Origin of the sequence: Donghicola sp. XS_ASV15 (assembly GCF_041224595.1) — a bacterium.
Taxonomy (GTDB): Bacteria; Pseudomonadota; Alphaproteobacteria; order Rhodobacterales; family Rhodobacteraceae; genus Donghicola.
The window spans coordinates 1-112741 of record NZ_JBGFGN010000157.1; the positions used below are offsets into that span (position 1 = coordinate 1).

General features: G+C 59.7%; 113 protein-coding genes, 3 tRNA genes and 1 pseudogene (1 of these 117 cut by a window edge). 58 read left to right on the plus strand and 59 right to left on the minus strand.

The annotated features are described in order from the left end of the window. Positions 1–184: 184 nt before the first annotated feature. The 12 genes from AB9K37_RS14410 to AB9K37_RS14465 form a co-directional block, all read right to left on the minus strand. Positions 185–553, minus strand: coding sequence for a hypothetical protein (locus AB9K37_RS14410; RefSeq protein ID WP_369840148.1), 369 nt, complete (start codon positions 551–553; stop codon positions 185–187). Continuing rightward, positions 540–911 carry a DUF6538 domain-containing protein gene (locus tag AB9K37_RS14415; RefSeq protein ID WP_369840150.1) on the minus strand — a complete coding sequence of 124 codons (372 nt, stop codon included), beginning with the start codon at positions 909–911 and terminating at the stop codon, positions 540–542. The genes AB9K37_RS14410 and AB9K37_RS14415 overlap by 14 nt, the downstream gene beginning before the upstream one ends. Before the next feature lie 61 nt (positions 912–972). After that, positions 973–1049 (minus strand) — tRNA-Arg (locus AB9K37_RS14420). A gap of 46 nt (positions 1050–1095) precedes the next feature. Then, entirely contained in the window at positions 1096–2316 is a 1221-nt protein-coding gene (locus AB9K37_RS14425; protein WP_369840152.1) for a cysteine desulfurase, read from the minus strand. Positions 2317–2337: 21 nt separating this feature from the next. Further along, complete coding sequence (locus tag AB9K37_RS14430) at positions 2338–2898, minus strand: YIP1 family protein (protein WP_369840153.1); 561 nt, start codon at positions 2896–2898, stop codon at positions 2338–2340. A 9-nt stretch (positions 2899–2907) separates the two neighbouring features. After that, positions 2908–3414, minus strand: coding sequence for a YIP1 family protein (locus tag AB9K37_RS14435; RefSeq protein WP_369840155.1), 507 nt, complete (start codon positions 3412–3414; stop codon positions 2908–2910). After that, complete coding sequence (gene sufD / locus AB9K37_RS14440) at positions 3414–4721, minus strand: Fe-S cluster assembly protein SufD (RefSeq protein WP_369840157.1); 1308 nt, start codon at positions 4719–4721, stop codon at positions 3414–3416. The genes AB9K37_RS14435 and sufD overlap by 1 nt, the downstream gene beginning before the upstream one ends. Then, positions 4721–5476: a Fe-S cluster assembly ATPase SufC gene (sufC, locus tag AB9K37_RS14445; protein ID WP_293708966.1), complete on the minus strand. Its 756-nt coding sequence runs from the start codon at positions 5474–5476 to the stop codon at positions 4721–4723. Before sufC ends, sufD begins: the two co-directional genes overlap by 1 nt. Before the next feature lie 24 nt (positions 5477–5500). Next, a complete protein-coding gene (locus tag AB9K37_RS14450) occupies positions 5501–5812 on the minus strand; it encodes a heavy metal-binding domain-containing protein (protein WP_072706907.1) in 312 nt (103 codons plus the stop codon). Positions 5813–5860: 48 nt separating this feature from the next. After that, the gene (gene sufB, locus AB9K37_RS14455; protein ID WP_369840159.1) at positions 5861–7381 is read right to left on the minus strand and encodes a Fe-S cluster assembly protein SufB; all 1521 of its coding nucleotides are present in this window, start codon (positions 7379–7381) and stop codon (positions 5861–5863) included. Between the two features lie 26 nt (positions 7382–7407). Further along, entirely contained in the window at positions 7408–8451 is a 1044-nt protein-coding gene (locus AB9K37_RS14460; RefSeq protein WP_369840161.1) for a cysteine desulfurase family protein, read from the minus strand. A 76-nt stretch (positions 8452–8527) separates the two neighbouring features. After that, positions 8528–8986, minus strand: coding sequence for an Rrf2 family transcriptional regulator (locus AB9K37_RS14465; protein WP_072706910.1), 459 nt, complete (start codon positions 8984–8986; stop codon positions 8528–8530). A gap of 161 nt (positions 8987–9147) precedes the next feature. On the opposite strand from AB9K37_RS14465, the gene AB9K37_RS14470 reads away from it, so the two are divergent. The 5 genes from AB9K37_RS14470 (at position 9148) to AB9K37_RS14490 (ending at position 11945) form a co-directional block, all read left to right on the plus strand. Then, entirely contained in the window at positions 9148–9801 is a 654-nt protein-coding gene (locus tag AB9K37_RS14470) for an alpha/beta hydrolase (RefSeq protein WP_072706911.1), read from the plus strand. Positions 9802–9804: 3 nt separating this feature from the next. Continuing rightward, positions 9805–10023 carry a hypothetical protein gene (locus AB9K37_RS14475; RefSeq protein ID WP_072706912.1) on the plus strand — a complete coding sequence of 73 codons (219 nt, stop codon included), beginning with the start codon at positions 9805–9807 and terminating at the stop codon, positions 10021–10023. Next, a complete protein-coding gene (locus AB9K37_RS14480; RefSeq protein ID WP_369840164.1) occupies positions 10020–10607 on the plus strand; it encodes an HD family hydrolase in 588 nt (195 codons plus the stop codon). Before AB9K37_RS14475 ends, AB9K37_RS14480 begins: the two co-directional genes overlap by 4 nt. Positions 10608–10678: 71 nt before the next feature. Next, the gene (locus tag AB9K37_RS14485) at positions 10679–11302 is read left to right on the plus strand and encodes a YitT family protein (protein WP_369840166.1); all 624 of its coding nucleotides are present in this window, start codon (positions 10679–10681) and stop codon (positions 11300–11302) included. A 31-nt stretch (positions 11303–11333) separates the two neighbouring features. Next, entirely contained in the window at positions 11334–11945 is a 612-nt protein-coding gene (locus tag AB9K37_RS14490; protein WP_369840168.1) for a YitT family protein, read from the plus strand. Here the strand turns inward: AB9K37_RS14490 and AB9K37_RS14495 are convergent. After that, entirely contained in the window at positions 11942–12742 is an 801-nt protein-coding gene (locus AB9K37_RS14495) for a class II glutamine amidotransferase (RefSeq protein ID WP_369840170.1), read from the minus strand. The genes AB9K37_RS14490 and AB9K37_RS14495 overlap by 4 nt on opposite strands. Before the next feature lie 203 nt (positions 12743–12945). On the opposite strand from AB9K37_RS14495, the gene alaS reads away from it, so the two are divergent. Further along, entirely contained in the window at positions 12946–15600 is a 2655-nt protein-coding gene (gene alaS, locus AB9K37_RS14500; protein ID WP_369840172.1) for an alanine--tRNA ligase, read from the plus strand. A gap of 3 nt (positions 15601–15603) precedes the next feature. Further along, positions 15604–15891, plus strand: a complete 288-nt coding sequence (locus tag AB9K37_RS14505) for a DUF1330 domain-containing protein (RefSeq protein WP_072706918.1) — start codon at positions 15604–15606, stop codon at positions 15889–15891. 74 nt (positions 15892–15965) lie between these two features. Here AB9K37_RS14505 and typA read toward each other — a convergent pair whose 3' ends face one another. Further along, positions 15966–17783, minus strand: coding sequence for a translational GTPase TypA (gene typA / locus AB9K37_RS14510; RefSeq protein WP_369840174.1), 1818 nt, complete (start codon positions 17781–17783; stop codon positions 15966–15968). Between the two features lie 102 nt (positions 17784–17885). Further along, a complete protein-coding gene (recA, locus tag AB9K37_RS14515; protein ID WP_369840176.1) occupies positions 17886–18959 on the minus strand; it encodes a recombinase RecA in 1074 nt (357 codons plus the stop codon). 175 nt (positions 18960–19134) lie between these two features. Between recA and AB9K37_RS14520 the strand changes: the two genes are divergently transcribed. Then, on the plus strand, positions 19135–19731 hold the full coding sequence (locus tag AB9K37_RS14520; protein ID WP_369840178.1) for a gamma-glutamyl kinase: 597 nt from the start codon (positions 19135–19137) through the stop codon (positions 19729–19731). 3 nt (positions 19732–19734) lie between these two features. On the opposite strand, the gene AB9K37_RS14525 is transcribed toward AB9K37_RS14520, so the two are convergent. From AB9K37_RS14525 to guaB, 3 genes are all read right to left on the minus strand, one after another. Further along, on the minus strand, positions 19735–22041 hold the full coding sequence (locus AB9K37_RS14525; protein WP_369840180.1) for an ATP-binding protein: 2307 nt from the start codon (positions 22039–22041) through the stop codon (positions 19735–19737). A 94-nt stretch (positions 22042–22135) separates the two neighbouring features. After that, complete coding sequence (locus AB9K37_RS14530) at positions 22136–23299, minus strand: RsmB/NOP family class I SAM-dependent RNA methyltransferase (protein ID WP_369840182.1); 1164 nt, start codon at positions 23297–23299, stop codon at positions 22136–22138. A gap of 75 nt (positions 23300–23374) precedes the next feature. Then, a complete protein-coding gene (gene guaB / locus AB9K37_RS14535; protein WP_369840184.1) occupies positions 23375–24826 on the minus strand; it encodes an IMP dehydrogenase in 1452 nt (483 codons plus the stop codon). A 202-nt stretch (positions 24827–25028) separates the two neighbouring features. Between guaB and AB9K37_RS14540 the strand changes: the two genes are divergently transcribed. Both AB9K37_RS14540 and AB9K37_RS14545 read left to right on the plus strand, forming a co-directional pair. Further along, the gene (locus AB9K37_RS14540; protein WP_369840186.1) at positions 25029–27062 is read left to right on the plus strand and encodes an ASKHA domain-containing protein; all 2034 of its coding nucleotides are present in this window, start codon (positions 25029–25031) and stop codon (positions 27060–27062) included. A gap of 56 nt (positions 27063–27118) precedes the next feature. Continuing rightward, positions 27119–27192: transfer RNA gene (locus AB9K37_RS14545), tRNA-Gly, on the plus strand. Positions 27193–27215: 23 nt separating this feature from the next. Here AB9K37_RS14545 and lpxB read toward each other — a convergent pair. The 13 genes from lpxB to pyrH all read right to left on the minus strand — a co-directional run bounded on the left by lpxB (position 27216) and on the right by pyrH (position 39124). Further along, positions 27216–28376 (minus strand): lipid-A-disaccharide synthase, encoded by a 1161-nt coding sequence (gene lpxB / locus AB9K37_RS14550; RefSeq protein ID WP_369840188.1) that lies wholly within the window; start codon positions 28374–28376, stop codon positions 27216–27218. Continuing rightward, complete coding sequence (locus tag AB9K37_RS14555; protein WP_369840190.1) at positions 28373–29185, minus strand: LpxI family protein; 813 nt, start codon at positions 29183–29185, stop codon at positions 28373–28375. Before AB9K37_RS14555 ends, lpxB begins: the two co-directional genes overlap by 4 nt. Beyond that, a complete protein-coding gene (gene lpxA, locus AB9K37_RS14560; protein ID WP_369840192.1) occupies positions 29185–29982 on the minus strand; it encodes an acyl-ACP--UDP-N-acetylglucosamine O-acyltransferase in 798 nt (265 codons plus the stop codon). Before lpxA ends, AB9K37_RS14555 begins: the two co-directional genes overlap by 1 nt. Next, the gene (gene fabZ / locus AB9K37_RS14565; protein WP_072706929.1) at positions 29979–30449 is read right to left on the minus strand and encodes a 3-hydroxyacyl-ACP dehydratase FabZ; all 471 of its coding nucleotides are present in this window, start codon (positions 30447–30449) and stop codon (positions 29979–29981) included. The genes lpxA and fabZ overlap by 4 nt, the downstream gene beginning before the upstream one ends. A 64-nt stretch (positions 30450–30513) precedes the next feature. Beyond that, the gene (locus AB9K37_RS14570; protein ID WP_369840195.1) at positions 30514–31095 is read right to left on the minus strand and encodes an OmpH family outer membrane protein; all 582 of its coding nucleotides are present in this window, start codon (positions 31093–31095) and stop codon (positions 30514–30516) included. Next, on the minus strand, positions 31095–33419 hold the full coding sequence (bamA, locus tag AB9K37_RS14575) for an outer membrane protein assembly factor BamA (RefSeq protein ID WP_369840197.1): 2325 nt from the start codon (positions 33417–33419) through the stop codon (positions 31095–31097). Before bamA ends, AB9K37_RS14570 begins: the two co-directional genes overlap by 1 nt. Positions 33420–33520: 101 nt before the next feature. Then, a complete protein-coding gene (locus AB9K37_RS14580) occupies positions 33521–33652 on the minus strand; it encodes a hypothetical protein (RefSeq protein ID WP_369840199.1) in 132 nt (43 codons plus the stop codon). A 69-nt stretch (positions 33653–33721) separates the two neighbouring features. Then, positions 33722–35053 (minus strand): RIP metalloprotease RseP, encoded by a 1332-nt coding sequence (rseP, locus tag AB9K37_RS14585; RefSeq protein WP_369840201.1) that lies wholly within the window; start codon positions 35051–35053, stop codon positions 33722–33724. A 9-nt stretch (positions 35054–35062) separates the two neighbouring features. Then, the gene (gene dxr, locus AB9K37_RS14590) at positions 35063–36232 is read right to left on the minus strand and encodes a 1-deoxy-D-xylulose-5-phosphate reductoisomerase (protein ID WP_369840203.1); all 1170 of its coding nucleotides are present in this window, start codon (positions 36230–36232) and stop codon (positions 35063–35065) included. Further along, positions 36229–36996, minus strand: a complete 768-nt coding sequence (locus tag AB9K37_RS14595; RefSeq protein ID WP_369840205.1) for a phosphatidate cytidylyltransferase — start codon at positions 36994–36996, stop codon at positions 36229–36231. The genes dxr and AB9K37_RS14595 overlap by 4 nt, the downstream gene beginning before the upstream one ends. Continuing rightward, entirely contained in the window at positions 36993–37718 is a 726-nt protein-coding gene (locus AB9K37_RS14600; protein ID WP_369840207.1) for an isoprenyl transferase, read from the minus strand. Before AB9K37_RS14600 ends, AB9K37_RS14595 begins: the two co-directional genes overlap by 4 nt. Before the next feature lie 23 nt (positions 37719–37741). Continuing rightward, a complete protein-coding gene (frr, locus tag AB9K37_RS14605; protein WP_369840209.1) occupies positions 37742–38305 on the minus strand; it encodes a ribosome recycling factor in 564 nt (187 codons plus the stop codon). An 84-nt stretch (positions 38306–38389) separates the two neighbouring features. Beyond that, positions 38390–39124 (minus strand): UMP kinase, encoded by a 735-nt coding sequence (gene pyrH / locus AB9K37_RS14610; protein ID WP_369840211.1) that lies wholly within the window; start codon positions 39122–39124, stop codon positions 38390–38392. 101 nt (positions 39125–39225) lie between these two features. On the opposite strand from pyrH, the gene miaA reads away from it, so the two are divergent. The 3 genes from miaA (at position 39226) to AB9K37_RS14625 (ending at position 42848) form a co-directional block, all read left to right on the plus strand. Further along, positions 39226–40119 (plus strand): tRNA (adenosine(37)-N6)-dimethylallyltransferase MiaA, encoded by an 894-nt coding sequence (gene miaA, locus AB9K37_RS14615; protein ID WP_369840213.1) that lies wholly within the window; start codon positions 39226–39228, stop codon positions 40117–40119. Between the two features lie 66 nt (positions 40120–40185). After that, positions 40186–41037 (plus strand): helix-turn-helix domain-containing protein, encoded by an 852-nt coding sequence (locus AB9K37_RS14620; RefSeq protein ID WP_369840215.1) that lies wholly within the window; start codon positions 40186–40188, stop codon positions 41035–41037. A gap of 128 nt (positions 41038–41165) precedes the next feature. Next, positions 41166–42848 (plus strand): ABC transporter substrate-binding protein, encoded by a 1683-nt coding sequence (locus AB9K37_RS14625; protein ID WP_369840217.1) that lies wholly within the window; start codon positions 41166–41168, stop codon positions 42846–42848. On the opposite strand, the gene AB9K37_RS14630 is transcribed toward AB9K37_RS14625, so the two are convergent. After that, the gene (locus AB9K37_RS14630) at positions 42832–43440 is read right to left on the minus strand and encodes a lytic transglycosylase domain-containing protein (protein WP_369840219.1); all 609 of its coding nucleotides are present in this window, start codon (positions 43438–43440) and stop codon (positions 42832–42834) included. The two genes, AB9K37_RS14625 and AB9K37_RS14630, sit on opposite strands and share 17 nt — an antisense overlap. Positions 43441–43586: 146 nt before the next feature. On the opposite strand from AB9K37_RS14630, the gene ssb reads away from it, so the two are divergent. After that, the gene (ssb, locus tag AB9K37_RS14635) at positions 43587–44099 is read left to right on the plus strand and encodes a single-stranded DNA-binding protein (RefSeq protein ID WP_369840221.1); all 513 of its coding nucleotides are present in this window, start codon (positions 43587–43589) and stop codon (positions 44097–44099) included. 125 nt (positions 44100–44224) lie between these two features. Here the strand turns inward: ssb and aroB are convergent, their stop codons facing one another. Both aroB and AB9K37_RS14645 read right to left on the minus strand, forming a co-directional pair. Then, positions 44225–45337, minus strand: coding sequence for a 3-dehydroquinate synthase (aroB, locus tag AB9K37_RS14640; protein WP_369840223.1), 1113 nt, complete (start codon positions 45335–45337; stop codon positions 44225–44227). Next, a pseudogene (locus AB9K37_RS14645) lies at positions 45330–45884 on the minus strand (shikimate kinase); the annotation flags it as partial. The pseudogene AB9K37_RS14645 and the gene aroB, both read right to left, overlap by 8 nt. A 123-nt stretch (positions 45885–46007) precedes the next feature. Here AB9K37_RS14645 and AB9K37_RS14650 point away from each other — a divergent pair. The 5 genes from AB9K37_RS14650 to AB9K37_RS14670 all read left to right on the plus strand — a co-directional run bounded on the left by AB9K37_RS14650 (position 46008) and on the right by AB9K37_RS14670 (position 50747). Beyond that, complete coding sequence (locus AB9K37_RS14650) at positions 46008–46157, plus strand: hypothetical protein (RefSeq protein ID WP_369840225.1); 150 nt, start codon at positions 46008–46010, stop codon at positions 46155–46157. Continuing rightward, positions 46147–47658, plus strand: a complete 1512-nt coding sequence (locus tag AB9K37_RS14655) for a hypothetical protein (RefSeq protein ID WP_369840227.1) — start codon at positions 46147–46149, stop codon at positions 47656–47658. Before AB9K37_RS14650 ends, AB9K37_RS14655 begins: the two co-directional genes overlap by 11 nt. A gap of 8 nt (positions 47659–47666) precedes the next feature. Then, on the plus strand, positions 47667–48596 hold the full coding sequence (locus AB9K37_RS14660; RefSeq protein WP_369840229.1) for a site-specific tyrosine recombinase XerD: 930 nt from the start codon (positions 47667–47669) through the stop codon (positions 48594–48596). A 36-nt stretch (positions 48597–48632) separates the two neighbouring features. Further along, positions 48633–49925, plus strand: coding sequence for an HlyC/CorC family transporter (locus tag AB9K37_RS14665; RefSeq protein ID WP_072706956.1), 1293 nt, complete (start codon positions 48633–48635; stop codon positions 49923–49925). A gap of 66 nt (positions 49926–49991) precedes the next feature. After that, positions 49992–50747 carry an SDR family NAD(P)-dependent oxidoreductase gene (locus AB9K37_RS14670; protein ID WP_369840232.1) on the plus strand — a complete coding sequence of 252 codons (756 nt, stop codon included), beginning with the start codon at positions 49992–49994 and terminating at the stop codon, positions 50745–50747. On the opposite strand, the gene AB9K37_RS14675 is transcribed toward AB9K37_RS14670, so the two are convergent. The 3 genes from AB9K37_RS14675 to AB9K37_RS14685 all read right to left on the minus strand — a co-directional run bounded on the left by AB9K37_RS14675 (position 50744) and on the right by AB9K37_RS14685 (position 53886). Then, entirely contained in the window at positions 50744–52567 is a 1824-nt protein-coding gene (locus AB9K37_RS14675) for an ABC-F family ATP-binding cassette domain-containing protein (RefSeq protein ID WP_369840234.1), read from the minus strand. The two genes, AB9K37_RS14670 and AB9K37_RS14675, sit on opposite strands and share 4 nt — an antisense overlap. Before the next feature lie 39 nt (positions 52568–52606). Continuing rightward, a complete protein-coding gene (locus AB9K37_RS14680) occupies positions 52607–53359 on the minus strand; it encodes a GNAT family N-acetyltransferase (RefSeq protein WP_369840235.1) in 753 nt (250 codons plus the stop codon). Between the two features lie 71 nt (positions 53360–53430). Continuing rightward, positions 53431–53886, minus strand: a complete 456-nt coding sequence (locus AB9K37_RS14685; protein WP_369840236.1) for an outer membrane protein assembly factor BamE — start codon at positions 53884–53886, stop codon at positions 53431–53433. 73 nt (positions 53887–53959) lie between these two features. Here AB9K37_RS14685 and AB9K37_RS14690 point away from each other — a divergent pair, with 73 nt between their 5' ends. From AB9K37_RS14690 to AB9K37_RS14725, 8 genes are all read left to right on the plus strand, one after another. Further along, positions 53960–54523 carry a DUF177 domain-containing protein gene (locus tag AB9K37_RS14690; RefSeq protein ID WP_369840238.1) on the plus strand — a complete coding sequence of 188 codons (564 nt, stop codon included), beginning with the start codon at positions 53960–53962 and terminating at the stop codon, positions 54521–54523. A gap of 171 nt (positions 54524–54694) precedes the next feature. After that, complete coding sequence (gene rpmF, locus AB9K37_RS14695) at positions 54695–54901, plus strand: 50S ribosomal protein L32 (protein WP_072706962.1); 207 nt, start codon at positions 54695–54697, stop codon at positions 54899–54901. A gap of 28 nt (positions 54902–54929) precedes the next feature. After that, a complete protein-coding gene (gene plsX / locus AB9K37_RS14700) occupies positions 54930–56021 on the plus strand; it encodes a phosphate acyltransferase PlsX (protein ID WP_369840240.1) in 1092 nt (363 codons plus the stop codon). Between the two features lie 16 nt (positions 56022–56037). Next, entirely contained in the window at positions 56038–57009 is a 972-nt protein-coding gene (locus AB9K37_RS14705; RefSeq protein WP_369840242.1) for a beta-ketoacyl-ACP synthase III, read from the plus strand. 86 nt (positions 57010–57095) lie between these two features. After that, complete coding sequence (gene ihfA, locus AB9K37_RS14710) at positions 57096–57401, plus strand: integration host factor subunit alpha (RefSeq protein WP_072706965.1); 306 nt, start codon at positions 57096–57098, stop codon at positions 57399–57401. A 9-nt stretch (positions 57402–57410) separates the two neighbouring features. After that, positions 57411–58124: a MerR family transcriptional regulator gene (locus AB9K37_RS14715; protein WP_369840244.1), complete on the plus strand. Its 714-nt coding sequence runs from the start codon at positions 57411–57413 to the stop codon at positions 58122–58124. Between the two features lie 66 nt (positions 58125–58190). Next, positions 58191–58267: transfer RNA gene (locus AB9K37_RS14720), tRNA-Pro, on the plus strand. An 83-nt stretch (positions 58268–58350) separates the two neighbouring features. Then, a complete protein-coding gene (locus AB9K37_RS14725; RefSeq protein ID WP_369840246.1) occupies positions 58351–59430 on the plus strand; it encodes a 2'-deoxycytidine 5'-triphosphate deaminase in 1080 nt (359 codons plus the stop codon). On the opposite strand, the gene AB9K37_RS14730 is transcribed toward AB9K37_RS14725, so the two are convergent. The 8 genes from AB9K37_RS14730 to AB9K37_RS14765 all read right to left on the minus strand — a co-directional run bounded on the left by AB9K37_RS14730 (position 59431) and on the right by AB9K37_RS14765 (position 68041). Then, positions 59431–59622: a hypothetical protein gene (locus AB9K37_RS14730; RefSeq protein WP_293708928.1), complete on the minus strand. Its 192-nt coding sequence runs from the start codon at positions 59620–59622 to the stop codon at positions 59431–59433. A 68-nt stretch (positions 59623–59690) separates the two neighbouring features. Further along, positions 59691–60344 (minus strand): SMC-Scp complex subunit ScpB, encoded by a 654-nt coding sequence (gene scpB / locus AB9K37_RS14735; RefSeq protein ID WP_369840249.1) that lies wholly within the window; start codon positions 60342–60344, stop codon positions 59691–59693. Continuing rightward, entirely contained in the window at positions 60337–61146 is an 810-nt protein-coding gene (locus AB9K37_RS14740; RefSeq protein WP_072706970.1) for a ScpA family protein, read from the minus strand. Before AB9K37_RS14740 ends, scpB begins: the two co-directional genes overlap by 8 nt. A gap of 4 nt (positions 61147–61150) precedes the next feature. After that, positions 61151–62140, minus strand: a complete 990-nt coding sequence (locus AB9K37_RS14745) for a glycoside hydrolase family 3 N-terminal domain-containing protein (protein ID WP_369840252.1) — start codon at positions 62138–62140, stop codon at positions 61151–61153. 3 nt (positions 62141–62143) lie between these two features. Further along, on the minus strand, positions 62144–63139 hold the full coding sequence (locus AB9K37_RS14750) for an SPOR domain-containing protein (RefSeq protein WP_369840254.1): 996 nt from the start codon (positions 63137–63139) through the stop codon (positions 62144–62146). Between the two features lie 80 nt (positions 63140–63219). Beyond that, complete coding sequence (argS, locus tag AB9K37_RS14755; protein WP_369840256.1) at positions 63220–64965, minus strand: arginine--tRNA ligase; 1746 nt, start codon at positions 64963–64965, stop codon at positions 63220–63222. Positions 64966–65017: 52 nt separating this feature from the next. Beyond that, positions 65018–66841: a cation:proton antiporter gene (locus AB9K37_RS14760; protein ID WP_369840258.1), complete on the minus strand. Its 1824-nt coding sequence runs from the start codon at positions 66839–66841 to the stop codon at positions 65018–65020. A gap of 18 nt (positions 66842–66859) precedes the next feature. Next, positions 66860–68041 (minus strand): deoxyguanosinetriphosphate triphosphohydrolase, encoded by a 1182-nt coding sequence (locus AB9K37_RS14765; protein WP_369840260.1) that lies wholly within the window; start codon positions 68039–68041, stop codon positions 66860–66862. Between the two features lie 76 nt (positions 68042–68117). On the opposite strand from AB9K37_RS14765, the gene AB9K37_RS14770 reads away from it, so the two are divergent. After that, positions 68118–68441, plus strand: coding sequence for a HesB/IscA family protein (locus AB9K37_RS14770; protein ID WP_369840262.1), 324 nt, complete (start codon positions 68118–68120; stop codon positions 68439–68441). Positions 68442–68451: 10 nt separating this feature from the next. Here AB9K37_RS14770 and AB9K37_RS14775 read toward each other — a convergent pair whose 3' ends face one another. After that, positions 68452–69456, minus strand: a complete 1005-nt coding sequence (locus tag AB9K37_RS14775) for a hypothetical protein (RefSeq protein ID WP_369840263.1) — start codon at positions 69454–69456, stop codon at positions 68452–68454. A gap of 328 nt (positions 69457–69784) precedes the next feature. On the opposite strand from AB9K37_RS14775, the gene xth reads away from it, so the two are divergent. Beyond that, on the plus strand, positions 69785–70567 hold the full coding sequence (gene xth, locus AB9K37_RS14780) for an exodeoxyribonuclease III (protein ID WP_369840265.1): 783 nt from the start codon (positions 69785–69787) through the stop codon (positions 70565–70567). Here xth and AB9K37_RS14785 read toward each other — a convergent pair. Both AB9K37_RS14785 and dksA read right to left on the minus strand, forming a co-directional pair. Continuing rightward, a complete protein-coding gene (locus AB9K37_RS14785; RefSeq protein WP_369840267.1) occupies positions 70556–71752 on the minus strand; it encodes an FAD-dependent monooxygenase in 1197 nt (398 codons plus the stop codon). The two genes, xth and AB9K37_RS14785, sit on opposite strands and share 12 nt — an antisense overlap. 98 nt (positions 71753–71850) lie before the next feature. Continuing rightward, positions 71851–72273: an RNA polymerase-binding protein DksA gene (gene dksA, locus AB9K37_RS14790; protein ID WP_369840657.1), complete on the minus strand. Its 423-nt coding sequence runs from the start codon at positions 72271–72273 to the stop codon at positions 71851–71853. A 180-nt stretch (positions 72274–72453) separates the two neighbouring features. On the opposite strand from dksA, the gene AB9K37_RS14795 reads away from it, so the two are divergent. The 8 genes from AB9K37_RS14795 to AB9K37_RS14830 all read left to right on the plus strand — a co-directional run bounded on the left by AB9K37_RS14795 (position 72454) and on the right by AB9K37_RS14830 (position 78518). Beyond that, positions 72454–73293 (plus strand): AAA family ATPase, encoded by an 840-nt coding sequence (locus tag AB9K37_RS14795; RefSeq protein WP_369840269.1) that lies wholly within the window; start codon positions 72454–72456, stop codon positions 73291–73293. Positions 73294–73668: 375 nt separating this feature from the next. Continuing rightward, the gene (locus tag AB9K37_RS14800) at positions 73669–74862 is read left to right on the plus strand and encodes a DUF2927 domain-containing protein (RefSeq protein WP_369840271.1); all 1194 of its coding nucleotides are present in this window, start codon (positions 73669–73671) and stop codon (positions 74860–74862) included. A 51-nt stretch (positions 74863–74913) separates the two neighbouring features. After that, on the plus strand, positions 74914–75084 hold the full coding sequence (locus AB9K37_RS14805) for an apolipoprotein acyltransferase (RefSeq protein ID WP_143095342.1): 171 nt from the start codon (positions 74914–74916) through the stop codon (positions 75082–75084). Between the two features lie 10 nt (positions 75085–75094). After that, entirely contained in the window at positions 75095–76279 is a 1185-nt protein-coding gene (locus AB9K37_RS14810) for a VWA domain-containing protein (RefSeq protein ID WP_369840274.1), read from the plus strand. Then, the gene (locus tag AB9K37_RS14815; protein ID WP_369840276.1) at positions 76276–76665 is read left to right on the plus strand and encodes a hypothetical protein; all 390 of its coding nucleotides are present in this window, start codon (positions 76276–76278) and stop codon (positions 76663–76665) included. The genes AB9K37_RS14810 and AB9K37_RS14815 overlap by 4 nt, the downstream gene beginning before the upstream one ends. Continuing rightward, entirely contained in the window at positions 76658–77242 is a 585-nt protein-coding gene (locus AB9K37_RS14820; protein ID WP_369840278.1) for a DedA family protein, read from the plus strand. The genes AB9K37_RS14815 and AB9K37_RS14820 overlap by 8 nt, the downstream gene beginning before the upstream one ends. A gap of 77 nt (positions 77243–77319) precedes the next feature. Beyond that, entirely contained in the window at positions 77320–77751 is a 432-nt protein-coding gene (locus AB9K37_RS14825) for an OsmC family protein (RefSeq protein WP_369840280.1), read from the plus strand. A gap of 83 nt (positions 77752–77834) precedes the next feature. Beyond that, positions 77835–78518, plus strand: coding sequence for a M48 family metallopeptidase (locus AB9K37_RS14830; RefSeq protein WP_369840282.1), 684 nt, complete (start codon positions 77835–77837; stop codon positions 78516–78518). On the opposite strand, the gene AB9K37_RS14835 is transcribed toward AB9K37_RS14830, so the two are convergent. Both AB9K37_RS14835 and AB9K37_RS14840 read right to left on the minus strand, forming a co-directional pair. Further along, positions 78515–79054 (minus strand): RSP_2648 family PIN domain-containing protein, encoded by a 540-nt coding sequence (locus AB9K37_RS14835; RefSeq protein WP_369840284.1) that lies wholly within the window; start codon positions 79052–79054, stop codon positions 78515–78517. The genes AB9K37_RS14830 and AB9K37_RS14835 overlap by 4 nt on opposite strands. Beyond that, complete coding sequence (locus AB9K37_RS14840; RefSeq protein WP_369840286.1) at positions 79051–80244, minus strand: RSP_2647 family RNA methyltransferase; 1194 nt, start codon at positions 80242–80244, stop codon at positions 79051–79053. Before AB9K37_RS14840 ends, AB9K37_RS14835 begins: the two co-directional genes overlap by 4 nt. 128 nt (positions 80245–80372) lie before the next feature. Between AB9K37_RS14840 and edd the strand changes: the two genes are divergently transcribed. Continuing rightward, positions 80373–82178, plus strand: coding sequence for a phosphogluconate dehydratase (gene edd / locus AB9K37_RS14845; RefSeq protein ID WP_369840288.1), 1806 nt, complete (start codon positions 80373–80375; stop codon positions 82176–82178). Between the two features lie 127 nt (positions 82179–82305). After that, entirely contained in the window at positions 82306–82947 is a 642-nt protein-coding gene (eda, locus tag AB9K37_RS14850) for a bifunctional 4-hydroxy-2-oxoglutarate aldolase/2-dehydro-3-deoxy-phosphogluconate aldolase (RefSeq protein ID WP_369840290.1), read from the plus strand. Positions 82948–83010: 63 nt separating this feature from the next. Here the strand turns inward: eda and AB9K37_RS14855 are convergent, their stop codons facing one another. Both AB9K37_RS14855 and AB9K37_RS14860 read right to left on the minus strand, forming a co-directional pair. Next, the gene (locus AB9K37_RS14855; protein ID WP_369840292.1) at positions 83011–83280 is read right to left on the minus strand and encodes a hypothetical protein; all 270 of its coding nucleotides are present in this window, start codon (positions 83278–83280) and stop codon (positions 83011–83013) included. Then, positions 83277–86072 (minus strand): glutamine-synthetase adenylyltransferase, encoded by a 2796-nt coding sequence (locus AB9K37_RS14860; RefSeq protein ID WP_369840294.1) that lies wholly within the window; start codon positions 86070–86072, stop codon positions 83277–83279. The genes AB9K37_RS14855 and AB9K37_RS14860 overlap by 4 nt, the downstream gene beginning before the upstream one ends. Before the next feature lie 68 nt (positions 86073–86140). On the opposite strand from AB9K37_RS14860, the gene AB9K37_RS14865 reads away from it, so the two are divergent. The 4 genes from AB9K37_RS14865 (at position 86141) to AB9K37_RS14880 (ending at position 88551) form a co-directional block, all read left to right on the plus strand. Beyond that, positions 86141–86608 (plus strand): YbaK/EbsC family protein, encoded by a 468-nt coding sequence (locus tag AB9K37_RS14865; RefSeq protein ID WP_369840296.1) that lies wholly within the window; start codon positions 86141–86143, stop codon positions 86606–86608. 107 nt (positions 86609–86715) lie between these two features. Next, a complete protein-coding gene (locus tag AB9K37_RS14870; RefSeq protein WP_369840298.1) occupies positions 86716–87123 on the plus strand; it encodes a DUF2852 domain-containing protein in 408 nt (135 codons plus the stop codon). Positions 87124–87193: 70 nt separating this feature from the next. Next, positions 87194–87640, plus strand: a complete 447-nt coding sequence (locus tag AB9K37_RS14875) for an RDD family protein (protein WP_369840300.1) — start codon at positions 87194–87196, stop codon at positions 87638–87640. 83 nt (positions 87641–87723) lie between these two features. Beyond that, entirely contained in the window at positions 87724–88551 is an 828-nt protein-coding gene (locus tag AB9K37_RS14880; RefSeq protein ID WP_369840302.1) for an arginyltransferase, read from the plus strand. Between the two features lie 92 nt (positions 88552–88643). On the opposite strand, the gene AB9K37_RS14885 is transcribed toward AB9K37_RS14880, so the two are convergent. The 3 genes from AB9K37_RS14885 to AB9K37_RS14895 all read right to left on the minus strand — a co-directional run bounded on the left by AB9K37_RS14885 (position 88644) and on the right by AB9K37_RS14895 (position 93145). Next, positions 88644–91001 carry a TRAP transporter large permease subunit gene (locus AB9K37_RS14885; protein ID WP_369840304.1) on the minus strand — a complete coding sequence of 786 codons (2358 nt, stop codon included), beginning with the start codon at positions 90999–91001 and terminating at the stop codon, positions 88644–88646. 17 nt (positions 91002–91018) lie between these two features. Continuing rightward, the gene (locus AB9K37_RS14890) at positions 91019–91909 is read right to left on the minus strand and encodes a TRAP transporter small permease subunit (protein WP_369840659.1); all 891 of its coding nucleotides are present in this window, start codon (positions 91907–91909) and stop codon (positions 91019–91021) included. Positions 91910–92056: 147 nt separating this feature from the next. After that, positions 92057–93145, minus strand: coding sequence for a TRAP transporter substrate-binding protein (locus AB9K37_RS14895; protein ID WP_369840306.1), 1089 nt, complete (start codon positions 93143–93145; stop codon positions 92057–92059). 234 nt (positions 93146–93379) lie between these two features. Between AB9K37_RS14895 and AB9K37_RS14900 the strand changes: the two genes are divergently transcribed. From AB9K37_RS14900 to AB9K37_RS14925, 6 genes are all read left to right on the plus strand, one after another. Then, positions 93380–94819, plus strand: a complete 1440-nt coding sequence (locus tag AB9K37_RS14900) for a cache domain-containing protein (RefSeq protein WP_369840308.1) — start codon at positions 93380–93382, stop codon at positions 94817–94819. Beyond that, the gene (locus AB9K37_RS14905; protein WP_369840310.1) at positions 94816–95463 is read left to right on the plus strand and encodes a response regulator; all 648 of its coding nucleotides are present in this window, start codon (positions 94816–94818) and stop codon (positions 95461–95463) included. Before AB9K37_RS14900 ends, AB9K37_RS14905 begins: the two co-directional genes overlap by 4 nt. A 255-nt stretch (positions 95464–95718) precedes the next feature. Further along, the gene (locus AB9K37_RS14910; RefSeq protein WP_369840312.1) at positions 95719–97473 is read left to right on the plus strand and encodes an acetolactate synthase 3 large subunit; all 1755 of its coding nucleotides are present in this window, start codon (positions 95719–95721) and stop codon (positions 97471–97473) included. A gap of 81 nt (positions 97474–97554) precedes the next feature. Next, positions 97555–98121, plus strand: coding sequence for an acetolactate synthase small subunit (gene ilvN / locus AB9K37_RS14915; RefSeq protein ID WP_369840314.1), 567 nt, complete (start codon positions 97555–97557; stop codon positions 98119–98121). Between the two features lie 69 nt (positions 98122–98190). Continuing rightward, positions 98191–98334 carry a hypothetical protein gene (locus AB9K37_RS14920; RefSeq protein ID WP_369840316.1) on the plus strand — a complete coding sequence of 48 codons (144 nt, stop codon included), beginning with the start codon at positions 98191–98193 and terminating at the stop codon, positions 98332–98334. Between the two features lie 37 nt (positions 98335–98371). After that, entirely contained in the window at positions 98372–98710 is a 339-nt protein-coding gene (locus AB9K37_RS14925; RefSeq protein ID WP_369840318.1) for a TfoX/Sxy family DNA transformation protein, read from the plus strand. 2 nt (positions 98711–98712) lie between these two features. Here the strand turns inward: AB9K37_RS14925 and ndk are convergent, their stop codons facing one another. Continuing rightward, a complete protein-coding gene (ndk, locus tag AB9K37_RS14930) occupies positions 98713–99135 on the minus strand; it encodes a nucleoside-diphosphate kinase (RefSeq protein ID WP_072707004.1) in 423 nt (140 codons plus the stop codon). Positions 99136–99334: 199 nt separating this feature from the next. On the opposite strand from ndk, the gene AB9K37_RS14935 reads away from it, so the two are divergent. From AB9K37_RS14935 to AB9K37_RS14945, 3 genes are all read left to right on the plus strand, one after another. Then, on the plus strand, positions 99335–101191 hold the full coding sequence (locus AB9K37_RS14935; protein ID WP_369840320.1) for an ABC-F family ATP-binding cassette domain-containing protein: 1857 nt from the start codon (positions 99335–99337) through the stop codon (positions 101189–101191). Positions 101192–101261: 70 nt separating this feature from the next. Then, the gene (locus AB9K37_RS14940; RefSeq protein WP_369840322.1) at positions 101262–101879 is read left to right on the plus strand and encodes a MarC family protein; all 618 of its coding nucleotides are present in this window, start codon (positions 101262–101264) and stop codon (positions 101877–101879) included. Positions 101880–101936: 57 nt separating this feature from the next. Next, complete coding sequence (locus AB9K37_RS14945) at positions 101937–102527, plus strand: TIGR02281 family clan AA aspartic protease (protein WP_369840324.1); 591 nt, start codon at positions 101937–101939, stop codon at positions 102525–102527. Positions 102528–102531: 4 nt separating this feature from the next. Here the strand turns inward: AB9K37_RS14945 and AB9K37_RS14950 are convergent, their stop codons facing one another. Both AB9K37_RS14950 and AB9K37_RS14955 read right to left on the minus strand, forming a co-directional pair. After that, the gene (locus AB9K37_RS14950) at positions 102532–102990 is read right to left on the minus strand and encodes a DNA polymerase III subunit chi (protein WP_369840326.1); all 459 of its coding nucleotides are present in this window, start codon (positions 102988–102990) and stop codon (positions 102532–102534) included. Positions 102991–102994: 4 nt separating this feature from the next. Next, a complete protein-coding gene (locus AB9K37_RS14955) occupies positions 102995–104461 on the minus strand; it encodes a leucyl aminopeptidase (RefSeq protein WP_369840328.1) in 1467 nt (488 codons plus the stop codon). Between the two features lie 116 nt (positions 104462–104577). Here AB9K37_RS14955 and lptF point away from each other — a divergent pair, with 116 nt between their 5' ends. The 6 genes from lptF to rsmA are packed head-to-tail and all read left to right on the plus strand — an operon-like array spanning position 104578 to position 111996. Further along, positions 104578–105702 carry an LPS export ABC transporter permease LptF gene (gene lptF, locus AB9K37_RS14960; RefSeq protein ID WP_369840330.1) on the plus strand — a complete coding sequence of 375 codons (1125 nt, stop codon included), beginning with the start codon at positions 104578–104580 and terminating at the stop codon, positions 105700–105702. After that, positions 105699–106796 carry an LPS export ABC transporter permease LptG gene (lptG, locus tag AB9K37_RS14965; RefSeq protein ID WP_369840332.1) on the plus strand — a complete coding sequence of 366 codons (1098 nt, stop codon included), beginning with the start codon at positions 105699–105701 and terminating at the stop codon, positions 106794–106796. The genes lptF and lptG overlap by 4 nt, the downstream gene beginning before the upstream one ends. Continuing rightward, positions 106796–108934, plus strand: coding sequence for an LPS-assembly protein LptD (locus AB9K37_RS14970; RefSeq protein WP_369840334.1), 2139 nt, complete (start codon positions 106796–106798; stop codon positions 108932–108934). The genes lptG and AB9K37_RS14970 overlap by 1 nt, the downstream gene beginning before the upstream one ends. Before the next feature lie 25 nt (positions 108935–108959). Next, on the plus strand, positions 108960–110177 hold the full coding sequence (locus tag AB9K37_RS14975; protein ID WP_369840336.1) for a peptidylprolyl isomerase: 1218 nt from the start codon (positions 108960–108962) through the stop codon (positions 110175–110177). After that, positions 110174–111157, plus strand: coding sequence for a 4-hydroxythreonine-4-phosphate dehydrogenase PdxA (gene pdxA, locus AB9K37_RS14980; protein ID WP_369840338.1), 984 nt, complete (start codon positions 110174–110176; stop codon positions 111155–111157). The genes AB9K37_RS14975 and pdxA overlap by 4 nt, the downstream gene beginning before the upstream one ends. Beyond that, a complete protein-coding gene (gene rsmA, locus AB9K37_RS14985) occupies positions 111154–111996 on the plus strand; it encodes a 16S rRNA (adenine(1518)-N(6)/adenine(1519)-N(6))-dimethyltransferase RsmA (RefSeq protein WP_369840340.1) in 843 nt (280 codons plus the stop codon). The genes pdxA and rsmA overlap by 4 nt, the downstream gene beginning before the upstream one ends. A 56-nt stretch (positions 111997–112052) precedes the next feature. Here the strand turns inward: rsmA and AB9K37_RS14990 are convergent, their stop codons facing one another. Next, a protein-coding gene (locus AB9K37_RS14990; protein ID WP_369840342.1) for a DUF4167 domain-containing protein crosses the window boundary here: on the minus strand, positions 112053–112741 show its 3' portion. The gene runs 43 nt beyond the window's last position; the window shows 689 of its 732 coding nt (coding positions 44–732); the start codon falls outside the window, past its right edge — the gene reads right to left on this strand; it ends in the stop codon at positions 112053–112055.

The following is a 112741-nucleotide window of genomic DNA, read 5'->3' on the forward strand; positions in this document are numbered from 1 at the left end:
CATGTTGGTTTTGGTCATCGGGGTCTCCGTGTGGTTCGTGGTTGAAGCGGTCAAACTCCACCTCGACCATACACCTCGATGGCCACCCGGGATTACACCGTTGGCGGTGCGGAAATTACACCACGTGCTCGGACACTAACACGGATAGGAGCGCGAGACAGCAAACCAGCAATCCGCCTGACCGTCAGTGGATCGCATAAGAGTGCAGCAGCTCTGTGTCTGAGACCAGCGAAATGATCCACCTTGCTTCGTCATCAAGATCACGACATTTGGCTTGGACCCTAGGCAACACTTCTGCTGGTATCGGCTCCCGCCCTTCCACGCCAGCTTTTCGGTCATAGTAGACCCCAGTGAATGGATTCTTGATCGTCACTGCGGCGAAATTGATGACAGCTCTCACTGTACTAATGATCCGTGTGATGCTGCTGCCAGCCAGCCCCCTCTCGACAAGCGCATCTCTGAAGCGGTTGGCATCTAGGCGAGTATAGGCCGTGATGTCTTTGTCTTTGACCACATCAATAACGTAGCCACAGGACCGCTCAGTCGCCCGCATGAAGGTCTCTGGCTTTCCTGAGCCGTTGATAGATGCCGACCGCTTCTGAGAGCTTCACGGAGTTTGATTGGGATGGCTTGGAAGGGACTGATTGTTCTGCTGCGCCAACCCTCGATTGCTTGAGCATGTGCTGCCCTGGCAAGTCAGTTTGCTTCAGCCTCAGATGATACCAATACTCGTCCAGTTGCTGAGCAGCCTTTTGCGCTCTGGCAAGGGCTACGCGAGCCACCTTGGTACGGAGGGAATACTGGATTCGGGAGGACAGATAATGCTGCGAAAGATCGGACGGAACGCGCCGACTGAAGTAGAAAATGCCGTCTTTGACGAACGCATATGGGACCAAATTGGTCTCCGCCATGGTCTACGGTAGCTCCTGCGACTGCAAAAGCTGAGGTCTGACAATGGCTTAGCGCGGAAAGTGGCGCACCCATGAGGATTCGAACCTCAGGCCTCTGCCTTCGGAGGGCAGCGCTCTATCCAGCTGAGCTATGGGTGCCTAACGGTGGGAATAGCAGGGCCATGACAGCCCCGCAATCGCAAAATTAGCCCAGAAGTTCCTGAGCCAGCTCCAGTGCATCGACCAGAGCGTCAACCTCTGCGGTGGTGTTGTACGCAGCAAAGGACGCACGGCAGCTAGCAGAGATGCCCAGATGCTCCATCAGCGGGCCGCAGCAGTGGTGACCAGCGCGGACTGCAACGCCTTTTTTGTCGAGGATGGTCGAGATGTCGTGGGCGTGCGCAGCCCCCGACATGGTAAAGCTGAAGATCGCCCCCTTGCCCGGCGCGGTGCCCTGCACTTGCAGCCAGTTCAGGCCCAGCAACCGTTCCTGCGCATAGTCGCGCAAGGCGGCCTCGTGGGCGGCGATGTTCTCCATCCCGACGCCCATCATCCAGTCCAGCGCCACACCCAAACCGATCTGCTGGACGATACCGGGCGTGCCAGCTTCGAGCATCATGGGGGTGTCGTTGTAGCTGACCGCGTCCTTGGACACTTCGCGGATCATGTCCCCGCCGCCCATAAAGGGGCGCATTTCGGCTAGACGCTCTTTGGCGATGTAGATCGCGCCAGAGCCCGAGGGACCATACAGTTTGTGACCCGTGATCGCGTAGAAATCGCAACCGATGTCCTGAACGTCCACGGGCATGTGGACAGACCCCTGAGAGCCGTCCACAAGCACGGGGACACCGCGTTCTTTGGCGGCCGAACAGATGGATTTAACGTCCACCACGGTACCCAGAACGTTCGACATCTGGGTGATGGCCACTAGTTTGGTCTTGGGGCCGATGGCGTCAATGACCTTTTGCGGATCAAGGCTGCCGTCCACTTCGGGATCGACCCACTTCAGCACGATCCCCTGACGTTCCCGCAGGAAATGCCAGGGCACGATGTTGGCGTGGTGCTCCATCGTCGACAGGACGATCTCGTCGCCTGCCTCCATGCGGGGCATGGCCCAACCGTAGGCGACTGTGTTGATGCCCTCGGTCGTGCCAGTATTCATCACGATCTCGTCCTCGGACGGAGCATTCAGAAACTTGGCAACGATACCGCGCACACCTTCGTACTTCTCGGTCGCGAGGTTCGACAAATAGTGCAGCCCGCGGTGCACGTTCGCGTATTCTTCGGAATAGGCGCGGGTGATCGCATCAATCACCACCTGAGGCTTCTGGGAACTGGCACCATTGTCCAGATAGACCAGCGGCTTTCCGTTCACCTGCCGCGACAGGATCGGAAATTCGGCGCGTAGGGCGTTTACATCGAGCATAAGGCAGAGCCTCCGGTAGGTTTACACACCGAGCAGCGCTAAAAGCAGTACCATGCCGAAAGTGATGCCGACAAATCCGAACACCACGGTGGCAACGGCACGACCTGCGGTCTCGAAACCATGTGCAACTTTGATAAATCTGGTGGTGAGCCAAAGGGCGTACCCGATGACCACAAAGGCAAAGAGAGGGCCGATCGACGGAAAGGCAAGCGCCAAAACGCTTTGCGGGATTTGCAGCGCGATCAGCATGGTCTGAACCCAAGACATGAGCAAAACAACCTGATCCAGCCGTGCGGCCCCTTCGAGTGCACGCCCCGAAGCCAGCATAGCAAAGGACATCACCGCAAGGTTCGCCCCCATGACCACCGTCAGCATAAAAGGAGGCACCATTGTGCCGAGCCCAGAGGGCAAAAGCACCTCTGTTCCAAAGAACATTAGGACGCTTGCGATGACGGTCAGGCCAAAGATGTGCCACACAGCCAGAGGCTGCAACCGCATCCCCAGCAAAGATTCCGCGACCGCGTCAGGGTCGCGCAACGTGGCGAGGATCAACTGCCATATGGTCGAAACGTTCAGTGTCATGACTCGTGATTAGGCGCCTCTTGCCGCCGAGGCAAGTGGGCCTGTCCAGTAAGCGACCTTGAGGCCGGAAAAGAGGAACCAGACGAAAGCCACAACCCACAACGCACCGACAACCGCGACACCACTGCCGGGCGCGAGCCCTTCGGTCAGACCATAAAGCAGCAGAAGCGGAACGGACGCAAAGAATCCCCAGAACAGCGCCAGACGTGCGCCATAAGATTTCCCTTTGCCGCCCGCGATGCGGACGATCAAATGCAATACCCCAGCTAGCATGTAGAACAGGAGCGGCGCGAAAAAGACCCATGCCATGAGTGGGCCAGTCAGAGCTTCGGTAAAGTCCTGACCGCTGAGGAATGCATCGCGCGAGATTTTGGGCCACTGCCCCACAAAGGTCAGACCGCATGCGGCGATCAGCCAGAACAGGGCGCGATCCTCTCGTTGGCCCATAGCGGACAGGCGCGTGAACACCTGTCCGGGGTTGCGATAGGTCGCGACCATATCCCGCGTGATCGACATCAGAGATCGTCTTCCAGATCCAGCCACAGGCGGATGCGGCGCAGGATGGCCTCGCGCAGCTCTTCGGATTCGATCTCGTCCACGGCTTCGGCCAAGAACGCCAAGACCATCAGGTCCTGTGCCTTGCGGTGCGGGATGCCGCGGGCGCGCAGGTAGTACAGCGCATCCTCGTCAATCGCACCCGAGGTCGAACCGTGCGAACACGCCACGTCATCGGCATAGATTTCCAACTCGGGCTTGGCGAGGAATTGGCTGTCCTCGTCCAGAAGCAGCGACTGGCTGATCTGATAGCCGTCGGTTTTCTGAGCGCCCTGCTTGACCAGAATTTTGCCTTGGAACACGCCGGTCGCACCGTTCGACAGCACCTTCTTGAACACCTGACGGCTTTCGCAGTTCACGGCGTCATGAGTGATAAAGATGGTGTCGTCCTGATGCACGTCCTTGCCGTCGGCCATCAGCGCGCCTGCCACGTGGGCAATCGCGTCGTCGCCGGTCAGCTCCATGATGCACTCGTTGCGGGTCATCTTGCCGTTCGGGGTCAGGGTGAACGACTTGAAGGTGCTCTCGGTTCCCAGACGCGCGAACATGTGGGTCACCAGCTGGCGTTCCTGATCGCGGCCCTGGCTGCGCACATGGTGGAAGGCTGCGGTGTCCGCAATCGCCACTTCGGTCACAGTGTTAGCGCGGGCACCAGCGGCACCGGTCTCCAGCAGGGTCACAGATGCGCCCTCTTCAACCTTGATCACGTGGTGCAGAACCGCGTCCGAGGTGTCAGAGTTGCGCTCGTAGACAACGTGGATCGGCTTGGCCGCCGCGCCAGTGGCACGGATCACCAGACCGTCGGTCGCATAAGCCGTGTTCAGAGCCGCGAGCGGACGCTCAACAGGGTCTTGGCCAGCGGTTTCCAGCGCGCCGTAGATGTCCTTGGCCCAGTGGATGTCGGCCTGCGCGGCATCGGCCAAGCGGCTGATTTCCACGCCGTCCAGCGTCAGATCGTCGGACGCATCGGTATCAAAGGCGCCATCACGGAAGACAACGGTCAGAACGTCCACGCCCTCGAACACCTGCGTGCCGGCATCATCGGCCACCGCCGCAGCAACAGGTTCAGCAGAGGTGAACGCGTCGGGGCGGGTGTATTTCCAGTATTCGTCGCGGCGAATGGGCAGACCCATCGCGTCCAGACGGCCAGCGGCATCTTTGCGGGCAGCGGTGATCCACTCGCCGCCTTCGGGCATCGACAAGGCGGGCTGGCGCGCGGCCAGAGCGTCCTGCTTCTGCTGCTTCAGCTGTGCTCGTTTGATCGCCATTACGCGTTCTCCGCCAGCAGGTCTGCGTAGCCGTTCTTTTCAACTTCCAGAGCCAGCTCGGGGCCACCGGTCTTGATGATGCGGCCATCTGCCATGATGTGCACGACATCAGGTACGATGTGGTCCAGCAAACGCTGGTAGTGGGTGATCACGAGGAACGAGCGGCCTTCGTCGCGCAGGGCGTTCACACCGTCCGACACCAGCTTCATGGCGTCCACGTCCAGACCCGAGTCGGTCTCGTCGAGGATGCACATCTTGGGCTCCAGAACTGCCATCTGCAGGATCTCGTTGCGCTTTTTCTCGCCGCCCGAGAAACCCATGTTCACAGGGCGCTTCAGCATGTCGGCGTCGATCTTCAGCGACTTTGCTTTTTCACGGACCATCTTCAGGAAGTCGGTCGCCGACATTTCCTCTTCGCCGCGCGCCTTGCGCTGTGCGTTCAGAGCGGTGCGCAGGAAAGTCATGTTCGACACGCCGGGGATTTCCACGGGGTACTGGAACGCCAGGAACAGGCCTTCGGCGGCGCGCTCTTCGGTTTCGGCTTCCAGCAGATCAAAGCCATCCATGGTGGCCGAACCGTCGGTCACTTCGTAGCCATCGCGGCCCGACAGAACGTAGCTCAGGGTCGATTTACCCGAGCCGTTGGGGCCCATGATCGCGTGGACCTTGCCGGTTTCGACAGTCAGGTCCAGACCCTTCAAGATCTGCTTGTCCTCGTCTTCAAGTTTGACGTGCAGGTTTTTGATTTCCAGCATATTTTCGTTCCTTTTCAGGTCAGATCAGCCCAGCACCACGGCGGTGCCCGAGGCCGAGACCATCAGCATGTTGTTGATTACTTCGTAGTCCAGATCGACGCCGACAACGGCGGTCGCGCCCACGGCGGCGGCGCGCTCTTCCAGCTCTTTCAGAGCGGTTTCGCGGGCCTCGGCGAGGCTTGCCTCATAGGCCCCTGACCGCCCCCCGATGATGTCAGTGATGCCCGCGAACAGATCGCGGAACACGTTGGCACCCAGAATAGCCTCGCCCGTGACGATGCCACGGTATTCTGCGATCTGGTACCCTTCGACAGTGGGGGTGGTGGTGACGATCATTGGACGTTCCTTTGTGGGATGCGAAGGGGGCAACATGCCCCCACCAGATTAACCGACAGAGCCTTCGAGAGAGATGGCCACCAGCTGCTGCGCTTCCATGGCGAATTCCATGGGCAGAGCCTGAAGCACCTCTTTGCAGAAGCCATTCACCACGAGGGCGACGGCCTCTTCCTCGTCCATGCCGCGCTGGCGGCAGTAGAACAGCTGGTCATCGTCCACCTTCGAGGTGGTCGCCTCGTGCTCGACGCGGGCCGAGTTGTTGCGAACCTCGATGTAGGGAACCGTGTGCGCGCCGCACTGATCACCGATCAGAAGGCTGTCACACTGGGTGTAGTTCCGGCCATTCTTGGCTTTGGGGTGCATGGTGACCGCACCGCGATATGTGTTCTGCGCTTTGCCCGCACTGATCCCTTTGGAGACGATCCGCGACTTGGTGTCTTTGCCAAGGTGGATCATCTTGGTGCCGGTGTCGGCCTGCTGCATGTTGTTCGCAATGGCGATCGAGTAGAACTCGCCTTGGCTTTCGTTGCCGCGCAGGATGCAGGACGGGTATTTCCACGTCACAGCCGAGCCGGTTTCCACCTGAGTCCACATGATCTTGGCGCGATCGCCACGGCAATCGGCGCGCTTGGTCACGAAGTTATAGATGCCGCCCTTGCCCTCTTCATCACCGGGGAACCAGTTCTGAACAGTCGAGTATTTCACCTCGGCGTCTTCTTCGATGATGATCTCAACCACTGCGGCGTGCAGCTGCGCGGTGTCACGCTGAGGGGCAGTACAGCCCTCAAGGTAGGACACGTACGAGCCTTTGTCCGCGATGATCAGGGTACGCTCGAACTGGCCGGTGTTTTCCGCGTTGATGCGGAAATAGGTGGACAATTCCATGGGGCAGCGGACGCCCGGCGGAATATACACGAACGAGCCATCCGAGAAGACCGCGCTGTTCAGCGTCGCATAGAAGTTGTCCGACGCAGGCACGACGCTGCCCAGATACTTCTTGACCAACTCGGGGTGCTCTTTGATCGCTTCGGAGATCGAGCAAAAGATCACGCCCGCCTTCTTCAGTTCGGCTTGGAATGTGGTCCCGACCGAAACCGAGTCAAACACCGCATCCACAGCGACCTTGCGCCCTTCGGCGGGCATATCCTCGGCCCCTTCGACACCGGCAAGGATCATCTGTTCCTTCAGCGGAATACCCAGCTTTTCGTAGGTGGCCAGCAGCTTGGGATCGACCTCGTCCAGCGACTTCGGCTTCGTCTCAAAGCTCTTGGGACGCGCGTAGTAGTACTGTTCCTGAAAGTCGATCTCGGGATAGGTGACCATCGCCCAATCGGGCTCTTCCATCTGCTCCCAACGCTCGAACGCGGACAGACGCCATTCGGTCATCCACTCCGGCTCGCCGTTCTTTTCCGAGATCAGACGCACGATATCAGGGTTCACGCCCTTGGGCGCGTATTCCATCTCGATGTCAGTGTCCCACCCGTACTTATAGGTGCCACCCATTGCGCGGACGGTTTCAACCGTTTCCCGATCCACGCCGTCGCGAATTTCGTCATCCAAGGTTGCCATTGGCGTCCCTCCTGTTCACATCTCGCTCACGCCCCACGGGCGCGAAATTTCTTGAACTGCTTGCGCCAAGCATCGGCAAAGCGCAGCACGTCCTCTTCCGTCACGTTCGGCCCCAAGCTGATGCGGATCGCTCCGCTGGCTGTGGCCTCATCAAATCCCATGGCGGTCAAGACGCGGCTGGCGCGCACTTTCCCGCTGGAGCAAGCAGACCCGGCGCTGATCGCAAAACCGGCCAGATCCATCTGCATCACTTGCGTCTCACCCTTCCATCCGGGCACCGCCACCACTGTGGTGTTCGGCAAGCGTTCAGCGCCTTTCCCGACAAAAATAGGCAAGTCCGAGTCATCTTCCAGAGCGTTTTCTAGAATATTTCTAATTTCCGCAACCCGTTCCCAAACGCCATCCGCCAGATCGCGGGCCGCAGCCTGTGCGGCCGCCCCAAAACCGACCATCCCGATGACATTTTCAGTCCCCGAACGACGGCCCATTTCCTGACCGCCCCCTTTGATGCGGCTCTCCACATCCAGGCCGCGCCGCAAGACCAAAGCCCCAATGCCCTTTGGCCCACCAAGCTTGTGCGCGGACACCAGCCCCATCTGCGCCCCGCTCCAATTGAATGCGAACGGCACCTTGCCAAAGGCTTGCGTCATATCGCTAACCGCCAGCCCTTCTGGCAATTTCTGCAAGACACCGGTTTCACTGTTGGCGAGCTGCAAAGACGCCCCAGCGGGGTTCTCAACAGTCACACGCCCCAGAGAGTCCACCGGCAACTCATCCGTAACCCACGCTGACACAGCGTCATGCTCGACCGCAGCCCCCTGCAGCCCGCGCCCTGCGCAGGCCAGAGCTGCCGCCTCTGTCGCGCCAGAGGTAAAGACAACATCTGCCCCCTCTGCCCCCAGCGCCTCTGCAACTTGCGCCCGCGCCGTCTCAACCAACGACTTCGCAGCACGCCCCTCGGCATGCACGCTGGAGGGATTGCCCACCACATCCATGGCCGCAATCATTGCCGCCTTGGCCTCCGCCCGCAAAGGCGTGGTCGCATTCCAATCCAGATAAACGCGCTTCACAGCACAGGTCCTTCTTTTTGCTCAAAATACTCCGGGGGAGTCGCGCAGCGACGGGGGCAGCGCCCCCACCCACGCTTCATTCATCCACCACAGCAAACAGGCTCGGCACCGCCGGACAGGGCGCCAACTGGTTCTTGATCACGTCCTTCAAACTCGCCTGATGCAAGAAGACATAAACGTGGGCACTCAGCCCCTCCCAAAGCCGGTTGGACAGCGATTGCGCCCGCGAGCCGGACAACCCACCAGAGGCCCCTGCCCCTTTGTGCATGGCGCTCACAGTTTCGTCGACGGCGCCCAAAATCTCGGACACACGGATCTCTGCCGAGGGACGCGCCAGACGATATCCACCACCCGGGCCGCGCACGGATTCAACCAAGCCGCTCCGGCGCAGCTTTACAAAGAGTTGCTCCAGATAGGGCAGCGAGATGTCCTGACGCTTCGAGATTTCACCCAATGTCACCAGGTGGTCTTCGGGCTGCAGAGCCAGATCCACCAGTGCAACCATTGCGTAACGACCTTTGGTACTCAGTTTCATTTCGTCCCCCCGACGGCGAATAGATTGACGTTCGCGCCCGCAAGCCCTAAATCGCTTACACCTTCCCGTCCACACCGACGGTAATTTAGAATCCTTCTAAGGTGGCTGATCGTTTTCGTCAAGAATTCGCCGCCCAATTTGTTCAGGAGAGCGCCAAGTACATGCCCGAGGTCATTTTTCCAGGACCCGAAGGCCGCCTCGAAGGCCGCTATCACCCCCAAAAAGACCGTGACGCCCCGATTGCCATCGTGCTTCATCCTCACCCGCAATTCGGCGGGACGATGAACAACAAGGTCGTCTACAACCTGCACTATGCGTTCTACAACATGGGCTTCACCGTGTTGCGGTTCAACTTCCGTGGCGTCGGCCGCAGCCAGGGCGAATACGACCAGGGCGTAGGCGAGTTGTCGGATGCGGCATCGGCGCTGGACTACCTGCAGTCGATGAACTCCAACTCCAAGCATTGCTGGGTCGCCGGCTTCAGCTTTGGCGCTTGGATTGGCATGCAGCTTCTGATGCGCCGCCCCGAGATCACAGGCTTTGTCTCTGTTGCGCCGCCGGCGAACATGTACGACTTCAGCTTCTTGGCGCCCTGCCCCAGCTCTGGCCTGATCATCAACGGCGGCGCTGACCGTGTTGCGCCGCCTGCGGACACCGTTTCGCTGGTCAAAAAGCTCCAAGAGCAAAAAGGCATCACGATCACCCACGAGGAAATGCCCGGTGCCGGTCACTTCTTCGAGGAGCCGAACATGGAGCCGATGATCGACACTGTGTCGACTTATGTGAAGCGTCGCCTGACCGAGAACAGCCGCTAAGTCATGGGGATCACCGAAGATCTGGCCGACAAGCTGGCACAAGACGTGATCGCTGCCATGGAAAAGCTTGGCGATGATCGCCTGCCGGACGAGGTTGCCGATGTGATCGGCGCCACCTCTCCCACCACCGAAGAGGCCTTCCGCACCGCTGTGCGCGTGCGGATCGCCGAGCAACGGGCCCGCAAATTCCTTGCCTCCAAACTCGGCGAGGAAGAAGCGTGAGCGCAGATCGGATTTCGGCCCAACTCGCCTTTTTGACAGAGGCGGATCGGCTGAAATCCATCGACCGCGCGACCACCCTGTGCGACGCATCGCGCCGCGAGAATTCTGCAGAACACAGCTGGCACATCGCGCTGTATGCGCTGACCATGGCCGAGCACGCTTCGCGCCCCGTCAACGTGGGCCGCGTGATCCAGATGCTCTTGCTCCATGATCTTGTCGAGATTGATGCTGGCGACGCGCCGATCCACGGCAGTCCTGACCCCGACCTGCAAGCCGTCAAGGAACAGGCCGCCGCCGACCGCATTTTTGGCCTGCTGCCTGCTGACCAGCGCGATGCCTTCCGCGCGATTTGGGAGGAATTCGAGGCCGCCGAAACCGATGACGCGATCTTTGCCAAATCCATCGATCGCGTGCAGCCCGTGATCGCGAACCTTGAAACAGGCGGCGGCACGTGGCCCGAATACAACGTCACCCCAGAGCAGCTGGAAACCCGCGTTGGCGTCAAAGTCAAACGCGGCGCTCCTGCCATCTGGCAGGCGCTGAAGGCACGCATCGACCACTGGTTCGCTGAAAACACAGGCTAGCGCCTGCCGCACTGCGGCTTTGCGTGCGCAGCATATAGACAGGTCAGTATCTCTGCCCTATATTGGAGGCCATGCCAGCCTCCTATCATATCCCGCTGTCCCGTCAGAAACACTCGCTGATCGAGGACGTCCAAGGCCTATCCATCGGCCTGATCACCACGTCGATCGGCCTGACATTCCTGACCTCGCTTGGCTTTATCACAGGCCAAACAGCGGGCTTGGCGTTGATCATCAGCTACCTGACCGACATCAGCTTTAGTTGGGTCTTCTGGACGATCAACATCCCCTTTTACATCGTGGCGTGGTTCTACATGGGCCCCGAATTCACGATCAAATCCGCGATCAGCGTGACACTGCTATCGGTGCTTATGGCGGTTGTGCCGGGCCTCATGCCCTTTGGCGGATTGAACCCGTGGTTCGGGACTGTGGCATTTGGCGTTCTGACCGGATTTGGCTTGCTGGGTGTCTTCCGTCACAAATCATCGCTCGGCGGGCTAGGAGTTGTGGCTTTGATGGCCCAAGAGTTTCTGAACATCCGCGCGGGCTATGTGCAACTGGGGTTCGACGCGATCCTGTTTGCGGTTGCGTTTTTCTTGTTTGACCCGCGTATCGTGCTGTTTTCGCTGTTCGGCGCTGTCATCCTGAACGGCGTTATTGCCTTTAATCACCGGCGCGACCGTTATATCGCGGACTGAAATTTGATCCAAAAGACAGAGACGATGCGCCATGGCAGAGCCACATCACTCGATTAACCACACCCTCGCCGAAGATGCCCAAGCCTTTGCGCTGGGAACAACCATGTGTTCGCTCGGGCTTTTGATCCTGACCAATCTGGGGCTGATCACGGGACAAACGGCGGGCCTTGCCGTCTTGCTGAGTTACCTGACTGGCATTAAGTTCGGGGTGCTCTTCTTTTTGGTAAACATTCCGTTCTACATCCTTGCCTACATGCGGATGGGCACACGCTTCACGATCAAGACGTTCATCGCGGTGGCCCTTTTGTCGGTCATTGCCGACCAACTGCCCAACTTCGTCAAATTCAGCGAGATTGAACCACTGGTGGGCACCTTGATCATGGCGGGCGTGACGGGGTTGGGACTGATGGTCCTGTTCCGGCATGGCGCGTCCCTTGGCGGGGTCGGCGTTCTGGCGCTGTACCTGCAGGACAAAACCGGCTTTCGTGCGGGCCACACGCAGCTGATTTTTGACGCCTGCCTCTTTACGGTGGCGTTCTTTGTGCTGCCGCTGCCGATGGTTCTTTATAGCCTGCTTGGCGCGGTGATCGTGAACCTGATTATCGCCACCAATCACCGCAAAGACCGCTACGTCGCGCTCTAGGCAACCTTGTGCGCCCGGTGCAGATCGGGCGCAAAGCACGACCGTTCGACCCCGTCCGCGCTAAAGCGCATCCAGCAGCCGGGCGGAACCTCAACCCAATCGGTTTCATCGGTTTCCAAAGGCTCCGACACCACAGCCCAACCGTTCCGCGTGTCGCTCCAGCGGTAGTACAGCGACGGCGCCTGAGCGTCCGATGCATAGCGCACCGCATACAGGCTCTGCCCATCCGACAACGCAGCCGCCAGCCGCATGTGGGGCGTCGCGCCCTTTTCCTCGGACAGAATTTGCAGACGAGCGGCCGCGCGGAGCATCGCACCATGGGGGTCGGCATCCAGACCCTCATCCAAGGCAATCAGGAACAGCGCCTCGCTGTCCGTAGCCCCCTTGCGGCTGTCATAGAGCGCGTTCGAGATCATCATATCCGCGTCCTTGCGGATCATGCCAAAGCCCCCAACCTGACCGTTGTGCATAAAGCTCCATTTGCCCACGGCGAACGGGTGACAGTTGTTGTGGCTGGTCGCGGTACCTGTCGAGGCCCGCACGTGCGCCATGAACAGCCCCGACTTCACCTGATAGGCCAGCGACCGCAGATTCGGGTCCGACCACGCGGGGTGCACATCGCGATACAGGCCCGGCTCTTCGCGGTCCCCGTACCACGCCAGCCCGAAGCCATCCGCATTAATCGCAGTCTGACACTCGGTCGCACATTGGGACTGGTGGACGAGCGAATGCTTGGGGTCTGTCACGACCTCGGACAGGAAAATCGGCGCTCCGATATAGGCGGCCCAACGGCACATTGGCGTGTCCTCGATCTGTGGCGAATGCTGTGTTGCGGCATGCAATCTACAGGCCAGTTCACACGGGGACAAGCAGCACCAAAGACCCCCGCCCTGATCCTATCCCTTTTACACATTCCAATCGCGGCGGCCTTATGGACAAGCCCCCTTTGCGTGGGTAGACATTCGTGACGCTTGGCCCACGCCAGAACGAAAGAGACGACATGCCTTCGCTGAACGATATCCGATCGACCTTCCTCGACTACTTTGCCAAGCAGGGACACGAGGTTGTGCCCTCTTCGCCCTTGGTTCCGCGCAACGACCCCACCCTGATGTTCACCAACTCGGGCATGGTACAGTTTAAGAACTGCTTCACCGGTGTCGAAACCCGCGACTACAAGCGCGCGACCACATCGCAGAAATGCGTACGTGCAGGCGGCAAACACAACGATCTGGACAACGTCGGCTATACGGCCCGTCACCACACGTTCTTTGAAATGCTGGGGAACTTCAGCTTTGGTGATTACTTCAAAAACGAAGCGATCCCCTTTGCTTACGAGCTGATCACCAAAGAGTTCGACATCGACAAGACGCGCCTGCTGGCCACCGTCTATCACACCGATGACGAAGCCTTCGAGATCTGGAAAAAGGTCGGCATTCCCGAAGACCGCATCATCCGTATCGCGACCTCTGACAACTTCTGGCAAATGGGGCCGACCGGTCCCTGCGGCCCCTGCACCGAGATTTTCTACGACCACGGCGACCACATCTGGGGTGGCCCTCCGGGCTCGCCCGAAGAGGACGGCGACCGCTTCATCGAAATCTGGAACGTCGTTTTCATGCAGAACGAGCAGTTCGAAGACGGCTCGATGAAGGCGCTGGACATGCAGTCCATCGACACCGGCATGGGTCTGGAGCGCATTGGCGCCCTGCTGCAAGGCAAGCACGACAACTACGACACCGACCTGATGCGCAGCCTGATCGAGGCTAGCGCCGAAGTCACCGATGGCGCCCCTGATGGCGAGGGCAACGTGCACCACCGCGTGATCGCGGACCACCTGCGTTCGACATCGTTCCTGATTGCCGATGGCGTCATGCCCTCGAACGAAGGCCGTGGTTACGTGCTGCGTCGCATCATGCGCCGCGCGATGCGCCACGCGCACCTCTTGGGTGCCAAGGACCCCGTGATGCACAAGCTGGTGCCCGCGTTGGTCCGCCAGATGGGTGCCGCCTACCCCGAGCTGGGGCAGGCTCAGGCATTGATCGAAGAAACGCTGGAGCTGGAAGGCAAGCGCTTTGTCACCACGCTAGACCGCGGCTTGAAACTGCTGTCGGACGAAGTGGCCGGCCTGCCAGAGGGCGCACCTCTGCCCGGCGAAGCGGCATTCAAGCTCTACGACACCTACGGCTTCCCGCTCGACCTGACGCAGGACGCCCTGCGGGAGCAGGATCGCACTGTGGACACCGACGGCTTCGATGCCGCCATGGCCGAGCAAAAGGCCAAAGCCCGCGCGGCATGGTCCGGTTCGGGCGAAGCGGCGGACGCGACCATCTGGTTCGACATCGCGGACGACAAAGGCACCACCGACTTCCTCGGCTACGACACCGAGACCGCCGAAGGTCAGGTTGTTGCGCTGGTCAAAGACGGCGCTCAGGTGGACAGCCTGTCGGCTGGCGACACCGGCCAGATAGTCCTGAACCAAACACCCTTCTACGCCGAAAGCGGCGGCCAGATCGGCGACACCGGTGAGATCACGGTTGAAGGCGGCAAAGCCCGCGTCACCGACACCAAGAAAACCGCTGGCGTCTTCATCCACTTCGTCGAAGTGACCGAAGGCAAGATCGACCGTGGCCAAGGCGCGCAGCTTGAGGTGGACCACGAGCGTCGTGGCGCGATCCGCTCCAGCCACTCGGCCACCCACCTCTTGAACGAGGCTCTGCGCCGTGCGCTTGGCGATCACGTGGCACAGCGCGGCTCTTTGAACGCAGAGGACCGTCTGCGTTTCGACTTCAGCCATGCCAAGCCGCTGACCGCCGAAGAGCTGGCCCAAGTCGACGCAGAGGTGAACGAGTTCATCCGACAGAACACCAAAGTCGAAACCCGCATCATGACCCCTGACGATGCCCGCGGCCTTGGCGCGCAGGCTCTGTTCGGCGAAAAGTACGGCGACGAGGTCCGCGTTGTCTCCATGGGCACCCTGCCCGGATCAGGCAAAGGGATGGACGGCGAAACCTACTCGCTCGAACTCTGCGGCGGCACCCACGTGCGCCAGCTGGGTGAGATCGGTCTGTATTTGACCCTGTCCGACAGCGCCTCCAGCTCTGGCGTCCGCCGGATTGAGGCTCTGACCGGTCAGGCCGCGCTGAACTATCTGCGCGAGCAGGCAGAGCGCGTGTCGGAACTGTCGGGCGCCTTGAAAACCCAGCCCGCCGATCTGGTGGGCCGCGTTCAGGGCCTGATGGACGAGCGCAAGAAACTGGAGAACGAAGTTGCCCAACTGCGCCGTGAACTGGCCATGTCGGGCGGCGGTCAGGCCGAAGCCAAGGCGGAGGACGTGAACGGTGTTCCCTTCCTTGCTCAGGTTCTGTCGGGCGTGACAGGCAAGGACCTGCCTTCCTTGATCGACGCACACAAAGAGAAACTGGGCAGCGCCGCCATCCTGCTGATCGCCGAAGCGGACGGCAAAGTCGCCGTAGCCGCTGGCGTGACCAAGGATCTCACCGACAAAGTCAGCGCGGTTGATCTGGTCAAAGCGGCTGTTGTCGAATTGGGTGGCAAAGGCGGCGGTGGCCGTCCCGACATGGCCCAGGGCGGCGCCAAAGACGCTAGCAATGCAGACGGCGCGATCGCCGCTGCCAAAGCCGCCATCGGAGGATAAACCATGTCTGCCCTCTGGATTGCCCACGTGCACGTCACCGACGCAGACGCCTATGGCAAATATGCCAAGGGCGCAGGCGTCGCCATCGCCGCCCACGGGGGCAAGTTCCTTGCTCGGGGCGGCGACTACCATACGCTAGAAGGGGCCGAGCGCGAGCGCCATGTGGTCGCGCAGTTCCCGTCGAAACAGGCGGCCATCGACTGCTACCATTCCGATGAATACCAGGCTGCTTTGGCACACGCCAAAGGCGCTGCAGAACGCGATCTGGTGATCGTCGAACTGACAGAATAATCGGATGACTTGGCCGCTTCGGCGGCCAGCCCTAAAAAAAAGGCCCCGAGGTGATCCTCGGGGCCTTTGCTTTTTTAGGCTTGTTTCGCCATCCGCTTACGCTCGTGCGGATCAAGATAGCGCTTGCGCAGACGGACCTTGTTTGGGGTCACTTCGACGAGCTCATCGTTGTCAATGTAGGCAATCGCTTCTTCCAGCGACAGAGTGACCGGAGTGGTCAGGCGAACCGCTTCGTCAGTGCCCGAAGCACGCACGTTGGTCAGCTTCTTACCCTTTAGCGGGTTCACTTCCAGATCATTTTCACGGCTGTGCTCGCCGATGATCATGCCAGTGTACACTTCTTCTTGCGCACCGATGAACATCTTGCCGCGGTCCTCGAGGTTCCACAGCGCGAACGCGACCGATTGACCATTCTCCATCGAGATCAGAACGCCAGCACGGCGACCGGGGATTGCGCCTTTGTGCGGTGCCCACTCGTGGAACACACGGTTCATCACGCCGGTACCGCGGGTGTCGGTCAGGAATTCGCCGTGGTAACCGATCAGGCCGCGCGACGGAACGTGCGCGATGATACGGGTTTTGCCGGTGCCGGCGGGCTTCATCTCGACCAGTTCGCCCTTGCGGTTGCCGGTGATTTTTTCGATGACAGCACCCGAGTAGTCATCATCCACGTCGATGGTGACTTCTTCGATCGGCTCCATGCGAACGCCGTTCTCTTCGCGGAACAGCACCTGCGGACGCGAGATCGACAGCTCGAACCCTTCGCGGCGCATGTTCTCGATCAGAACGCCCATCTGAAGTTCGCCGCGACCGGCAACTTCGAACGCGTCTCCACCGGGAGTGTCGGTGATCTGGATCGCGACGTTTGACTCGGCTTCTTTCATCAGGCGGTCACGAATGACGCGGCTCTGGACCTTTTTACCATCGCGGCCCGCCAGCGGGCTGTCGTTGATGCCAAAGGTCACGGTTATGGTCGGCGGGTCGATCGGCTGTGCGGGCAGAGGCTCGTTCACCGACGGGGCTACAAGCGAATCCGCAACAGTCGCTTTGGTCATACCCGAGATGGTCACGATGTCACCAGCAACGGCTTCGTCGATGGGCTGCTGGCCCAAACCACGGAACGCGAGGATTTTCGCAACGCGGAAGTTTTCGATCAGATCGCCGGTGCGCGACAGCGCCTTCAGGCTGTCACCGGTTTTCAGGGTGCCGGATTCGACGCGGCCGGTCAGAATGCGGCCCAAGAAGTTATCGCTGCCGAGCGTAGTCGCCAGCATCTGGAAAGGCTCACCCGCCTTTTCCTGCTGCTTGGGCGACGGCACGTGATCTACGATCAGATCAAAAAGAGCGTGCAGGTTCTCGCGGGGACCATCCAGCTCCATGTCACACCAGCCAGCGCGGCCCGACGCGTACATGGTCGGGAAGTCCAGCTGCTCTTCGTTTGCACCGAGGTTGGCAAACAGGTCGAAGCATTCGTCCAACGCGCGGTCAGGTTCGCCATCGGGCTTGTCGACTTTGTTCACCACTACGATGGGGCGCAGACCCAGAGCCAGAGCCTTGGAGGTCACAAATTTGGTCTGAGGCATCGGGCCTTCGGCCGCGTCCACCAGCAGAACCACACCGTCTACCATGCTCAGGATACGCTCGACCTCGCCACCGAAGTCGGCATGACCGGGAGTGTCCACGATGTTGATGCGCGTTCCGTTCCATTCGACACTGGTCGCTTTGGCAAGGATGGTGATCCCGCGCTCGCGTTCCAGGTCGTTGCTGTCCATGGCACGTTCGTCCACGGCTTGGTTTTCACGGAAGGCGCCCGATTGTTTGAGAAGCGCATCGACCAGCGTGGTTTTACCGTGGTCAACGTGCGCGATGATCGCGATATTGCGAAGATCCATGAGTTCAGCCTTTTCCTATTCCCGCGCGGGTTACCGCGCAGGCGCAGAAAAAGCCAGAAGTAAAGCGGCCCGAGAGCCGCTTCTTTTGTAACTGTGTCGAAATCAGTCGTCCGAGATGACGTCGTCGCCGCCCTCTCCTTCGAAGGAGAAATCGAGCCCGTGGGCGGCGCGGATCTTATCCTCGATCTCGTCCGCGATTGACGGGTTCTCCTTGAGGAAGTTCTTGGCGTTCTCGCGGCCCTGCCCGATCCGTTCATCCCCATAAGAGAACCACGAGCCGGATTTATTCACCACGCCAGCTTTGACACCCAAATCAAGGAGTTCGCCGTTCTTCGAGATGCCTTCGCCATACATGATGTCGAACTCGACCTGCTTGAAGGGCGGTGCGACTTTATTCTTCACGACCTTCACGCGGGTCGCGTTACCGACGACCTCATCACGGTCCTTCAGCGCGCCAATGCGGCGAATATCCAGACGAACCGAGCTATAGAACTTCAGCGCGTTACCACCGGTGGTGGTTTCGGGGCTTCCGAACATCACACCAATTTTCATGCGGATCTGGTTAATAAAGATCACGGTGCACTTTGATCGGTTGATCGAGCCGGTCAGCTTGCGCATCGCTTGGCTCATCAGGCGGGCTTGAACGCCCACGCTCGAATCACCCATGTCACCTTCGAGTTCGCTTTTGGGTGTCAGGGCCGCGACCGAGTCGACGACGACCATGTTGACCGCGCCCGACCGCACGAGCGTATCGGTGATTTCCAACGCCTGCTCACCTGTGTCGGGCTGCGAGATCAGCAGCTCGTCTAGGTTCACACCCAGCTTTTTCGCGTATTGGGGGTCCAGTGCATGTTCCGCGTCAACAAATGCGCAGACGCCACCCTTTTTCTGCTCTTCTGCAATGCAGTGCAGGGTCAAAGTGGTTTTACCAGAGCTTTCAGGACCATAGATTTCGATGATCCGGCCCTTGGGCAGGCCGCCGATGCCAAGCGCGATATCGAGCCCCAGCGATCCGGTCGATGTTGCCTCGATCTCGCCCATGGGGTTGTTCTGCCCCAGCTTCATGATCGAGCCCTTGCCGAACTGACGTTCGATTTGCGCCAAAGCGCTATCCAGCGCCTTTTGCTTGTCTGCCTGTGATTTGCTGTCCATGCTCAAAAGATCTGCCATTGCCATTGTCGCTATCCTTATTCCACACCCTGACACGGGCGGCAATCGTTGCGATGTTCCCGTCTTGTTCACATATTGGACCAAAAAGAGAACATTGCAAGAGAAAGGTGATGGAAATAAGTTCGGGCATCTCGGTTAATGCCGCGTTATCATGCGGACAAATTCTGGAAGAGGTGCCCCCATGTTGGTGTTTTGGAAGCAAAATCTGGCAATCTTGTCCGTGCCAAAAACAGGTACGACAGCGCTTGAGGCAGCCTTGTCACCACATGCGGATATCGTGATCTCGAACCCGCCGGAATTGAAACACTTGCCTGTCTATCGGTACACCCGATTCATGGAAAAAATGTTCGACAAAGCCACGGGCCGCACACCCGAAACTGTGGCCGTCGTACGCGAGCCGATCGACTGGCTTGGGAGTTGGTACAGGTATCGCCAGCGACCCGAATTGCAGGGCCGTCCAAATTCCACATCGGATGTCGCGTTCGACGATTTCGTATTGGAATACACCAAAGGCAAGCCTGCCCCGTTTGCCAATGTCGGCTCTCAGGCGCGGTTCCTTGCTGGCGAAGAAGGCAGGATTTGCGGGGTCACGCACTTGTTCCGCTATAACCGGTTAGACAAACTCTATGACTTTCTACAGGACCGCTTGGGACGCGAGATCACAACGGAGCGCATGAACGTTTCACCCGCTGGTCAGTTGACGTTATCCGCCGAGGTCGCAGAGCACTTGCGGCGTAAATGTCCGCAGGAATTCGAACTCTACGACAGCGTGAAGTAGGCGTCAGGCCGCCTGCTCTCCCATCTGCGCCTGAACTGTGGCAGTCAGATCGGTGAGTGAGAAGGGTTTTGGCAAAAAGACCGAGTTCGCGATAACCTTCTTGGCGTCCTCGAAGGTTTCCTCTGCGTAGCCCGACACAAACACCACAGGGATGTCGGGACGGTTGGCTAGCGCCTCGGCAACCCAGGTTGGCCCGTCTTTGCCCGGCATAATCACGTCGGTGACGACCACATCCACATGAAATCCAGCCTCCGAGAAACGTTCCAGCGCTTCCTCACCCGACGCGGCCTCGATGACCTCGTATCCGCGCATCTGCAAAGCACGTGTCGCGAAGGCGCGCACGGGTGCCTCGTCTTCGACGAGAAGAACACGACCCTCGCCATGACGAAGGCGGACGGGTTCCGCCGGTGTAATCGCAACGATCTGTTCACTTTGATCCACAGGAAAGAGCAGATCAAAGCGCGTGCCACGCCCCGGTGCACTGGTCAAAAAGATATAGCCCCCGCTTTGCTTGACGATACCATAAGCCGTTGAAAGTCCTAGGCCGGTCCCCTCTCCCGCCTTTTTCGACGTAAAGAACGGCTCGAACACCTTGTGTTGATGTTCAAAGGGAATCCCGACCCCGTCGTCTTCGACCGAGATCACGATGTAGCTGCCCGCCGGAATTTGAGCGCGGTCGCGCATCACTGGAAAGTCGTACTGGCATTCACTGGACTCGATGCGAATTTCGCCTCCGTCGGGCATCGCATCTCTGGCATTCACAACCAGGTTCATCAGAACCTGTTCCAGTTGCCGCTTGTCTGCGCGGATCGGCAAACGCGCTGCTTGTTGCGAGAAGTTAAGGTTCACCTTTTCACCCACGAGCCGGTTCAAAAGGTGGGTCAGCTCCGACAAAGTCGCACCCACATCCAGTTGCTCTGGGTTCAAAGTCTGTTTGCGCGAAAATGCCAGCAGCTGACCGACCAAAGCCGCCGCACGGTTGGCGTTTTGGGCAATCTGGATCAGATCAGCATACTCTGGGTCCTGCGGTTCGTGGCGCAAGAGCAGCAAATCACAGTGCCCCGAAATCGCAGTGAGCAAATTGTTAAAGTCATGGGCCACCCCGCCCGCGAGTTGACCCACAGCTTGCATCTTTTGCGTCTGAGCGAACTTTGCCTCCAGCGCTTTAAGATCCGTTGCATCGGTCAACAGAACCATAACGCGTGATTTGTCCTGACCATCCCGCTGCGGCGAAAGGGTGACCTGAACATAGCGTTCACGCTCTTGCTCCAAGAGGCGCATAAACTCAGTTTGTCCAACGGCCTGCCCGTTTGCGACTTGCTGCAACCACTCACTCAGCGATCGCCCCAACCCTTCGAGCACACCAGAAAGATGCGCGGGCAGCGAGCGCGGCGTCGCGGTATCGCCATACAGAAGCCGGCGGGCCGCTCGGTTTGCGGACAGGAGTGCGCCGTCTGGACTGCAGCTAAGTATTGCCACAGGCAGGTGTTCGATATCCGGCTGCTCAAGACGCTGGACCGTCGCAGGAGGCGGGGCCAACATGATCTCGCGGCGACCGTTTTCGCGCGACAGATCGACGACCAGATACTCCTTGATCCCGCGCGGACTGCGCAGGGACACCATCTTGCCATGCTCAAGCGGCGGATCAAGAAATACGTCGCGCACATTGCGCCGGCTGCCAGAAAGCACATCGCGTAGTGCAGAGTTCATCCACAAGATCGCCCCGTTCCGACCAAGAGCCAAGCGCAGATGGTGGTGATCGTCCTCTGGCGCAGGGTGCTCCTCGGGCACGGTGCGGTTGCACAGGGTCCACAAAACCCGCTCCCCTTCGAGCGGCGTCAATGTCATCGAGAAAGCGTCATGCGCCAGAGCGCAGACACCATGGGATCTGCGCCCCAACAGACAGTCAGCCAGCAGGTCTCTGGCCTTTTGCGCATCCTCTTGTAGGCTTGGAAAGATCGCACAACCAATGTCTGCCCCGGGCAGAAGGTCAGATACCCCTGGGCCGACCTGCAAAACGTTACCATCCACATCCGTGATCAAAGCGGGACAAGGAAATGCATCCAGCAGCATCTCAAAGCGTTGAGTCATCTTCCGTACGTGCCGCGGCCGGCTGAGACGCAGCACCAAAGCAAACGTCAGCCCCGTAATCCCAAGCAACATGAGGGTCGTCCCGACCAGCGCCATCGTTGACATCTCAGGCACCAGAGAAAGCGCAGCGCCTACCCCGAGCAGGAAAACACCAAGCACCAAAGCCGCTACAGTCACGGGTGACTGGCGGAGCGCATTCTTAATTTTTCTGTGCGGCATACTGTGCCTCTGACTGGAACTTGGTAGAGCTTCACCCAAAACAATTAAGAGCAGCTTAACAAATTGACAGATCAATCAAAGGCAGATTGATATTTTAAGCCTTCCGAAAGACCGCGACAAAAAACCCGTCGCCGCCCTCGGTTGGCGTGAAGAGACGCTCTGCCTCCAGCGACCAACAGGAATGCCGCTCTAGGAACGCTTCGATCTGCCTATGGTTCTCGACCGACAGGACAGAGCATGTCGCATAGGCCAAAACACCACCTTCAGCGACCAATGGCGCCGCATCGTCCAGTATCTGGGCCTGCAGCTGGGTGACCTCGTCCAGAACCTCGGGCGTCAGACGCCACTTGCCCTCGGGCGCGCGGCGCCAAGACCCAGAACCGGAACACGGCGCATCACACAGCACCAGATCAAACGGGCCGGTCTGTTTGAGTTCATTTGTTTTCAGCAAACGCACCGCGATCCCTGCGCGTTCTGCGCGGTCAGGCAGATCCTTCATCCGGCGCGGATTGGCATCGTGAGCGTGCATCGTGGCAGATGACAGCGCCGCCATAGCCAACGTCTTGCCCCCTCCGCCCGCGCAATAGTCCAGCACCTTGCCCGCATCTGGCAGCGGCAGCGCGTCTATCAGCGCTTGGCTCGCCGCATCCTGCAACTCGACCTCGCCTGTCAAGTAAGCTGGGGCCTGTTTGATCCGTCGGGCATTGCCCGTGACCTCGATCGCCGATGGGGACAGCGGGTGCGGCTGCGCTGTAATCTCGTGCGCAGCCAAGGCCATGATCGCCTCTTCGGTGGACGTACGGCGCAGGTTCGCCCGCAGGAACACCGGTGCGCGGTGGCGCTGAATTTCAGCAACTTCGGCTGCCTTGTCCCCGAGGCTGCTCTGCCACAAGGGAAGAAGCCAGTCTGGAACATCCCACGCCTCTGCCACGTCCAGCGCAGGTGCGTCGGGACGCTCATCATCTGCCAAAGGACTTGGCGCATGGCCTCCGCCAGTAAAGACGCTATCCAGATCCGCTCCCACTTGGGTCAGGCTTCCGATCATCAGGGCACGGCCATTCAGACCGCCCCCAATCGCCGCGCAAGACAGTTTCTGGCGCAGAACGTCAAATACGTGATCGCGAATAGCCGCGCGGTCTTTAGAGCCCGCATAGCGCGCGCCGCGCGCCCAAGAGGTCAGCGCCTTTTCCGCAGGCTCGCCCGCGACGATCTGGTCCAGAATTTCGATTGCGGCCTGAATGCGTGCGGCAGGTGTCATACGCGCCCCCTTTGGAAATGGCAGAGGGCCGCCCGATCTTCGGACGGCCCCTGAATGTAACGAACCGAAGGGCCCTTAGCCCAGACGGTAGTTCGGCGACTCGCGGGTGATGGTCACGTCGTGCACGTGGCTTTCCTTGAGACCCGCGCCAGTGATGCGAACGAACTCACAGTTCTTGCGCATCTCTTCGACGGTGGCCGCACCGGTGTAGCCCATGGCTGCGCGCAGACCGCCAACCAGCTGGTGCAGAACCGCGCCTGCGGGGCCTTTGTAAGGGACCTGACCTTCGATACCTTCGGGAACCAGCTTGTCGCTTGCTGCGTCCTTTTGGAAATAACGGTCGGCCGAGCCACGCGCCATCGCGCCGAGGCTGCCCATACCGCGATAGGATTTGAACGAACGGCCCTGATACAGGATCACTTCGCCCGGCGACTCGTCGGTGCCTGCAATCATCGAGCCGACCATCGCGCAGCTCGCGCCCGCCGCGATCGCCTTGGCAAAGTCGCCAGAGAATTTGATGCCGCCATCCGCGATGATCGGCACATCGCCCGCGCCAGAGGCGCAATCCATGATTGCAGTCAACTGGGGAACGCCCACGCCGGCAACCATGCGGGTGGTGCAGATCGAGCCCGGCCCAATGCCGACCTTCACCGCATCGGCGCCTGCATCGATCAGCGCTTTGGTGGCCGCAGCAGTCGCCACGTTGCCAGCCACGATTTCGGCACGATCGCCGAACTCTTTCTTGATGCGCGAGACGGCCAGACCAACGCCTTCGGAGTGACCGTGCGCGGTGTCGATCACCACCATGTCCACACCCGACTCGATCAGAGCCGCCGTCCGCTCGTAGCCCGCATCGCCAACGGTCGAGGCCGCAGCCACGCGCAGGCGGCCCAGCTCGTCCTTACACGCGGTGGGGTTCAGAACCGCCTGCTCGGTGTCCTTCAGGGTCAATAGACCGGTCAGCTTGCCAGTCGCGTCGGTCACCAGCAATTTTTCGATGCGGCGCGATTTCATCAGGTTGATGGCTTCGTCACGGTCCGCAGGTTCGCGCAGAATGGCCAGATTGTCGCTGGTCATCATCGCGCTGACGGGGGTGTTGTCGTCGGTCGCAAAACGCATGTCACGGTTGGTAACAATGCCGACCACACGGCCATCACCATCAACAACGGGGAAGCCGGTGAAGTTGTAGCGTTCGATCAGCGCCTTGGCGTCCGCCATAGTTTGGTCGGGGCGCAGAGTAACGGGGCTGTAAACGATCCCGCTCTCGAACCGCTTGACGCGGCGCACTTCGCGGGCCTGCTCCTCAACCGTCAGGTTGCGGTGGATCACGCCCATGCCGCCAGCCTGCGCGAGGCAGATCGCCATGCGAGCTTCGGTCACGGTATCCATAGCCGAGGAAAGAAGGGGGATGTTCAGTGCAATTTTCTTGGTCACCTGCGTCCGCGTATCAGCGGTCGAAGGCATCACATTACTTGCGGCCGGAACAAGCAGTACATCGTCGAAGGTCAGCGCCTCGCGAATCTTCATAGCGGGTCTCCGTGGAAGCTTCGTTTGGCGCTTCCCTATTGCACCGAATGGGGTAAGTGGAAAGCCCTATTTGCGCCGCGCTGCAACATATCTGGGTTGCATGTCTGTCGGGGGCGACAGTTTTTCTGACGCTTCCAGCCTTTCCCTTGGCCGGATGCGGGCTATGATCGCACCGCGCAACAGACTTTTCAGGAATATTCCCATGACCGACGCACTGGTTATTTTTACCCCCTCGGGCAAGCGGGGGCGGTTCCCCATCGGCACCCGTGTGCTGACAGCGGCCCGTCAGCTGGGGGTTGATCTGGACTCTGTTTGTGGTGGGCGTGGCATCTGCTCGAAATGTCAGGTGCAGCCCTCGTATGGCGATTTCCCCAAGTTCGGGGTGCACGTGGCCGAAAACGCGCTGAACGCCCTTAACGCTGTCGAGGAACGCTATGACCGTATTCGCGGGCTAAAGGCCGGTCGTCGTCTGGGTTGTCAGGCCACCGTGCAGGGCGACATTGTGGTCGACGTCCCTCCAGAGAGCCAAGTGCACAAACAGGTCGTCCGCAAGGCCGCGACCCAGCGCGACATCGTCATGGACCCCGCCACCAAGCTCTACTTTGTCGAGGTTCAGGAACCCGACATGCACGATCCCAGCGGCGACTTCGAACGCCTGAAGGACGCACTGCGGGATCAGTGGCAGATCGAAGACGTGACCGCCGCTCTGCCCTTCTTGTCAAAGCTCCAGACTGCCCTGCGCAAAGGTCAATGGAAGGTTACCGTCGCGGCTCACAAGGGCCATCAGGACAGCCACGTTCAGCTTTTGGACATCTGGCCGGGCTTGCATGAGGATGGCCTCTATGGTCTGGCTGTGGACCTTGGGTCGACCACCATCGCAGCGCACCTGTGCGATCTGATCACCGGCGAGGTCAAAGCCTCCAGCGGCCGCATGAACCCGCAGATCCGCTTTGGCGAAGACCTGATGAGCCGCGTCAGCTACGCGATGATGAACCCCGGTGGGGACAAGGAAATGACCCGCGCCGTGCGCGACGCGCTGAACGACCTGACCACCGGCATCGCCGAAGAGGCTGGCATCGCGCCCTCGCTGATCGTCGAGGCGACGTTCGTCTGTAACCCCGTCATGCACCACCTTCTGCTGGGTCTGGACCCTGTAGAACTGGGTCAGGCGCCCTTCGCGCTGGCAACCTCTGGCAGCGTGTCCTTGAACGCGCGTGAGATGGACCTGAACCAGATGAACCCCAATGCGCGGGTGTTTGTCCTGCCCTGCATCGCGGGCCACGTTGGTGCGGACGCCGCCGCCGTCGCCTTGTCCGAAGAGCCGAACAAATCCGACGACCTGGTGCTAATCGTGGACGTGGGCACCAACGCGGAAATCCTGCTGGGGGATAAATCCCGCGTGCTGGCGTGTTCATCGCCTACCGGCCCCGCTTTCGAAGGTGCGCAGATCAGCAGCGGCCAGCGCGCCGCACCCGGTGCGATCGAAAAGCTGGAAATCAACCCCGAGACCAAAGAGCCCCGCTTCCGCGTCATCGGCTGCGATTTGTGGTCGGACGAAGAGGGCTTTGCCGAGGCCACCACAGGCAGCGGCGTCACCGGCATCGCGGGCTCTGGCATCATCGAAGCGCTGGCCGAAATGCGCAGTGCCGGCATCATGGACGAGAGCGGCCTGATCGGCAGCGCAGAGCAAGTCGGCACCTCGCGGATTGAGGCCGAAGGCCGCACCAACACCTACGTCATCCACGACGGCAGCGCCACGGGCGGGCCGCGCATCACCGTGACCCAAAACGACGTCCGCGCGATCCAGCTGGCCAAATCGGCGCTTTATGCCGGTGCGCGTCTGCTGATGGACGAACGCGGCGTGGATACTGTGGACCGCGTCGTCCTCGCCGGAGCATTCGGCGCCCATATTAGTCCGAAACACGCCATGCTCTTGGGGATGATCCCCGACGTGCCCTTGGACAAGGTCACCAGCGCTGGCAACGCGGCTGGCACCGGTGCGCGCATTGCCCTGTGCAACGTCAGTGCCCGCAATGACATCGAACAGATCGTGCGCCAGATCACCAAGGTTGAGACCGCGATCGAGCCGAAGTTCCAAGAGCATTTCGTCAACGCCAACGCGATCCCTCACAAGACCGACGCCTTCCCGAACCTATCGCAGATTGTCGCCCTGCCCGATGTCAGCTTTAACACCGGCGGCGGCGAAGGCGGCGGACGCAAGCGTCGACGGCGCTAATCGGCACAAGCCTCTTGACGGGTGGGATCGCGAAACGTATCTCGCCTGTCAGTGATGCGGGTATGGTGAAATGGTATCACACGAGCTTCCCAAGCTCTTGGCGCGGGTTCGATTCCCGCTACCCGCTCCAGTCCTCTTGATATCGATTATGCTTCAGGTGTGGTGCATACCTGCCAGAACAGCCTTGGCTGCGCGCAGGCCCGGTGCCTCGCCACCCTCACCCAAGCGGTGCATGGTCGTGGTCATGGCAGCGATCTGCTCTGCGGGATGGTTCAGCACCTCTGCCACATAGGGCGCAATCAGTTCAGGCTTGCACTGATCGCCGATCAATTCGGGGACCACCCGCGTGTCGGAAACCAGCGACACCAGCGTCACCGTATCAATCCGCAGCATGGCCGAGATAATCTTGCGGCTAAGCCAGCTCATGTCATAGGCGATTACCATCGGCGTACGCGCTGCAGCCAGTTCCAGCGAGACCGTACCCGACGCGGCCAGGGCCACGTCTGCCGCTCTGAAAGCCGCCTTTTTCAAACGGACTGCGTTGTCGCCCAACTCACGCGGATCAAGGACAATCAGACGCTCCGGCCACAGCTCTTTGGACGCCTCAATCAGGCCCGCCACCGCAGGCGCGGCGGGGAGCACGATTTGCAGATCGGGTACGCGCTCCAGTACGCCTTTGACAGCCTCTTGAAAGACAGGAGACAGGCGTGTGACCTCTGACCGACGCGAGCCGGGCAGTACCAGCAGCAAAGGCTGTTCGCCGATCCCGTAGTGCAAACGGAACTGGTCTGCTTCGGCGTCAGTAGCTTGCTCTTGGGTCGCGATGGGATGACCGACAAAGTCACACTCCATCCCCGCCGCTTCCATATAGGGCGGCTCGAACGGCAGCAGCGCCAGCACCTGATCAATGCATTTCGCCATCTTGTCCGCCCGCTTGGGACGCCACGCCCAAACGCTGGGGGCGACGTAGTGTACGGTTCGGATATGGGGCGCTTTGGCTTTGACCAGTTTGGCCACGCGCAGGCAAAAGTCGGGGGCGTCGATGGTAATCATCACGTCCGGCTTTTGCGCGATCACCGCCTCGGCGCATTCTCGGATGCGGCGCTTCAGGTGGAAGTATTTCGGCAGCACCTCTGCGATCCCCATCAGGCTCAGTTCTTCCATCGGGAACTGGCTGGTCAGACCTTGGGCCTGCATCAACGGACCGCCCACACCGCTGTACTGGATATCGGGCACAAGGCTATTCAGCCCGTCCATCAGCGCACCGCCCAAGGCATCGCCCGAAGGTTCGCCCGCGATCACATAGATCTTCATGCCAGTGGCTCCGCAGCCCAGAGAAAGACGCCGGTTTCCTCGGCCACTTTCGCGATTTGAGGACGGTCTAATACCACGACGTTACCCGCAGTGATGACGATGCCGTTCAGGCCCGCCTTGGCCGCAGCGCGCAGGGTATCAGGACCGACGGCAGGCATATCAACCCGCAGGTCCTGACCCGCTTTCGGGGTCTTCACCAGAACGCCGCCCTTGGCCGCGTGGCGCAATTTCTCGGGCGTTTCACTGACAAAGCGCAGCATGGCGTCGGTGCCTTGGAGGGTTTCAAACCCCAGACACAAACCATTCGCCACCACGCAGCCCTGCCCGATGTCCAGAGCAGCGGTGTGCGCCAGAATGTCAAAACCGCGCGCTGCATCCGACATATCAGCGTCCGTCGGCTGCGGCCCTGCAATCAGACCAGCCGTTGCTGTCAGGATCGGCAAAACTTCGTGGGCACCACGCACGGCAAAGCCTTGGCCCTCAAACGTCTGAACGACCAAGCGCAGCACGGCATCATCCCCCTGTTGCATCGCGGCCAACAGATGGGGCGCCAAGGCCCGCATATCATCGTCAAACTGCGCAGGGTCCAGCGCAGGGCGCGACAGGCCACCGGCAAAGACCACATCGGTCACGCCAGCCTCACGCAGCGCCGCATAGATCGCGCCAATCCGGTCAATGGGAAACACCGGGGCATCGGCCCCCATCAAGTGCTGGACACCTGCAAAGGTCAGCACATAGGCGTCAGGATGCGCCTGCAAGATCGCTGGGGGCAGCGCACCGCCCCCGGCCAATATCCCAAGACGCGCCATCAGTTCGGCGTCAGGAACGAACGGTCTGTCGCCCCGAGGATAAACTCCGCCATGTAGCGGACGTATTCGCTGTCGCTATCCTCGGTGATGCGCTTGGCACGCTCGTGGAAGGTGCCCTCGCCCTGTGCCAGCGTTTGGAACGCAGCTCGCAATGCGGTGATATCCTCGCGCGCGACGCCTTTGCGCTTCAGACCAACAAGGTTCAGACCGTCCAGCTTACCACGGGGACCTTGGACCAGACCATGAGGCAGCACGTCATTGGTGACCATGGTGACCGCGCCGATGATCGCACCGCGGCCCAAACGGACCCACTGATGAATACCCGACAGGCCACCGATGATAACATCGTCTTCGACATGGCAGTGACCGGCCAAAGCGGCCTGGTTCGCCATGATCACGCGGTCGCCCACTATCGCATCGTGGCCCACATGCGCTCCGGTCATGAACAGGCAGTCATCGCCTACCTTGGTCAGACCGCCGCCACCTTCGGTGCCGGGGTTCATGGTGCAGCCCTCGCGGATGCGGTTGCGCTTGCCCACGACCAGCTTGGTATTCTCGCCCTTGAATTTCAGGTCCTGCGGCACCTCGCCAATGCAGGCAAAGGGAAAGATCACAGTCTCGTCGCCGATCTCTGTGTCGCCCGCCAGAACCACGTGGGATTTCAGGACAACGCCCTGCCCCAGCTTGACCTGAGATCCTACGACGCAGAAGGGACCGATCTCGCAATCAGGACCAACCACTGCGCCCTCTTCGATCATGGCCGAGGCGTGAACCTGTGCTGTGGGATCAATGCTCATGCCGCGTCCTTGGGCATGTCCATCATCGCGGTAAAATCTGCTTCGGCCGCCAGCTCGCCATCTACGGTCGCTTTGCCCTTGAACTTCCAAACCTTGCCGCCGGGCTTGCCGCGGACCAATTCGACATTCATTTCCAACACGTCACCGGGGCGGACCATGCGGCGGAATTTGCAGTTGTCGATCGCCATGAAGTAGATCTGCATGTTCTTGTCTTCGAGGTTCAGGCTGGTGCCGACCATCACTGCGGTGGTCTGGGCCATAGCCTCGATGATGGTGACGCCGGGCATGATCGGGTTGCCGGGGAAGTGCCCCTGAAAGTGCGGCTCGTTCATGGTCACGCACTTGATGCCCTTAGCGGACTGGATGCCGTCAATGTCGACCACTTTGTCTACCAGCAGGAAAGGGTAGCGGTGCGGCAGCAGACGCTGGATCAGGTCGATGTCGGCGGTGGTGCGGGGCTCAGTCATGGCTGTACCTTCTAATGTCATTTTGAAGGCTGAGTACCAAGTTGGAAAAGGTCGGGCAAGCGCCCTACTCGGACTGGCCGGATTCTGCCGTTTCGCCAGCCCCGATGCGCGCGTTTATTTCAGCAATGGCTTCGTCTGTTACATCCGCTTGATCTAGCACGATGAAATAGCCACGACGGTCATCGAGCAACGTCGCATCGTGCCGCACCAGAATCTCTGTCAGGATCGGGCGGGCAAGTTCCAGAAACCGCGCATTCTCGGCTTCGGTCAAACGGGCAAAGTTACGCGCCTTGGTGTCTTGCTCGCGGCGGATCGACTGGACTTTCTGATTAAACGCTTCTGCCCGCGTCCGGAATTGGTCCAAAGGCAAAGTGTCTCTCAGAACCGTCAGCTCTTCTTCTTCGGCGTCCAGTTCAGCGGTCAGGCGGTCGTTTTCTTTGGCAATCTCTTTGCGGGTCGACTCAATCTCGGCCAAAGCACGTTGGCCAAATAAACTCTCGCGGAACGCGCGATCCAAATCGACCACCAGAACAGAATTGGGGGCAGCCTGTACCGGCTGCCCCTCTCCGAAATCAAGCGTTTGCGCTTGGGCGGGGAGAGGACCGCAGAGCACGGCCGCAGCCAGCGCAGCAATCCCCCGCATCATTAGAACTCAGCCGAGATCGTGAATTCAAACGTCCGCGGCTTGTCCTGAGCCCGGCGCTCGACCGGCTCGGACCAGTTGAAGCGCAGCGGACCAAGCGGCGTATCCCAGAAGAGCGAAACACCCGCCACCTGACGCAAGCTGGCCTCTTCGTACTTCACGTTCGCGGCATAGGTTTCGTCCAGACCCCAGAGCGAGCCGATGTCATAGAACACACCGCCTGAGACGCCATATTCTTCGGGCAGGCCGATGGGGAATTCCGCTTCGAAACGGGCAACAGCAAAGTTGTTACCACCCAGCGCGGCATCTTCGGACACGTCACGCGGGCCAATGCCGCCGCCTTCGAAACCGCGCATGTAGCGGCTGCCAAGGTAATACCGCTGGAACGCACGGCTCGAGCCTTCGGTGAAGGTCAGGTTCGACGCTTCGAAGGTCGCGCGCAGTTCGACTTCTTCGTTAAAGACCAAGGTCCGCGCCTGCGCACGCAAGTTGGTTTCCACGTACTGGACATCGTTGCCCGCCATGAAATCCTGACCGAACGAAAGGAACACACCGGCATTCGGGTTCAGGCCCGTGGAGCGCGTGTCGTAGCTGTAGGTGTACCCGAAACCGCCGGCCTGAAGCGGATCTTCGTCAGCTTCGTTTTCGATGATAACACTGGTGTCATCCGCCACATCGTACATCTCGCCATATTCGGCTTTGAGACGCACCTGCAGGCGGCCCTTTTCGCTGACAGGGAAGGTCAACGATGGCTCAAACACACCCAGATCGCTGGAATAATCCGCGTAGTCGGCGGTGTTGTTGACCACGCTCAGGTTCAAGCCAAACGCTAGATCGCGACCCAAGAACGCAGGCTCGACGAATTGGATACCTGCGGTCGAGTTTGTGCTGGAGTTCCCAAGCGAAACGCTCAGCGACTGACCGCGCCCCAAGAAGTTGCGCTCACTGAACGAACCGACAAGACCGACACCCTCGGCGCTCGAAAAGCTGGCGCCAAAGCTGATCGACCCCGTGGCCTGCTCGGTCACATCGACATCGACGATAACCTGATCAGAGCTGGACCCCTCGCGCGCATCCACGTTCGCTTCGGAGAAGTAGCCCAGTGCACGAATACGCTCTGCGGCCTGACGGACTTCGCGCGGATTGAAGGGGTCGCCTTCGACCACAGTGAATTCACGACGAACAACACGGTCAAGCGTGGTGTTGTTGCCTTCGATGTCGATGCGTTCAACAAAGACGCGGGGACCACGTGACAGAACATATTCCACATCAAGGGTCAGGTCGCGATCGTTGCGGGTGATCCGCGGCTCGATTCGTACGAATTGCAGCTGTTGCTGAACAGTCAGACGTTCGAGGCGGGCAATCGAATTTTCAACAAGCGTAGGCGAATAGATGTCGCCACTTTTCATTTTCAGGGCGGCGGCAAAAACATCGGCATCCACATTCGACAGCTCGGAGGTCACCGAAACGTTGCCGACGCGGAATTGCTGGCCTTCTTCTACGTTGAACACGAGGAAGACGCCGTTGCGCTCGCGGGTGAGCTCGGGTGTGACACCCAGAACGCGGAAATCGACATAGCCGCGCGCCGCGTAGAAATCGGCCAGAACCTGACGGTCAAAAGCGACACGATCTTCGATGAAGGTATCGCGAGAGATCAGACGGCGCAGCAAGCCGGCTTGCTTGGTCTCCAGAACGCGGCGCAGGCGACGATCCGAATAAGCCTTGTTTCCGACAAAGCTGATGCGCTCGATTTCCGATACATCGCCTTCGAAGACTTCGTAAACCAGATCAACGCGGTTGTCGCTGCGTTTGATGATCCGGGGCTGGACGCGGGCAGCAAGACGCCCTTGCTGGCTGTAGGCTTCGGCGATCCGAGCGGCATCACGCTCGACTTGCGAAGGGTTCAGTACGCGGCGCTCTTGGGCTTCAACGATCTCTGCCATCGCGTCGTCATCCAGACGGCGATTGCCTTCGAACGAGATGCGGTTGACCGTCGGGTATTCCACGACGGTGATCACCAGGGTGTTCCCGCGGGGCTGAACATCGACGCTTTCGAACAGGCCGCTGTCTTCGAGACGGCGGTAGCCTGCATTCACATCGGCTGCAGATACGGATTGTCCGCGTGCGATCCCCATGTAGGACAGGATCGTGGCGTCTTCGATCCGCTGGTTTCCGTCGATTTCGACAGAATTGAAGGCGTAGCTCTGGGCCATAACGACCGTTGGCGCGGCAACGACACTAGTAAAGGTAGAAAGAACAGCAACGCTGGCCATCAGGCCTGCAGCTTTGGCAAAACCGCCTGCCTTACGGCGAGGAAATTCGGTCATGGCAGTGACCCCGTCAAATCATCTCAATTGGTTGTGTGACTATCGATAACTGCGGCGATTGTCAAAAACCAACCGCAGCATGTGGCGTCTTTATCGCCCCATTAAACAAGATAGCTGCCAATCGCCGCACCGAAGGCGAGCCCGAGCAACACCGTGGTCGGGAACAACAAACGGTCCCAGTTGATTCCCACTAGGAAAGACAGGCTGCGATACCCTTGGGTCAGAGTGGACATGAAAAAAGCCTCATTCGTAAACACGCATGAGGCTTTGTGTAATTTTGGATTACGTCATAAATGGGGCATTCAAGGGCAGAACAGATCATTCCCCAAGGCAAACACCATCAAAGACAGGATCAACGCGAGACCCGCTGCCATCAAAACGCGCAGGACCTTGTCGCTGGGGGGCTTTCCAGCCACCGCTTCGTAGGCAAAGAACACCAAATGGCCACCGTCCAGAACTGGGACGGGGAACAGGTTAAGCAGGCCCACAGCAGCGGAAAGCGATCCGATAAACCAGATAAAGTTCTGCGCCCCCTGAGACGCCATTGCGCCCGAAACCTCGGCAATTCCAACTGGACCCGACATATTACAGGTGCTGATAGCACCGGTGATCATGTGCCATAGGCCGGATACCGACCCCGAAATCAGGAACCAAAGTTGGCTCACCCCCGAAGAAAGTGCCTCTCCGACGCCAACAGATTCGGTTGCGGCCTCAAAGAACAACCCGCCAACCACACCGATCCGCCAAACGGTTTGGAAACCACCATCTGCCGTGGGCTCGTCCACCCGCTTGGCGCTCAGCGCAATATTCAAGTCCTGGCCCGCGCGCCAGACAGATAGATCCAAAGGAGCACCTTCCGCCGCTTTGACCAGATCGACCAATTCTTCGAAGGCGTAGATTGGCTCTCCGTCGACGGCTGTGATGACATCGCCCGGACGGATGCCCGCGTCATACGCGGCAGAGCGGGGCGCCACCTGATCCACGACAGGCGTATAGGGGTTCGGAGCGATTGCAATCGCCTCTGTGCCGCCGCGTTCAACGATGTATTCGAGATCCGCCGCTTTGGGCAGGTCACCGCGGATTGCAGACAGACCCTCTGTGGGGATGTCCAAACCCGCAATCGACAGCAGCGTATCGCCCTGCTCAAGCGTGACGCTATAGGGCAACTCTTGCAGATCGCCGATGGCCAAAGGCTCTTTCGGGCGACCTTCGGACAGGATAACCGCCGCGAAAATCAGGATCGAAAGAATGAAGTTGAACACAGGGCCCGCCGCAACAGTCGCGGCCCGCGCCCACAAGGGCGCACCGTGCATCGTATGACGGCGATCCGCTTCGCTCAGCGCGCCAATCGCATCTGGATCTTTGCCGCTGGCCGCGTCGCTGTCTCCTAGGAATTTCACATATCCGCCCAGGGGTAGCGCGGCAATTTGCCAACGCGTGCCATGACGGTCCACGCGCGACGCAAGCACAGGACCGAACCCCAGCGAAAAGACTTCTGCTTTGATCCCGCTCCAGCGACCGACAATGTAGTGGCCATATTCGTGGACGGCGACGATCACCACCAGTGCGACCACAAACGAGATGATCGTGTATAGCAGGCCACCCAAATCAGGGGCCAAAGCGAGAATATCCAAAACTGCCTCTTACGTTACCAGGTCCATGGCGATCTGATCCGCCGCCTTACGGGCCAAATGGTCTAGTTCGACCACGTTATCAAGTACCACCGGCGACTGAAGGATATTCTGACGAGACAAGGCTTCAAGCGCACCGGCCACCAAATCCGCCATGTCTGTAAAGCGAATACGCCCTGCGATGAAGTGATCCAACGCTCTCTCTTTGGCACCGTTGAGCACCGCACCAGAGAGTCCGCCCGCCTCCATCACCTCGCGGGCGAGGCGCAAGGCAGGGTAACGAACCTCATCCGGCGCGCGAAACGTCATCCGGCCAATGGCGGCCAGATCCAGCCGTTCGACCGGCAGATGGGCGCGGTCCGGCCAATTCAGAGCGTAGCCAATGGCATGGCGCATGTCGGGCGCGCCCACATGCGCCATCAGCGCACCATCGTTAAACCCAACCAGAGCATGGATCAGAGACTCGGGGTGCACCAGCACCTCGATCATCTTGGGGTCACACCCGAAAAACTCTTTGGTTTCTATGACTTCCAGCGCCTTGTTAAACATAGATGCTGAATCGATCGTGATACGCTGCCCCATATCCCAGTTTGGGTGGGTGGACGCTTGCGCACATGTCGCATTGCGCAGGTCTTCGATCGGCCAGTCGCGGAAGGCACCGCCAGACGCTGTGATGATAATCCGCTCGACCGCAGACATCTCTTCGCCCACCAAGCCCTGGAAAATCGCAGAATGCTCACTGTCCACGGGCAGGATTGTGGCACCATGCCTCCGGGCGGTTTCCAGCAGCAAAGGGCCCGCGGTGACCAAAGACTCCTTGTTGGCGAGGGCAAGTGTCGTGCCCTGCTCCAGTGCCTTCAGCCCCGGAGCCAATCCGGCCACACCCACAATCGCGGACATAATCCAATCGGCGGGACGTGCCGCCGCCTCGACCAAGGCGTTATGACCTGCGGCGCAAGGGATGCCGCTGCCATTTAGGGCCGCGCGCAAATCGTCCAGCTTTTCTGGATAGGCGGTGACCACAAACTCGGGGCGGAATTTCAGTGCATCCTGCGCCAACTGCGCAATATTCGCGCCGCCGGTCAGAACCACGATCTGAAAGTCATCCATACGGCGACCGATCAGATCCAGCGTGCTCTGCCCGATAGATCCGGTCGCGCCAAAAATGCTGATGCGTTTCACAGCGCCCCCACAACGAATAGAGCGATCATGCAGGCGCCGACGAGGCCGTCAAACCGATCCATAAAGCCGCCATGCCCAGGGATCAGGCGCGAGCTATCCTTGACCCCTGCCCGACGCTTTAGCCAGCTCTCACCAATGTCACCGAGCTGTGCGGCAAAGGCCATTGCGGCGCTGATCGGGATCAGGACTGGACCTGCCCCAGTGGTCGCGGCAAAGAGCGCGCCGATGACACCGGCAGCCACCCAACCACCAGCGGTGCCCGACCATGTTTTCTTGGGCGACAGGCGTGGCCAGAACTTCGGACCGCCAAAGGTCTTGCCCACGAAATATCCAGCCACATCCGAGGCGATCACCACGAACAGCAGCCAAAAGACCCAGACAATGCCGGCGTCAGTGCGCAACGACACAAGCACGAAGCCGGCCAGAATGATTGCACCAGCAGCCACCCCAATCGGGAAGGGCTTGCGCACGCCGCCGACCGTCGCGGCGATCATGCCTGCGACCACGGGCAGAATTGCAATATTCGGAAGAACCGGCAAGAACCACGTCAATACAGCCGCGAGCCCACCGAGAAAGACAGCAACCTTGTGATCGCGGGCTTTGCCCAAGAGCCGCAACTCGTAAATCATGCAACCCACGGCAAAAGCGATCAGTGCGGAATACCACAGCCCGCCGAACCACACGCAGGCAAGGCCGACCACCAACATTACTATCGCAGAGCCCGCCCGCGGGATAAGATCAGCCCATTTTGCCGCGCTGCTCATACCTTTACACCGCCATAGCGACGGTCGCGCTTGCAGTAGCCTGCGATGACCCCGGCAAAAACCTCGTGTGAGAAGTCAGGCCACATGGTGTCGATGAACTCATATTCCGCGTAGGCTGATTGCCACAGCAGAAAATTCGAAATGCGCGCTTCACCACTGGTGCGGATGACCAGATCCGGATCGGGAAGCACATGGGTATCGAGATACCGAGCCAAGGTCTCGCCATCGACGGTTTCAGGATCAACTTCACCAGCGGCGACATCCTGCGCCAAACGCTTGGTTGCGCGGGCGACCTCGTCACGGCCACCGTAGTTCAAGGCAATGGTCAGGTGCACACGGTCGTTTGTTTCGGTCAGCTGCTCCAGCTCGTCCATCAGGCTCTGGAGCTTTTGATCCAGCCGAACACGATCCCCGATAAAGCGCACGCGAACACCCTCGTTTTTGAGAGCGCGGGCTTCTTTGGTGATGTAGCGACGGAACAGACTCATCAGGCCAGCCACTTCGACCTGCGTGCGTTTCCAGTTCTCGGTCGAGAAGGCAAAAATGGTCAGATACTTCACCCCCAGATCGGGGCATGCTTCGACCACTTCGCGGACACGGCGTGCGCCCGCGTGGTGCCCAAAGAGCCGGGGTTTCCCACGGCTTTGGGCCCAGCGACCGTTGCCATCCATGATGATGGCAACGTGCTCTGGTGCGTTCTTAGCGTTGGAATCGAGCGCCATACGCACCCTCCTTACAATCGTACTCAGACCTGCATGATTTCTTCTTGCTTGGCCTCCAAGGCCGCATCGACAGCCTTGATATACTTGTCAGTCAAATCCTGTACTTCGGATTCCCAGTATTTGACATCATCTTCCGAAATGCCGCTCTTGGCTTTCTTGATCTGATCCATACCGTCGCGGCGCACATTGCGCACAGAAACGCGAGCGTTTTCTGCGTACTGAGCGGCAACACGGCCCAGCTCTTTGCGGCGTTCTTCGTTCAGCTCGGGGATCGGCAGCATGATGATGGTGCCGTTGGTCTGCGGGTTGATGCCCAGACCGCTTTCACGGATCGCTTTTTCTACGGCGCCGACCATGCTCTTGTCCCAAACGTTGATCGTAACCATGCGGGGCTCTGGGACGTTTACGGTGCCAACTTGGTTGATAGGCGTGCGCTGACCATAGGCCTCGACCATGATCGGCTCTAGCATGGAGCCCGATGCACGACCGGTCCGCAGAGATGCAAATTCGGTACGCAGCGCGCCCATTGCACCATCCATGCGGCGGGTCAGATCATCCACGTCCAGTTCAAACTCTTCATCAGCCATTATATGCTCTTTCCTGATTGGGGCGTGCTCCGTGACAACGCCCTGTCTTGGTTTATGCAGCGGTGGGCGCGGCCCGCGCTGTCTTTATGAATGGACCGAGGTATAGGTGCCTTGGCCTGCAAGGATACCCCGGAAGCCGCCGGGTTCGTCCAGCGAGAATACGATGATCGGCAAATTGTTATCACGCGCCAGCGCGATCGCACTCGCATCCATAACACCCAAGTGCTGTGCCAGCACCTCGTCATAGGTCACAGAATCATAGCGCTTGGCATCCTCGTGCTTCTTGGGGTCTTTGTCGTAGACGCCATCGACCTTGGTACCTTTGAAGATTGCCTCGCAGGCCATCTCGTTGGCGCGCAGGGTCGCTGCGGTATCTGTGGTAAAGTACGGGTTGCCGGTGCCCCCTGCAAAGATGCAGACGCGCTTCTTCTCAAGGTGACGGACCGCACGGCGACGGATATAGGGCTCTGCCACTTCGTCCATACGGATCGCGCTGATCACGCGGGTGAACACGCCCAACTCTTCCAGAGCGGACTGCATAGCAAGTGCGTTCATGATGGTGGCGAGCATACCCATGTAGTCTGCGGTGGTCCGCTCCATGCCCTGAGCCGAGCCGGACAGGCCGCGGAAAATATTGCCGCCCCCGATGACCATACAAATTTCGACACCAAGATCGTGTACCGATTTGACCTCGCGCGCGATGCGCTGAACGGTCGGGGGGTGCAGACCAAAGCCCTGATCGCCCATCAAGGCCTCACCAGAAATCTTCAGCAGAACGCGTTTAAACTTGGGCTGTAGGCTGTCGGGCGTATTATCCATCGAAGATCCTCAGGCGATGTCTTTCAGTCGGGCGCAAAATGTCGGAAAACGCGCACGGGATCAATGCAGAACCCAAGACATTACCAATTCGGAGTGCCCTCTTGCCCGATGCACTGAACAGCTTTGATATCTCGACCATCGCGCCAGACCAGCCAGTGCTTATCGCCGGGCCAACGGCCAGTGGGAAATCTGCGCTCGCGTTACGGATCGCAGAGTCTCAGGGCGGTATCATCGTGAACGCGGATGCATTGCAAGTTTTTGCCGGCTGGCGCGTGCTAACAGCACGCCCGGACGACCATGATCTGGCATTGGCCCCCCATCATCTGTACGGCCACGTTCCCCTAGAGGCGGACTATTCCGTGGGACATTGGCTGCGCGATGTTGCGCCCTACCTCGAAAATGGCCCCCGCCCCATCATCGTAGGCGGCACAGGACTCTACTTTACGGCACTTACCGAGGGACTGGCGGACATTCCAGCAACACCCCCTGACGTGCGGCGATTGGCCGATGAACGCGTCCGCACCGAAGGTTTCGAAGCACTGCTTGCAGAGCTTGATTCGAAAAGCGCAGCACGTCTAGATCAGCAAAATCCGATGCGGGTCCAACGGGCTTGGGAAGTGCTCAGCGCCACGGGCAAGGGAATTGCCGACTGGCAAGATGACACGCCCGCGCCCCTGCTCCCCCTATCCAAATGTAAGCCGATCGCCCTGATGCCCGACCGCGAATGGCTGAATCACCGGATCGCAAAACGCTTTGATTTGATGCTGGAACAGGGTGCTCTGGAAGAAGCTCGCAAGATTTCGCCGATTTGGAACCCGAACTGGCAATCTTCTAAGGCAATCGGTGCAAGAGAATTAATCGCCCATGTAAATGGGGGAATCTCCCTAGAAACTGCGCGAAATGAAGCTGTTATATCCAGTCGGCAGTACGCCAAACGCCAAAGAAGCTGGCTTAGAAGCAAGATGTCAAACTGGCTTAGACTTGATCTAGACTAAAGTTGGCTCTCTACTGTCCGAGTAGGTTGAATAACAACCCCTTTGGATACTTACAGATCGCACAACATGAACCACGCGCTGATAATCAATCCGACCGAAACCGGACAATGGCCTCTGCGGGACGGCAATACGCCCGTACGCTTCCAGTCCCTGAGTCAGTTTTTCAACGGACCGGCGTGGAAACGCAGTGCGATGCACGGGTACAAGGACCATCTGTTGATCTGGGTCACGCGCGGTCAGGGGCGCATGGTACTTGGTGGAGCGCGCAGCGGGTACACCAGCCACAACGCGATTTTCGTGCCCGCGGGCACGATGCTCAAGTTCGAGTGTGGGTCTCAGTGCTATGGCACCGTTATGCGGATTTCTTCATCGTTGATCGTGGGGCTGCCTCAAAAAGCTCTGCACTTGCGGGTACGGAATGGTGCCGATCAGTGCGAATTGACCGGCCATCTCGAGGTGCTACAGCAAGAACTTGAAAGCCAGCGCGCGCGCTCCGAGCGCGCGGCCATTTGCTTGCTAGGCCTCGTATCGGTTTGGCTAGAGCGCCAATGCGCAGAGGGCGCGCTTGGCTCGGCACCGCGGAATCGCGAGGCAGCAGAAACGGTCAGCGCGTTCACCAACCTGATCGAGGCCAACTACGCCTCCGGCCGTAACATCGATGATTATGCAAAAGAATTGGATCGCACGCCTGTCGAATTGGACCGCTTCTGCAAAGAGATGTGCGACCTGTCGGGCGAAGAAATCCTGAGCCAGCGCATTCACTACGCCGCTCAGGAAGCGTTGGCCAATAGCTCTGCCAGCTTCCAGCAAGTGGCCAAGGATCTCGGGTTCAGCTCTCCGGCCAATTTCACGCAGAACTTTGAGGATGTAACTGGCGAGTCACCCGAAAGCTTCCGCGCCCGGGCATCGGCGGCCTGACCCACAACACACACACCGGTGATTTTGCGACGGAGCGGTTGACCCGCTCCGTTTTTCTGTGCGCAATCAGAAAGAAAGGACGCAGGAGACGGCACACGCCGCCCCGCTCCCGACGCAAAGAGGCTCATATGACGCGCAAAACCCTCACCGATGCTCCGATGCACCCCGCAATTGCAGGACTGCGCCAACAGCTGAACCAAGGGCATCTGAGTCGGCGAGAATTTCTGGCATATGCGACGAGCTTGGGCGCGACATCCGCGGCGGCTCTGGGAATGGCGGGCCTGCCGCACGTGGCATCCGCGCAAGAGGCCGCACCACTGCCCGAAACCGAGGTTTTGAATTGCCAGATGCGTGTCCTGTCGTTTAGTGACCCGCGCCTTATGGATTGGCCTGAACAAGGCAATATTGCACGTGGACTTTGCGAAAACCTAGTGCGCTGGCGAACCGATCACACGTTCGAACCGTGGCTGCTCGAAGCATGGGAAGTCTCTGAAGATGCGCAAACTTACACACTGACGCTACGGCAGGGCGCAACCTGGTCGAATGGCGATGCCGTGACCGCCTCGGATATCGCTTACAATTTCAGCCGTTGGTGCAATCGCAGCGTGAGCGGTAACTCTATGGCCAACCGGATGAGCGCATTGATCGACAATAGTACAGGGCAGCTCGCAGACACAGCCATTGAAATCTTGGACAATCGCACGCTCGTTTTGTCATTGTCGCGGCCGGACGTCGCATTGATTGCGAGTCTGTCGGACTACCCTGCCTTGGTCGTCCATCCCAGTTTTGACGAGACCGGTGCGGATCTTTTGGCCAACCCGATCGGCACGGGGCCTTACATGATCACCACCTTTGTCGAAGGCAGCCGTGCGGTGCTGACCAAACGCGAGGGGTGGTGGGGCGGCACCCCTGCCCTCGGACAGATCACCTATTTGGATCTAGGGACCGATCCCGCCGTCTTTGTCCGTGCGTTCCAAGAGGGCGAAATCGATATGGTGCACGAAACCAGCGCAACCTATATCGAGACCTTTGACGCCATGGATCTGTTCCGGTCCGAGGTCGACACCTCGGCGACCTTGGTCTGCCGCGCCAATCGCAACTACGAGCAAGACGGCGTCAAGGTCTTTGACGATCCGCGTGTCCGGCGCGCACTGGCGATGGCAGTCGATAACAGGATCGTCCTCGAACTGGGATATGCCAATCACGGCCGCGTTGCCGAGAACCATCCAGTCGCGCCGCGTCACCCTGAATATGTGGCCAAACCAGTCCCAGAAAGAGACCCAAAAGCTGCGCGCGCGCTCATGGCAGCCGCTGGTCAATGGGCCACTTCGTTCGAGTTGGTCACCGTTGACGATGACTGGAGCGCCGCCTCGGGGGACGCGCTTGCGGTGCAAATGCGGGATGCGGACCTCAAGGTTTCACGCCGCCGGATGCATGGTCAGGAGTTCCGCAAAAGGTGGAAAGATCACGGACTGTCCTGCACTCAATGGAACGCGCGACCTCTCGCCATCCAAATACTTAGCTTAGGTTACAAGTCAGACTCGGTGTGGAACGAGTGTGGGATCGCAAACGAAGAGCTTGATACTCTGATCGAAGAGGCATCTGGCCTGACCAACATCGAATCGCGGCGCGATGTTATCAGCCGGATCGAAGACATCCTGATCGAAGATGGCGCGATCATCTTGCCCTATTGGCGCAGGCTCTACCGTCACATGCGCCGAGGGATCGGCGGCACCGTCATGCACCAAGCCCTCGAGCATCACCACGATCTGTGGTTCAGAACCACGGTTCCAGTTACTGACCCAGAATAGCTGCGACGTAGGCGCGGGTCTCTTTGTACGGGGGCACACCATTGTGCTTCTTCACAGCTTGCGGGCCCGCATTGTACGCCGCGAGGGCCAGTTTCCAGTCACGGAACTCTTCGTACTGTGTGGCTAGATAACGCGCACCGCCCTCAAGGTTCTGCACAGGATCATGGGGATCCACGCCAAGCAGGCGCGCCGTTCCCGGCATCAACTGGGCAAGGCCCAACGCCCCCTTGTGGGATTTGGCGCGCGCGTTCCACGCGGATTCGCGCTGCACGAGACGGGCGAACAGATCTTCGGGAATGCCGTGTTTCCGTGCCGCTTCCTTGGCCATCGCCAGATAGGGTCCGCTGTAGCGCCCGCGATACTTCGGGCTGCTATGTTTCGTCGGTGTAATAACGGACGGTGGCATCAGCTTGATCGAGGCTGCGTATTGCGTCGCAGCACGCCCATCGAGCACCGCAGTTTGCGTCCGAAACGCGGCCATCCGCGCACGGGAGCCAGCAGTGTCCGCCAGAGCAAATTCAGCCAAAGATGTGATCGAAATCGAAAAAACAAATGCAGTCGTCGCGAAGGTCCGGATCGTAGAATGACGCATGGACAGCCCCTCGTTGAAAAAACTAAACGGACCATAGACAAAACTGCCGATTTTTCCAAGCGGCACGGGAACAGGGTTTTTGAAGGACACGGGTTTGTGTAAGCCTGCCCTGAACACGACGGATTAAGGATTCGAAAGGGACCACTATGGCCGGATCGGTAAACAAGGTTATTCTGGTAGGAAATCTGGGACGCGACCCTGAGGTGCGCAGCTTCCAGAACGGCGGCAAAGTGGCCAACCTGCGTATTGCGACCTCGGAAACTTGGCGGGACCGCAACTCTGGCGAGCGCCGCGAGCGCACCGAATGGCACACCGTCGCGATCTTTTCTGAGCCACTGGTGAAGTTAGCAGAGCAGTATCTGCGCAAAGGCTCCAAGGTGTATATCGAAGGTCAACTTGAGACCCGCAAATGGCAGGACCAGTCCGGTCAGGACCGTTATTCGACCGAGGTAGTGCTGCGCCCCTATCGCGGCGAGCTGACCATGTTGGACGGCCGCAATGACGGAGGCCAAGGCGGTGGTGGCGGCAACTACGGCGGCGGTCAGGGTGGCGGCTACGGCGGCGGTTATGACAGCGGACCGTCTGACAACGGCGGCGGCTACGGCGGCGGTCAAGGGGGCGGCGGAGGCCGTGATCTGGACGACGAAATTCCGTTCTAAGTAGAACGTGTGGGGGCCTTCGGGCCCCTTTCTTTTTGCTTGGAATTTGTGGCAGGCGGCGTGCCGTGAGTATTTTGGGCAAAAAGAAGCATAAAGGCCCGCACGAACGGCGGGCCATTGGGAATTTAGCGGGCGTCGAGCGCTTCTTGGAGGAGCGTTCGGACCATGTCGCGGGGGACGTCGGACGTGACAAACGCCTTTCCGATGCCGCGGGCAAGGATGAAGCGGAGTTGGCCGTCGATGACCTTTTTGTCTTGCCCCATCAGGTCGAGGAGTTTGTCCGCATCCGGCAAATCGCCGGGGATATCGGCGAGGTCGACTTTGGTGCCCATTTCACGCAGATGCTGGCGCAGGCGCGAGGGGTCTTCTTGCGGGCAGAGACCAAGGCGCGACGATAGTTCAAAGGCAAGCGCACAGCCAATCGCAACGCCTTCGCCGTGGAGAAGGCGGTCTGAATAGCCAGTGGCAGCTTCGAACGCATGGCAGAAAGTGTGGCCAAGGTTCAGGAGCGCACGGTCGCCCTGCTCGGTCTCGTCGCGCAGGACAATCTCCGCCTTCATCTCAACCGAGCGTTTGACCGCGTAGATGCGGGCCTCCACATCACCGGCAGCCATTTTGGGCGCGTTCTTTTCGAGCCACTCAAAGAAGTTCCCATCCCCTAGGAGGCCGTATTTCACCACTTCGCCGTAGCCCGCGAGGAAATCACGGGGCGCCAGGGTTTGCAGGGCATCCGTATCGGCGAGCACAAGGCTGGGTTGGTGAAATGCACCAACGAGGTTCTTGCCATGGGGCGTATTGATTCCGGTTTTCCCACCGACCGAACTGTCCACTTGGGCCAGCAGCGATGTCGGGATTTGCACAAACCGCACACCGCGGCGCAGGACCGATGCGGCAAAGCCGACCAAATCGCCGATCACACCGCCGCCCAAAGCCACGACCACATCGCGGCGCTCGACCTGTTCAGAGAGCAGCCATTCGACGGTGCGGGTGAAGTGAGGCCAGCTTTTGGTCCCTTCGCCTGCGGGCAAAGTCAGGGAGGTCATGGCGATGCCCTCAGCCACCAGCCCCGCGCGCAGAGTTTCCAGATGGATGGCGCCCACGTTTTCGTCCGTGACGACGGCGACCTTTTTCCGGCGCAGCAAGGGTGCAATTTCAGCGCCCGCGCTAGCGATCAGACCTTGGCCCACGCGGATGTTGTATTCTCGGCCAGGCAGCGGGACAGAGACGGTTTCAATCATCACAAACCTCCAGAACATCAGGGCGGGTTTTCAGAGCTTCGACCACGCGGTTTGCCATCTCGGGAACTGGCAGGCGCGGTTCGGATGCCACCCGCAGGTCAGCCTTGGCATAGACGGGCACGCGCTTGTGGTAGATTTCGGTCAATGTCGCCTTGGGATCGCGGGTTCGCAGCAGCGGGCGTGTGTTCTTGTGGCGCACGCGGTTCCACAAGGTTTGCAGCTCTGCATCCAGCCAGACCGACACGCCTTGGTCGTGAATCACCTCGCGGTTGCGAGCCTGAAGGAACGCACCGCCGCCGGTGCTGAGGATTGCGCCCTCGTTCGTGATCAAGCGCGAGATGACCTCGCTTTCCCGGGCACGAAAGAAATCCTCGCCATCGCGGGCAAAGATTTCAGGAATGCTCATGGCTGCTGCACGCTCGATTTCTTCGTCCGAATCCAGAAAAGGCACGTGCAGGCGTTCTGCCAAGGCGCGGCCCACGGCTGTTTTCCCGGCTCCCATCATCCCGATCAGAACGACAGTCTTTTTTAGGCGTAGTGTCATGGCTCCCGCTTCGGATCGTCGGCGTGTTCACGCTAAATTGCAATTCGACGCCTTCAATGACGTGAACTTGGCGGAAATGCCATATATAATCTGGGCCAAACCCAAACACATGAGAATGAGGGGACTATGGGGCGCATCATTAAGTGGTTATTTTATCTGGTAGTTTTAGGCGGCATCGGGCTGATCTGTTATGCCTATGTCGGCCCGTTTTTGGGTGCCGATTTTTCTGCCCCCGCAGATGAAGTGCGTCAGGAGGTCATCCTGCATGTGGAATAAGGCCGCCATTCTGGTGGCCCTGTGGCCGGGGCTTGCGATCGCGCAAGAGCCCTTGTCCGCAATAGACTGGCTGTCGAACTCGATCGAGGCCACCCCCATCGCAATGCCCCCTGCCAAAGACAATCTGGGTGGCAGCGAAATCCCTGAAGTGGTGGTCACTCCTTTGGGAGGGCCCTCGCCCGATGCGGCGGGACTGCTGGCGCGGTCTGTCACCGGTTTCCCCAGAGACCTGTGGTCCCAGAGCGACCCAGAGGATTTGGCCCGCCTGATGCGCCAGGCCGGAAATGCAGAGCTGCCCGCCATTCGCGCCCTGATGTTCACTCTGTTACTGGCCGAGGCCGATGCGCCCACCGGTCTGCAACGCACCGGCGATTTTCTACAATTGCGTGTGGATCAGCTTTTGCGTCTTGGTGCCGTGGAACAGGCCGAGGCGCTGATGGAGCGCGCGGGAATCGACACGCCAGAGCTGTTTCAGCGCGCGTTCGATGCCTCTTTGCTGACTGGCAACGAAGACACGCGCTGCGCGGAGATCGACCGCAGGCCAGAACTGTCCGCCCGTTATCCGGCGCGAATCTTTTGTCTGGCACGGCGCGGAAACTGGAGCACCGCAGCGCTGGTTCTGGGCACAGCCGAAGCGCTTGGCATGCTGACCCCTGCCGAGGATGCGCTGTTGGCTAGGTTCCTTGATCCTGACTTGTTCGAAGCGGACGACATGTTGGCATTTCCGGATGTGCCCACACCCTTGGAATTTCGGATGTTCGAGGCGATTGGCGAGCGTATGCCAACCGCCCCCCTACCCCGCGCCTTTGCTCACGCAGATCTGCGCCCCGTGGCAGGTTGGAAAGCCCAACTTGAGGCAGCAGAGCGTTTGACGCGCGCTGGCGCGCTGTCCGAGAACAGCTTTCTCGGCATCTATTCCGCCCGCCTGCCCGCTGCGTCCGGTGGCGTTTGGGACCGCGTCGAGGCAGTGCAGCGGTTTGAAACCGCCCTGAAACGCCGCGACAAGCAGGCGATCATCCGCACCCTGCCAGAGGCATGGCGCCGCATGGGCGAAGTGGGCCTACAGGTGCCCTTCGCCCGCCTTTTCGGCACTCGGCTTTTGGACATCGATCTGAATGGGGCGCATGAACGTCAGGCGCTTGAGGTTGCCCTTTTGTCCCCCGGTTATGAGGAAGCCGCGCGACGTTTGCCGAACATCACGCCGACCGACGCCATGCTGCGCGCTATTGCCTCGGGACGGATGCCGGACACGCCGCCTTCTCAACCGCAACTTCGGGCGATCTACGACGGATTTACCAACGACCCTTCGCGCCAATTGCAAGCCATGATCGACAACGGCGCCATCGGCGAAGCGATCCTGAGCGCTATGGCCAAGCTGTCGCAAGACCTGCGCAGCGATCCGCGCCAGATCACAGAGGCGCTTTCGCTCTTTCGGGCAGTTGGACTTGTCGGCACCGCGCGCTCCGTCGCGCTACAGCTGTTGCTATTGGAGACTGTCTGAGGGCTGGCATGGAAGACCACCGCTGGATCTCCAGCTTTCTCGAAGCACAGGCCGCCGAACAGAACGCCGCAACGAACACGTTGCTGGCATATGGGCGGGATTTGAAAGATGCGGCAGACTGGTTGGCGCGGAACGGCAGCGGCTTTGGCACCGCGCGACGCAATGACCTAGAGAACTACCTGATTTTTTGCGAGGCGCAGGGCCTGTCCCAGTCCACGCGTGCGCGTCGCCTGTCTGCGCTAAAACAGTTGTTCCGCTTCGTACACGATGAGGGCTGGCGCGACACCAACCCCGCCATTCAGATCACCGGACCGGGAAAAGCGAAACGCCTGCCCAAGACCCTAAGCCAAGAGGACGTCACGCGCCTGCTAGATGCCGCTGCCGAGTCGGGCCGAAACCCCACCGAGCAGGCCCGCAACACCTGCTTGATGGAGCTGCTCTACGGCACGGGAATGCGCGTGACAGAACTGGTGAGCTTGCCCGTCACGGCCACGCGCGGTGATCCCCGCATGCTCCTGATCAAGGGCAAAGGCGGCAAAGAACGCATGGTTCCCCTGTCAGAACCTGCCCGCGACGCGCTGATCTTATGGCTCGAACACCGCGATGCCGCCGAAGAAGAGGCACGGCTGAAAGGCAAACCCACCTCGCCCTACCTCTTCCCCTCGCGTGGCAAACTGGGGCACCTGACCCGCCACGCCTTCTACCTGATGATCAAGGATTTCGCCGTTCAGGGCGGCGTTTCGCCTTCGGCGGTCACGCCCCACACCCTGCGCCACGCCTTTGCGACTCACCTCTTGGCCAATGGCGCTGACCTGCGTGCAATCCAGACGCTTCTGGGCCACGCAGACCTTGGCACCACGGAAATCTACACGCATGTTCTGGAAGAGCGGCTGAAATCGCTGGTTTTCGAACATCACCCCTTGGCGAAAGGCCCATAAAGCGCCATCTGCCCCCAAAACACTTCTGAGAGACTTATGGACACCTCCCTATTTGACGCTTCGTTCTGGACGACCGCCGGTGGCATTTTGCTGCTTCTGGTTTTCTCTGGTCTGTTTTCGGGTTCGGAAACCGCGCTGACAGCCGCCTCGCGCGGGAAACTGCGGGCCAACGCGGACAAAGGGTCCAAGGGCGCGGAACAAGCGCTCAAGATCACCGAAGACAATGAACGTCTGATCGGCTCGGTCCTTCTCGGGAACAACCTTGTAAACATTCTGGCGACATCGCTGGCAACCGCGCTCTTTACCCGTCTCTTCGGGGAATCGGGCGTCGCGCTGGCGACAATGGTAATGACCCTGCTGGTTCTGATCTTTGCCGAGGTGCTGCCAAAAACCTACGCGATCACTAATGCCGAGGTGGCCGCCGCCCGTGCAGCCCCCATGATCACCCTGATCGTCAAAGTTTTTTCGCCCATCGTTTCAGCCGTCCGCGCTTTGGTCCGCTTGGTGCTGCGTATGTTCGGCGTCCAGATCGACCCTGACAGCCAAATTCTCGCCGTGCGCGAAGAGATCGCAGGCGCCCTGCACCTCGGTCACTCCGAAGGGGTGGTCGAGAAAGAGGACCGCGACCGTATCCTTGGGGCACTCGACCTGAACGACCGCTATGTCGAAGAGGTCATGCTGCACCGTTCCTCGATCGAGATGATCAATGCCGAGGACTCGATCGAAGACATTCTTGCCCAGTGTCTGGAAAGCAATCACACCCGCCTGCCCCTGTTCAAAGGCGATCAAGAGAACATCATTGGCGTGGTCCATGCCAAGGACCTGATGCGCGCGATGGACACCATTCTGCGCGATGAAGAGGCGATGAAAGCCTTTGACATCGCAAGTGTTGCGATGAAGCCGTATTTCATTCCCGACACCACCTCGCTGGACGAACAGATGCGCCAGTTCCTGCGCCGCCGCACGCACTTTGCGCTGGTGGTGGACGAGTACGGCAGCATCGAAGGCCTGATCACGCTGGAAGACATCCTCGAAGAGATCGTTGGTCAGATCACCGACGAATTCGACGCCGAGGCTGAACTGCCGATCAAGAAGGCCGAGGATGGCACCTATATCGTCGAGGGCCACATGACGATCCGCGACCTGAACCGTGCGACCGAATGGAACCTGCCGGACGACGAGGCGAACACCATCGCAGGCCTTGTGATCCACGAAGCACAGACCATTCCGACCCCCGGTCAGGTGTTCAGCTTCCACGGCTTCCGCTTCCTTGTTCTGGCGCGCGAGGCCAACCGTATCACCAAGCTGAAGATCCGCCCCCTGCAGTAAGGGCTGGACAGTCCGCCGCGTTCCGGCCACTTTCTGAACAACCGTTCAGTTAGGGGAGGAACTCGGATGGATTTGACAGGCGTAAAGGCTGTCGTGACCGGCGGCGCATCGGGATTGGGCAACGCCACGGCTCGGTTTTTGGCGGCATCGGGCGCGCAGGTGGTCCTGCTGGACCGCGACACCACGCGCGGTACAGAACAGGCCGCAGAGATCGGGGCGGGCTTTCAGAAATGTGATGTGACGGACGAAGGGTCGGTGCAGGCGGCCCTAACCGCCGCGGCGGACCACATGGGCGGGCTGACCGCAGCGATCAACTGCGCGGGCATTGCGACCGCGGAAAAGACTTTGGGCCGGAATGGGCCCCATGGGCTGGACAGCTGGAAACGCACGATCGACATCAACCTGACTGGCAGCTTTAACGTTGGACGCTTAGCAGCTGAAATCATGTCGAAAAACGCGCCAGATGCGGGCGGACAGCGCGGCGTGATCGTCAACACCGCGTCCATCGCTGCATTCGAGGGGCAAAAGGGCCAAGCCGCCTATGCCGCCTCCAAAGGAGGGATCGCGGCGCTGGCCCTACCCATGGCGCGCGACTTGGCATCGGTTGGGGTACGCTGCATGGCGATCGCGCCGGGCATCTTCCGCACGCCGATGCTGGAAAGTCTGGGCCAAGAGGTCATGGACGGTCTGGCCGCTGACGTGACCTTTCCCAAGCGGCTGGGGGACCCGCAGGAATACGCGCGCACCGTCGGGTTCATCCTGACCTGCCCCTATTTGAACGGGTCGGTCATCCGGATCGACGGCGCGCTACGAATGCCTTAACCGGCGGCCTTCTCTTCCAGCTCCAGCCACTCTTCTTCGGCGGCGGCGAGTTTCTCCTGCCGCTCGACCAGCGCTTCGGTGGCCTTGTTGAACTTCAGCGGCTCTTTGGTGAACAGCTCGGGATCAGCAAGGAACTCTTCGAGTTTCGCGATCTCGGCCTCCAGGCGCTCCATCTCGGCAGGCAGCGCATCAAGGCGGTGCTTCTCGCTGTAGCTCAGGCCATCTTTGGCAGGCTTGGGCGCGACGGCAGGTTTCGGCGCTGCCACAGGCTTCTCGGCCTTGGGGGCGGCTTTGGCCTCTTCTTTCGCGGTCAGAGCCTTTTGCGCCTGATAGTCGGACCAGCCACCGGCATAGACGGTGGCCTTGCCGTTGCCCTCCATCGCGATGGTCGTCGCCGACACACGGTCAAGGAAGTCACGGTCGTGGCTGACCAGCAGCACCGTGCCGTCGTAGCTGTCCAGAAGCTCTTGCAACAGATCTAGCGTTTCCACGTCCAGATCGTTGGTCGGTTCGTCGAGAACCAAAAGGTTGCTCTCGCGCGCCATAATCTTGGCCAGCAACAGACGCGCCTTCTCACCGCCCGACAGGCTGCGCACAGGGGCGCGGGCTTGGGCTTCGGCGAACAGGAATTCCTTTAGGTAGCCGACCACGTGCTTGGGGTTACCGCGCACCATCACCTGATCCGCCTGCCCGCTGACGCGCATGTCAGGATCGCCGGTCAGGCTGTCCCACAGGGTCATTTCGGGGTCCAGCTGCGCGCGAGTCTGGTCAAAGATCGCGGGCAGCAGGTTGGTACCAAGGGTCACGGTGCCCGTATCCGGCTGCTCCTGCCCCATCAGCATCTTCAGCAGGGTCGTCTTGCCCACGCCGTTCGGCCCGACAAAGGCCACACGGTCCCCCCGCTGGATCTTGATCGAAAAGTCCTTGAGAATGACCTTATCGCCATAGGTCTTGCTGATGCCCTCAGCCTCAATCACGCGCTTGCCCGACTGAGGGCCGCTTTCCAGCGCCATCGCGGCGGCGCCTTGGCGTTTGATCTGGCTGGCACGCTGAGCCCGCAGGTCCTGTAGAGCGCGCACACGGCCTTGGTTCCGCTTGCGACGGGCGCTGATGCCTTCGACAGCCCAACGGGCCTCGGCCTTGATCTTGCGGTTCAGCTTGTGGCGCTGTTCGTCCTCGTCTTCCCAGACTTTGTCGCGCCATGCCTCGAAGTTCTCGAATCCCAACTCCTGACGGCGCACCTCCCCGCGGTCGACCCACAAGGTCGCTCGGGTCAACGCACGCAGGAACGCACGGTCGTGCGAGATCAGGACAAAAGCGTCGCGGGTGGTTTTGAGCTCGTTTTCCAGCCACGCAATCGCCTCGATATCAAGGTGGTTGGTCGGTTCGTCCAGCAGCATCAGTTCGGGCGCTTCGGCCATCAGTTTGGCCAGCGCGGCGCGGCGGCGCTCCCCGCCAGAGGCCACGTTCACATCGCGGCTGGGATCGAATTTCAGACCCTCGGCCACCATCTCGATCTTGTACATCTCGGATGGATCCAGACGGCTGGACGCGAAATCCCCCAGCGTGGCGAACCCTTCCATGGTCGGGTCCTGCTCCATGTAGCCCACGGTGATGCCCGGCCCCGCCACGCGGTCGCCGCTGTCGGCCTCGACCAGACCGGCCATGACCTTCATCAGGGTGGATTTGCCGGACCCGTTGCGGCCCACCAAGGCCACACGGTCCCCCGGCTGAACGTTCAGCGAGAGGCCGGAGAAAACAGGATCACCGCCAAAAGTCAGCGAGATGTCGGAAAGCTGGAGTAAGGGTGCGCGTGCCATGGCATCGCGCTATCCCCGCCCCGCATCCGCGTCAAGGGGTCAGCCTGCGACGGCGCGCAGCAGCTTCTTGCGCGCGGGGGGAATCGCGGCGATTTCAACACCGGTAAAGACATGAAGCGTATTCATCTGGGCATCGACAACCGCATGGTCACTGACCCAGCCACCCATCATCAGATAGGTCTTGAGCAGCGGCGGCATACGGCGCATCGCCAGTTTCGCATCTGGCTTGCGGCGCAGACGAGCGGCAAAGCGAAACACGTTGGGCGCCTTGACCTTGGGCAGCCAGCGTTTGGGGCCAAGGTGACGCTCTTTGAGTAGGGCAAAGGCGTCGAAGTATTCCTGCGCGTCAGTCCCGCGAAAGCTTGAGCACCCAAACAGCATCTCAACGCCCGTTTCGTCCACATAGCGGGTCATCGCCCCCCACGCGACTCGGAGGATGTCAGGATCCGTCAGATCTGGATGAATACAAAACCGCCCCATCTCGACCATCTTGCCCGAGTACGCCTCCAGCGCGGCCAGATCATAGTACTGCGCGGCGTAACTGCGGGAAATCTCGGACCCAGAGGTCAGATGCAGCATTCGAAAACAGCAGACCAGCGCGCCAGTGCGCTGATCCTCTACCAACATGTGATGGCAGATACCGTCGTAATCGTCTGCATCCAGACCGTCCGTGGATGCCTCGGCTCCTGTTTCAGCCACAAATGCCAAGTAGCGCAGGCGCTGCGCGGACTCTATGTCAGCTGGCGTCTCGGCCAGACGGGTGCGATAGCTTCCCTTTATCATGTTCAGCATCACAGGCACCTGCAGCGGAAGGTTTTGACCCACCTAGCATACAGCCTGCGACGCCTACGTGACAGGGAAAGTTAATTGCCCAGAGCTTGGCTCAGGTCCAGACCGCCAACGTTTCCGAAGAGCTGGGTCAGGAAGGGAACGTCGTCTGCGTTGCTGCCGGTCACACGGCGCGACAGGGGCACAACTTTGCCGTCCTGAAGGGTGTAACGTTCGACATTCGAAACCACGCCGGCGTCATCGAACCGGATTGCAACGATCTGACGATCCACAATCTCGGGCTCGCGCATGCCGTAGCTGCGCACATTTTTCGACACATAGTAGTAGGCATCACTGCGCGCCACACCAGAGGTGGTCGGGGTGCCAATCACCTCGGCCACGGTGTCACGCGTATCCACGCCCACGAGAATGTTCGCCAGATCGTCGTCCGAGGGCGTATACCCATGCAAACGGTACTGCGCCACACACCCTGCGACGGCGATCACTGCTGCCAGGCAGGTCGCCCGTCCCATCCATTTAACCGCTCGCATCCTGCTGCCCCTATTGAACTCGACATGTATTAGCTTTTATCCCGATTACATAAGGAAAGGCACCGGTTCAAGAATGCAAGACTCAGCTCCCCTACCGCAGCACATATTGCGGATCGCGGATTTGCCCCAGCGCAAACCCACTCGCGTCACCCTGACGCCCACCCCCGAGGAAATGCGCGCCGTTGCCTCTGATCTGGGTCTGGATGGCCTGCGAAAGCTACGATTCGAGGCTGAACTGTCCCCGATGGGCAAGACAGACTGGCGGCTCAAGGGCACCTTGGGCGCGACTGTAGTCCAGCCCTGCGTGGTCACGCTAGAGCCTGTGACGACGCGGATCGACACGGGAATCGAGCTGACATATTTGGCGGATTTGCCCGAAATCGAGGGCGAGGAAGTAGAAATGCCCGAGGACGAGTCAGTCGAACGTCTGCCCGCGGCGATCGACATCGCAGAAGTCATGATCGAGTCGCTGGCGTTGAACATCCCGCTTTATCCCCGCGCCGAGGGCACAGATCCGGTCGAAATGCAGGTGACTGAGCCCGGCAAGAAGGCGATGACGGATGAAGATGCCAAGCCTTTCGCTGGCTTAGCAGCCCTTCGGGATAAATTAGGCGGGGACAGCGGGGAAAATTCCTGATACCCCCTTGCAGAACGCCGGAAAAAAGGTATTTTCCGCGCCTCATCGAAATTTTGGGTTGGACACGGACTGCGCCTAGGACTATAGGCCCCGTCAACCCGCAACGACGCCGGGCAACGCCCCAGACTGACAACTCCGGGCCCCGCCCGCCTAAAGCATAGAGGTAGGACAATGGCTGTCCAACAGAACAAAGTTTCGAAATCGCGCCGCAACAACCGCCGTGCCCATGACGCTCTGGTTGCAGGCAACCCCAACGAGTGCACCAACTGTGGCGAGCTGAAGCGCCCCCACCACGTGTGCCCCTCGTGCGGCCACTACGACGATCGTGAAGTCGTAGCGCTGAACAACGAGATCGATCTGGACGAAGACGCAGCGTAAGCTTCTTCTTTGAGAGAACGGGCGACCCATGACTGCGACCCAGACTCCTGAGCGCGCGGACGCCCGTACCGTTACCCTATCCATTGACGCAATGGGTGGGGATCGAGGGCCTTCGGTTGTGATCGACGGTCTTGCGCTCTCGGCAGAGAAAAACCCCGACATCCGCTTTGTTGTGCATGGTCCAGCCGCCGAGCTGGAGCGTTTGATCGCGCGAAAGCGTGGTCTGGCAGAGCGATGCACCGTGCGCGACGCCGCTGGCGTCGTCAGCATGGAAGACAAACCCAGCCAAGTGATGCGCCATGGCAAGGGAACTTCGATGTTCTCTGCCATCGATGCTGTCCGCAATGGCGAGGCTGATGTCTGCGTGAGCTGCGGCAACACCGGTGCCCTGATGGCGCTGTCGATGGTCCGCCTGCGCAAACTCCCCGGTGTGAACCGTCCTGCGATTGCTGTGCTCTGGCCCTCCCGGAACCCGATGGGGTTCAACGTCATGCTCGACGTCGGAGCAGACATCCGCGCGGATGAAGAGGACTTGCTGCAATATGCGCTGATGGGCGCCTCTTACGCACGCAATGGTCTGGATCTGGCCCGCCCCCGTATCGGCCTGCTGAACGTAGGCACCGAAGAGCACAAGGGTCGTGCCGAGATGAAAGTCGCGCATGACCTGATCGAAGCCAATGCCGAGGCAGGGAATTTTGACTTCGTCGGTTTTGTCGAAGGCGGCGACATCCCCTCGGACAAAGTCGACGTCATCGTCACCGATGGCTTTACCGGCAATATCGCACTCAAGACCGGCGAAGGCACCGCGAGCCTCATCCGTACTTTGCTGAAAGAAGCGTTCGAGTACAGCTTCTTGTCCAAGATCGCGGCCCTGCTTGCTCTGACATCGCTAAAGCGTCTGCAAAAACGTATCGATCCGCGCCGTGTGAATGGCGGCGTTTTCTTGGGGCTTAATGGGACCGTGGTGAAATCACACGGCTCTGCCGATTCGACCGGAGTATCGGCCGCCGTGAAGCTGGCCTTCCAACTGGCACAGAGCGGATTTACGAACAAACTCGCCGCGCGGGTTGCATCTGCAGCAACGCTGGCACAGGATGCGCGAAACATAAACGATAACTAAAAACGGTTCTAAATAGATGACTCTTCGAGCGGTGGTAAAAGGCGTTGGGCATTACCTGCCTGAGCGGGTGGTTCCTAATAGCGAGTTCGAAGAGAAGATCGACACCAGCGACGAATGGATTCGCAGCCGCTCTGGGATCGAGCGCCGCCATTTCGCCGCCGAAGGTCAGACCACATCCGATCTAGGCATTCGCGCCGCGAAGGCCGCGCTGGCGGATGCTGGCCTAGAGCCCGACGATCTGGACGCCATTGTGGTGGCGACATCGACCGCCGATCTCACCTTCCCCTCGGCTGCGACGATGATTCAGTCCGGGCTCGGCATGACCCGCGGCTTCGCGTTTGATGTGCAGGCGGTCTGTGCAGGCTTTGTTTTTGCTCTGACAAATGCGAACGGGCTGATTCTTTCTGGTCAGGCCAAACGCGTTCTCGTGATCGGCGCAGAGACCTTTAGCCGGATCATGGATTGGGAAGACCGTGGCACCTGTGTTCTGTTTGGCGACGGCGCTGGCGCGTTGATCCTCGAAGGCGAAGAAGGCGCTGGTTCAACGGACGATCGCGGCATTCTGGCGACCGATCTGAACTCGGACGGCACCTATCGTGACATCCTGTATGTCGACGGTGGCGTGTCCACCGGAACGACTGGCCACCTGCGTATGCAGGGCAAGGAAGTCTTCCGCCATGCCATTGAAAAACTTGCACAAACAGCGCACACGTCGCTCGATAAAATCGGGCTGACCGGTGACGATGTAGACTGGATCGTGCCCCATCAAGCCAACCTGCGCATCATCAAAGGCACCGCCCAAAAGATGGGTGTGCCCATGGACCGCGTGGTTGTGACCGTTCAGGATCACGGCAACACCTCGGCCGCGTCTATCCCGCTGGCGTTGTCTGTCGGCAAGGAACGCGGACAGATCAAACAGGGCGATCTGGTCGTCACCGAAGCCATCGGTGGCGGTCTCGCATGGGGCTCTGTGGTCATCCGGTGGTAACGAAACGTACACCTCCGGCAAGTTGTTGATATTGACTCGTAAAATCCAAGCGCCCTATTGTTCTAACAGCAACGGGGAGAGCTATTATGGGTGAAAAGACCCTTACGCGGATGGACCTTAGCGAAGCCGTCTTCAACGAAGTTGGTTTGTCGCGCAATGAATCCGCACAGCTGGTAGAAAGCGTTTTGGAACACATGTCCGATGCGCTTGTGAGTGGTGAACAGGTCAAAATTTCCTCATTCGGAACCTTCAGTGTTCGGGAGAAGGCGGCGCGCGTGGGCCGCAACCCCAAAACCGGCGAGGAAGTGCCCATCCACCCCCGCCGTGTGCTGACGTTCCGTCCATCGCATCTGATGAAGGACCGTGTCGCGGACGGGAATCGCAAGAAGTAAGGCTTCCCGATGGCCCGAAAGTCCCCTGATGCGTTTCGAACAATCAGCGAGGTCGCTGACTGGTTAGAAACTCCTGCCCACGTTCTGCGGTTCTGGGAGAGTAAGTTCACTCAGGTGAAGCCCGTCAAGCGTGCCGGTGGGCGACGCTATTACCGCCCCGCCGACATGGAATTGCTTGGTGGGATCAAGAAGTTGCTCCACGATGAGGGGATGACAATCAAAGGCGTGCAGAAGATTCTGCGTGAGCAAGGCGTCAAACATGTGGCTGGTTTGTCAGATGCGATAACACCGCCTGATACCAAATCTGTAACTGTCGAGACTGAGAGCGCCCCTGCTGCGCCCAAATCTGAACAGTCGCTGCCCGAGCAAGCGCCCCTGCCCCCACTACCCAAAACCGAGAAACGGGAGCCCCCGAGCGAGTCTGAAGATGGCTACCAACAGGGCAATCTTTTTGGCGACGATTTCGAAGACACGAGCGAAGTGGAGCTTTTGGAAGTAGAGGTCGAAGACGCCCATGCTCCGGCGCCAGCCGAAGTCATCCCTCTTCGCCCCGCCACGCAGCCAGCATCCGCAGAGGCGGCACAGGACGCAGAGACTGCACGAGAACCTGCGCCGCGCCTGCTCGCTATGGCCTTGCAAACACCGGAAAAACAGCGCCCCGCGATTGCCGCGTTGGCGCCCCAAATTCGTTCGCTGCATGAGCGGCTGAGCCAAGCGAAATAATTTCCGAAATCGGCGATTTCGCTCTTGCGCCTACCGCCCACAACTGTAGAAAGCCTCACACAACGTCGGGCTATAGCGCAGCCTGGTAGCGCGTCCGTCTGGGGGACGGAAGGTCGCAGGTTCGAGTCCTGCTAGCCCGACCATTAAAACGCCCGAGTGCCTACACGGCCTCGGGCGTTTAATGTATCTGGGGATCCGTATTGATCCGAAGCGAGGAGGCCGCGACATGACCCTGCCCACCGGTGTTCTGCCGAGTCAGACAATCTCTGAAATGGTTGAGAGCGGTGCGATCACGATCGACGCCCCCCTGCTGACCGGTCAGGTCCAGCCCGCCAGCCTTGATCTGCGCCTCGGCAAGGTGGCCTACCGGATACGCGCCTCTTTCCTGCCGGGTCACGGCACCCGCGTCGCAGAGCGGTTGGACGATTTCACAATGCACGAGATCGACCTAACGAACGGTGCAGTGCTGGAAAAGGGCTGCGTCTATCTGGTCCCTCTGATGGAAGGGTTGCATCTGCCGGACGGTATTACCGCTGTGGCCAACGCCAAATCCTCGACCGGTCGTCTGGACCTGCTGACGCGCTGCGTGACTGACGGTGGGACAGAATTCGACCGCATCCCTGCAGGCTACTCCGGCCCCTTGTACGCCGAGATTTGCCCCCGTTCGTTCAGTGTTCTGGTCCGCCCGGGCATGCGCCTAAACCAAATCCGTTTCCGCAATGGCCAGAGCGTGCTGGATGATGACGCCCTGCGCGCGTTGCACGCCTCTGAGACGCTGGTGAATGGCGAGCCGGTCATTGACGACGGTCTGGGCTTCTCGGTCGATCTGAGGCTCTCTGGCACCGATTTGGTGGGGTACCGCGCGAAACCCCACACAGGCGTTATCGATCTAGACCGCATCGGTGCATATGACCCTGCCGAGTTCTGGGAAGAAATCCGCACCGACAAAGGCCGTATCATCCTAGACCCCGGTGCATTCTACATTCTGGTCAGCCAAGAGGCTGTGCATATCCCGCCCGCTTACGCCGCCGAAATGGCGCCCTATCTGGCGATGGTGGGGGAATTTCGCGTGCACTATGCCGGCTTCTTCGACCCTGGCTTTGGCCACGCGGCCGTTGGCGGCTCTGGCGCGCGCGGGGTTCTAGAAGTCCGCTGCCACGAAGCGCCATTTGTGCTCGAGCATGGGCAAGTCGTTGGGCGCCTGATCTATGAGAAAATGGCAGATCGTCCCGCGACTCTCTACGGCGCGGATCTGGCGTCGAACTATCAGGGACAGGGTCTAAAACTATCCAAGCACTTCAAGTGATCAAAAGCGGCGCATCACACGGCTGATTTGGCGCGCTTTCTTGGCGATATCACCATTCTTCTGACCAGAGACGGGGCCACCTTTGGCCCCTTTTCCTTTGGAAAAATGGTCGATGCCAGCGTTGATGCCTTTGTTCATCAGGCGGCGTCCGAACAGACGCATGGCGATGTTGATGATCTGGTTGGCGTTCATGGTGGCCTCTCGGTTGCAACTCTTTAAAGGTACGCACGCCGCGCACCATTTCAACCCGCAGACGTGGATCAATCCTCGAACAGCTCGGTTTGACCCGCCAATTCGTCGTCTTGCTCCTCCTCGCCGCGCGGCGTGGGAATGGTCCCTGCCCCAAGCATCCGGCTGTCGAGCAAGCCCGCTGAGCGCAGTTCTGAAAGGCCTGGCAAGTCACGCGCGCTCTCCAATCCGAAGTGATCCAAGAACTCTTGCGTCACGACAAAGGTCACAGGGCGTCCTGGTGTCATGCGGCGGCGGCCAAAGCGAATCCACTCCATATCCAAAAGCTGGTCAATGGTGCCGCGACTCACGGTAACTCCGCGAATCTCTTCGATCTCAGCCCGAGTGACGGGCTGGTGATAGGCAATAATCGCCAGCGTCTCGATCGCAGCACGGGACAGCTTGCGGACCTCGATCCGCTCTTGCTGCATCAGGAACGCCAGATCGGGCGCAGTGCGGAAGGCCCAAGCATCCCCCACGCGGACCACACGCACGCCGCGCCCCTCGTAGCGTTTGCGCAGATAGGCCAGCGCCTCGGCCGCGTCACAGCCATGGGGCATCCGCGCGTTCAACTCGGCAACGGTCACAGGCTCTGCGCTGGCAAAGAGAATGGCTTCGACCATACGCTCCTGCTCGGCGATGACCGGCGCGTCAAACAAGCTCTGTTCTTCGTCGTGCTTACTCATGGCGGTTTTCCCGTCGGCGCAACTGGATCGGCGCAAAAGTTTCGGTTTGGCGGATCTCGGCTTTGCCCTCTTTGACGAGCTCTAAAGAGGCCGCAAAGGTCGCAGCAGTGGCAGTCCGGCGGCGCTTGGGATCCTCGACCCAGCCGTCGGGCAGATAGGTCGACAGGTCCACCCACTCGCCGACAAAGCCAATGAGGCTCCGCATCTTTTCCAGCGCTTCTTCCATGGTCAGGATGCTGTCGCGATCCAGCACAAAGGGGCGGAATTCATCCTTGGTCCGAATGCGAGCATACCCACGCATCAGATCAAGGATCGTGGCGGTGTATTGCACCTTGCGCACGCGCTCCATGTCCTCTGGCAAACCGCGAGCAAAGAAATCGCGTCCCAGTTGGTCCCGTGCCATCAGCTTGGCCGCTGCGTCACGCATGGCTTGCAGACGCTCCAGCTGGAACGCGAGATGTGCGGCCAGTTCTTCGCCCGTGGGGCCATCCTCGGTCGGATCGGGGGGCAGCAGAAGGCGCGATTTCAAGAAGGTCAGCCACGCCGCCATCACCAGATAATCAGCGGCAAGCTCGATCCGCAGCTTCTTGGCCTTTTCTACGAACGCCAAATACTGCTGCGCCAGACGCAGAACGCTGACACGGCGCAGGTCCACTTTCTGGGTCCGCGACAGGGTAAGCAAGACGTCCAGAGGCCCTTCAAAGCCTTCGACATCGACGATCAGCGCCTCGGCGGCGAGCCGGTCTTCGACGGTCGCGCCATCGCCCCGCCCGCGGGGATCATCGCTGAATAGATCGTCCATGGCCTCACCCGTTCAAGAGGGAGGAAAATTCTGCCTCTAGGGCCGAAATGTCAATATCGCTGGGGGGTCGCCGCTGCGCCAAGGCCCGCTCCGCACGAACCTCCGCCTGTTCGGTCAGGTCACCACAGACGTTTGCAATGCTCTCCATCTCGTCGAGTTCACCGTTGCAGTGCAAAACCACATCGCAGCCTGCCGCGATCGCCTTTCCAGACCGACGCGCCACAGTGCCAGACAGCGCGCCCATGCTGATGTCATCGGTCATGATCAATCCGTCAAAGCCGATGTCCTGACGGATCAAGCGCATCATCTTGGGCGACAGGGTGGCGGGGCGGTCATCAAGTGCCTCAAACACCAGATGCGCGGTCATTCCCAGCGGTAGGTCATTCAGCGCCTTGAACGCCGCGAAATCCACGTTTGTCAGAGTTTCTGCATTGATATCCACGCGAGGCAGATCCAAGTGGCTGTCCACGCGGGCCAGCCCATGGCCAGGCATATGCTTGAGCACCGGCAGCACACCACCATCCAGATGCCCCTCGGCACATGCGCGGGCATTTGCGATCACAGCTTGCAGATCTTCGCCGTAGCAACGATTGCGCAAGAACGGATGAGTGTCGGCCCGGGCCACATCGGCCATCGGCGCGCAATTCCCGTCAATGCCAAAGGACAGCAGTTCTGCTGCAATCAGGCGGTAGCGCAGCCAGAACGCACGGGCGGCATTGGGACCGGCCGCGCGCGCCATTTCCAAGGGCGGTGTCCAATCACGAACCAGCGGCGGCCGCAGACGCGCCACGCGCCCCCCCTCTTGGTCGATGAAGATCGGCGCGTTCCAACTAACCGACTCGCGCAGGTCGGCTGTCAGCTTTCGCAGCTGCTCCGCGCTCTCGATGTTCCGTGCAAACAGGATAAAGCCCCACGGTTGCGCGGTCCTGAAAAAGTCACGCTCGGCGCCTGTCAGAACAGGCCCCGAGCATCCAAAGATAGCGGCAAGGTTCATGGGTTAGCGCAGCGCGATCGGAATACAGGCCGCGTTGCCCGCTACCAGCACCGAGCAGAACCGGCGCGAGTCGGCCAGATCGTCAAAGCCGTGCACGCGCAGGCGGTAGAAAATGCGCCCACCGCTCTCGGCCTTTTGGATCACACGGCTTTTGCCGTCAAAGAACTCAGCGAACTGGCCACTGATGCGGGTCCATTCCACGCGCGCGATTTCGGGGCTTTCATACGCGCCAAGCTGCACCAAACGAGTGCCAGCAGGCAGCGCGGTTGCGTCAAGTTCGGTCGCGGTCGATGTAATGGAGGCGACGAAATCATCGCTGGCTGATGCGACCTGAACCGAATCGCCAGCCGGGAACGGACGGATCTGCGGGCGCAGCGCGACAACGGCAGGTTCAGCAGCATCGTCTAGCATCAGGGTATCTTGGGGCTTCACCGCCAAGGCCAGTTGATTCGCCAGAGCCGCAAAGTCGTCTTCAGTATCAACAACGTTATCCAGCGGGACGGGAATATTTGCCTCGTCCACCAAGACGTCAGAATCGTTTACGGCGAATTCCGTCGACTCTGCAGGGACAGGTTCAACAGGCATTATTTCGGACAAAGGGGCGTCTTCTGCCGCGACGTCCAGCTGTTCCGGAGCAAGGACGACTTCGGCCACCGGAGCGCTGTTTGCGCCAGCGGCGACCACTTCATTGACCGCGAGGCCTAGATTCTCGGCTTGTTCGCCACCGGGATCGGCGGGGGCCACGCGCACGGGCCCCTCCATCGCGGCGACAACAGGAACGCCACTGACATCACGGACAATCGTCCCATAACCCCATAGAACAACAGCAGAAACCACAGCCACAGAGGCCACAGAACCAACAATATTAATCAGCTTGCGGCGCGGGCTTTCTTCAACAACGAAGTCCTGCATGTAGTCTGCGGGGTCATCCCAGCCATAGTTTCCACCATACTGGTTGTAGGGCGTGTAACCGCCCTGTGACGATTGATAATCCGCCATCACTGCCTCTCTGATCCCAGCGATCCCGGACTGCCGCTGGTTATATCTACTGCTCGTGTCTCGCCTGTGGGCTGCGTTCTTTAGCGCAGTTCCTCAGCTGGCGTGACACCCAAGATACCAAGACCGGCTGCAATCACAACGGCTGTCGAACGCGCCAGGGCGATTTTTGCTTGCGATGTGGCAGAATCGCCGTCCTGAATGAATCTCAGGCTGGTATTTTCGTTGCCACGGTTCCAGAGGCCATGCAAATCCGATGCCAATTCATACAGGTAGAAGGCAATCCGGTGCGGTTCGTTGGTCCGTGCGGCGATTTCCACCAGACGCGGCCACTCGGCGATTTTCTTCAACAGGTTCAATTCGGCCTCGTGGTCCAGCTTGGTGTGGTCCGCCGCCAGCAGGGTCGCATCATCAGCCGAGATACTTGCTTCTGCCGCTTTGCGCAGGACCGAAGCCACACGGGCGTGGGCGTACTGCACGTAGAAGACAGGGTTGTCCTTGGACTGTTCCAGAACCTTGTCGAAGTCAAAGTCCAGCGGCGCGTCGTTCTTGCGGGTCAGCATCACGAAACGGGTCACATCGGGGCCAACCTGCTCCACGACATCGCGCAGCATGATGAAGGTCCCTGCCCGCTTGGACATTTTGAAGGGCTCACCGTTCTTGAACAGCTTCACCAGCTGGCACAGTTTGATGTCGACGGGAACTTTGCCACCGGACAGCGCGCTGACGGCAGCCTTCATGCGTTTGACATAGCCGCCGTGGTCGGCGCCAAAGACGTCGATCAGCAGGTCAAAGCCACGCTGCACCTTGTCGTAGTGATAGGCGATATCGGGCGCGAAATAGGTCCACGCGCCGTCCGACTTCATGATCGGGCGGTCTACGTCGTCACCATAGTCGGTCGACTTGAAAAGGGTCTGCTCGCGGGGTTCCCAGTCCTCGGGCAGCTTGCCTTTGGGGGGCTCCAGCGTACCTCGATAGATCAGGCCCTTGTCGGTCAGATCCTGAATAGCGCCTTCGATCCGGCCCGTGCCGTAGAGCGACTTTTCGCTGTAGAACACGTCCATCTCGACGCCGAGCATTTTCAGATCCTCGCGGATCAGCTCCATCATCGCATCGGTCGCGAACTCGCGCACCTCGGCCAACCAGACGTCTTCGGGCTGATCGACATAAGCATCGCCAACCTTGTCTTTCAGGTTTGCGCCCACTTCGATCAGGTACTCACCGGGGTAAGTGCCATCTTCGAATGCGACTTCCTGACCGTGGGCCTCCAGGTAGCGTAGGTAGACCGACCGCGCCAGAACATCGACCTGAGCACCACCGTCGTTGATGTAATATTCGCGGGTCACGTCGTAACCGGCAAAATCCAGCAGGCTCGCCAGTGCGTCACCGAAAACCGCACCGCGGGTGTGACCCACGTGCAGCGGACCGGTGGGGTTCGCCGAAACGTATTCAACATTCACTTTCTTGCCCGCGCCCACCTCGGACCGGCCAAAACGTGTGCCGCTGTGCAGAACCGCCGATACCAGTCCCTGCCAGACCGCGGGCGCAAGACGCAGGTTGATGAAACCGGGTCCAGCCACTTCGGCACTGGTGATACGGTCGTCCGCAGCCAGCTTCTCGACCAATTTTTCGGCGATATCGCGGGGCTTTGACTTTGCAGCCTTGGCCAGCACCATCGCGGCATTGGTCGCCATGTCCCCGTGCAGCGGATCACGCGGAGGCTCCACCGTGACGTTGGCGAAATCGAGGCCCTCGGGCAGCGCGCCCTCGGCCTGCATTTGCCCGAGCGCGGCAAGAACAACAGCGTGAATATCGGTAAAGAGGTTCATAGGTCCAATCCTGTCTGATTGAGGATGGGATGTACCAGCCCTATGCCCCGCGTCAATCCCGAGTGGCAGAATCCTCCTTGGGGGGCAGCATTGCCAACAGGGTCACGCCCGACTTTTCACGCGGGGGATGTTCTGGTCCCAGCAAACGCACGCTTCCGTTTTCGAAAATCTCCATCATGGGAACCCCGTCGGGACGATCCGCTTCCCATTGTTCGAGCGTGTAATCGTCGGTCAGGTTCGTACGGCTAAAGCGCCAGCCTTGGAGCATCAAACTGCTGAGTTCGCGGTGAGTGCGCCCCGAGCCCAATTCACGACCGCCAAGAGTTACAGGCAGCGTGTGACGGCGGGACTCCTCGCGTGAACGGGCGATCTGCCAGACGTTCTCGCGGCCAAACTCGGGGGCCAGATCGGTCGCCACGAGGGTGTTGTAGGCATCATTATCCGTGGCAGCGATGACCTTTTCAAAGGGAACCAAATCCAGCGTATTGTGTGCATCTTCAGACAGGATATCCCCGTAATAGGTGCGTACGCCTGCCTCTCGGGCACTGCGCAGGCGCGATCGATTGCGATCAACGACCAGCACGGGCATCTCCGCATCCTGCAAGGCCTTGGCCAGCGCCGTCGACCAGCGAGATCCCCCCACGATCAGCACGCCAGAAGCGCGATCCGCAGTGAGCCCCAGCCAGCCGGCCAGTGGCGCCAGCGTGAACCCGTGCAACACCACCGTAGCCGCCACAAGCGCAAACGCGAGCGCCGGAATTTTGGCGGCATCATCATAGCCCAGTCCCACCAAACGCTCTGAAAAAAGACCGGCAACCGCAACCAAGACCACCCCGCGCGGCCCCGTCAGCGCGATCAGGATGCGCTCTTTCATTGGCACGTCAGATCCCAGCAGAGACACCATGACCGTCACCGGACGGGCCAGCAAGATCACGACGATGATAAAGCCCAACGTGCTCCATTCCATCGCGAACAGGGTGTCGCGGTCCATGTTGGCGGCAAGCAGAATAAAGACGCCGGACACCAGCAGAACGGTTGCGTGCTCTTTGAACCTGCGCAATTCGTCGTAGCTGGGAAGCTCTGCGTTGGCGATCACAACACCCATCACGGTCACTGCCAGCAACCCGCTTTCGTGCAGAACGGCGTCAGAGGCCGCAAAGACTGCCACCAAGACGGTGAACAGCACAGGGACCTTCATGTATTCCGGCACGACCCCGCGGGTGAAACCTTGGGCGATACCCCAACCCGCTGCCAGACCAAGAATGGTCGCAACGCCGATACCCAAAGAGAATTCGGTGACAGCCTCGCCCACAGTTGCGGTGTCTGCCATCACGAGAACCACGGTGAACGCCAGAACAGCCGCCAGCGCGCCTACCGGATCGTTCACGATCGCTTCCCACTGAAGCAACTTCGCGGGGCGCTGTTGCAACCGTGCCTGACGCAAAAGCGGTGCGATCACGGTTGGCCCTGTGACCACCATAATCCCGCCAAAGACGCTGGACGCCGCCCAACCAAGGCCCGCCGCATAATGCAGCGCCGCCGCCGACAAGGCCCACCCAAGCGGGGCCCCGATGAACACCAACCGCCTGACGCCGACACGCGCCTCTCGCAATGAATGAAAGTCGAGGGTCAGACCGCCCTCAAATAGGATAATCGCGACCGCGATGCTGATCATCGGCTTCATCAGCGGGCCGATGTCCCTAGCCGGGTCAAAAATCCCCAGACCGGGTCCAACGATCAGACCCGCCAAAAGCATCAAAACGATCGCGGGCATCCGCAGACGCCACGCCAGCCACTGGCTCCCGACACCCAAAGCTCCGACCAGCGCAATCGCATTCACGGGGCCAAGCCCCGCCACTTCACTCGCTACAGCCATGGATGTTCCTTTGTCGTCTTATCGTTGTGCCGGTCCGTGCAAATCCCCTAGCCCCTGTCCTCCGCACAGCCGCGCATGCTCTAGCAGTGCGAACCGGTCCGTCATGCCAGACACGTAGTCCGCCACGCTGCGCGCGATCTCTGTCTCTCCTTGGTCCCGAACAGCCGCAATCTGGGCCTGCCAGTTCTCTGGCAACATCCGCGGATCGTTCAGATAAGTCTGGAACAGATCGATCGTTACCTGCGTCACGCGCTCGCGTACTTCGACAACAGAAGGGGCGCGGTACATCCGCGTGAACAGGAAACGACGAATGACGTTAATCTGTTCCCTCAGGTCATCAGAAAATGTCACCATTGCAATTCCGGCCATGCGCAATTCTTCGACCGAGCCTGCCCCAGTAGCCTTGAGGCTGGCCTGAGCGGTATCGATTACGTCGCCGACCATCACCCCGAACACACGGCGCAAAGCCTCGTACCGGCGACGGCGGCGGTCCAGATTGGGGTACTTGGCGTCCACCTCGGCATAGGCATCGCAGACGATCGGCAACGCCGCGACCTCTTCTTCGGTAAAGAGCCCTGCCCGCAAGCCATCCTGCAAATCGTGGTTATTATAAGCCACGTCATCGGCAATGGCCGCCACCTGCGCCTCGGCGCTGGCATGGGTGTCCAGTTCCAGATTATGCCGTGCGTTATATTCGGAAAGTGCATAGGGATGCGGCGCGGGAACCGGGCCGTTGTGCTTGGCGATCCCTTCTAGCGTTTCCCATGTCAGGTTCAGCCCGTCGAAATCCGCATAATGGGTTTCGAGCTTGGTCACGATGCGCAGGGCTTGGGCGTTGTGGTCAAACCCACCAAAGGGGGCCATCAACTCAGCCAGAGCATCCTCGCCTGTGTGCCCGAACGGTGTGTGTCCCAGATCATGGGCCAGCGCCACAGCCTCGGTCAGTTCCTGATTCAGGCCCAAAGCGCCCGAGATCGTGCGCGCAACTTGGGCGACTTCCAATGAATGGGTCAGGCGGGTGCGGTAATAATCGCCCTCGTGCTCCACAAAGACCTGAGTCTTGTGCTTCAACCGCCGAAATGCGCTGGAATGCAGGATACGGTCCCTGTCCCGCTGAAAACAGGACCGGAAGGTGCTGCCTTCTTCCTCAAAAAGCCGGCCGCGGCTGCGCGCCGGATCACATGCGTAGGGTGCTTGCATGCCCCCTCCTTGTCGCTAGGTGCTGCACCACATATATTCGAGAAGTCCGCCAATGCAAAAACTTCGGAGATCATTGATGAATCTGCCCCCCAAGGTCACGCCCCGCGCCTTTGACCGCCTGCACGAAATCGGTGCTGCGGCTTCGGGCAAGGCTCTGCGCGTCGCCGTCGAAGGCGGCGGCTGCTCGGGCTTTCAATACGAGATCAAGCTGGACGAACCCACGGCTGACGATCTGCTGCTCGAAGGCGCCGGAGAAACGGTCGTCGTGGACAGCACCTCCCTGCCCTTTCTGGCGAATGCGGTGATCGATTTCACCGAAGAGCTGATCGGCGCTCGTTTCGTGATCGAGAACCCGAATGCCACCAGCTCTTGCGGCTGCGGCACCAGTTTCTCGATCTAAGGGATCGGCGTCACATCACGTCGCCGGGCCTTGAGAGGATTTCGAAAAATGCATCGAACCCGTCGCACTTTGCGGCGGCTTCCAGGCGGTTATGTGTCGGGAAACTCAGCAGGCCCTCGATTTCCCTTTTCATCGCCGGCCAGTTGCCACAGCGCGGAATGCTCATTCGGCGCAGCACGGTTTGCAACTCGCGCATCGGCGAAACTTTATCCCCTTGAATGTGAAGCGAGAACGGGCCGTTGGGAAGGGCCTCTGCAAAGACCGGTTGGCCGGCACCGTAGGCAACGCATTGGCTGGCCATATACAGTTTCAAGGAGTCCACCTGACCATGTTCGAGCCCGCCGCTGATGCGCAGTTTAGAGCTTCGGCGCAGCACAAAGTTCTCCACCGGTTGGGGAACTGGCATATTCAAAGCATGAAAAACAGAGATCAGGCGCGAAGCCGTCTCAGCATCGTCTGCCAGAAACGCGTAGAACAGAGCATTTCTCAGACTGGTTTTGATCGCGGGAGTCGCCATAGCTTCAAGACCGCCCATCGCAGTAAGAATCATCACGCTACGTGCCAGATCCTTACCCATCGGCATTTCTGCGTAGAAGTCCGGCCGGGAAATGCGCGCGATCGTACGTCGGATCAGCGATTGATCCCCAGCTGCCCCCAAAGCGGAAACATTGGACTGCCACATCATCCAGCTGCCATACAGGCGCCCCTTGTCAGAATGATCTGCGACAACCAAATCTCTGGAGAGAATCCAGCGTATCAGACCAGATGAGGCATCCCCCTCGATCCCGTTGCGCTCCAATTCATACGCTATGTGCAAGAGAACCGCATAGGACCGCGGGTTGAACTGCAGCATCTCTGGCAGGCGATCGTAGAGCGGGCGAAACCGGGCCAGAAAGTCCTGACCGACCGGGATGTTGCACCGCCTAAGAAGCATGAGAAGATATATGATTTCCTCATACCAAGCCTTGCTTTCAATCGGTTGTCGATGCCCGAGAATATTACCTGCAAGATTCATTAGATTTGCAGGCGTTTGAGCCCTTGGGCGCAACATGACGACGTTTCCAAATCGATCGTCATCGTACTTTTCTATACTAAGCAAAACAAAAAACTCCGCACTCTATACCTTGCTCAGCGCTTCGTCGGACAAGGACTGCGCTGATTATCATTAGTATGTAGCGAAGCATACAAAAGGTTATTGCACGAACCATTCCCTACAAATGAGGACAGAACTCAACCAGAGGTATATAGCGATAAACTCCAACACGCACTACCGGTATCGGGGCCTGTGCGGGTTGCTCTTGATGCGGTGATCAGCGATAGCTTGGGCAACTGGGAGAACCACCATGCAGATCGTGACCTACAACATCAACGGCGTCAAAGCGCGGATCGAAACGCTCTTGACTTGGCTGCGGGAAGAGAGCCCCGACGTCGTTGCCGTGCAAGAGATTAAATCGGTCGACGAAGGCTTCCCCCGCGAGGCGATCGAAGATTTGGGTTACCGCGTTGAAACCCATGGACAAAAGAGCTTCAACGGCGTCGCAATTCTGTCCAAACTCCCGCTCGAAGATGTGACCCGCGGTTTGCCCGGCGATGACAGTGATGAACAGGCGCGCTGGATCGAGGCCACCGTGATTGGCGAAACTGCTGCCGTGCGCCTCTGCGCATTGTACCTGCCCAACGGGAACCCAGCGCCCGGGCCGAAATATGATTATAAACTGGCCTGGATGGCGCGCCTGGAGCAGCACGCAAAGCAAATGCTGCTAGAAGAGATGCCTCTGGTGATGGCCGGCGACTACAACATTATTCCTCAAGACGAAGATGCCGCGCGTCCGCAAGTCTGGCAAAAGGATGCTTTGGCCCTTCCCCAAAGCCGTGCGGCGTTCCGGCGCATTCTGGACCTTGGGTTTACCGAAGCGTTCCGCACACGCACCTTTGGCGGCGGGCATTATAGCTTCTGGGATTATCAGGCAGGTGCCTGGCAAAAGAACGACGGTATCCGCATCGATCACTTCCTACTGAGCCCCGAAGCCGCAGACCTCTTGACCGACTGCCGGATCGAAGCCGAAGCGAGGGGCAAGGAGAAACCCTCTGACCACGTCCCTGTCTGGTTGACCCTAGACGTCTGAGCCGGTCAGAAGCGGATCGCGGGTAATATCATAGCCATAGAGCCAGTCGAACGAGCCGACCAGTTTTTGCGGTGCGAAGCGGCTGACCAAGCCCATTCCCAGATGGGCCCCAAAACGCAGGGGTGCAGAGGACAGGTGGTATTTCCATGCATTCCCGTTTGCCGCCTCGATCACACGGGACGCACGGTCTTGGCGCACCTGCTGATAGGTGTTGAACGCGCTCTGCAAATCCTGATTTCGCGCGAACTCCGCATTAAGCGCGTAGGCATCTTCGAGCGCCATGTTCGCCCCTTGCGCCAAGAATGGCAGGGTTGGATGAGCCGCATCCCCGACCAGAACAGCCGAGCCTTTGTACCACTTTTCCGCCACGGGGTGCCGGAACAATCCCCAAACATGCACATCCTGAATTTGTGACAGCAATTTTTGCACGTCAGACCCGAAGTCGTGAAACGATGCACGCAGGTTGGACGGATCGTCCCGTTGTGACCATCCCTCTGCCGCCCATTGCGCACGCTCTTTCACTGCCACCACATTCAAGATGGAACCGTCCCGCAACGGATAGACCACCAGATGCCGCTTGGGCCCCATGTAAACCCGCACCACAGAAGGCTGCTTCAGGACGTTTGGAACGATGGCACGCCATGCCACCTGTCCCGTGAAAAACGGAGCTTCGGATCCATTGATTGCGGGCCGCACCACAGAACGCACACCGTCCGCACCGATCAACACTTCGGGCTGAAACGCGGGGCCGCAATGCATCTTCATGTTCAATGCAGCGTTCAAGCTAACGCTGTCGACCTTCTGTAGCAGGCGCACTTTTGCTCCGGCATCGCGCGCCGCAGAGGCCAGAACCTCGATTAAATCCGCGCGATGGACAAAATAGTAGCCCGTATCGCCACCAGTTTGGCGCAGCCGGATCTGCGCGACCACGCCAGAGCGGCGATAATCCCGCAGTTCTACCGCTTTGGCCTGCACACCGCAGGCGCGGATAGCATCGCCAACCCCGAGGGACTCCAGGACACGTAAACCGTTTGGGCTAATCTGGAGACCCGCCCCAACCTCCTTGATTGCATCGGCCTGCTCTAGAACTGTGACGCTGGCATCCTGCCGCGCCAATCCGAGGGCAACCGCTAATCCCGCGATGCCCCCGCCAGCGACCGTGAAATTCTGGCTCATCCGAGGCATGATCCGCCCCCTACTTCGAAATCGTTTAGTCAAAATACAAATGCCGAGCTCACAAAGGAACCCGGCACCTGCTAAAACTCATTTCACCGGCGGCGACCTTAGTCGTCGCGGTGGACCTTTTCCCGACGTTCGTGGCGCTCTTGCGCCTCGAGGGTCATGGTTGCGATCGGACGTGCGTCCAGACGCTTGAGCGAGATCGGCTCGCCGGTCATTTCACAGTAGCCGTATTCACCGTTTTCGATCCGGCGCAGAGCCGAATCGATCTTGGAAACTAGCTTTCGCTGACGATCACGTGTCCGCAGTTCCAGCGCGCGGTCGGTCTCTTCGCTCGCGCGGTCAGTCAGATCCGGAATATTCCGGGTACTGCCCTGCAAGGTTTCGATCGTCTCTCGGCTGTCCTCGAGGATCTCGTCCTTCCAGGCAATAAGCTTGCGACGGAAGTACTCGAGTTGCCGGTCATTCATGAACGGCTCGTCCTCGGCTGGCTGGTAATCCTCAGGTAGAAAGACTTCTGCTTTCATTTCCGCTCCCCTGATCAAGCCCTCGTCTGGGGTCGTTGGTTTGTCAGACATATCGGGCCTCCTTCGGGGTCCACTTACCCCAGACCCACAGGGATGTCACTACACAAAGCACCCCAGTTTCGCGCGTAAGGTCATTCTGATAACCTGTTTCATGGCATAGGAAATGTTAGGAAAACCTTAATGAAATTTTCATCGACCGACAAATATGTCGCGCCGGCGGATTTGACTGTTGCAGTAAACGCCGCCATCGCGCTGGAACGCCCGCTTTTGGTCAAAGGCGAGCCAGGGACGGGCAAAACAGAGCTTGCCAGACAAGTTGCCGCATCCTTGGGACTACCGATGCTAGAATGGGCAGTGAAATCAACAACACGGGCTCAGCAAGGTCTCTACGAGTATGACGCCGTATCGCGCCTGCGGGACAGCCAACTTGGCGATCCTCGTGTCGAAGATGTTTCGAATTACATTCGTAAGGGCAAACTTTGGCAGGCTTTCGACGCTGACGGGAAAGTCGTCCTACTGATCGACGAAATCGACAAAGCCGACATCGAGTTCCCCAACGATCTGCTGCAGGAACTCGATAAGATGGAGTTCTTTGTCTACGAAACCGGCGAGACAATTAAGGCAAAACAGCGGCCTATCGTCATCATTACGTCAAATAATGAGAAGGAATTGCCCGATGCCTTCCTGCGTCGTTGTTTTTTCCACTACATCAGTTTCCCAGATACGGAAACAATGAAGCAAATCGTCGATGTCCATTTCCCGGGCATCAAGTCAGCTCTACTGACCGAAGCGCTGACCCAATTTTACGAGATTCGCGACACTGCAGGTCTCAAGAAGAAACCTAGCACTTCCGAGGTTTTAGATTGGTTAAAGCTGCTTCTGGCCGAGGACCTATCCCCAGAAGACATTCGCAGGGATGGAAAAAATGCACTTCCCAAGTTGCACGGCGCGCTTTTAAAGAACGAGCAGGACGTTCACCTATTTGAAAGTCTGACTTTTATGCTAAAAGGGAAACGATAGTTATCCTGCCTTACAAATTTCCCAGTTACAGCAACATGTGGCCCGCTTTGAAAACGATACCTGAACTCACTGAAAACAAGGATGTTGACGTGTGTGCAGGTACCCAATGCGAAGCGGACCATATGACAAAAGCCCCGACAGAGGGCGAAAGAGCGGCACGAGCGATTCGCGGATACTGGCAGGTCTCATCCCAACATTATCGGGTTCCCAGTAATGCTTTACCGCCTGCTCTTGCCAGTTTTTGTGGCTCTTTCGGCGTGCACGCCGACCATGTCTGTCTACGATTCCCCTACGCGCGCCTTCACTGCTGAGGTAGACCTACCAGAAATGCGTGTCTTTTCATCGCCGCGAGCCCGTGCGCCCGCGCGATCCAACATGGAAATCGCACGCGATTTTCTGGATCTGACCATGCGAATGGAAAGCGGGCGGCACCTGCCGTACTTTACGCGGTTCGAGGGCCCAATCACCGTAGCAGTGCGCGGCGCACCCTCACCCACACTTACAACTGACCTTGGTCGCCTTCTTTATCGCCTGCGCTCTGAGGCGGGATTACAGATTACACAAACGAACACGTCTGACGCGAACATAATTGTTAATGCGACGACCAGACGCGCGATCCAGAAGGTCCTGCCCCAAGCGGCCTGCTTTGTCGCTCCGAACGTGACAACTCTGGCCGAATACCGACTCGCGCGGCGGACTAAGCTGACAAGCTGGTCCTCGATGAAGGAACGGAAAAGAATCACGATCTTTGTGCCCACTGATGTCAGCCCGCAAGAAACGCGCGACTGCCTGCACGAAGAACTGTCCCAAGCTTTGGGTCCACTGAATGATCTGTACAGGCTGCCGGATAGTATCTTTAACGATGACAATCTGCATACGGTTCTGACCGGGTTCGATATGCTGATCCTCAAGGCGATGTATGCGCCCGAACTGCACAGCGGGATGAACCGCCGTCAGGTCGCCAACCGCCTGCCAGAGGTTCTGGCACGCCTGAACCCTGCTGGTCAGCGCCCCCCGGGTAAATTCCAGATCTACACACCGCGCGATTGGCGTGCCAACATGATCACGGCCCTCGCCCCAGGCGCGAACATGAACCAGCGCCTGAAGGCAGCCGAAGATGCCCTGCGTATCGCAACGGCGCGCAAGCTCTCGGACGTACGCATGGGATATAACTGGTACGCGATCGGCCTGCTGACCGAGCGCAGCGACCCTGACCGTGCCATCGCCGCATTCCAGAACGCCTATCAGTACTATCAGGCCAACAGCGGGACAGACATTCACAAAGCGCAGGTCGCATCGCGGATCGCGTCCTACGCTCTGCACAACGGCAACCCGCAAATGGCACTGGACTATATCGAGCCGAGCCTCGCAGCTGCGATCCGCGGCGAGAACGCGGCCCTTTTGTCAGCCCTGATGCTCCTGCGGTCCGAGGCACTGATGCGCAACGGCATGGCCACGGACGCCCGTGCCGCACGGGTGGACAGTCTGGGTTGGGCGCGCTACGGCTTTGGATCAGAACGGGAGCTGAAACAGCGCCTGCGTGTCCTCACCGGCTTTAGTCCCTTGTGATGTGCGTGGGCCCTGTAAATGCAGGGCCCGCAGCACTTTCAGGGGGGCACAATGCTTCTAGTTATCGGGATCATGATCTTTGGCGGCGCAATGGGTGGTCTGATCGCCAGCCGCCGCAAGGGCACGCGCTCTGACGTTATCCATTACATCGCGACATACGCGGTGATCTTTGCCATCATCGGGGTTCTCGCGCAGGTCATTCTGCTGCGCAACATCAGCTAAAGGACCCGCGATGTTCCTGCCCTTTTTCGAGAACCTTAGACAGCGCGCCGTTCCCGTCACCTTACGGGAATATCTGGCCTTTCTCGAGGGAATGCAAAAAGGGCTGACCACTTACGATATCGAAAGCTTCTACTACTTCGCCCGCACGGCGATGGTAAAGGACGAGCGACACCTCGATCGCTTTGACCAAGCCTTCAGCGAGACATTCAAAGGCATCGAAGACATCCCGAACGACGCGGTTCTAGATGCGCTCGACCTGCCCGAAGAATGGCTGCGCAAGATGGCCGAAAAGCACATGACCGAAGAGGAAAAGGCCCAGATTGAAGCCATGGGCGGCTTTGACAAGCTGATGGAGGCGCTGAAAAAGCGGCTCGAGGAGCAGAAGGGTCGACATCAAGGTGGTAACAAGTGGGTCGGCACGGCAGGCACCTCTCCCTTTGGCGCCTACGGCTACAATCCCGAAGGCGTCCGCATCGGCCAACACGAAAGCCGCCACCGCCGCGCGGTCAAGGTCTGGGACAAACGCGAGTTCCGCAATCTGGATGACTCGGTCGAACTCGGCACCCGCAATATCAAGGTCGCGATGAAGCGCCTGCGCAAATGGGCCCGCGATGGCGCCCACGAAGAGCTGGACCTGGACGGCACCATCCGCTCTACCGCCGAACACGGATATCTGGATGTCAAAACGCGCCCCGAGCGGCGCAATGCGGTAAAGGTCGTGCTGTTTCTGGACGTTGGTGGGTCGATGGATGACCACGTGAAGGTCGTACAGGAACTTTTCAGCGCGGCACGGACCGAATTCAAGCATCTGGAATACTACTATTTCCACAACTGCCTGTACGAGGGCGTCTGGCGCGACAACGCCCGCCGCTGGACTGAACAGATCCCGACGCACGAGGTGATGAACACCTACGGCTCGGACTACAAATGCATCTTTGTCGGCGATGCCAGCATGAGCCCCTACGAGATCGCGATCCCCGGCGGCGCGAACGAGCATTGGAACGAAGAGCCCGGTCAGGTGTGGCTCCAGCGTGCCCGGCGCCAGTGGCCGCAGCATCTGTGGATCAATCCGGTGCCAGAGAAATATTGGCCCTACACGCAATCGATCCACATGATCCGCCAAATCTTCGAAGACCGGATGGTCCCCATGACGCTCGAGGGGATCGAGCGCGGCATGAAGGAATTGGGACGATGAAACGCCGCATGCGGGACAGCCTGCGCAAGCATCCTGTTCTCTCTGCGATCTTTGCGTTGGCGCTCGTGGCCACAATCGTCTTTGGCATTCGCATGCTGATGTTCATGGCCCACTGGGACCCGCCCCCGCCAGACCAGCAACCGATCGAAGGCTGGATGACACCGCGCTACGTCGCTTTTAGCTGGGACATCCCCAAGCCCGAAATGTTTGCCATCATGGCTCGGATCACTGGTCTGGATAACCCACCCGATAAGCCCATGCCAATCGAGCGGATCGCCGAAAATAGCGGCATGACCACCGCGGCCTTTATTGACGCGCTGGACCAAGAGATTGCCGCCTATCGTGCAGCCAATCCCGATCACGCGGGTGACAGGCCCCATGACTGAAAGCTTCTTTACGCTCATAACCGATTACGGCGTATGGATCATTCTGGCCTCGACCTATCTCTCCTGCCTTCTGGTGCCGATCCCCAGCTCGATGATGATGCTAGCAGGTGGCGCGCTGGTGTCGGTGGGGGATTTGGTGCTGTGGCAGGTTGTGCTTGCAGCCTATGGCGGCGCGGTCCTTGGGGATCAGAGCGGCTTTGCGATTGGCCAGCGGGCCAGCGGGCTGCTCGCACGGCTCACCTCTGATAAACCCAAACGCAAGGCTCTGTACACTCGGGCGCAAAAGGTGGTCGAGACCTCTGGCGGAACCGGCGTCTTCTTTAGTACGTGGCTTTTTGCCCCGCTCGGACCGTGGATCAATATCGCAGCGGGTGCGGCAAAAATGGGTTGGCTGCGGTTCAGCTTGTGGGACGCGGCCGGAGAACTGGTCTGGGTCAGCATCTATGTCGGTCTTGGCTACAGCTTTGCCACCAGCCTGTCGAGCATCGCCGAAATCGCAAGCAACGCCATAGGTTTTGTCACGGCGGCCCTAATCGCGGTTGTTCTTGGGCGCTGGCTCCTACGCCGCGGAACATAATCCCGAACCTCTATGGAACATTTCTGATGTGCTGGCCGTTGATGCCCCAACAGAAAGACACAGAAGGACTGTACGTGATGATTAACAAGATTGGCTCCGCAAAATGGACTGGCTCGCTCAAAGAGGGCAAAGGCTACGTCTCGACCGAGTCGGGCGCGCTTGATGATCAACCCTATGGCTTCAACACCCGTTTCGAAGATGGCGCAGGAACCAACCCCGAAGAAATCATCGGGGCGGCACACGCAGCCTGCTTCTCGATGGCGCTGTCTATGATCCTAGGGGAAAATATCCCTGACTCGATCGCGACGACCGCAACCGTGTCGATGGACAAAGACGGCGAAGGTTTCGCGGTCAAAAAAATCCATCTGGACGTGACTGGCAAGGTGCCCGGCATCACTTCCGAAGAGTTCACCAAGGCGGCCACCACCGCCAAGGACAACTGCCCGATTTCACGCTTGTTGATGGGCGGCACGGCAGAAATCACCATGGACGCCAAGTTCGAGGGCTAAGCTCCGGCTCTTTGCGCACAGCGCCTGACGTTTCATCGCGTCGGGCGCTTTTCTTTTGCCATGTGCTGCCCCATCTTATGCGCATGATCAAGTTCACACCGATCCTGCTCGCGGCACTGTATGCCTTTGCCATGTACCACTTCAGCGCGTGGCGCACGCGCAAAGAACTGGACATGCGGTCCACCGAATTGGCGGATCGCGGGTTGAAACAACTCTGCGATCAGATGGCCGCCGCTTTGGAACTGCCGCGCATCCGCGTCCACCTCTATGACATCGAACCGGTGAATGGTCTGGCCGCCCCTGATGGGCGCATATTCATCACGCGCGGGTTCTACAAACGGTACAAAGCCGGTGCCGTCACGGCCGAGGAACTGGCCAGCGTCATCGCCCACGAAATGGGACACGTCGCTCTTGGCCATACCCGCAAACGGATGATCGATTTTTCGGGTCAGAATGCGTTGCGAACCGCTTTGGCGATGGTGCTGAGCCGGTTTTTGCCCGGCATCGGCGTGATGATAGCGAATGCGATGGCCAGCATGCTCGCTGCGCGCCTGTCCCGCAATGATGAATACGAGGCTGACGCCTATGCCTCTGCCCTGCTGGTCAAAGCAGGCATCGGCACGGGACCGCAGAAATCCCTATTTCACAAGCTGGATGAACTGACCCAGAGCCGCGCAGGCGTCATGCCCGCTTGGCTGATGAGCCACCCGAAAACCCCCGACCGCATCGCCGCGATTGAGGCCAACGAACGCCGCTGGAACGTTTAACCCAGCCGTTTTCCCAGCCGAGGCATGCGCGCCTTTTTCATCAGGGGGCGGATATCGCGGGGAGCGTCGTCCATGTGTTCAGCGGCAGCGCGGACAGTTTCGACAACCTGCCCCACGGCTTCGGGCGCGTCGTCGCACAAACGCAGCATGAACTGGTCGCTGTCCAGACGTTCGATCCCCTCTTCCGCCAGCGTATGGCGGGGGAAATCCTTGGCGTTCAGGGTGACAATAATGTCCGCGTGCCCTTTGATCGCGGCGGCCAATACGTGCAGGTCGCCACTGTCAGGCAGGTACAAACGCTGCTCGATGTGCTCGAATTCCTGCACAGAAGCTTTCGGGAAGGCACCCCGTAGCAGGGCAATCTCGCCCTCGGCCTGCATCCCGTCGACGGGGCCAGAACGCGCCGCAGCCCGCCGCCATTCCTCTAGGATCCGGTCGGACCAGAGCGGCTGATAGAGGCCGGCTCTCGCAGCCCCGATCAGCACTTCGCGCATCACCGTCGGATAGAGGACACAGGCGTCGAGCAGGACCTTCATACGCGGTAGAACAGCGCTTTGAGGTAGCCGGTCTCTGCCAGTTGCGGCAGCAGGGGATGGTCAGGGCCCGCATAGCCAGTGTAGATCAGCTGACCGGTGCGCCCTGCCCGCCCTATACCGCGGGTACAGGCCCCACGGAACTTCGCCAGATCGGCGGCGTGGGAACAGGAACACAGGCCGATATAGCCGCCCTCTTTAACCAGCGGGGTCGCCAGTCGCGCCACACGTTCATAGGCCCGCAGACCCGCATCCAGCGCCTTTTTCGACGGGGCAAAGGCGGGCGGATCACAGATGACCACATCAAACTGCTCACCCTCTTCGGCCAGCGCTTCGAGCGTCGCAAAGGCATCGCCCTTGCGGGTCGCGAACCGGTCGCCAAAGCCCGACGCGGCAGCCCCCTGCGCTGCCAAGTCCAGCGCCGGAGCTGATCCATCCACAGCCAAAGCCGAGGTCGCACCGCCTGCCAGCATCGCCAGACCAAAGCCGCCCACGTGGCTGAACACGTCCAGCACGCGGCCGCCATTCGCCAGCTGCGCGGCAAAGGCGTGGTTGGGGCGCTGGTCGTAGAACAGGCCGGTTTTCTGCCCGCCCATCACGTCGGCCATATAGGTCGCGCCATTCATGGGTACGGGGATCGGTGCGTCTGGCGCAGTGCCAAGGGTCACCTCGGTCACCTCTTCCAGACCCTCGAGGGTGCGCGCACGGCCCGTCCCGTTCTTGATCACGGTGGTCATGCTGGTCACGTCCACCAGCGCCTGAGCCAGCTCGGCAAAGCGCACATCAGCCCACGCCGCGTTCGGCTGCACCACAGCCACATCCCCGAACCGGTCAATCACGACACCGGGCAGGCCATCGGCCTCGGCGTGGACCAAACGGTAGAACGGCTGATCGTATAGGCGCGCGCGATGCGAATAGGCGCGCTGAAGACGCGCGGTGAACCATGCCTGATCGATCGCAGTCTCAGTGTCGCGGTCCAGCATCCGTGCGATGATCCTGCTGTTCGGGTTCACGGTCACAAGGCCCAAAGGCTTGCGTTCGTTATCCTCGAGCACGGCCAGCGATCCGGCCTCCAGCTTGCGGGTCCGGCGGTCTGTCACCAGTTCGTTGTCATACACCCAAGGGAAGCCGTGGCGGATGGCGCGGGCTTCGGCATTGGGCTTCAGGCGGATTGTGGGGTATGCTTGGGTCATGTGCGCCCTCTACTCCGGTTCCAGTGCTGCGAAAAGATCAATCTGCACAAAGGTTTTACATCGCGCTTCTTGTTAGCGCTAACTTAATTTGATATAGGGCGCCCAACAGGACGCTACAGGAGCTACCCATGCCCTTGAACAATACGATCCACGACGTCACCCAGCGCATCCGCGAACGCTCTGCAGACCGCCGTGCCAAGTACATGGACCAGATGAAGCGTGCCGCCGACCAAGGCCCAGCCCGCGCCCACCTGACCTGCGGGAACCAAGCCCACGCTTATGCTGCCATGGGTGACGACAAAGCTTCTTTGGCCGAGGGCCGCGCGCCGAACATTGGTGTCGTGACCGCCTACAACGACATGCTCTCCGCGCACCAACCCTACGAGCGTTACCCTGAACTGATCCGTCAGACCGCCCGCAAAGTCGGGGCAACTGCGCAGGTCGCAGGCGGCGTGCCTGCCATGTGTGATGGCGTGACCCAAGGCCAGACCGGCATGGAGCTCTCGCTCTTTTCGCGCGACGTTATCGCGTTGGCGTCCGGCGTGGCCCTGTCACACAACACCTTTGACGCGGCACTTTACCTTGGCGTCTGTGACAAGATCGTCCCCGGTCTGATTATCGCCGCGGCCACCTTTGGCCACATCCCCGGCATTTTCCTGCCCGCCGGCCCAATGGTCAGCGGCCTGCCCAACGACGAAAAAGCCAAGGTGCGCCAGCAATTCGCCACCGGCGAAGTGGGCCGCGACAAGCTGATGGAAGCCGAGATGGCAAGCTATCACGGTCCGGGCACCTGCACTTTCTACGGCACGGCAAACACCAACCAGATGCTGATGGAGTTCATGGGTCTGCACATGCCGGGCAGTTCTTTTGTGAACCCGAACACGCCCCTGCGCGACGCCCTGACCGTCGCTGGCGTCGAACGCGCGGCAGCGATCACTCAACTGGGCAACGAATATACTCCGGTCTGTGACGTTCTGGACGAGCGCGCCTTTGTGAACGGGATCGTCGGCCTGATGGCAACCGGTGGCTCGACCAACCTCGTGCTGCACCTGCCCGCAATGGCCCGCGCGGCTGGGGTCGAACTGACGCTGGAAGATTTCGACCAACTGTCTTCGGTCGTCCCCCTGATGGCCAAAGTCTACCCGAATGGTCTGGCAGACGTGAACCACTTCCACGCGGCTGGTGGTCTTGGCTACATGATCGGCGAGCTGCTCGACAACGGCCTGCTGCATGACGACACCCAGACCATCGCCGGTCAGGGCCTGTCGCGCTACACCGAAGAGCCCAAGCTGATCGACGACAGTCTGACTTGGGTCGAAGGGCCCAAAGAGACCCAGAACGACAAAATCCTGCGCCCCGTCGAAACCGCCTTCCAACCCACTGGTGGCCTGAAGCAGCTGGCAGGCAACCTCGGCACCGGCATAATGAAGGTGTCTGCCGTTGCCCCCGAGCGTCACATCATCGAGGCCAAAGCCCGCGTATTCCACGAGCAAGCTGATGTGCGCAAAGCCTTCCAAGCCGGCGAATTCACCGAAGACACCATCGTCGTCGTCCGCTTCCAAGGCCCGCAGGCCAACGGGATGCCGGAACTGCACAGCCTGACCCCGACCCTCGCTGTTCTGCAGGATCGCGGACTCAAGGTCGCGCTGGTCACCGACGGCCGCATGTCCGGCGCTTCTGGCAAGGTACCTGCAGCGATCCACGTCAGCCCCGAAGCGTCTCTTGGCGGACCACTCGCCCGCGTCCGCGACGGCGACCTGCTGCGCGTCGACGCCAAGACCGGCAAGATCGACTGCCTCGAAGCCGATTTCGACACACGCGAGGCCGTTGTCGCCGACCTGACCGCCAACAAGTCGGGCATCGGCCGCGAGCTTTTCGAAGCCTTCCGCCAAAACGTTGGCCTTGCGTCGAACGGCGCAGCGGTCATCGTCTGACACTGCCAACGTCTGCCGCTGGCGACATGAGTATTTGGACAAAGCAGAAAGCCCTGTTTCTTTTTGCCCCAAATACTCCCGCCGGAGGCACGCCACCCCAACCGATTTCGACCCAGAGGACCATTCCATGACCCCCGCAGAAGCCAGCGTTAAATCCCTCGAAATCTGCCGCAAGGCCCCTGTGATCCCTGTTCTGGTGATCGACGATCTGGCCCATGCACGCCCCTTGGCCGAGGCGCTGGTCAAGGGCGGCCTCCCCGTGCTCGAAGTCACCCTGCGCACCCCCGTTGCGCTAGATGCAATCCGCGAGATGGCGCAGGTCGAGGGCGGTATTGTTGGCGCAGGCACTTTGCTCACGCCCGCAGATGTCAAAGCCGCCAAGGAAGCAGGCGCTCTGTTCGGCGTGTCCCCCGGCGCGACAGACATACTGTTGGACGCGTGCGAAGCGGCGGACCTACCCCTGCTGCCCGGCGCGGCGACCGCGTCCGAAGCGATGGCGCTGCTTGAGCGTGGCTACACCGTCCAGAAATTCTTCCCTGCCGAAGCTAACGGCGGCGCCAAAGCGCTGAAAGCCATCGGCGCGCCGATCCCTCAGGTCACGTTCTGCCCCACTGGCGGTGTCAGCCTGAAGAATGCGCCCGACTATCTGGGTCTGGCCAACACTGCTTGTGTTGGCGGCAGCTGGGTTGCCCCCAAAGATATGATGATCGCTGGGGACTGGGACGGCATCGCAGCGCTCGCGCAAGAGGCCGCGCAGCTGCCACGATAGGGCACTCCCGAACAAAACAAAACGCGGTGCTCATCGGGCGCCGCGTTTTTCTATGTCCAAAGCTCAGTCGCGTGGACGCGACCGCCATCCCCCGCGCCTTTTGGGCCTGTCAGAGGTCGCGAGTCCTTCTTTCAGCACTGTGGTCATCGGGTGCTGTGCCTCCTGACCATACCTCTCCAACAGCTGGCCGATCACCTGTTGCAGATCATCCGTCGGCACGCTGAGCGCCCAATCCAGAAAAATGCTACGGCATTCGGCCAGTGTGATCCCGTCAATCCTGTAGGCCTCACGGATCAGGCCTTTGGGGTCATTGGGATCCTTCTCGGTGGTCATGCGGGGGCGTCCTTTGCGCGTGCGGCCAAGACCGCGTCGATGTGTTCTGCTGCAGTGACATAGCCCTCGGACAACCGCTGTTCCAGTTGCGGCATATTTTGGCAATCACAGACGCTGAGCAGAAATTGTTCGCCCCCGCTGCCGATCTTAGCCGGCTCCAATCGACCATCCCCCAAGAGCCGCGTGGCGACCTGCACCTGCCACAGCTGGCGATAGATCTGACACAACGCCCGAGCCTCTGCATCAGTCATCCAACCCAAGGAGCAGGCGGCGGTCAAACCGTCCGCCACACTGCGATTGGCCTGCCCGGAGAGCAACGTTGCCGCTTGGGCAAAGAGTTCGATGTCCTGCATCCGGCCATCACCTACCTTGACGTCCCACAGGCTGGCAGGAGTTTTCGCAGCCCTGATCCGTGCGCGCATGTCAGCCACATCCCGCAAAACGGCGCCTTCGTCCCGTTCTTTGGCGATCAGCTCTTGGCGGAATGCTTCGATATCCTCGGACAATCCTGCACCACCGACGACCACCGCCGCGCGGGTCAGAGCCAGATGCTCCCATGTCCAAGCCTCGGTTTTCTGATAGATCTGGAAGGCGTCCCAACTGGTCGCCACCGGCCCCTGATTGCCCGAGGGCCGCAGGCGCATGTCCATCTCGTATAGACGCCCTTCGGACATCGGCGCGGTCATCGCGGTCACCAAAGCCTGTGTCAGGCGGGCAAAATAGGTCCGAACGTGCAACGGCCGCTTGCCCGTCGACTCCTCGGCGCCTTCGGGATCGTAAATGACAATGACGTCCAGATCCGAAGTCGCCGTCTGCATGCAAGCGCCAAGGCTGCCCATGCCCAGAACCGCCGCGCCGCGACCGGGCGCAGGACCGTGCTTGCGGGCAAACTCTGTCTGTACGGCGGGGAACAGTCCCGCCAAGGTCGCTGCAGCAAGGTCAGCATATTCGTGGCCCGCCTCTTCGGCTGAGATAAGCCCGCGCAACAGGTGCACACCAATTCGGAAATGCCATTCCTTGGTCCAGCGGCGTGTGTCGTCCAGTTGCCGCTCGTAGTCCCCCTCTGCCGCTTGCAGGCGCGACGTCAGCTCTTGGCTCAGCGCCTCCCGCCCGGGCCAAGGATCAAAGAAACTGCCGCCGATCACCCCGTCCAGCACACCTGCGTTGCGCGACAGATACCGTGCCAAAGCTTGCGCTGTGCTGGCGATGTCGACGATCAGATCAACCAGATGCGGATTGGCCTCGAACAGCGAAAAGAGCTGCACGCCCGCAGGAAGGCCGGACAGAAATCCGTCAAAGGCAATCAAAGCCTCGTCAGGCTTCGGAGAGGCACTGAGCTTGGTCAGAATTTCGGGCTTCAATCGCTCAAAAATCTCGACCGCGCGTGCGGAGCGCAAGGCTGGGTATGTTTTCCAGCGCTCCACGATCTCGTGGTCCAGCGTCGCGGCCTCTTCACAGGGTTTGGATGGCGCGTCGGGGGCAAAGAAATCTTCGGTGAGATCATGGACGGCAGAAAGCCTCTCTCGCAACTCTTGCTCCAGCGCGGGTGTGTCCATGTCCATCATCGCCGCGATCCGGTCCAGCTCTTCGGGCGCCGTCGGCAAAGTATGGGTTTGTGCGTCGTTCACCATCTGCAAACGGTGTTCGACCTCTCGGTGAAAGCGATAGTGGCTTGTCAGGGTGTCCGCCACATCGGGGATGATCCACCCCTTCTGGGCCAGCACCTGTAGGCCTGGCACTGTGCCACGAACGCGCAGCTCGGGATCACGCCCACCGGCGATCAACTGGCGCGTTTGGGTAAAGAACTCGATCTCGCGAATACCGCCGCGTCCAAGCTTCATATTGTGGCCAGGCAGGCTGACAGGACCGTGCAGACCTTTGTGGTTGCGGATCGCCAGACGCATATCGTGCGCGTCCTGAATGGCCGCAAAGTCCAAATGCTTGCGCCAGACAAACGGGGTCAAGGTTTTCAAGAACTCGAGCCCGGCGTCGATATCGCCCGCGCAAGGGTAAGCCTTGATATAAGCAGCGCGCTCCCACGTGCGGCCTAGGCTTTCGTAATACCGTTCTGCGGCCTCCATCGGCATGCACACCGGCGTCACACCCGAATCGGGGCGCAAACGCAGGTCGGTGCGAAAGACATAGCCATCCGCCGTATTGTCCGAGAGCATTGCACACATTTTGCGCGTGGCGCGGATCAGCGCCGCGCGGGCGTCAAGGTAGTCATCACGGGTGTACTTTGTCTCGTCGAACAGACAGATCAAGTCGATGTCAGAGCTGTAGTTCAGCTCTCCGGCGCCCATCTTGCCCATGGCCAGCGCCACCATGCCACCCGCCAGTTCCACGTCATCCTCGGTCATGCCGGGCAATTTTCCCCGCCGGATTTCGGCGCCGACGCAGGTTGTCATCGCCAAATGGGTCGCCAGGCCAGCAAAGTCCGTCAGCGCACCCGTCACCTCTTCGAGCGTCCAAACACCCCCTAGATCCGCAAGCGCAGTCAGCAGCGCCACCCGCCGTTTGCCTTGCCTCAGGGCCCCTGCCCGTTGATCGGGCGCGGTTGCCCTTAGCCGATCGAACACTGCGGCCAGTGCACCTTCTGGGTCTGACACAGCCTCCGCAATCCAATCGGTTTCCTTCGCCAGAAGGCCGCGCAGATATGGGCTGCACCCGGCAGTCCCTTCGATCAGGGCGCGGGTCTCTGGCGGCAACATCGGGAACAGAGCAGCCCCTTCGGCCCCACGTTCGGGATTGAAGGGGCGCGGCGTGCGGGTCATACGGGATGCGAATGTCATGAGCGCATGTTTGGGTCTGCCTGAACACCGCGTCAATGGCCCAGATCAAATCCCGAAAGGAGCCCGAAATGAGCAAGAGTCTGAAGCGTGTCCGCCAAGCCCTGATCGACGCCGGTTTCGAGCCTGAAATTCTGGAAATGGGCGAGACACGCACCGCGCAGCAGGCCGCAGACGCTGCAAACTGCCATGTCGATCAAATCGCGAAATCCATCATCTTTCGCGGGGAAACCAGCGGAGAGGCGATCCTCTTTTTGACCGCTGGGGGCAACAAAGTCTGCGCGGACAAGGCGAGCGCACTGGCCGGAGAACCTTTGGGCAAGGCGGATGCTGCCTTGATCCGCAGCCAGACCGGCTTTGCCATCGGGGGCGTTTCGCCTGTTGGACACCTCAACCCGATCCGCGCGTTTTTGGACCCGCGACTCCTAGAATTTAGTGAAATCTGGGCCGCTGCGGGCACCCCAAGGCACATATTTGCCCTAAAGCCGCAGGAATTATTACCCATAAGCGGCGCGCAAACTGCTGATTTCACGGCCTAATCCAAATAATGTAAAAAGTTTTCACATTGCCTCTTGTATTGGGCCGGCTCCATCACGATCTGTTGTAATGTGAAAAGCATTCACATTCACCCTAAACGGAGCACTTCATGTCTACTTTTGCAGATCCAATACCCCAAGAAGCCCGCGGCTGGTTCGCCCGCGCTGAAGCCTGGCTCGATGCCAGAGGCAAAGGCGCATGGATCGCTGCGATGGTCCTGTCCTTCATCTTTTTCTGGCCTGTCGGTCTCGCGCTGCTGGCCTACATGATCTGGAGCAAAAAAATGTTCAAATCGTCCTGCTGTGCAAAACGTCGTTTTGGCCACAACACCCGCTCGTCCGGCAACACTGCCTTTGACGCCTACAAGGCCGACACCCTGCGCCGTCTCGAAGACGAGCAGATCGCCTTTGAAAGCTTCCTTGAGCGTCTGCGCGACGCCAAAGACAAGGCAGAGTTCGACCGCTTTATGGATGAACGCGGCAAGTCCGGCACCGAAGCCGAGACACAGAACGCCTAATCCATTACCATGGGCCCGCCCGCTCCGGCGGGCCCCGACCCAGACCTAATCCGAAACCGGCACCAAACACATGAGCTATTCAGACATCTTGCCCGACCCCGACCGCCACGAAGAACTTTATGCGGACACCCCGACCAAGCGCCTGTTGGCGTGGCTGGTGGATCTGGTGATCGTTGCCGTCCTATGCGCGTTGATCCTGCCCTTTACATTTTTCACCGGGATCTTCTTCTTTCCCGTGATGATGATGGTGATCGGTTTTGCGTATCGCGTCATCACTCTGGCCCGCGGATCCGCCACGTGGGGCATGCGCCTGATGTCGATGGAATTGCGGACCCTGCAGGGCCAAAAGTTTGACCTGCCCACCGCCTTTTTGCACACGCTCGGATACTCTGTATCGTTTGCCGTCTTTCCGCTGCAGATCGTATCCATTGTGCTGATGCTGACCTCATCACGTCGCCAAGGTCTTACCGACCATATCATGGGCACCGTTCCAATGAACAAGACGACGCTATACTGACGTTCGCGTCAGCTATTTGACTGCCCCCTTGGCGCGAGGGGGCGGCGTTGCTATCGTCTGAGGCGAAATCAAAGTGACAGACGATGCGCCATACACCTCCGCTTACACCACAGTTCTACGTGACAGCCCCTCAAAGCTGCCCTTACCTTTCGGACCGCATGGAACGGAAGCTCTTTACTGCGTTGCAAGGAGAGGGCGCTCATGCGCTGAATGATTCCCTCTCACAGCAGGGATTCCGCCGCTCGCAGAACGTGCTGTATCGTCCATCCTGTTCGGATTGCGCCGGATGCTTGTCCGCCCGCATTCGCGTCAGCGATTTTGCGCCGACGAAGAGCCAGTCCAAAACCCTGCGCAGAAATAAGATGCTCGAACGCGAAGTGCGCAGCCCTTGGGCGACAGAAGAGCAGTACGATCTCTTCCGCCGCTACCTGACTGCGCGTCATGCAGACGGCGGCATGGCCGACATGGACATCTTCGAATTCGCCGCGATGATCGAAGAAACGCCGGTCCGCACCCGTGTGATCGAATACACCGACTCGACCGCGACCAATGATGCGCTGACCGCCGTGTGTCTGACCGATGTCCTGCAAGACGGCCTGAGCATGGTCTACAGCTTCTACAAGCCCGAGCTGGCCAATCGCAGCCTTGGCACCTTCATCATTCTGGATCACATCAGACTGGCGCTAGAGCTGGACTTGCCCTTTGTCTACCTTGGCTACTGGGTCCCCGGATCAGAGAAAATGGGCTACAAAGCCAACTTCTCTGGTATAGAACTCTTCCGCAACGGAGCGTGGGAGCCGATGGAGACGCCCGAGAACTATTCGGCTGATCTGCACCCCCTGTCGACAGAGCCGATCTCGGAACAGGTCTCGAACCTGATCCTGCCCAACGTGCGGCCAGTCAATCGCTAAGGGACTCCCGCTTCTTTTTGCCTGAAATACTCAAATTCCAACAAAAAAGGCCCCGCGCAAACGGGGCCTTTTTCTATCTCTCGCCTGACGCCTTATTTCGGCATCAGGTCAGGAACGATGGTCACGATACCCGGGAAGAGCCACAGGATCGCAATCCCGACCACTTGGATCAACACAAAGGGCGCAACACCGCGGTAGATATGGCCGGTCGTCACTTCCCGAGGCGCAACGCCACGCAGATAGAACAGCGCAAAGCCAAAGGGCGGCGTCAGGAACGAAGTCTGCAAGTTCACCGCGATCATGATGGTCACCCATTTGGGATCAAACGACCCACCATAGATCACCGGCCCCACGATCGGCACCACGATGTAAATGATCTCGAGGAAGTCGAGAACAAAGCCCAGCACGAACAGCACCAGCATCACGATCAAGAAGACCGTGAATTCGTTGTCGAAGCTGCGTAGGAACATCTGGATGTAGTGCTCTCCGCCGAACGAAATGACCACTAGGTTCAAGAGCTGCGACCCGATCAGAATGGTAAAGACCATGCTGGTCACTTTGGCCGTCTCGCGCATGACCGGCGACAGAACGCCTGTGCGGAACAGGGTCCAGCATGCATAGCCCACACCAAACACGATGTAGAGGTAAGCCGCATAGGCCAGCGTGAACGCCATCCAAGTTTCGGCCGACACGCTCTCGGTGTTAATGCGCAGGTCAAAGTTGATGCCCAAGATCAGCAGGATAACCGTCGCGAAGGTCGAGTTGATGATGATCTTGCCCGATTTGTTCTCGTCCTTGAGCTTGCGGTAGGCCGCCAGCATCAGAGCACCGACCGCACCGAGCGCCGCAGCGGGCGTCGGGTTGGTGATACCGCCAAGGATCGAACCCAGAACCGCAACGATCAGAACCAGTGGCGGGAAGACCACGCGGATCAACTCGTTCTGACCCAGACGCGCTACAGCCGCTTTCATCGACCACAGCGTCAGCCCGATGGGCAGCGCCATGATAACAAAGGTCATGGTCGCGCTGGTTAGCGGATTGATTAGGACAATGTCTGCCAGAGCAGCCAGCACCAGACCGATGCCACCGATCAGCAGCGGGCGGGGTTCCTGGCTTGGGGCCACACCGCGCGCCAGCATCAGGACGATCCCCAGCATCGCGATCATGATCGACACACCTGTTCCGATCGGTGCTGCTGCAGCAACCTTCTCGGCGCGGGCCGCGTCCATCTCTTCAGGGGTCAAGCGAACGCTCTCCTGCAGACCGCCTGCATCGGTGATCGCTTGGTTTTCAGCAACCGCCGTATCCCATGCCTCTTGGCCGTGCAGCTCGATCATCGAGACCTGACACTCTTCGCTCACGTTGGTCCGCAAGCTTGCCGTGGTGCCCGCGTCGCTAAAGCTGTCGACGGTCACGTCTTGGGTGCCGACAATCCCGAGGTTGCCAAGGATCAGCAGTCCCGCGATCAGCGCGACCGGCAAGCCAAGGAACCAAGTGAAGCCTTCGCTGCGGGTGATGACTTCGCCAGTGCCCGTGTCGCCCATCTGCACCGCAGGCGCTTTGCTCGGGTTGAACAGCGCGTAGCCAAAGGCATAGAGCGCATAGAGCATGGCGAGCATGATGCCCGGCAGCAGCGCCGCTTGGAACAGCGTACCAACAGACACAACCGCAGGCTCACCCAAATAGGTCAGCGCGTCAGAGCAACCGACAGAGCGCGCGCGCTCTTCCTGAGCGGTGGAGTACAGGTCGCCCGCGAGCGTGCCGAGCAAAACAATCACGATCGACGGCGGGATGATCTGGCCCAATGTACCAGAAGCCGCAATCACGCCGGTGGAAAGCTCAGGCGAATAGTTGTTGCGCAGCATGGTCGGCAGCGAGAGCAGCCCCATGGTTACAACGGTCGCGCCCACGATACCGGTCGATGCCGCAAGGAACGCGCCCACAACCACAACCGACACAGCCAAGCCGCCAGGCAGAGGCCCAAAGACTTTGGCCATAGTGGTCAAGAGGTCGTTCGCGATCTTGGAACGTTCCAGCGTGATGCCCATTAGAACGAACATCAGAACGGCCAACAGCGTCTCGATCGATTGACCTGCCAGAACGCGCTCGTTGATACGGTTCACGATGAACGACACGTTGCGATCCAGCGCGGTTTCCCAGCCAGACACAAACACAGGTTCCGCGATCCTTGGAAGATCGGGATATCTAAAGACCGAGATGGAGTCCTGTTTGACCCCGCTGGCCACAAGGGCGTTATAGGCGTCCGACCCAGTGTCGATCGCCTGGTGAATCAGGAGACCCGCGCTATCAAGCGCGGCAATGATACCAAAGGCGATCGCCCCTGCCCCGCCGATGGCGAAGGCAACGGGAAAGCCCGAAAGAATGCCCGAGAACAGGCACAAAAAGACGATGATCAGGCCGATCTCTACGCCGTCTAGTCCGAATAGCATGTCTTATCCGCCTTGAATTAATGGGTGCCTTCGTAGGCTTCTTCGCCTTCACCCAGCGTATCGCGGTCCACAAAGCGGCCAGCGGAGTTCGGGCCTTCTTTGTATTCCAGATAGGAACGCCAGAAGAATGCGCAGGCATGGATGAAGACCATACCAGCGAAGGTCACGAGCAGGATTTTGAACAGGAAGTAGCCGGTGAAGCCATTGGCCGAGAAACCAATGGTTTCTACGTTCCAGCGCAGGGCGCGCGACTTCATCAGCAGGCGGTCCAACTGGTCCGAGGCCGACGGCTTGGGAACGATCAGGTGGCGCCACAGGAAGTACCAGCCGTACATCCACGTGATCACCGCCAAGGGCATCATAAAGATCACCGAGCCGACCATGTCGATGACGCGCTGTACGCGGTGGCTGACTGCCGCGTAGACGAGGTCCACGCGCACATGCCCGCCTTGGACAAAGGTGTAGCTGACGCACATCGCAACAACGATGGCATTCCACAGCTTCAACTCTTCGGACCACCAGCTCACGTCAAAACCGACAGGAATACCAAAGCCCAGCACCACGTCAGGCCGTGCAAAGATCCGCTGCATCAGAACGATGACGGTCTGTTGAAGGACCATGATCAGGCCCGCCCAAGCGGCAAACCGGCCTGCGGCGTTCGCAAATGCCTCGAGACCGCGCACACAGCCCCAGAGGAAGTTATGTTTCCAGACACCGACCGCCGTGATGATCAGGAAGGTGGTGAAAATGACAAAGAAGAATTCAACCGAGCCGCCGTAGTAAACAAAGCGCGACAAGGCCTCTTTGTTCGACCAATCCAGCCAAAGGCTGGGATGCGACACAGCATAGAAGAAATTGTAGAAGGCCATAGCGATGTTGGACAGCGCCCAAACAAGGCCGTCCCACATCGAGAGCAAGGCGCCCCCCAGCCCGATGCTTTCCTGTTCCATGATGTCCCCGAGTATCCCGCTTCGACGCGGGTTAGTTTGCGAACGCGGTGTTCGCACGAAATAGGGCACCGCTCATCAGCGGTGCCCACGATGCAAAGGCAGGAATTAACCGCGGTTCAGAACGCGGTCACGCTGCTGCACATAGCTGCGGTCTGCGCGCTGGAGCCACTCGGAGCTCGCCTTCATCGACTCTTCGAAGCTCGTGCGGATTTCCGCGTACATCGGATCGTCCATGAATTCGTCCATGGCCTGAAGCGCTGCGGTGCCGAACAGATCCCACACGTCGTCGCTGAATTCCATCAGCTTGACGCCTTGGCTCTGAATACGCTTCAGCGCGGCTGCGTTGTTCGCAATACCCTGCGTCAAGCTGTGGGTGGTGGCTGCCTTGGCGGCCTGCTCCATGATGGCCTGCTGGCCGGGTGTCAGGCTGTCCCAGACATCGCGGTTGAACGACACCGACAGAGCCGAGCCCGGCTCGTGGAAGCCCGAGGTGTAGTAGAAGTTACAGACTTCCTGGAAGCCCAGACGCTCGTCCGCAAAGGGACCAATCCACTCTGCACCGTCGATCGCGCCGGATGCCAGAGCCTGATAGATTTCGCCGCCGGGGATCGACTGAACCGATGCGCCGGTCATACCCAGTGCACGGCCACCAATGCCGGGCATACGGAACTTCAGACCGTTGAAGTCGTCTGCCGAGCGGATTTCCTTGCGGAACCAGCCGCCGGGCTGCATGCCGGTCGAGCCTGCGTGGAACGACTTCAGGCCAAAGATTTCACCCAGACCGTCGTACAGTTCCTGACCGCCGCCGTGGTACATCCAAGTCGACAGTTCCTGCGCGGTCGCGCCGAAAGGAACTGCGGTGTAGTAGTAATAACCGGGGTGCTGGCCGCCAAAGTAGTAGTCAGCCGAGTGGTACATGTCCGCTTGGCCCGACGACACAGCATCAAACACCTCGAAGCCGCCGACAAGCTCGCCCGCTGCTTTTTTGTCGATGGTGATCTGGCCATCCGTCATCGCCTGAACAGCGTTGTTGAAGTACACGGCCGCGTCATCAAACACAGCAAAGCCATGGGGGACCGAAGTCACCATGGTCAGAGTGCGGTTGCCCTGCGCGATAGCGGGTGCTGCCAGAGTGCTGGCTGCAGCTGCGGTGCCGCCAATTGCCGAAGTCTTCAGAAAAGAACGACGATCCATATGGTCTCTCCTCCCAAATTCTGCCCAACCTTGCGGCGGGCGGATCGTTATCAAGTGCAGCGACCTTAGTGTCGGAATACCATTTGGCAAATACCAAGTACTACGTAGCGCAGCCATTCTGGCCATATTTCCTGACCAAATTCGACAAATTTTCGGATTCTTAATGGCATGAGTCGCGCAATTTTATTTTGTGCGCGCCTTGATCTTGGCTGCCGGTTCTGAGCGAATCGCCCCATGAAACAGATTCTCTCGCGTCTTCATTTCAGTTACGGGCAGAAGCTCTTCTTGCTCGCGACCCTGCCGCTGATCGGGGCTGTGGCGGCGATCTCGGTCGTGGTGGCGCTACAATCGCAGGAACTGGCCGAACGCGAAGTTCGCACGCTAGAATCCCAGTTGATTGACGTGAAAAAGCAGGAGCTTAAGAACTACGTGACGCTGGCGCGGAACAGTTTTTACTACATCTATGGGAACGCCGCCCCTGATGACGAAGAGTCCAAGCGCAAAGTGATGCAGATCCTTGCTGCGATGATCTACGGGTCCGAAGGCTTCTTCTTTGTCTACGATTACGAGGGCAATAATCTGGTCTCGCCGCGCCAGACGGACATGATCAACCAGAATTGGGCCGGTCTTTCTGATTCTACTGGAACGCCCGTGGTCGACGAATTGATTCGCGTCGCGCGATCCGGTGGGGGCTACCACACATATCTATGGCCCAAGCCCAGCACCGGCGAAGAGGCCCAGATGATCACCTATGTGACCAGCTTTCCCAGTTGGCGATGGGCGGTGGGTACCGGCGTCTTTGTAGACGACGTGATCAAAACCGTTGCTGCGTCAAAGTCAGAGGTCGAGGCCCGCGTGCGCCGGACTTTCTTTTACATCGGCGGGATTACCTTTGCCTCGCTTCTGATGGTGTTCGGAACGGGCATGATCATCAACGTGCGCGAACGCCGTCTGGCCGATGCGAAACTCAAAAGCCTGACCCAGCGCGTGTTTGACGCCCAAGAAGAAGAGCGTGGCCGCGTGGCCCGCGAACTTCATGACAGCATCAGCCAAATTTTGGTCGGGGTGCGATACGGACTGGAATTGGCCAAGAAGCGGTTCGCCAACAATGACCCCCGCGCGCCAGAGGCGATGAACCGCGGAATCGACAGTCTATCCGGAGCGATCCAAGAGGTGCGCAGGATCAGTCGCGACCTGCGCCCCGGCGTGCTGGACGACTTGGGCCTTGGTCCTGCCCTCAAAGCACTGACGGATGACTTTAGCACCCGCACTGGGATCGAGACCCAGTTCAGCACCGTGGTCTTTCGCAACCGACTGGATCAGGACGCCAAGATCGCCCTCTATCGCATCGCCCAAGAGGCGCTGACGAACATCGAACGGCACTCTGGGGCCAACCACGTCACCATCGACCTACGCGGCCACCGCAGCGGGGCGACCATGACCATCGCCGATAACGGCCACGGGTTCGAAACCGCCCGCCGCCAGAACCCACGCCAAGGTCTTGGCCTGCGCAACATGCAGGAACGCGTCGAACAGCTCGAAGGCTCATTGAATATTCAATCGGCCAAGACAGGCACGCGGATTTCGGTGTCAGTCCCCCTCACCCACTTGTTGCCGCCCGAAACCGGCAGTACCTCTGCCTCGAAGAAACCCGTGACGGAGGCCCCCGAATGAGCACCGCACCGATCCGCCTGCTGATCGTTGACGACCACCCGATGGTGGCTGATGGCATCGAAGCCATTCTCGAGGGCTACGATGATCTAGAGGTCGTCGGCGTTCTGTGTAACGGGCAGGAAGCCATTGATCAGGTCGAAACCCTGAACCCCGATGTGATCCTCTTGGATCTGAACATGCCGGGAGTGGGCGGCCTGACTGCGACCGAGATCATCCTCGAACGTCGCCCTGAAACCCGTATCCTGATCCTGTCCATGCATGACAGCCCCGAGTACATCAGCAGCGCCCTCTCCCACGGCGCGCGAGGCTATGTGCTCAAGGATGTCCCGACCGAAGAGATCAAAACCGCCATCGACGCTGTGATGCGCGGCGAGCGGTACCTCTGCACCGGCGCCAGCGGGTCGCTGACCCCAGAGCCGACAGGCGACCGCGAACCCCTGACCTCTCGGGAACAAACGGTGCTGCTGCAACTGGCGCAGGGCAAGTCCAACAAAGAGGTCGCGGCGGAACTGGACATCTCGGTTCGGACGGTCGAAACCCACCGCAAGAACATCAAGCGCAAGCTCGGCATCTCGTCGACTGCGGGGCTGACCCGGTACGCGCTAGAGCATGGGGTCCTGCAAGGGACAGGTCACGGACTCTGACCCTTCGCAATAATTTTATTTCAAACATGCCCATTCCCGCGAAATTTCCTACAAATGCGGTTGACCTCGGTTTTTGCCGCTTTTAATCAGGGCGCAGCAAACGGAGAGCCCCTATGGACCAGTCGGTCGTACTAGTCGTGGAAAATTGGCGCATGGGCCGGTAACGGACACCATAACGGTATCCCATGCGCCCCCGAGAAAATCGGGGGCTTTTTTGTTTCAAACAGAAGTGACGTCGTAAACGGAGACACGCAGATGACACGTCAGATGACCGGAGCGAAAATGGTAGTCCAAGCCCTGAAGGATCAGGGTGTGGAAGTCGTGTTCGGATACCCCGGTGGCGCCGTGCTACCGATCTACGACGAAATCTTTCAGCAGAATGATATCAAGCACATCCTTGTGCGCCACGAACAGGGTGCGGTTCACGCAGCCGAGGGTTATGCCCGCTCGACCGGCAAACCCGGCGTTGTTCTGGTGACCTCGGGCCCCGGCGCGACGAACGCTGTGACCGGCCTGACCGATGCGCTGCTCGATTCGATCCCGCTGGTGGTTCTGTCGGGTCAGGTGCCGACCTTCATGATCGGCTCGGACGCGTTCCAAGAGGCCGACACCGTTGGCATCACCCGCCCCTGCACCAAGCACAACTGGCTGGTCAAAGACACCGACCGCCTGTCCGCGACTATTCACGAGGGCTTCCACGTGGCGACCTCGGGTCGTCCCGGCCCTGTGCTGATCGACATCCCCAAGGACGTGCAGTTCGCATCCGGCACCTATGCAGGTCCTAAGCAGGCGCGCACCAGCCACTACCAGCCCCAGGTCAAAGGCGATCTGGACATGATCAACGAACTCGTTGATGCGCTGGAAAAGGCGAAGCGTCCGATCTTCTACACCGGCGGCGGCGTGATCAACTCTGGCCCCGCGGCCAGCCAACTGCTGCGCGAACTGGTGGACACCACTGGCTTCCCGATCACCTCGACCCTGATGGGCCTTGGCTCCTACCCTGCCTCGGGCAAGGGCTGGCTGGGGATGCTCGGCATGCACGGCCTCTATGAGGCCAACATGGCGATGCACGACTGCGACCTGATGATCAACATCGGCGCCCGTTTTGATGACCGGATCACCGGCCGCATTGACGCGTTTAGCCCGAAGTCGAAAAAGGCGCATATCGACATCGATCCGAGCTCGATCAACAAAGTCATCCGCGTGGACATCCCGATCGTCGGCGATGTGGGTCACGTTCTGGAAGATATCCTGAAGGTCTGGAAATCGCGCGGCCGCAAGACCAACCAAGAGGCTCTGGCCAAGTGGTGGAAACAGATCGAAGAATGGAAAGCTGTCCGCTGCCTGTCCTTCAAGCAGGAAGGCTCGGTCATCAAACCCCAGTACGCACTCCAGCGCCTTGAGGAGCTGACCAAAGGCCACGACCGCTACATCACCACCGAGGTGGGCCAGCACCAGATGTGGGCGGCCCAGTACCTTGGCTTCGAAGATCCGAACCGCTGGATGACTTCGGGTGGTCTGGGGACCATGGGCTACGGCGTTCCCGCGTCGGTTGGCGTGCAGATCGCGCACCCCGAGTCGCTGGTGATCAACGTCGCAGGTGAAGCCAGCTGGCTGATGAATATGCAGGAAATGTGCACCGCGGTTCAGTACCGCGCGCCGGTCAAGCAATTCATCCTGAACAACGAACGTCTGGGTATGGTGCGCCAGTGGCAGCAACTGCTTCACGGCGAGCGGTACTCGCAGTCGTGGTCCGAGGCTCTGCCCGACTTCGTGAAGCTCGCCGAGGCCTTTGGTTGCAAGGGCATCCTGTGCTCGAATCCCAAGGATCTGGACGACGCGATCATGGAAATGCTGAACTACGACGGCCCCGTGATCTTTGACTGCCTTGTTGAAAAGCACGAGAACTGCTTCCCGATGATTCCGTCGGGCGCGCCGCACAACGAGATGCTGCTTGGTGACGCGAATGCCACCGATGCCATCGGCTCGACCGGCGCGGTGCTGGTGTAATCCATAGGACAACAGGCGGCGGGTGCGCCCGCCGTCCCCTTGGCAGGCGCGCCTGCCGTTTCGGGTAGAGGAAATTTTCAGATGTCAGCAGCTCTCAACATCAAAAAAGGTTCGTCCAAGCATTCGGCGTATAACCTACGCCCCAATTTCTCGGACGTCGAAGAAACCCACACTCTGGCTGTTCTGGTGGACAACGAAGCCGGCGTTCTGGCCCGCGTGATCGGCCTATTCTCGGGCCGTGGCTACAACATCGAAAGCTTGACCGTGGCCGAGGTTGATCACGAAGGTCACCTGAGCCGCATCACTATTGTGACCACGGGCACCCCGCAGGTCATCAACCAGATCAAAGCACAGCTTGGCCGCATCGTCCCCGTTCACGAAGTCCATGACCTGACCGTCGAGGGCCCCTCGGTCCAGCGCGAACTGGCCCTGATCAAAGTGGCTTGCACCGGCGACAAGCGCGTCGAGGCCCTGCGTCTGGCAGACATCTTCCGCGCCAAGGTCGTGGACAGCACCTTGTCGAGCTTCGTATTCGAAATAACCGGCGCGCCTGACAAAATTGATGCGTTTGCGGACCTTATGCGCCCCCTCGGATTGGCCGAAGTGGCCCGAACAGGGGTGGCCGCTCTATCAAGAGGCGCATCCTGATATCCCTATGCGGGACTTTTTTGGAACAAAGCTTCCTTTCAATACTTGATATATTGAAAGGAGGCACTCATGCCGGACAACACATCCCCCGAGCCCGACCCGCAACTCAAGCAGGTGATCGAAGCGTTACGACGCGACGAAACGCCTAAGAAAAAGAAGAAGAAACAGGACGACGAGCCTGACTTCATCTTTACCGACTTCGCAATGATCTGAAGTCTGGGATTGCCTCGCCCCCTTGATATAAGGGGGCATGGCGACTCCGGTAACCTCCATCAAATACATCGGGCCCGCACAGGCCAAAGCGCTAGCCGCCGCTGGCATCCATGACGCCGAGACCCTACGCGAGGTCGGCGCGCACGAAGCCTATGGCCGGATGCTGGCCTCGGGCCATTCCCCACATTTCATCGCATACTACGCGCTTGTCATGGCGCTGCAGGGCCGCCCTTGGAACGATTGCAAGGGACAGGAAAAGGATGATCTGCGGGTGGCGTTCGACGATCTGAAGGACGCCAGACATGACAAGGGCCGCTCCGAACTGGAAGCGGCCCTCGATATGATCGGGGTCATTGACCCCAAGATCCGTAGGTAGGCTTAGCCGACCAGTTCCAGACCCGAGAAGAAGAACGCGATTTCGTTCGCTGCGGTTTCGGGAGCGTCCGAACCGTGAACCGAGTTTTCGCCAACCGACAGAGCGAATTCTGCGCGGATGGTGCCTTCGGCTGCATCTGCGGGGTTGGTTGCGCCCATGACTTCGCGGTTTTTCGCGATTGCGCCTTCACCTTCCAGAACCTGAACAACGACGGGCGCCGATGCCATGAATTCGCACAGTTCGCCGTAGAATGGACGCTCTGCGTGCACTTCGTAGAACTTGCCTGCCTGAGCGGGGGTCAGGTGGATGCGCTTCTGGGCAACGATGCGCAGACCAGCGTCTTCAAACTTGGCGTTGATTTTGCCGGTCAGGTTGCGGTTGGTTGCGTCGGGCTTGATGATGCTCAGAGTGCGTTCGGTGGCCATGGAAAACCTCATTTGAGTTAGACGTGAGCGGGCCGAAACCCGCGATCCCGCGCCCCCTAGCATGGAAAACTTTCTGGGGGAAGACAGCTTTGATGGCGGTAACGTCATGAGTCGGGAAATTCACGTAGCTTTCATGATTTCGCATCGATCCGGTGAATGGCCGCTTTCCGAGGGCATTGGGCTCTGCTAATCGCGGGACATGCTCAAGATTTCTGATATCTCCTATTCGATCGAAGGCCGCCCCCTGTTTGAAGGGGCCAGTGCCACCATCCCCGACGGCCACAAGGTGGGGCTGGTCGGGCCGAACGGCGCGGGCAAGACCACCTTGTTCCGGCTGATCCGTGGGGAACTCACGCTGGACGGCGGGGACATTAACCTGCCCTCGCGAGCGCGCATCGGCGGCGTCGCGCAGGAGGTTCCGGGCAACGAGGTCAGCCTGCTTAATACCGTTCTGGCCGCCGACACCGAGCGTGCCGCGCTGATGGCAGAGGCCGAAACCGCCACCGACCCCCACCGCATCGCCGACATCCAGACCCGTCTGGTCGACATTGAAGCCTGGAGCGCCGAGGGTCGCGCCTCGACCATCCTCAAGGGTCTCGGCTTCGACTACGAGGCGCAGCAGCGCCCTTGTTCGGCCTTCTCGGGCGGCTGGCGGATGCGCGTGGCCTTGGCGGCGGTGCTGTTTTCAGCGCCTGATCTGCTGCTCTTGGACGAACCGACCAACTATCTCGACCTCGAAGGGGCGCTGTGGCTCGAGGAATACCTCGCCACCTATCCCCATACGGTCATTGTGATCAGCCACGATCGCGGCCTGTTGAACCGCGCCGTGACCGAGATCCTGCACCTCGAGGATCGCAAGCTGACCCTGTACCAAGGGGGCTACGACCGCTTTGCCAAGACCCGCGCCGAGCAGCGCGCGGTTCTGGCCGCCGCCGCGAAAAAGCAGTCCGCCCGCCGCGAGCATCTGCAATCCTTTGTGGACCGTTTCCGCGCCAAGGCGACCAAGGCGAAACAGGCCCAAGCCCGCCTGAAGATGATCGAAAAGATGGAGCCCATTAGCGCCCCCGAAGAGGCGGCCAAGCGGGTCTTTACCTTCCCCGAGCCCGAAGAACTGTCACCCCCCATTGTCGCGATGGAAGGGGTCGAGGTCGGCTATGGCAACACCCCAATCCTGAAGCGTCTGAACCTGCGCATTGACCAAGACGACCGCATCGCCCTCTTGGGGAAAAACGGCGAGGGGAAATCGACCCTGTCGAAGCTGATCGCGGGCCGACTGGATGCTATGTCCGGCAAGCTGACCAAATCGAACAAACTGCGGATCGGCTTTTTTGCACAGCATCAGGTGGATGAGCTTTACGTCGATGACACGCCCCTCATGCACCTCCAACGCCTGCGCCCCGAGGTTCATCAGGCCAAGCTGCGCGCCAAACTGGCAGGCTTTGGTCTAGGCGCGGATCAAGCAGAAACCGAGGTCGGCAAACTCTCGGGCGGTCAAAAGGCCCGCCTGTCGCTGCTGCTCGCGACCTTGGATGCACCGCATCTCTTGATCCTCGACGAACCGACTAACCACCTTGATATTGAGAGCCGCGAAGCCTTGGTCGAGGCGTTGACCGCATACTCCGGCGCGGTTGTTCTGGTCAGCCACGACATGCACCTGCTTGGGATGGTCGCGGATCGCCTTTGGCTGGTCAAAGACGGGCGGGTCTCGCCCTACGAGGACGACCTCGAGTCCTATCGCAAACTTCTGCTGACCAGCGATACCCCTGCCCCCGCCAAAGCGAAATCCGAGGACAAGCCCAAGCGCCCCGGACGCGACGCCATGCAGGCCCTGCGGTCCGAGGCCCGCAAGTCCGAAGAGCGCGTCGAAAAGCTGATGGAGATGAAAGAAAAGCTGGAAGTCAAACTGGCTGATCCCGACCTCTACGACCCCGCCCGCAAGGACGAGGCGCTGCAGTGGCAAAAGAAAATGGCAGAGGTCGAAGAGGCGTTGGTCCGCGCAGAAAGCCTGTGGGAAGACGCTATGATGAAGCTCGAAGAGGCCGAGAACCCCGCCTGAGCCCTGCCAGAAAATCCTTGCGCGCGGGACCGTTCCCGAGGACGGTCACCCCAACCGACAGGAGCCCGACATGGATGTGAATTTCCTGATCACGGCGTTCTTTACGCTGTTCGTCATCATTGACCCCATCGGCCTGACCCCGCTGTTCGTGGCCCTGACCCAAGGCATGTCGCCGCAAAAGCGCCGTGCGATCGGCATCCGAGCCTGTTTTATCGCCGCCTGCATTCTGACCGCCTTCTCGATCTTTGGCGAAGCGCTCTTGGGGTTCATCGGCATCTCTATGTACGCCTTCCGCATCGCGGGCGGCATCCTGCTGTTTCTGACCGCGCTCGACATGCTCTTCCAACGCCGCACCAAACGCCGCGAAGATCAGGCCGAGGAGGACGAGGGTCATGATCCCTCGGTCTTCCCCATTGCGATCCCGCTCATCGCGGGGCCCGGCGCGATTGCGACGATGATCCTGCTCAGTGGTCAGACCGATGGCGTGCTTGGCTACCTTTCGGTGCTTGGCGTGATGCTGGCGGTTCTGGCAATCATGCTTGCGCTGTTCTTTACCGGCGGCGTTATCGAAAAGGCTCTAGGGCGGACTGGTATCAATGTGGTCAGCCGACTGCTCGGGATGCTCCTAGCCGCGCTCTCGGTGCAGTTCGTACTGGACGGTCTGCGCGGCTTTGGCTTCGCGGGGTGACAAACGGCGGACGCGTTCCCATATCAGGTAGGTCCTTTTTCCTGAGTGAAAGTGCAAATGCTCGATAGTCTACCCGGAGATGATATTGCCCGCGCCGCGTATCTGGTGGTGCTCGGAAGTGCCCTAATCGGGATTGTTTTGGTGCGGATTCGGCCCGGTCTGATCCAAGGGTTCAAGACAATCGCTGCGTGGGTTGTGATCTTTGGCGTCGTCGCCATTGGCGCGTCACTTTACGAGGATGTGCAGACACAACAGCCGATGCAAAGCTATTCCGCGCAGGACGCTCAGATCACCGTTCCGCGTTCCCGTGACGGGCATTATTACCTGACACTCGGAGTGAATGGCGTGCCAACGCGGTTCGTGGTGGATACAGGCGCGACGGATATTGTCCTGACCCAAGAGGCCGCGCGCGCAGCGGGAATTCCCTTGGACAACCTACCCTACATGGGCCGCGCCATGACCGCGAACGGAGAGGTCCGCACTGCCCGCGTGACCCTGAATTCGCTGACGCTGGACGGGATTACCGACACCAATATCAAAGCTTCGGTCAATGGTGGGGCCTTGCACGAGTCGCTGCTGGGGATGCGCTATCTATCACGCTTCTCGTCACTGCAGATCACGGACAACACGCTAATCCTGACGCGCTAAGGCGTTACTTTTCCGCCTTCTTCTCCCACCGACCGGATTCTTCTGACCAGTATTGAGCCGAGCATCCTTCGTCCGTCAGGGATTTCCACTGTCCCCGTGCGTGGGCCAGTTGGTCATGGTCGTAGCCATCAAAAACGATGCAGACACGATCCAGCGTGTTCACTTCGTCCGGCGCGACATCGGCGCGGTCGATAGCCATCAGGCAGACCGCCTCATTGGGGCGTTCGGTGCCCGTCGTTAGCAAAACGGGCTGCAGCGCATCATGCGCGCCGCCCGCCATGCCATGGGGCAGGAATTGCTCTTCCGGCCCCATCCAGAGTTTCTGGTCCAGCCATTCCAGCCGGCCCGCTTCGGTCCCGCGCACGGCCACACGCCACCCGTTCCCCAGTGATCTGTCGATCAACAGGGACAGCGCCTCGTCCAGCGAGGATCGCGTCAGGTGGTAGAAAAAGGCCGCGCCCAAGGGATCAGCTTTCGTAGGCGTCGCGGACCAGACGATCCAGCGCCATCACGCCCCAGCCGCTTGCGCCCTTGGGGTGCAGCGTGTGCTCGGCGCGGCTGGCAACGCCCGCGATATCAAGGTGGATCCAAGGGGTCTCTTCCTTGACGAACCGCAGAAGGTACTGCGCCGCCGTGATAGAGCCTGCAGGGCGACCCCCCACGTTTTTCATGTCAGCAGTGGGGCTTGCCAGCTGCTTGTCATAGGCAGGGGCCAAAGGCATGCGCCATGCGCCTTCGTTCTCGGATTTCGCAGCCTTGAGGAAGCTATGGCAAAAGGTGTCATCATTGCTGAAGACGCCTGCATTTTCGTGGCCCAAACCGATGATGATCGCACCGGTCAGCGTTGCCAGATCGATCACACCTGCGGGATTGAAACGTTCTTGGGTGTACCAGAGTGCGTCACACAGCACGAGGCGGCCTTCGGCATCGGTGTTGATGATCTCGACCGTGTCCCCCTTCATGGTGCGGACGACATCACCGGGCCGGATTGCATTCCCGTCTGGCATGTTCTCGACCAGACCGACGATGCCGACGACGTTCGCTTTAGCCTTGCGCAATGCGAGGGTTTTCATGACCCCCGAGACGACGCCAGCGCCGCCCATATCCATGGTCATGTCTTCCATGCCGCCCGCGGGCTTCAGGCTAATGCCGCCGGTGTCGAACACAACGCCCTTGCCAACCAGAGCGAGCGGCGCGTCACCGTCATTGCCACCGTTCCACTGCATCACCACAAGCTTCGACGGGCTGACAGAGCCCTGACCCACAGCAAGCATCGCGCGCATGCCCAGTTCAGCCAGTTGCTCTTCTTCCAGCACTTCGACGGTCACACCCAGCTCGGTCAGCGACTCGAGACGGGCCGCGAATTCGGTGGTGGTCAGAACATTTGCAGGCTCGGACACCAGATCACGAGTAAAGAACACACCTTCGGCCAGCGCCGCTTTGGGCGCGTAGGTCGCAGCACCCGCCTCGGGGTCAGTGACCATGACAGTAACGCCCGCAGGAGGTTTACCTTGATCGCCAGTTTTGTGATCAATGAATGCATAGGTCCGCAGCACCACGCCCAAGGCCAGCTCCTCGGGGTGCTTCATCCGAGCCGCACAGAGCAAGAGCGTTTCGCTACCGCGGAGTTTCGCCAGCGACGCGCCTGCTTTGCGGCAGGCTTGGACGCCCGCCTTCTTTTCCAGAACCACGATGTCGATTGCTTTGGCAGTGCCCGCAGGAAAGGACAGGGTCACGATGTCGCCGATTTTCCGCTCAGCCCAGCTTTCATCCCCGACGACCCTTGCGATTGCGCCTTTGCTCAGTCTGTTCATGCGGCGCGCTTGCATGTCCAGTTGCCCATCAGGGCCGACAAAAACAGCGATGCGCCCCTCAACCCCTTCTAGAGCATCCAGATCAGCGGCGATAAATTCTACGGCAACGGGTTGCGTCATCGAGTTCCTCCTTGTTTACCCAAGACCTAGCCCGCACTGCGGGGTTTTGCCAGATACCAGTTTGCACCCGACGGGCTTTCCGCTAGGGTCCGCACATTATTCGTACGGGGGAAAGAGTGGGACGCACCGATCGCTATATGCTCTCGCAGCTTATGGTGCTGTTTGGGTTCTTTGCCCTAGTTCTGGTCAGTATCTACTGGATCAACCGCGCGGTTGTCCTATTCGACACGCTGATCGGGGACGGCCAATCCGTTGCTGTATTCCTCGAGTTTTCCATGCTGTCTCTGCCCGCAGTGATCGGGCTTGTGCTGCCGTTAGCCAGCTTTGCAGCCGCCGTGCAAATGACGAACCGGCTTTCAAATGAAAGTGAACTGGTCGTTATGCAGGCAACAGGTTTTAGCCCGTGGCGTCTGGCGCGTCCTGTGGTCATCTTTGGAATCGCTGTCGCCGTTCTGGGGGGTGTTCTGACCAACGGTCTGATCCCGGCCTCTGCCGAGCAGCTAAAGCTGCGCGAAAAAGAAATCTCGCAAAACATGACCGCCAAGCTTCTAAAGGAAGGGGTGTTTCTGCATCCCACCAGAGGCGTGACGTTCTACATCCGCAATATCGCGGAAAGTGGCCAGTTGGAGGACATGTTTCTCTCGGACAATCGCGATGCAGCGCGCCGTGTGACCTACACCGCCAAAGAAGCCTATCTCACCCGCTCGGACAATGGCCCGAGAATGGTGATGGTAGATGGCATGACCCAGTCGCTGGACCGCAACACCGACAGGCTTTCCGTCACCTATTTCGAAGATTTCGTCTACGATGTCAGTGGCTTCTTGAAGAATGAGGATGGCGTGGACCCCGACCGTGATTTCTTTTCCACGTGGGATATGCTTACCAAAACCGCAGCCATGGCTGAACTGGCCCGCGATACCGAAGGCGAGATTCTCGAGGCAGCTCACAAGCGCCTGAACGATCCGATCCTATGCTTGGTTACTGCACTTCTGGGGTTCTCTGCACTTCTGGCCGGGGGCTTTTCGCGGTTCGGATCGGGCACGTATATCCTGCTCTCCATCTTCTTGATCATCGTCCTGATGATCATTCAAAGCGCAGTCAAAGACCCTGCACGCGCAGCACCTGCCCTATGGTGGTTGACCTATCTACCAAGCTTGGCGGGCTTCGCGATGGTGGGCCTCTTGCTGTCCTATGCGTCGGGCTACTTCCGCCGCGGCCCCAGAGCGGAGGCCGAAGTATGATTCTGCACTTTTATTTCGCGCGTCGTTTCTTGCGGGCGTTCTTCGCGACCTTTGGGGTGTTTCTTGCCCTGACCTTCCTACTCAATCTGGTCGAGGAAATCGGTCGTTTCGGTCCTGACACGATCACCTTTCTCGGCGCCGTCGAGTTGACCGCACTGAAGGTGCCCGCAAACCTCTATCAGATCACCCCTTTGATCATGATCCTCGCGACGTTGATCCTCTATCTAGGACTTGCCCGCAGTTCCGAGATGGTCGTCACCCGCGCGTCTGGCCGGTCCGCCATGCGGGCGCTGGTTTCGCCTTTTCTGACGGCGCTTCTGTTGGGGGCGCTGATGGTCGCGGTGTTCAACCCCATCGTCGCCACCACCTCCAAGCGCTATGAACTGCTCAAGACCGCCTACAAAGAGGGCGGAATCAACGTCTTCTCGATTAGTCGCGAAGGGCTCTGGCTACGTCAGGGCAGCGAGCGTGGGCAGACCGTGATACGGGCACTCACCGCGAACTCGGACGGCAGTGCCCTGACCGACGTCACATTCATGAGCTTTGGCCCCGACGGCTCGCCCCTGCGCCGAATAGAGGCTGGTGCGGCCCGCTTGATCGACGGCGCATGGAGCCTGACGGACGCCAAATCATGGGATCTGTCAACCAAGGTGAACCCCGAGGCCAACGCCGCTTTTTACGACTCGTTGAATATTCCGACATCGCTTACGCGCGAAGGGATTGCGGATACATTCGGTGATCCATTGATCGTGCCGATCTGGCAGTTGCCCACCTATATCTCGGATCTGGAAACCGCCGGATTTTCGGGGCGGCGCCATGCAATTTGGCTACAGATGGAACTGTCGCGACCGCTCTTTCTTGCTGCGATGGTGCTGGTGGGCGCGGCGTTCACTATGCGGCATACACGCTTCGGGCGTACTGGAATTATGGTGCTTTCTGCGGTTCTTCTGGCCTTTGCCCTGTACTTCATGCGCAACTTCGCGCAGATCCTTGGCGAAAACGGGCAGTTGCCTTTACAACTTGCAGCATGGGCGCCCCCTGTCGCGGCAATTCTTCTGCCGCTCGGGCTCATTTTGCACCTCGAGGACGGATAATGCGGAATACTTGGTTCGGGAAAGCTGCTCTGATCGGCGCCCTGTTTGCCTCTACATCGGTACTGGCGCAGACGGCCCAAGATGACGAAGCTCCTGTCTATCTGATTGCCGATCAGGTTTTTCTGGATGGCGAAGATCTGCTGGTCGCGTCCGGCCACGTCGAAGCCCGCCAAGGAGAGCGCCGCCTGATGGCGGAAATGGTGACCTACAATCAAGACACTGACACCCTGAGCATCGAAGGCAACATCCGCCTTGAGGATGGTAGCAACACGGTGATCCTGGCCGATGCCGCCGAACTCAGCGACGATATGCGCGAAGGGCTGTTGCAAGGCGCGCGCATGATTCTGGCGGAGCGCTTGCAACTCGCTGCCGTGGAATTGCAGCGCACCCAAGGGCGCTACCAACAAATGTCCAAGGTAGCCGTGACCTCCTGCCATGTCTGCGACGACGGTCGCCCGCCCCTCTGGCATATCCGGGCACGCCGCGTGATCCATGATCAGGAAACGCGGAACATCTACTTCGAGGGTGCACAGCTGCGCATTCTGGACGTACCCGTATTCTATGCACCAAAGCTAAGACTGCCCGATCCCACAGTCACCCGCGCCCGAGGCTTCTTGATCCCCGAGGCCGTCAGCAGTTCGACCTTGGGCACCGCAGTGCGAACACCCTACTTCCTGCCAATCGGCGATCATGCAGATTTGACCGTCTCGCCGTTCCTGTCTGCGAAAACCAAAACGCTTGAGCTGCGGTACCGTCAGTCCTTCTACAACGGTGACATCGAAATCAACGCCGCAGGCTCGCGCGATACCCTGCGCGAAGATGTGGGCCGCAGCTATGTGTTTGCCGAGGGCGACTTCGAGCTACCCGAGAATTTCCGCATTACCTTCGATCTGGAGACAGCGTCGGACACCACCTATCTGCAAGAGTACGATTATTCCTCGCAAGACCGTCTAGACAGCGCCCTGCAACTGACGCGAGACACGCGCACCAGTTCGTTCGGCCTTGGCGGCACGGTGTTTGAGACCCTGCGCGCCACCGAGGAGAACGACACCCAAGCCAGCCGCTTGGGCGAGGCGCGGTACGAATTGCGAATGACCCCAGATGTCATTGGCGGCGAAGCGCGGCTTGGGCTCGAAATCCACGAACATGTACGTGACAGTCATACAGACGAAGTGGGCCGGGACGTCCAGCGCGTCGCCACAAGTTTCGACTGGCGCAAAAATTGGATTGTGGGGAATGGCTTTGACGCGCAGCTTCTGACCGGCGTCAGCACGGGCTACTTTGATCTGGATGACGACAGTTCTTTGCGCGATCGTACGGATTACACCATCCCCTACGCTGCCGCGACCCTGCGCTGGCCGCTCGAAGGCATCGGGTCGCAGGGGGCCACGCATTTGGTCGAACCCGTCATCCAGTTGGCGTGGTCGAACGATGACACCGGCGCGATACCGAATGACGAAAGCACACGCGTTGAATTTGACAGCGGAAACCTGTTTTCTATCAACCGCTTCCCTGCTCCGGATAAAAACGAAGACGGCCTTCGTGCCAATATCGGCCTTGGGTGGACACGTTGGGGCGTGGACGGCAGCTATTCACGCCTGAACCTCGGCCGTGTCATCCGTGCCAAAGAAGACAATCGTTTTTCGAACAGTTCTGGCCTTGCAGGCTTAGAATCCGACTGGCTCTTCGAAGCACAGATCGGTCAGGTCGAAGGGCCAATGCTCAGCGCACGCAGTCTCTTGGACGATCACCTTCGCCTCGCCAAAGTCGAGGCCCAACTGAACTGGACGTTCCCTCGCGGCGCGCTTGATGCGACGTACCTGTGGCTGGACGAAGATGCTGACGAAGACCGCGATGACGAGGTCTCGGAATGGACATTAGCCAGCACCTATGCGCTGAACGATTTCTGGACCAGTTCCGTGGAATGGCGCTACGATCTGGTGGACGACCGCACCTCGACCGCTGGCGTCGGACTTCAATACGAAAACGAATGCGTCAAGGTGGACCTTTCCGCCTCGCGCCGCTTCACCTCTTCCGATAACCTCGATCCGTCCACTTCTGTGGGGCTGACTGTTGCGCTGACCGGGTTCAGCGCTGGACGTGGCTCCGGAGCCGTGCGACAGACATGTAAATCCTGACCCTGACTGACCCAAGAGAGGGACAATGCGCAACCTGCTGCTACTTTCTGCGACCCTTCTTTCGCTGATGCCGACCCTTGGTCCGGCTCAGGGACTGTTTTCTCCTGTTATCCGCGTCAACGAAGACGCCGTCACCGGTTACGAGCTGAACCAGCGGATTACGTTGCTGCGGGCCTTTGGCACGCCCGGGAACATCCCCCAACTGGCCGAAGAGCAACTGATTGACGACGCCCTGAAAGTTCAGGCGGCGGCACAGATGGGCATCACCGTCACCCCCGAAGAGATCGAGGGCGGCATTGCTGAACTGGCCAGCCGCGGTCAATTGGCCCCTGACCAGTTTCTGGCCAACATCACAGCCAGCGGTGTTGATCGTGCAACGATCGAAGCTTTTGTAATTCCGGGTCTGGTTTGGCGCCAAGTGGTGCGCCAACGGTTCTCGGGGCAAACGAACGTGACCGAGGACGAGATTGATCGCGCAATGGCGCTGACCGGTTCTGGCGGTGGTCTGCGCGTTCTGCTTGGCGAGATCATTTTGCCCGCGCGCCCTCAGGTGCCCGGCGAAGTTGAACAAGCGACCCAGATCGCAAACCGCGTCACAAAAACCACCTCCCCTGCTGAGTTTTCGGCAGCAGCGCGTCAGTATTCGGCAACCGCATCGCGCCAATCCGGCGGCCGGATGCCTTGGATGCCGATCACTCAGTTGCCCCCTATCCTGCGCCCTCTGGTCTTGTCACTCGGCATCAATGAGGTAACGCAACCCATTGAAATACCGAATGGTATTGCCTTGTTCCAGCTGCGCGGCATCGAAGAAACCGAGTCCACTGCGCCCGAATACGCAGCGATCGAGTACGCTCAATACCTGATTCCCGGCGGTCAGAGCCAAGCCGCGTTGTCGGAAGCCGCGCGCATCAGTGGCACAACCGACTCGTGCAACGATCTGTATGGCGTTAACAAAGGTCAGGATCCGGCCCGTCTGGAACGCACCAGCTTGCCCCCCGCGCAGATCCCCAGCGACATTGCAATCGAGCTGTCGAAGCTGGACGAAGGCGAAACCAGCACCGCTATCACCCGCAACGGCGGTCAGACTCTGGTTCTACTGATGATGTGTGGCCGCACCGCTGCAATCAACGAAGAGGCCAGCCGCGAGGATGTGGCCAACAACCTGCGCAACCAGCGCCTTGCGGCATCTGCAGACAGCTATTTGGGGCAACTCAAGGCTGACGCACGGATCGTTCGTCCATGACACTGGCACCGATTGCCCTGACCTGCGGTGAGCCCGCAGGTATTGGCCCCGAAATCGCGGCGCGCGCCTGGGAGACCTTGGGCGCGCGTTTGCCCTTCTTTTACATCGGCGACCCACGGCATCTGCCCTCTGGTACGCCCGTGACCGAAATTCACAACCCGATGGATGCGCTTCATGCCAGCGCGACCGCCCTACCCGTGCTGCGCCACGATTTTCCCGCAGACAACACATGGGGCGAACCTGACGCACAGAACGCGCATGGCGTGGTCGAGGTCATCGCCCGCGCCGTGAAACTGGTACAAGACGGTCAGGCCAGCGCGGTTTGCACCCTGCCGATCAACAAGCACGTCCTGCAATCGGGTGCCGGCTTCGCCTATCCGGGTCACACCGAATATCTGGCGGCTTTGGGCGGTGTGGACCGCGTTGTGATGATGCTCGCCAGCCCAGAGCTGCGGGTCGTTCCGACAACTATCCACATCGCACTGGATCAGGTCGCGACCGAGCTGACCCCCGAACTTCTGGAAGAAACCATCTGGATCACGCACCGCGCGCTGTTTCAGGATTTTGGCGTTGAAAGCCCTCGGATTGCGGTCGCGGGCCTTAATCCCCACGCTGGCGAGAACGGCGCGATGGGCCGCCAAGAGCTCGAGATGATCACCCCCTTGCTCGACAAACTGCGGGCCGAGCGTTTGGATATCGCAGGGCCTCTATCCGCCGACACCATGTTCCACCCCGCCGCCCGCGCGCGCTATGACGCTGCAGTCTGCATGTACCACGACCAAGCGCTGATTCCGATCAAGACGCTGGCCTTTGACGCCGGTGTGAACGTGACCCTTGGCCTGCCGTTCATCCGCACCTCGCCGGACCACGGCACCGCCTTTGACATTGCGGGACAGGGCCTTGCCAATCCCGCCAGCACGATCGCCGCGCTAGAAATGGCCCGCGACATGGCCATCGCCCGTGCAGGAGCCAAGTTATGAGCGCCATCGACAACCTGCCTCCGCTGCGCGAGGTTATCGCCACACACGAGTTGAACGCCCGCAAATCGCTGGGTCAGAACTTCCTTTTGGATTTGAATCTGACGTCCAAGATTGCGCGCCAAGCGGGCGATCTGACGGGCTGCGATGTGCTGGAAATCGGCCCGGGCCCGGGCGGTCTGACACGCGGCCTTTTGGCCGAAGGGGCGCGCCGTGTCTTGGCCATTGAGAAAGACAGCCGCTGTATCCCCGCACTGGCCGAAGTCGCCGCAGCCTATGACGGCCGCCTTCAGGTGATCGAGGGCGACGCGCTCGAGGTGAATCCGCTAGTGTACCTGACCCCGCCAATCCGCGTGGCCGCCAACCTGCCCTACAACGTCGGGACCGAGCTTTTGGTGCGCTGGCTGACGCCGCAGCAGTGGCCGCCGTTCTGGACCAGTCTTACCCTGATGTTCCAGAAAGAGGTCGCAGAACGGATCGTCGCGACACCGGGCAGCAAAGCCTATGGCCGTCTTGCTATTCTAGCCCAGTGGCGGGCCGACGCGCGCATCGTGATCAACTTGCCGCCCGAAGCGTTCAGCCCGCCGCCCAAAGTCTCTTCGGCTGTCGTGCATCTGACCGCTCTGGAAGAGCCGCGCTATCCCGCCGACCCTTCTGTCCTGAGCCGTGTGGTCGCCGCCGCGTTTAACCAGCGCCGCAAGATGCTACGCGCTAGCCTCAAGGGGGTCGCACCGGACATCGAAGATCGGTTGCTGGCCGCAGGCATCAAGCCTACAGAGCGTGCCGAGCAAGTCAGCCTAGAGGGTTTCTGCGCCCTCGCCCGTGAAATCAAAAAGACCTGAGAACGCAAAAGCCCCCGAAATTCGGGGGCTTTCTTCATTCTGGATGCTTGAGCGCCTTATTCGGCGGCCGCAGGGGTGTCGCTCGAAGAGTCGCCTTTGGGGGCATCGCCGCCCTCGGTGTCTGCCTTCTTGGCCCGAGGCTTGCGCGGCGCGCGCTTTGGCTTGGGCTTCTCTTCGCCTTCTGCCTTGTCAGCCGCGGGCTTTTTTGCGCGTGGCGCGCGGGGCTTGCGCGCGGGCTTGGGCTCTTCGGCGGCGGGCTGCGCTTCGGATGCTTTGCTTTCCGGTGTTTCAACCAGACCGTTGTCCGCATCGTCGCTGTCAGCATCTGCCTCCACCGTCAGCCCTTCGGACTTGGGCTGCTCTGGCGCAGCTTCAGCGGCTGCGGGTGCTGCGTCCTCGGGTTGGGTCTCGGGCTGCTGGTCATTGCCGGACTCAGCGTTTTCGCGCTCGCGGCGTTCCTGACGCTCTGCGCGTTCGCGGTCTTTTTCGGCCTGACGCTCGCGCATTTCGCGCTCTTGCTGCTCGCGGCGCGCGTCGATTTCACGCTGCGCTTCGCTGAGCATGCGCAGGTAATGTTCAGCGTGCTGCTGGAAGTTTTCGGCCGCCACGCGGTCGTTGGACAACTGCGCGTCCCGTGCCAGCTGATTATACTTTTCGATAATCTGCTGAGGAGTGCCGCGCACTTTGCCTTCGGGTCCCGAACTGTCGAAGACCCGATTAACAATATTGCCCATCGAGCGGTTGT

Coding starts and splice junctions, on each gene's coding strand:
- AB9K37_RS14410 (WP_369840148.1), bottom strand. CDS start 553: ATGCGGGCGACTGAGCGGTCCTGTGGCTACGTTATTGATGTGGTCAAA.
- AB9K37_RS14415 (WP_369840150.1), bottom strand. CDS start 911: ATGGCGGAGACCAATTTGGTCCCATATGCGTTCGTCAAAGACGGCATT.
- AB9K37_RS14425 (WP_369840152.1), bottom strand. CDS start 2,316: ATGCTCGATGTAAACGCCCTACGCGCCGAATTTCCGATCCTGTCGCGG.
- AB9K37_RS14430 (WP_369840153.1), bottom strand. CDS start 2,898: ATGACACTGAACGTTTCGACCATATGGCAGTTGATCCTCGCCACGTTG.
- AB9K37_RS14435 (WP_369840155.1), bottom strand. CDS start 3,414: ATGTCGATCACGCGGGATATGGTCGCGACCTATCGCAACCCCGGACAG.
- sufD (WP_369840157.1), bottom strand. CDS start 4,721: ATGGCGATCAAACGAGCACAGCTGAAGCAGCAGAAGCAGGACGCTCTG.
- sufC (WP_293708966.1), bottom strand. CDS start 5,476: ATGCTGGAAATCAAAAACCTGCACGTCAAACTTGAAGACGAGGACAAG.
- AB9K37_RS14450 (WP_072706907.1), bottom strand. CDS start 5,812: ATGATCGTCACCACCACCCCCACTGTCGAAGGGTACCAGATCGCAGAA.
- sufB (WP_369840159.1), bottom strand. CDS start 7,381: ATGGCAACCTTGGATGACGAAATTCGCGACGGCGTGGATCGGGAAACG.
- AB9K37_RS14465 (WP_072706910.1), bottom strand. CDS start 8,986: ATGAAACTGAGTACCAAAGGTCGTTACGCAATGGTTGCACTGGTGGAT.
- AB9K37_RS14470 (WP_072706911.1), top strand. CDS start 9,148: ATGCCCGAGGTCATTTTTCCAGGACCCGAAGGCCGCCTCGAAGGCCGC.
- AB9K37_RS14475 (WP_072706912.1), top strand. CDS start 9,805: ATGGGGATCACCGAAGATCTGGCCGACAAGCTGGCACAAGACGTGATC.
- AB9K37_RS14485 (WP_369840166.1), top strand. CDS start 10,679: ATGCCAGCCTCCTATCATATCCCGCTGTCCCGTCAGAAACACTCGCTG.
- AB9K37_RS14490 (WP_369840168.1), top strand. CDS start 11,334: ATGGCAGAGCCACATCACTCGATTAACCACACCCTCGCCGAAGATGCC.
- AB9K37_RS14495 (WP_369840170.1), bottom strand. CDS start 12,742: ATGTGCCGTTGGGCCGCCTATATCGGAGCGCCGATTTTCCTGTCCGAG.
- alaS (WP_369840172.1), top strand. CDS start 12,946: ATGCCTTCGCTGAACGATATCCGATCGACCTTCCTCGACTACTTTGCC.
- AB9K37_RS14505 (WP_072706918.1), top strand. CDS start 15,604: ATGTCTGCCCTCTGGATTGCCCACGTGCACGTCACCGACGCAGACGCC.
- typA (WP_369840174.1), bottom strand. CDS start 17,783: ATGGATCTTCGCAATATCGCGATCATCGCGCACGTTGACCACGGTAAA.
- recA (WP_369840176.1), bottom strand. CDS start 18,959: ATGGCAATGGCAGATCTTTTGAGCATGGACAGCAAATCACAGGCAGAC.
- AB9K37_RS14520 (WP_369840178.1), top strand. CDS start 19,135: ATGTTGGTGTTTTGGAAGCAAAATCTGGCAATCTTGTCCGTGCCAAAA.
- AB9K37_RS14525 (WP_369840180.1), bottom strand. CDS start 22,041: ATGCCGCACAGAAAAATTAAGAATGCGCTCCGCCAGTCACCCGTGACT.
- AB9K37_RS14530 (WP_369840182.1), bottom strand. CDS start 23,299: ATGACACCTGCCGCACGCATTCAGGCCGCAATCGAAATTCTGGACCAG.
- guaB (WP_369840184.1), bottom strand. CDS start 24,826: ATGAAGATTCGCGAGGCGCTGACCTTCGACGATGTACTGCTTGTTCCG.
- AB9K37_RS14540 (WP_369840186.1), top strand. CDS start 25,029: ATGACCGACGCACTGGTTATTTTTACCCCCTCGGGCAAGCGGGGGCGG.
- lpxB (WP_369840188.1), bottom strand. CDS start 28,376: ATGAAGATCTATGTGATCGCGGGCGAACCTTCGGGCGATGCCTTGGGC.
- AB9K37_RS14555 (WP_369840190.1), bottom strand. CDS start 29,185: ATGGCGCGTCTTGGGATATTGGCCGGGGGCGGTGCGCTGCCCCCAGCG.
- lpxA (WP_369840192.1), bottom strand. CDS start 29,982: ATGAGCATTGATCCCACAGCACAGGTTCACGCCTCGGCCATGATCGAA.
- fabZ (WP_072706929.1), bottom strand. CDS start 30,449: ATGACTGAGCCCCGCACCACCGCCGACATCGACCTGATCCAGCGTCTG.
- AB9K37_RS14570 (WP_369840195.1), bottom strand. CDS start 31,095: ATGATGCGGGGGATTGCTGCGCTGGCTGCGGCCGTGCTCTGCGGTCCT.
- bamA (WP_369840197.1), bottom strand. CDS start 33,419: ATGACCGAATTTCCTCGCCGTAAGGCAGGCGGTTTTGCCAAAGCTGCA.
- AB9K37_RS14580 (WP_369840199.1), bottom strand. CDS start 33,652: ATGTCCACTCTGACCCAAGGGTATCGCAGCCTGTCTTTCCTAGTGGGA.
- AB9K37_RS14595 (WP_369840205.1), bottom strand. CDS start 36,996: ATGAGCAGCGCGGCAAAATGGGCTGATCTTATCCCGCGGGCGGGCTCT.
- AB9K37_RS14600 (WP_369840207.1), bottom strand. CDS start 37,718: ATGGCGCTCGATTCCAACGCTAAGAACGCACCAGAGCACGTTGCCATC.
- frr (WP_369840209.1), bottom strand. CDS start 38,305: ATGGCTGATGAAGAGTTTGAACTGGACGTGGATGATCTGACCCGCCGC.
- pyrH (WP_369840211.1), bottom strand. CDS start 39,124: ATGGATAATACGCCCGACAGCCTACAGCCCAAGTTTAAACGCGTTCTG.
- AB9K37_RS14620 (WP_369840215.1), top strand. CDS start 40,186: ATGAACCACGCGCTGATAATCAATCCGACCGAAACCGGACAATGGCCT.
- AB9K37_RS14625 (WP_369840217.1), top strand. CDS start 41,166: ATGACGCGCAAAACCCTCACCGATGCTCCGATGCACCCCGCAATTGCA.
- AB9K37_RS14630 (WP_369840219.1), bottom strand. CDS start 43,440: ATGCGTCATTCTACGATCCGGACCTTCGCGACGACTGCATTTGTTTTT.
- ssb (WP_369840221.1), top strand. CDS start 43,587: ATGGCCGGATCGGTAAACAAGGTTATTCTGGTAGGAAATCTGGGACGC.
- aroB (WP_369840223.1), bottom strand. CDS start 45,337: ATGATTGAAACCGTCTCTGTCCCGCTGCCTGGCCGAGAATACAACATC.
- AB9K37_RS14650 (WP_369840225.1), top strand. CDS start 46,008: ATGGGGCGCATCATTAAGTGGTTATTTTATCTGGTAGTTTTAGGCGGC.
- AB9K37_RS14655 (WP_369840227.1), top strand. CDS start 46,147: ATGTGGAATAAGGCCGCCATTCTGGTGGCCCTGTGGCCGGGGCTTGCG.
- AB9K37_RS14660 (WP_369840229.1), top strand. CDS start 47,667: ATGGAAGACCACCGCTGGATCTCCAGCTTTCTCGAAGCACAGGCCGCC.
- AB9K37_RS14665 (WP_072706956.1), top strand. CDS start 48,633: ATGGACACCTCCCTATTTGACGCTTCGTTCTGGACGACCGCCGGTGGC.
- AB9K37_RS14670 (WP_369840232.1), top strand. CDS start 49,992: ATGGATTTGACAGGCGTAAAGGCTGTCGTGACCGGCGGCGCATCGGGA.
- AB9K37_RS14675 (WP_369840234.1), bottom strand. CDS start 52,567: ATGGCACGCGCACCCTTACTCCAGCTTTCCGACATCTCGCTGACTTTT.
- AB9K37_RS14680 (WP_369840235.1), bottom strand. CDS start 53,359: ATGCTGAACATGATAAAGGGAAGCTATCGCACCCGTCTGGCCGAGACG.
- AB9K37_RS14685 (WP_369840236.1), bottom strand. CDS start 53,886: ATGCGAGCGGTTAAATGGATGGGACGGGCGACCTGCCTGGCAGCAGTG.
- AB9K37_RS14690 (WP_369840238.1), top strand. CDS start 53,960: ATGCAAGACTCAGCTCCCCTACCGCAGCACATATTGCGGATCGCGGAT.
- rpmF (WP_072706962.1), top strand. CDS start 54,695: ATGGCTGTCCAACAGAACAAAGTTTCGAAATCGCGCCGCAACAACCGC.
- plsX (WP_369840240.1), top strand. CDS start 54,930: ATGACTGCGACCCAGACTCCTGAGCGCGCGGACGCCCGTACCGTTACC.
- AB9K37_RS14705 (WP_369840242.1), top strand. CDS start 56,038: ATGACTCTTCGAGCGGTGGTAAAAGGCGTTGGGCATTACCTGCCTGAG.
- ihfA (WP_072706965.1), top strand. CDS start 57,096: ATGGGTGAAAAGACCCTTACGCGGATGGACCTTAGCGAAGCCGTCTTC.
- AB9K37_RS14715 (WP_369840244.1), top strand. CDS start 57,411: ATGGCCCGAAAGTCCCCTGATGCGTTTCGAACAATCAGCGAGGTCGCT.
- AB9K37_RS14725 (WP_369840246.1), top strand. CDS start 58,351: ATGACCCTGCCCACCGGTGTTCTGCCGAGTCAGACAATCTCTGAAATG.
- AB9K37_RS14730 (WP_293708928.1), bottom strand. CDS start 59,622: ATGAACGCCAACCAGATCATCAACATCGCCATGCGTCTGTTCGGACGC.
- scpB (WP_369840249.1), bottom strand. CDS start 60,344: ATGAGTAAGCACGACGAAGAACAGAGCTTGTTTGACGCGCCGGTCATC.
- AB9K37_RS14740 (WP_072706970.1), bottom strand. CDS start 61,146: ATGGACGATCTATTCAGCGATGATCCCCGCGGGCGGGGCGATGGCGCG.
- AB9K37_RS14745 (WP_369840252.1), bottom strand. CDS start 62,140: ATGAACCTTGCCGCTATCTTTGGATGCTCGGGGCCTGTTCTGACAGGC.
- AB9K37_RS14750 (WP_369840254.1), bottom strand. CDS start 63,139: ATGGCGGATTATCAATCGTCACAGGGCGGTTACACGCCCTACAACCAG.
- argS (WP_369840256.1), bottom strand. CDS start 64,965: ATGAACCTCTTTACCGATATTCACGCTGTTGTTCTTGCCGCGCTCGGG.
- AB9K37_RS14760 (WP_369840258.1), bottom strand. CDS start 66,841: ATGGCTGTAGCGAGTGAAGTGGCGGGGCTTGGCCCCGTGAATGCGATT.
- AB9K37_RS14765 (WP_369840260.1), bottom strand. CDS start 68,041: ATGCAAGCACCCTACGCATGTGATCCGGCGCGCAGCCGCGGCCGGCTT.
- AB9K37_RS14770 (WP_369840262.1), top strand. CDS start 68,118: ATGAATCTGCCCCCCAAGGTCACGCCCCGCGCCTTTGACCGCCTGCAC.
- AB9K37_RS14775 (WP_369840263.1), bottom strand. CDS start 69,456: ATGAATCTTGCAGGTAATATTCTCGGGCATCGACAACCGATTGAAAGC.
- xth (WP_369840265.1), top strand. CDS start 69,785: ATGCAGATCGTGACCTACAACATCAACGGCGTCAAAGCGCGGATCGAA.
- AB9K37_RS14785 (WP_369840267.1), bottom strand. CDS start 71,752: ATGCCTCGGATGAGCCAGAATTTCACGGTCGCTGGCGGGGGCATCGCG.
- dksA (WP_369840657.1), bottom strand. CDS start 72,273: ATGAAAGCAGAAGTCTTTCTACCTGAGGATTACCAGCCAGCCGAGGAC.
- AB9K37_RS14795 (WP_369840269.1), top strand. CDS start 72,454: ATGAAATTTTCATCGACCGACAAATATGTCGCGCCGGCGGATTTGACT.
- AB9K37_RS14800 (WP_369840271.1), top strand. CDS start 73,669: ATGGAAATCGCACGCGATTTTCTGGATCTGACCATGCGAATGGAAAGC.
- AB9K37_RS14805 (WP_143095342.1), top strand. CDS start 74,914: ATGCTTCTAGTTATCGGGATCATGATCTTTGGCGGCGCAATGGGTGGT.
- AB9K37_RS14810 (WP_369840274.1), top strand. CDS start 75,095: ATGTTCCTGCCCTTTTTCGAGAACCTTAGACAGCGCGCCGTTCCCGTC.
- AB9K37_RS14815 (WP_369840276.1), top strand. CDS start 76,276: ATGAAACGCCGCATGCGGGACAGCCTGCGCAAGCATCCTGTTCTCTCT.
- AB9K37_RS14820 (WP_369840278.1), top strand. CDS start 76,658: ATGACTGAAAGCTTCTTTACGCTCATAACCGATTACGGCGTATGGATC.
- AB9K37_RS14825 (WP_369840280.1), top strand. CDS start 77,320: ATGATTAACAAGATTGGCTCCGCAAAATGGACTGGCTCGCTCAAAGAG.
- AB9K37_RS14830 (WP_369840282.1), top strand. CDS start 77,835: ATGATCAAGTTCACACCGATCCTGCTCGCGGCACTGTATGCCTTTGCC.
- AB9K37_RS14835 (WP_369840284.1), bottom strand. CDS start 79,054: ATGAAGGTCCTGCTCGACGCCTGTGTCCTCTATCCGACGGTGATGCGC.
- AB9K37_RS14840 (WP_369840286.1), bottom strand. CDS start 80,244: ATGACCCAAGCATACCCCACAATCCGCCTGAAGCCCAATGCCGAAGCC.
- edd (WP_369840288.1), top strand. CDS start 80,373: ATGCCCTTGAACAATACGATCCACGACGTCACCCAGCGCATCCGCGAA.
- eda (WP_369840290.1), top strand. CDS start 82,306: ATGACCCCCGCAGAAGCCAGCGTTAAATCCCTCGAAATCTGCCGCAAG.
- AB9K37_RS14855 (WP_369840292.1), bottom strand. CDS start 83,280: ATGACCACCGAGAAGGATCCCAATGACCCCAAAGGCCTGATCCGTGAG.
- AB9K37_RS14860 (WP_369840294.1), bottom strand. CDS start 86,072: ATGACATTCGCATCCCGTATGACCCGCACGCCGCGCCCCTTCAATCCC.
- AB9K37_RS14865 (WP_369840296.1), top strand. CDS start 86,141: ATGAGCAAGAGTCTGAAGCGTGTCCGCCAAGCCCTGATCGACGCCGGT.
- AB9K37_RS14870 (WP_369840298.1), top strand. CDS start 86,716: ATGTCTACTTTTGCAGATCCAATACCCCAAGAAGCCCGCGGCTGGTTC.
- AB9K37_RS14875 (WP_369840300.1), top strand. CDS start 87,194: ATGAGCTATTCAGACATCTTGCCCGACCCCGACCGCCACGAAGAACTT.
- AB9K37_RS14880 (WP_369840302.1), top strand. CDS start 87,724: ATGCGCCATACACCTCCGCTTACACCACAGTTCTACGTGACAGCCCCT.
- AB9K37_RS14885 (WP_369840304.1), bottom strand. CDS start 91,001: ATGCTATTCGGACTAGACGGCGTAGAGATCGGCCTGATCATCGTCTTT.
- AB9K37_RS14890 (WP_369840659.1), bottom strand. CDS start 91,909: ATGTGGGACGGCCTTGTTTGGGCGCTGTCCAACATCGCTATGGCCTTC.
- AB9K37_RS14895 (WP_369840306.1), bottom strand. CDS start 93,145: ATGGATCGTCGTTCTTTTCTGAAGACTTCGGCAATTGGCGGCACCGCA.
- AB9K37_RS14900 (WP_369840308.1), top strand. CDS start 93,380: ATGAAACAGATTCTCTCGCGTCTTCATTTCAGTTACGGGCAGAAGCTC.
- AB9K37_RS14905 (WP_369840310.1), top strand. CDS start 94,816: ATGAGCACCGCACCGATCCGCCTGCTGATCGTTGACGACCACCCGATG.
- AB9K37_RS14910 (WP_369840312.1), top strand. CDS start 95,719: ATGACACGTCAGATGACCGGAGCGAAAATGGTAGTCCAAGCCCTGAAG.
- ilvN (WP_369840314.1), top strand. CDS start 97,555: ATGTCAGCAGCTCTCAACATCAAAAAAGGTTCGTCCAAGCATTCGGCG.
- AB9K37_RS14920 (WP_369840316.1), top strand. CDS start 98,191: ATGCCGGACAACACATCCCCCGAGCCCGACCCGCAACTCAAGCAGGTG.
- AB9K37_RS14925 (WP_369840318.1), top strand. CDS start 98,372: ATGGCGACTCCGGTAACCTCCATCAAATACATCGGGCCCGCACAGGCC.
- ndk (WP_072707004.1), bottom strand. CDS start 99,135: ATGGCCACCGAACGCACTCTGAGCATCATCAAGCCCGACGCAACCAAC.
- AB9K37_RS14935 (WP_369840320.1), top strand. CDS start 99,335: ATGCTCAAGATTTCTGATATCTCCTATTCGATCGAAGGCCGCCCCCTG.
- AB9K37_RS14940 (WP_369840322.1), top strand. CDS start 101,262: ATGGATGTGAATTTCCTGATCACGGCGTTCTTTACGCTGTTCGTCATC.
- AB9K37_RS14945 (WP_369840324.1), top strand. CDS start 101,937: ATGCTCGATAGTCTACCCGGAGATGATATTGCCCGCGCCGCGTATCTG.
- AB9K37_RS14955 (WP_369840328.1), bottom strand. CDS start 104,461: ATGACGCAACCCGTTGCCGTAGAATTTATCGCCGCTGATCTGGATGCT.
- lptG (WP_369840332.1), top strand. CDS start 105,699: ATGATTCTGCACTTTTATTTCGCGCGTCGTTTCTTGCGGGCGTTCTTC.
- AB9K37_RS14970 (WP_369840334.1), top strand. CDS start 106,796: ATGCGGAATACTTGGTTCGGGAAAGCTGCTCTGATCGGCGCCCTGTTT.
- AB9K37_RS14975 (WP_369840336.1), top strand. CDS start 108,960: ATGCGCAACCTGCTGCTACTTTCTGCGACCCTTCTTTCGCTGATGCCG.
- pdxA (WP_369840338.1), top strand. CDS start 110,174: ATGACACTGGCACCGATTGCCCTGACCTGCGGTGAGCCCGCAGGTATT.
- rsmA (WP_369840340.1), top strand. CDS start 111,154: ATGAGCGCCATCGACAACCTGCCTCCGCTGCGCGAGGTTATCGCCACA.